General features: G+C 35.4%; 98 protein-coding genes (1 of these 98 running past the window's edge). 24 read left to right on the top strand and 74 right to left on the bottom strand.

Annotated features, from left to right (window positions below; all coding sequences use genetic code 11):
• From pepN to ACM9HF_RS04790, 13 genes are all read right to left on the bottom strand, one after another.
• Window positions 1-2366, bottom strand: partial view of an aminopeptidase N gene (gene pepN, locus ACM9HF_RS04730; protein WP_473614845.1) — the 5' portion only. 217 nt of this gene lie to the left of the window's left edge; the window shows 2366 of its 2583 coding nt (coding positions 1-2366); it begins with the start codon at window positions 2364-2366; the stop codon falls past the left edge of the window.
• A gap of 169 nt (window positions 2367-2535) precedes the next feature.
• Window positions 2536-3975 carry a Na+/H+ antiporter NhaC gene (gene nhaC, locus ACM9HF_RS04735; protein ID WP_473618257.1) on the bottom strand — a complete coding sequence of 480 codons (1440 nt, stop codon included), beginning with the start codon at window positions 3973-3975 and terminating at the stop codon, window positions 2536-2538.
• Window positions 3976-4198: 223 nt separating this feature from the next.
• Window positions 4199-6235: a carboxy terminal-processing peptidase gene (gene prc, locus ACM9HF_RS04740; protein WP_473614848.1), complete on the bottom strand. Its 2037-nt coding sequence runs from the start codon at window positions 6233-6235 to the stop codon at window positions 4199-4201.
• Window positions 6236-6248: 13 nt separating this feature from the next.
• The gene (gene proQ / locus ACM9HF_RS04745; RefSeq protein WP_473614852.1) at window positions 6249-6890 is read right to left on the bottom strand and encodes an RNA chaperone ProQ; all 642 of its coding nucleotides are present in this window, start codon (window positions 6888-6890) and stop codon (window positions 6249-6251) included.
• Between the two features lie 23 nt (window positions 6891-6913).
• The gene (locus tag ACM9HF_RS04750) at window positions 6914-7195 is read right to left on the bottom strand and encodes a hypothetical protein (protein ID WP_473614855.1); all 282 of its coding nucleotides are present in this window, start codon (window positions 7193-7195) and stop codon (window positions 6914-6916) included.
• The gene (locus ACM9HF_RS04755) at window positions 7195-7671 is read right to left on the bottom strand and encodes a free L-methionine (R)-S-oxide reductase MsrC (RefSeq protein ID WP_473618258.1); all 477 of its coding nucleotides are present in this window, start codon (window positions 7669-7671) and stop codon (window positions 7195-7197) included. The genes ACM9HF_RS04750 and ACM9HF_RS04755 overlap by 1 nt, the downstream gene beginning before the upstream one ends.
• Window positions 7672-8295: 624 nt before the next feature.
• Entirely contained in the window at window positions 8296-9915 is a 1620-nt protein-coding gene (locus ACM9HF_RS04760; protein WP_473614859.1) for a methyl-accepting chemotaxis protein, read from the bottom strand.
• Between the two features lie 226 nt (window positions 9916-10141).
• A complete protein-coding gene (prpF, locus tag ACM9HF_RS04765; protein WP_473614862.1) occupies window positions 10142-11320 on the bottom strand; it encodes a 2-methylaconitate cis-trans isomerase PrpF in 1179 nt (392 codons plus the stop codon).
• Between the two features lie 351 nt (window positions 11321-11671).
• Complete coding sequence (gene acnD / locus ACM9HF_RS04770) at window positions 11672-14290, bottom strand: Fe/S-dependent 2-methylisocitrate dehydratase AcnD (RefSeq protein ID WP_473614867.1); 2619 nt, start codon at window positions 14288-14290, stop codon at window positions 11672-11674.
• Window positions 14291-14486: 196 nt separating this feature from the next.
• Window positions 14487-15611, bottom strand: coding sequence for a bifunctional 2-methylcitrate synthase/citrate synthase (prpC, locus tag ACM9HF_RS04775; protein ID WP_473614870.1), 1125 nt, complete (start codon window positions 15609-15611; stop codon window positions 14487-14489).
• Window positions 15612-15691: 80 nt separating this feature from the next.
• The gene (gene prpB / locus ACM9HF_RS04780; RefSeq protein ID WP_077342816.1) at window positions 15692-16582 is read right to left on the bottom strand and encodes a methylisocitrate lyase; all 891 of its coding nucleotides are present in this window, start codon (window positions 16580-16582) and stop codon (window positions 15692-15694) included.
• Window positions 16583-16620: 38 nt separating this feature from the next.
• Entirely contained in the window at window positions 16621-17322 is a 702-nt protein-coding gene (locus tag ACM9HF_RS04785; protein ID WP_473614875.1) for a GntR family transcriptional regulator, read from the bottom strand.
• A 186-nt stretch (window positions 17323-17508) separates the two neighbouring features.
• Entirely contained in the window at window positions 17509-18738 is a 1230-nt protein-coding gene (locus tag ACM9HF_RS04790) for a nucleoside recognition domain-containing protein (RefSeq protein WP_473614878.1), read from the bottom strand.
• 1006 nt (window positions 18739-19744) lie between these two features.
• On the opposite strand from ACM9HF_RS04790, the gene ACM9HF_RS04795 reads away from it, so the two are divergent.
• A complete protein-coding gene (locus ACM9HF_RS04795; protein WP_473614882.1) occupies window positions 19745-21073 on the top strand; it encodes an RICIN domain-containing protein in 1329 nt (442 codons plus the stop codon).
• A 304-nt stretch (window positions 21074-21377) separates the two neighbouring features.
• Here ACM9HF_RS04795 and ACM9HF_RS04800 read toward each other — a convergent pair whose 3' ends face one another.
• From ACM9HF_RS04800 to yceD, 14 genes are all read right to left on the bottom strand, one after another.
• Window positions 21378-22829 carry a hypothetical protein gene (locus tag ACM9HF_RS04800; RefSeq protein ID WP_473614886.1) on the bottom strand — a complete coding sequence of 484 codons (1452 nt, stop codon included), beginning with the start codon at window positions 22827-22829 and terminating at the stop codon, window positions 21378-21380.
• Window positions 22830-23030: 201 nt separating this feature from the next.
• Entirely contained in the window at window positions 23031-23798 is a 768-nt protein-coding gene (locus ACM9HF_RS04805; RefSeq protein WP_473614890.1) for a TatD family hydrolase, read from the bottom strand.
• Window positions 23799-23875: 77 nt separating this feature from the next.
• The gene (locus ACM9HF_RS04810; protein ID WP_473614893.1) at window positions 23876-24202 is read right to left on the bottom strand and encodes a PilZ domain-containing protein; all 327 of its coding nucleotides are present in this window, start codon (window positions 24200-24202) and stop codon (window positions 23876-23878) included.
• On the bottom strand, window positions 24199-25146 hold the full coding sequence (locus ACM9HF_RS04815) for a DNA polymerase III delta subunit-related protein (RefSeq protein ID WP_473614897.1): 948 nt from the start codon (window positions 25144-25146) through the stop codon (window positions 24199-24201). The genes ACM9HF_RS04810 and ACM9HF_RS04815 overlap by 4 nt, the downstream gene beginning before the upstream one ends.
• A 50-nt stretch (window positions 25147-25196) precedes the next feature.
• Complete coding sequence (tmk, locus tag ACM9HF_RS04820) at window positions 25197-25838, bottom strand: dTMP kinase (protein ID WP_473614900.1); 642 nt, start codon at window positions 25836-25838, stop codon at window positions 25197-25199.
• Window positions 25839-26302: 464 nt separating this feature from the next.
• Window positions 26303-27307, bottom strand: a complete 1005-nt coding sequence (mltG, locus tag ACM9HF_RS04825) for an endolytic transglycosylase MltG (protein ID WP_473614903.1) — start codon at window positions 27305-27307, stop codon at window positions 26303-26305.
• Window positions 27301-28107 carry an aminodeoxychorismate lyase gene (gene pabC / locus ACM9HF_RS04830; RefSeq protein WP_473614907.1) on the bottom strand — a complete coding sequence of 269 codons (807 nt, stop codon included), beginning with the start codon at window positions 28105-28107 and terminating at the stop codon, window positions 27301-27303. The genes mltG and pabC overlap by 7 nt, the downstream gene beginning before the upstream one ends.
• A 212-nt stretch (window positions 28108-28319) precedes the next feature.
• A complete protein-coding gene (fabF, locus tag ACM9HF_RS04835; protein WP_473614910.1) occupies window positions 28320-29552 on the bottom strand; it encodes a beta-ketoacyl-ACP synthase II in 1233 nt (410 codons plus the stop codon).
• Between the two features lie 130 nt (window positions 29553-29682).
• Window positions 29683-29916 (bottom strand): acyl carrier protein, encoded by a 234-nt coding sequence (gene acpP, locus ACM9HF_RS04840; protein WP_076417854.1) that lies wholly within the window; start codon window positions 29914-29916, stop codon window positions 29683-29685.
• Between the two features lie 152 nt (window positions 29917-30068).
• A complete protein-coding gene (fabG, locus tag ACM9HF_RS04845) occupies window positions 30069-30803 on the bottom strand; it encodes a 3-oxoacyl-ACP reductase FabG (protein ID WP_077342834.1) in 735 nt (244 codons plus the stop codon).
• A gap of 8 nt (window positions 30804-30811) precedes the next feature.
• Window positions 30812-31747 carry an ACP S-malonyltransferase gene (fabD, locus tag ACM9HF_RS04850; protein ID WP_473614917.1) on the bottom strand — a complete coding sequence of 312 codons (936 nt, stop codon included), beginning with the start codon at window positions 31745-31747 and terminating at the stop codon, window positions 30812-30814.
• A 72-nt stretch (window positions 31748-31819) separates the two neighbouring features.
• On the bottom strand, window positions 31820-32851 hold the full coding sequence (gene plsX / locus ACM9HF_RS04855) for a phosphate acyltransferase PlsX (RefSeq protein ID WP_473614921.1): 1032 nt from the start codon (window positions 32849-32851) through the stop codon (window positions 31820-31822).
• Window positions 32852-32983: 132 nt separating this feature from the next.
• Entirely contained in the window at window positions 32984-33154 is a 171-nt protein-coding gene (rpmF, locus tag ACM9HF_RS04860) for a 50S ribosomal protein L32 (protein WP_473614924.1), read from the bottom strand.
• Window positions 33155-33195: 41 nt separating this feature from the next.
• Window positions 33196-33708 carry a 23S rRNA accumulation protein YceD gene (yceD, locus tag ACM9HF_RS04865; RefSeq protein WP_473614927.1) on the bottom strand — a complete coding sequence of 171 codons (513 nt, stop codon included), beginning with the start codon at window positions 33706-33708 and terminating at the stop codon, window positions 33196-33198.
• A 118-nt stretch (window positions 33709-33826) separates the two neighbouring features.
• On the opposite strand from yceD, the gene ACM9HF_RS04870 reads away from it, so the two are divergent.
• Window positions 33827-34417 (top strand): Maf family protein, encoded by a 591-nt coding sequence (locus tag ACM9HF_RS04870; RefSeq protein WP_473614931.1) that lies wholly within the window; start codon window positions 33827-33829, stop codon window positions 34415-34417.
• Window positions 34418-34497: 80 nt separating this feature from the next.
• On the opposite strand, the gene ACM9HF_RS04875 is transcribed toward ACM9HF_RS04870, so the two are convergent.
• On the bottom strand, window positions 34498-35163 hold the full coding sequence (locus tag ACM9HF_RS04875) for an HAD-IA family hydrolase (RefSeq protein ID WP_473614934.1): 666 nt from the start codon (window positions 35161-35163) through the stop codon (window positions 34498-34500).
• An 8-nt stretch (window positions 35164-35171) separates the two neighbouring features.
• Window positions 35172-36164: a 23S rRNA pseudouridine(955/2504/2580) synthase RluC gene (rluC, locus tag ACM9HF_RS04880; RefSeq protein WP_473614938.1), complete on the bottom strand. Its 993-nt coding sequence runs from the start codon at window positions 36162-36164 to the stop codon at window positions 35172-35174.
• Window positions 36165-36792: 628 nt separating this feature from the next.
• Between rluC and rne the strand changes: the two genes are divergently transcribed.
• Window positions 36793-39858, top strand: a complete 3066-nt coding sequence (rne, locus tag ACM9HF_RS04885) for a ribonuclease E (RefSeq protein ID WP_473614943.1) — start codon at window positions 36793-36795, stop codon at window positions 39856-39858.
• A gap of 687 nt (window positions 39859-40545) precedes the next feature.
• Here rne and gnd read toward each other — a convergent pair.
• The 4 genes from gnd to ACM9HF_RS04905 all read right to left on the bottom strand — a co-directional run bounded on the left by gnd (window position 40546) and on the right by ACM9HF_RS04905 (window position 45553).
• Window positions 40546-42012: a decarboxylating NADP(+)-dependent phosphogluconate dehydrogenase gene (gene gnd / locus ACM9HF_RS04890; RefSeq protein WP_473614945.1), complete on the bottom strand. Its 1467-nt coding sequence runs from the start codon at window positions 42010-42012 to the stop codon at window positions 40546-40548.
• A 221-nt stretch (window positions 42013-42233) separates the two neighbouring features.
• Entirely contained in the window at window positions 42234-43307 is a 1074-nt protein-coding gene (locus ACM9HF_RS04895; RefSeq protein ID WP_473614948.1) for a GDSL-type esterase/lipase family protein, read from the bottom strand.
• A 935-nt stretch (window positions 43308-44242) separates the two neighbouring features.
• A complete protein-coding gene (locus ACM9HF_RS04900) occupies window positions 44243-44950 on the bottom strand; it encodes a ZIP family metal transporter (RefSeq protein ID WP_473614952.1) in 708 nt (235 codons plus the stop codon).
• Window positions 44951-45019: 69 nt separating this feature from the next.
• Complete coding sequence (locus ACM9HF_RS04905; RefSeq protein WP_473614955.1) at window positions 45020-45553, bottom strand: DUF1569 domain-containing protein; 534 nt, start codon at window positions 45551-45553, stop codon at window positions 45020-45022.
• Between the two features lie 273 nt (window positions 45554-45826).
• Between ACM9HF_RS04905 and ACM9HF_RS04910 the strand changes: the two genes are divergently transcribed.
• Window positions 45827-46258, top strand: coding sequence for a SulA-like leucine-rich domain-containing protein (locus ACM9HF_RS04910; RefSeq protein WP_473614958.1), 432 nt, complete (start codon window positions 45827-45829; stop codon window positions 46256-46258).
• Between the two features lie 45 nt (window positions 46259-46303).
• Window positions 46304-46807, top strand: coding sequence for a YchJ family protein (locus tag ACM9HF_RS04915; protein WP_473614960.1), 504 nt, complete (start codon window positions 46304-46306; stop codon window positions 46805-46807).
• Between the two features lie 80 nt (window positions 46808-46887).
• Here ACM9HF_RS04915 and ACM9HF_RS04920 read toward each other — a convergent pair whose 3' ends face one another.
• The 13 genes from ACM9HF_RS04920 to seqA form a co-directional block, all read right to left on the bottom strand.
• The gene (locus tag ACM9HF_RS04920) at window positions 46888-48165 is read right to left on the bottom strand and encodes a diguanylate cyclase (protein ID WP_473614963.1); all 1278 of its coding nucleotides are present in this window, start codon (window positions 48163-48165) and stop codon (window positions 46888-46890) included.
• Window positions 48166-48179: 14 nt separating this feature from the next.
• Complete coding sequence (locus ACM9HF_RS04925) at window positions 48180-49181, bottom strand: ABC transporter substrate-binding protein (protein ID WP_473614965.1); 1002 nt, start codon at window positions 49179-49181, stop codon at window positions 48180-48182.
• 180 nt (window positions 49182-49361) lie between these two features.
• Window positions 49362-49688: a YbaB/EbfC family nucleoid-associated protein gene (locus tag ACM9HF_RS04930; protein WP_473614969.1), complete on the bottom strand. Its 327-nt coding sequence runs from the start codon at window positions 49686-49688 to the stop codon at window positions 49362-49364.
• 87 nt (window positions 49689-49775) lie between these two features.
• The gene (dnaX, locus tag ACM9HF_RS04935) at window positions 49776-51935 is read right to left on the bottom strand and encodes a DNA polymerase III subunit gamma/tau (RefSeq protein ID WP_473614971.1); all 2160 of its coding nucleotides are present in this window, start codon (window positions 51933-51935) and stop codon (window positions 49776-49778) included.
• A gap of 7 nt (window positions 51936-51942) precedes the next feature.
• Window positions 51943-52488: an adenine phosphoribosyltransferase gene (gene apt / locus ACM9HF_RS04940; protein ID WP_473614974.1), complete on the bottom strand. Its 546-nt coding sequence runs from the start codon at window positions 52486-52488 to the stop codon at window positions 51943-51945.
• A gap of 223 nt (window positions 52489-52711) precedes the next feature.
• On the bottom strand, window positions 52712-52834 hold the full coding sequence (locus ACM9HF_RS04945; protein ID WP_281252986.1) for a hypothetical protein: 123 nt from the start codon (window positions 52832-52834) through the stop codon (window positions 52712-52714).
• Between the two features lie 198 nt (window positions 52835-53032).
• A complete protein-coding gene (locus tag ACM9HF_RS04950) occupies window positions 53033-54856 on the bottom strand; it encodes a protein kinase domain-containing protein (protein WP_473614980.1) in 1824 nt (607 codons plus the stop codon).
• Between the two features lie 227 nt (window positions 54857-55083).
• Window positions 55084-56646 (bottom strand): dihydrolipoyllysine-residue acetyltransferase, encoded by a 1563-nt coding sequence (locus tag ACM9HF_RS04955; protein ID WP_473614982.1) that lies wholly within the window; start codon window positions 56644-56646, stop codon window positions 55084-55086.
• Between the two features lie 9 nt (window positions 56647-56655).
• Complete coding sequence (locus ACM9HF_RS04960) at window positions 56656-57633, bottom strand: alpha-ketoacid dehydrogenase subunit beta (RefSeq protein WP_473614986.1); 978 nt, start codon at window positions 57631-57633, stop codon at window positions 56656-56658.
• Window positions 57633-58817 carry a thiamine pyrophosphate-dependent dehydrogenase E1 component subunit alpha gene (locus ACM9HF_RS04965; protein ID WP_473614988.1) on the bottom strand — a complete coding sequence of 395 codons (1185 nt, stop codon included), beginning with the start codon at window positions 58815-58817 and terminating at the stop codon, window positions 57633-57635. The genes ACM9HF_RS04960 and ACM9HF_RS04965 overlap by 1 nt, the downstream gene beginning before the upstream one ends.
• Window positions 58818-59223: 406 nt before the next feature.
• A complete protein-coding gene (gene astE, locus ACM9HF_RS04970; protein WP_473614992.1) occupies window positions 59224-60309 on the bottom strand; it encodes a succinylglutamate desuccinylase in 1086 nt (361 codons plus the stop codon).
• A 453-nt stretch (window positions 60310-60762) separates the two neighbouring features.
• Window positions 60763-62412: a phosphoglucomutase (alpha-D-glucose-1,6-bisphosphate-dependent) gene (gene pgm / locus ACM9HF_RS04975; RefSeq protein WP_473614996.1), complete on the bottom strand. Its 1650-nt coding sequence runs from the start codon at window positions 62410-62412 to the stop codon at window positions 60763-60765.
• Between the two features lie 42 nt (window positions 62413-62454).
• On the bottom strand, window positions 62455-63042 hold the full coding sequence (gene seqA / locus ACM9HF_RS04980) for a replication initiation negative regulator SeqA (protein WP_473615000.1): 588 nt from the start codon (window positions 63040-63042) through the stop codon (window positions 62455-62457).
• A gap of 196 nt (window positions 63043-63238) precedes the next feature.
• Here seqA and ACM9HF_RS04985 point away from each other — a divergent pair, with 196 nt between their 5' ends.
• The 4 genes from ACM9HF_RS04985 to fldA all read left to right on the top strand — a co-directional run bounded on the left by ACM9HF_RS04985 (window position 63239) and on the right by fldA (window position 65182).
• Window positions 63239-64000 (top strand): alpha/beta fold hydrolase, encoded by a 762-nt coding sequence (locus ACM9HF_RS04985; RefSeq protein ID WP_473615003.1) that lies wholly within the window; start codon window positions 63239-63241, stop codon window positions 63998-64000.
• 85 nt (window positions 64001-64085) lie between these two features.
• Window positions 64086-64307, top strand: a complete 222-nt coding sequence (locus ACM9HF_RS04990) for a DUF2788 domain-containing protein (RefSeq protein ID WP_473615007.1) — start codon at window positions 64086-64088, stop codon at window positions 64305-64307.
• Between the two features lie 11 nt (window positions 64308-64318).
• Window positions 64319-64594, top strand: coding sequence for a LexA regulated protein (ybfE, locus tag ACM9HF_RS04995; RefSeq protein ID WP_473615010.1), 276 nt, complete (start codon window positions 64319-64321; stop codon window positions 64592-64594).
• A gap of 60 nt (window positions 64595-64654) precedes the next feature.
• Complete coding sequence (fldA, locus tag ACM9HF_RS05000; protein WP_473615014.1) at window positions 64655-65182, top strand: flavodoxin FldA; 528 nt, start codon at window positions 64655-64657, stop codon at window positions 65180-65182.
• Window positions 65183-65251: 69 nt separating this feature from the next.
• Here the strand turns inward: fldA and ACM9HF_RS05005 are convergent, their stop codons facing one another.
• Entirely contained in the window at window positions 65252-65719 is a 468-nt protein-coding gene (locus ACM9HF_RS05005) for a DUF4442 domain-containing protein (RefSeq protein ID WP_473615017.1), read from the bottom strand.
• A gap of 180 nt (window positions 65720-65899) precedes the next feature.
• Here ACM9HF_RS05005 and fur point away from each other — a divergent pair, with 180 nt between their 5' ends.
• The gene (fur, locus tag ACM9HF_RS05010; protein WP_473615020.1) at window positions 65900-66343 is read left to right on the top strand and encodes a ferric iron uptake transcriptional regulator; all 444 of its coding nucleotides are present in this window, start codon (window positions 65900-65902) and stop codon (window positions 66341-66343) included.
• Between the two features lie 131 nt (window positions 66344-66474).
• Here the strand turns inward: fur and glnS are convergent, their stop codons facing one another.
• The gene (glnS, locus tag ACM9HF_RS05015) at window positions 66475-68151 is read right to left on the bottom strand and encodes a glutamine--tRNA ligase (protein ID WP_473615023.1); all 1677 of its coding nucleotides are present in this window, start codon (window positions 68149-68151) and stop codon (window positions 66475-66477) included.
• Window positions 68152-68438: 287 nt separating this feature from the next.
• On the opposite strand from glnS, the gene lepB reads away from it, so the two are divergent.
• A complete protein-coding gene (lepB, locus tag ACM9HF_RS05020; RefSeq protein ID WP_473615024.1) occupies window positions 68439-69113 on the top strand; it encodes a signal peptidase I in 675 nt (224 codons plus the stop codon).
• Window positions 69114-69238: 125 nt separating this feature from the next.
• The gene (locus ACM9HF_RS05025; RefSeq protein ID WP_473615025.1) at window positions 69239-70357 is read left to right on the top strand and encodes an aldose epimerase family protein; all 1119 of its coding nucleotides are present in this window, start codon (window positions 69239-69241) and stop codon (window positions 70355-70357) included.
• A 139-nt stretch (window positions 70358-70496) separates the two neighbouring features.
• On the opposite strand, the gene ACM9HF_RS05030 is transcribed toward ACM9HF_RS05025, so the two are convergent.
• Both ACM9HF_RS05030 and ACM9HF_RS05035 read right to left on the bottom strand, forming a co-directional pair.
• Window positions 70497-70862, bottom strand: coding sequence for a Rieske 2Fe-2S domain-containing protein (locus ACM9HF_RS05030; protein WP_473615028.1), 366 nt, complete (start codon window positions 70860-70862; stop codon window positions 70497-70499).
• 215 nt (window positions 70863-71077) lie between these two features.
• The gene (locus ACM9HF_RS05035) at window positions 71078-71260 is read right to left on the bottom strand and encodes a hypothetical protein (protein ID WP_473615031.1); all 183 of its coding nucleotides are present in this window, start codon (window positions 71258-71260) and stop codon (window positions 71078-71080) included.
• A 652-nt stretch (window positions 71261-71912) separates the two neighbouring features.
• On the opposite strand from ACM9HF_RS05035, the gene ACM9HF_RS05040 reads away from it, so the two are divergent.
• The 5 genes from ACM9HF_RS05040 to ACM9HF_RS05060 all read left to right on the top strand — a co-directional run bounded on the left by ACM9HF_RS05040 (window position 71913) and on the right by ACM9HF_RS05060 (window position 75458).
• The gene (locus ACM9HF_RS05040; protein ID WP_473615035.1) at window positions 71913-72365 is read left to right on the top strand and encodes a hypothetical protein; all 453 of its coding nucleotides are present in this window, start codon (window positions 71913-71915) and stop codon (window positions 72363-72365) included.
• A gap of 222 nt (window positions 72366-72587) precedes the next feature.
• Window positions 72588-72887 carry a hypothetical protein gene (locus ACM9HF_RS05045; protein WP_077338389.1) on the top strand — a complete coding sequence of 100 codons (300 nt, stop codon included), beginning with the start codon at window positions 72588-72590 and terminating at the stop codon, window positions 72885-72887.
• 110 nt (window positions 72888-72997) lie between these two features.
• Window positions 72998-73597, top strand: a complete 600-nt coding sequence (locus ACM9HF_RS05050; protein WP_473615040.1) for a uracil-DNA glycosylase family protein — start codon at window positions 72998-73000, stop codon at window positions 73595-73597.
• A 99-nt stretch (window positions 73598-73696) separates the two neighbouring features.
• Window positions 73697-74107, top strand: coding sequence for a VF530 family protein (locus ACM9HF_RS05055; protein ID WP_076419147.1), 411 nt, complete (start codon window positions 73697-73699; stop codon window positions 74105-74107).
• Between the two features lie 466 nt (window positions 74108-74573).
• Entirely contained in the window at window positions 74574-75458 is an 885-nt protein-coding gene (locus ACM9HF_RS05060) for a phytanoyl-CoA dioxygenase family protein (RefSeq protein WP_473615044.1), read from the top strand.
• Window positions 75459-75480: 22 nt separating this feature from the next.
• Here ACM9HF_RS05060 and ACM9HF_RS05065 read toward each other — a convergent pair whose 3' ends face one another.
• Entirely contained in the window at window positions 75481-76392 is a 912-nt protein-coding gene (locus ACM9HF_RS05065) for a CPBP family intramembrane glutamic endopeptidase (protein ID WP_473615048.1), read from the bottom strand.
• A gap of 510 nt (window positions 76393-76902) precedes the next feature.
• Here ACM9HF_RS05065 and ACM9HF_RS05070 point away from each other — a divergent pair.
• Window positions 76903-77835, top strand: coding sequence for an exopolyphosphatase (locus ACM9HF_RS05070; protein WP_473615052.1), 933 nt, complete (start codon window positions 76903-76905; stop codon window positions 77833-77835).
• A 133-nt stretch (window positions 77836-77968) separates the two neighbouring features.
• Here the strand turns inward: ACM9HF_RS05070 and ACM9HF_RS05075 are convergent, their stop codons facing one another.
• Window positions 77969-78715 carry a DUF1194 domain-containing protein gene (locus ACM9HF_RS05075; protein ID WP_473615056.1) on the bottom strand — a complete coding sequence of 249 codons (747 nt, stop codon included), beginning with the start codon at window positions 78713-78715 and terminating at the stop codon, window positions 77969-77971.
• Between the two features lie 353 nt (window positions 78716-79068).
• On the opposite strand from ACM9HF_RS05075, the gene ACM9HF_RS05080 reads away from it, so the two are divergent.
• Entirely contained in the window at window positions 79069-79659 is a 591-nt protein-coding gene (locus tag ACM9HF_RS05080) for a zf-TFIIB domain-containing protein (RefSeq protein ID WP_473615059.1), read from the top strand.
• A 932-nt stretch (window positions 79660-80591) separates the two neighbouring features.
• On the opposite strand, the gene ACM9HF_RS05085 is transcribed toward ACM9HF_RS05080, so the two are convergent.
• Window positions 80592-81245, bottom strand: a complete 654-nt coding sequence (locus tag ACM9HF_RS05085; RefSeq protein ID WP_473615063.1) for a hypothetical protein — start codon at window positions 81243-81245, stop codon at window positions 80592-80594.
• Between the two features lie 449 nt (window positions 81246-81694).
• On the opposite strand from ACM9HF_RS05085, the gene ACM9HF_RS05090 reads away from it, so the two are divergent.
• A complete protein-coding gene (locus ACM9HF_RS05090) occupies window positions 81695-82207 on the top strand; it encodes a hypothetical protein (protein WP_473615066.1) in 513 nt (170 codons plus the stop codon).
• 145 nt (window positions 82208-82352) lie between these two features.
• Here the strand turns inward: ACM9HF_RS05090 and sucD are convergent, their stop codons facing one another.
• The 8 genes from sucD to sdhC all read right to left on the bottom strand — a co-directional run bounded on the left by sucD (window position 82353) and on the right by sdhC (window position 92365).
• A complete protein-coding gene (sucD, locus tag ACM9HF_RS05095; RefSeq protein WP_473615069.1) occupies window positions 82353-83225 on the bottom strand; it encodes a succinate--CoA ligase subunit alpha in 873 nt (290 codons plus the stop codon).
• A complete protein-coding gene (gene sucC, locus ACM9HF_RS05100) occupies window positions 83225-84391 on the bottom strand; it encodes an ADP-forming succinate--CoA ligase subunit beta (protein WP_473615072.1) in 1167 nt (388 codons plus the stop codon). The genes sucD and sucC overlap by 1 nt, the downstream gene beginning before the upstream one ends.
• Before the next feature lie 213 nt (window positions 84392-84604).
• Complete coding sequence (odhB, locus tag ACM9HF_RS05105; protein ID WP_473615075.1) at window positions 84605-86074, bottom strand: 2-oxoglutarate dehydrogenase complex dihydrolipoyllysine-residue succinyltransferase; 1470 nt, start codon at window positions 86072-86074, stop codon at window positions 84605-84607.
• Window positions 86075-86101: 27 nt separating this feature from the next.
• Window positions 86102-88906, bottom strand: coding sequence for a 2-oxoglutarate dehydrogenase E1 component (gene sucA, locus ACM9HF_RS05110; protein ID WP_473615078.1), 2805 nt, complete (start codon window positions 88904-88906; stop codon window positions 86102-86104).
• A gap of 254 nt (window positions 88907-89160) precedes the next feature.
• Window positions 89161-89871 (bottom strand): succinate dehydrogenase iron-sulfur subunit, encoded by a 711-nt coding sequence (locus ACM9HF_RS05115; RefSeq protein ID WP_473615081.1) that lies wholly within the window; start codon window positions 89869-89871, stop codon window positions 89161-89163.
• A gap of 11 nt (window positions 89872-89882) precedes the next feature.
• The gene (gene sdhA, locus ACM9HF_RS05120; RefSeq protein WP_473615085.1) at window positions 89883-91649 is read right to left on the bottom strand and encodes a succinate dehydrogenase flavoprotein subunit; all 1767 of its coding nucleotides are present in this window, start codon (window positions 91647-91649) and stop codon (window positions 89883-89885) included.
• Entirely contained in the window at window positions 91650-91997 is a 348-nt protein-coding gene (sdhD, locus tag ACM9HF_RS05125) for a succinate dehydrogenase, hydrophobic membrane anchor protein (RefSeq protein WP_473615088.1), read from the bottom strand.
• Window positions 91991-92365, bottom strand: coding sequence for a succinate dehydrogenase, cytochrome b556 subunit (gene sdhC, locus ACM9HF_RS05130; RefSeq protein WP_076419160.1), 375 nt, complete (start codon window positions 92363-92365; stop codon window positions 91991-91993). Before sdhC ends, sdhD begins: the two co-directional genes overlap by 7 nt.
• Window positions 92366-92766: 401 nt before the next feature.
• On the opposite strand from sdhC, the gene ACM9HF_RS05135 reads away from it, so the two are divergent.
• Together ACM9HF_RS05135 and tcdA are read left to right on the top strand one after the other, a co-directional pair.
• A complete protein-coding gene (locus ACM9HF_RS05135) occupies window positions 92767-94053 on the top strand; it encodes a citrate synthase (RefSeq protein ID WP_473615094.1) in 1287 nt (428 codons plus the stop codon).
• 489 nt (window positions 94054-94542) lie between these two features.
• Window positions 94543-95340, top strand: a complete 798-nt coding sequence (gene tcdA, locus ACM9HF_RS05140) for a tRNA cyclic N6-threonylcarbamoyladenosine(37) synthase TcdA (RefSeq protein ID WP_473615097.1) — start codon at window positions 94543-94545, stop codon at window positions 95338-95340.
• Here tcdA and ACM9HF_RS05145 read toward each other — a convergent pair.
• Entirely contained in the window at window positions 95337-97016 is a 1680-nt protein-coding gene (locus tag ACM9HF_RS05145) for a SufS family cysteine desulfurase (RefSeq protein WP_473615101.1), read from the bottom strand. The two genes, tcdA and ACM9HF_RS05145, sit on opposite strands and share 4 nt — an antisense overlap.
• A 160-nt stretch (window positions 97017-97176) precedes the next feature.
• On the opposite strand from ACM9HF_RS05145, the gene ACM9HF_RS05150 reads away from it, so the two are divergent.
• A complete protein-coding gene (locus ACM9HF_RS05150) occupies window positions 97177-97356 on the top strand; it encodes a hypothetical protein (RefSeq protein WP_473615104.1) in 180 nt (59 codons plus the stop codon).
• A gap of 166 nt (window positions 97357-97522) precedes the next feature.
• Here ACM9HF_RS05150 and ACM9HF_RS05155 read toward each other — a convergent pair whose 3' ends face one another.
• From ACM9HF_RS05155 to pnp, 3 genes are all read right to left on the bottom strand, one after another.
• On the bottom strand, window positions 97523-99004 hold the full coding sequence (locus ACM9HF_RS05155) for an SEL1-like repeat protein (RefSeq protein WP_473615107.1): 1482 nt from the start codon (window positions 99002-99004) through the stop codon (window positions 97523-97525).
• A 59-nt stretch (window positions 99005-99063) separates the two neighbouring features.
• Window positions 99064-99972 carry a lipoprotein NlpI gene (nlpI, locus tag ACM9HF_RS05160; RefSeq protein WP_473615111.1) on the bottom strand — a complete coding sequence of 303 codons (909 nt, stop codon included), beginning with the start codon at window positions 99970-99972 and terminating at the stop codon, window positions 99064-99066.
• Between the two features lie 95 nt (window positions 99973-100067).
• Window positions 100068-102188 (bottom strand): polyribonucleotide nucleotidyltransferase, encoded by a 2121-nt coding sequence (gene pnp / locus ACM9HF_RS05165; protein WP_473615114.1) that lies wholly within the window; start codon window positions 102186-102188, stop codon window positions 100068-100070.
• A 308-nt stretch (window positions 102189-102496) separates the two neighbouring features.
• On the opposite strand from pnp, the gene ACM9HF_RS05170 reads away from it, so the two are divergent.
• Window positions 102497-103168: an alpha/beta hydrolase gene (locus ACM9HF_RS05170; protein ID WP_473615117.1), complete on the top strand. Its 672-nt coding sequence runs from the start codon at window positions 102497-102499 to the stop codon at window positions 103166-103168.
• Between the two features lie 61 nt (window positions 103169-103229).
• Here ACM9HF_RS05170 and ACM9HF_RS05175 read toward each other — a convergent pair whose 3' ends face one another.
• From ACM9HF_RS05175 to grxD, 9 genes are all read right to left on the bottom strand, one after another.
• Window positions 103230-104345, bottom strand: coding sequence for a GNAT family N-acetyltransferase/peptidase C39 family protein (locus ACM9HF_RS05175; protein WP_473615119.1), 1116 nt, complete (start codon window positions 104343-104345; stop codon window positions 103230-103232).
• Window positions 104346-104549: 204 nt separating this feature from the next.
• The gene (locus ACM9HF_RS05180; RefSeq protein WP_473615121.1) at window positions 104550-105989 is read right to left on the bottom strand and encodes a RimK family ATP-grasp domain-containing protein; all 1440 of its coding nucleotides are present in this window, start codon (window positions 105987-105989) and stop codon (window positions 104550-104552) included.
• A gap of 277 nt (window positions 105990-106266) precedes the next feature.
• Window positions 106267-108522, bottom strand: a complete 2256-nt coding sequence (locus ACM9HF_RS05185; protein ID WP_473615125.1) for an Orn/Lys/Arg family decarboxylase — start codon at window positions 108520-108522, stop codon at window positions 106267-106269.
• Between the two features lie 55 nt (window positions 108523-108577).
• Window positions 108578-109858, bottom strand: a complete 1281-nt coding sequence (gene paeA, locus ACM9HF_RS05190; RefSeq protein ID WP_473615129.1) for a polyamine export protein PaeA — start codon at window positions 109856-109858, stop codon at window positions 108578-108580.
• 180 nt (window positions 109859-110038) lie between these two features.
• On the bottom strand, window positions 110039-111091 hold the full coding sequence (locus tag ACM9HF_RS05195; protein ID WP_473615131.1) for a peptidase M42: 1053 nt from the start codon (window positions 111089-111091) through the stop codon (window positions 110039-110041).
• Window positions 111092-111146: 55 nt separating this feature from the next.
• On the bottom strand, window positions 111147-113054 hold the full coding sequence (gss, locus tag ACM9HF_RS05200) for a bifunctional glutathionylspermidine amidase/synthase (protein WP_473615134.1): 1908 nt from the start codon (window positions 113052-113054) through the stop codon (window positions 111147-111149).
• Between the two features lie 294 nt (window positions 113055-113348).
• Window positions 113349-113882, bottom strand: coding sequence for an Mpo1 family 2-hydroxy fatty acid dioxygenase (locus tag ACM9HF_RS05205; protein WP_473615137.1), 534 nt, complete (start codon window positions 113880-113882; stop codon window positions 113349-113351).
• Between the two features lie 357 nt (window positions 113883-114239).
• Window positions 114240-114845, bottom strand: coding sequence for a peroxiredoxin (locus tag ACM9HF_RS05210; protein ID WP_076419170.1), 606 nt, complete (start codon window positions 114843-114845; stop codon window positions 114240-114242).
• A gap of 110 nt (window positions 114846-114955) precedes the next feature.
• Window positions 114956-115294, bottom strand: a complete 339-nt coding sequence (gene grxD / locus ACM9HF_RS05215; RefSeq protein WP_473615141.1) for a Grx4 family monothiol glutaredoxin — start codon at window positions 115292-115294, stop codon at window positions 114956-114958.
• Window positions 115295-115343: the final 49 nt, after the last annotated feature.

Genomic DNA, 115343 nt, shown 5'->3' on the forward strand with positions numbered 1-115343 from the left:
CAATGAAAATATTTAGGGTTTTTAGCTGAAAATGCTCCTATTAAAGAACGTGCTCTATTTGGGTTAGTTAAGCTAAATAATGGATGTTTTAAAAGATCATTTAAACGTTCAAAAATATCATCACTTTTCAATGATGCTGCTAATACAAACCATTTATCCATAACTAATACAGTATCTTGCCATTTGTTTTCAAAAATCTTCATCTGTTCATCAAAGGCAATAGTATTATTGTCTGCGCCACATGAAAGTGCGGCAAGCGTATCTGTCATATTATCAGAAGCTAAAAATTGACTATTAACGATTTCTGATTCATCACCAATTAAAGCAATATAAGACAAACAAACGTTTTTCAATGAGCGATTAGCAACACCTACACTATCTATTGAAAATTCGTCACTATTTAATAAGTGGTATGTGGCTTTTAATGATTCAGCTAAACCATTTGCTAATTGTTTTCTTATGTTGTCAATCGCTTCCACTAAAGCGACAGGATCAACTCCTTCAATTGAGTCAGCTATTTCATCAAAAGTAGGCATGGTTAATTGCTCAGCTTTTAGCGCTGGATCAATTGAGCTGTTCAAAATATGCTTAAATGAGTTAAGTAAACTTACAGGTAAGGTTTCCGCTGGGTTGTTTAATAATTTATTTATATGGCCTTTCAATAATTGTTGTCCCGCATCCCAACGACAAAATTCATCTTGAGCATTTACCATGATATTTTCTAAATCAATATCAGCTTGTTCAAAATTAACTTTAACTGGGGCGCTAAAATTACCTAAAAAGGCGAGTACAGGTTTTTCATCAAAGCCATTAAAAGTGAAAGTTTGTTCAAGCTCAGTTAATGCTAGCAAATAACTCTGTGAATGATTATTGGTGTTTGATTGAAGCTTATTGGTGATGAGTTCAATATTCAAAGGAATATGCAAAGCATGCGTTGGATGATCTGCCCTGCTATTTTTTTGCTCAACATGAATGCTATATGTTTTATCTTGCTCATTAAAGCTTTCTGTAACCGTTAAAACAGGTGTTCCTACTTGTACATACCATAATTTAAACTGCTCTAAAGATATGCCTGATGCATCAGCCATAGCATTAACAAAATCATCACAAGTTACAGCCATACCATCAAAACGTTTAAAGTAAAGATCCATTCCCTTTCTAAAGTTTTCTTTACCTAGTATGGTATGAAGCATTCGAATAACCTCAGCCCCTTTCTCATATACAGTTAACGTATAAAAGTTATTCATCTCCATGACTTTTTCAGGACGAATAGGGTGTGCCATAGGACCAGCATCTTCAGCAAATTGAAGTGATCTTAAAACTCTTACGTTTTGAATACGGGTAACACTTGGCGAGGTCATATCAGCACTAAACTGTTGATCTCTAAAAACAGTTAAACCTTCTTTAAGGCTTAACTGAAACCAATCTCGACAAGTTACACGGTTTCCTGTCCAATTATGAAAATATTCATGAGCAATAACCGCTTCAATATTAAAATAATCAACGTCTGTCGCCGACTTTTCATCCGCTAAAACAAACTTACTATTAAAAACATTAAGCCCTTTGTTTTCCATAGCACCCATGTTGAAAAAGTCGACCGCAACTATCATGTAAATATCAAGATCGTATTCTAATCCAAACGTATCTTCATCCCATTTCATTGAATGCTTTAAAGAAGCCATCGCGTGATGTGCTTTAGATAAGTTACCTTGATCAACAAATATTTCTAAAGCAACCTCTCGACCAGAACATGTGATAAAAGTATCACTCAATAAATCAAAGTTACCAGCAACAAGGGCAAATAAATAACATGGCTTTGGAAATGGGTCTTGCCATTTAGCGAAGTGATAGCCATTCGCTAAATCACCAGCTTCTACTTTATTGCCATTTGATAATAAAAACGGGTATAAGCTTTTATCTGCGATAATTTTTGTAGAAAATACCGCCATTACATCAGGACGATCTAAATAGTAAGTCATACGTCTGAAGCCTTCTGCTTCACATTGCGTGCAAAACGCGCCGCCTGACTTAAACAAGCCTTCTAAAGAGGTATTTTTTACAGGGTTTATTTGAGTAACAATGGTTAATTCGAATTCATCATCAGGAACATTGATTTCTAATTGAGTGGCCGTTTCAATATAAGAGTCACTCGATAACAATTCCCCATTAATTGAAATAGAAATAAGCGCTAATTCTTCACCCTGTAATATAAGAGGCTCTTTAACATTACTATGCGCTTTGGCTACAGTCATCTTGTTAGTAACAAGCGTTTTTGTATCTTCCAATTCGAAAGTTAAATCGACTGTAGAGATAGTAAAGGCTGTTTGTTTATAATCGGATAAATAACGTGCGGTAAATTCTGTCATTGTTTTTCCTACAAGGTGATAAAAATGAAATACATTGATTTATTATTTTTCAAATAGCTATTTATTCAATAGTAAGCAGTAAATTAATATTCAATAAAGTTTAACAGATAATATTAAAAAAGCCTGTAAAAACAGGCTTTAATGTACATATTTTTTTGATAATTGTTGTTTAATTTGTAACTAATTTTTTAATTTTATATCCTGTAAAACCATAAATAATTGCAAGTACAGGATTAATAAAGTTAAAGAAACAGTAAAAAATGTATTCATAATTGGTTAATGCTAAAACACCAAACATGAATGCGCCACATGTGTTCCAAGGAATAAGCGGTGAAGACAAAGTACCTGAATCTTCAAGTGTTCGACTAAGTACAAGTGGGTCTAAGTTTCGTCTTTTATATTCTTCTTTATACATACGCCCTGGCATTACAATCGATATATACTGGTCTGCAGTAACTAAATTAGTACCTATACATGTTGCGACAGTACTTGCAATTAAACCACCTACTGACTTCACCGAACCTAAAATAGCTTGTACAAACTTTTTTAACATACCAAAGTATTCTAAAACAGCACCAAACATTAATGCACACATAATTAACCATACAATGTTTAGCATGCTCTTCATGCCACCACCACTAAGTAAACTATCTAAATCAGCATCTCCTGAATTGATAACAACACCGTCAAACAAAGCAGCCCAAACAACCGTTATGTTTGCTGTTATCGTATCTAACCCGTTTGCGGCTAAAGTACTTATAAGTTCTGGTTGAAACATAATAGCCCATATAGCACCAAATAAAGCTCCTATTGATACTGCAGGAAATGCGGGCACTTTTTTCATTGCCATAGCGAGTAGTAATGCAACAGGAACAAGATTGAGAGGTGTTATATTGAAGTTGGCTTCTAATTGCTGATTAATTCCCTCAACAGCCTCAAGGGTAACACTGGTTTCAACCGATAGACCCAAGAAGGTAAATATAAGTAAACTAATAACGATTGACGGTATTGTGGTCCACATCATATATCTAATATGCGCAAACAATTCTGAACCAGCAACAACCGGAGCTAAGTTTGTTGTTTCAGAAAGAGGAGAAATTTTATCACCACAATAAGCACCTGAAATAATGGCGCCTGCAGTAATTGAAGGATCAAGTCCTAATCCCGAAGAAATCCCCATAAGTGCAACACCTATGGTTGCAGCTGTTGTCCACGAGCTTCCGATACTTAACGCTACAATACAACAAATAATACAGGTAGCCGGATAAAACCAGCTAGGGTCTAATATTTTCAACCCATAATAAATCATACTTGGTACAGTACCCGATAGCATCCAAGTACCAATTAATGAACCTACAGCTAATAAAATAAAAATGGCCCCCATAGAAATAGAAATGCCATTAACCATAGCTTTTTCTATATCAGCCCACTTATAATTATTTTTGAGTCCAATAACTACCGCAATACCTGTTGCGATTAATAAAGCAATTTGATTAGGGCCGCCAGTGGAATTATCACCAAAATAGTAAACTGCGCCCGATAGCATAAAGATAAGTGCTATTAATGGTATTAATGCATCGAGCATACTAGGAGCTTTATGTTCTGACATATCTGTCATATAAAATTAGCCTTTATTGTCATTATATTTTTTTATTCGGGTAACATGCCCTCTATTAAAAAAGAGTGCAAGTTATTTTTCCAAACAATCTGCTTGTAACGCTTTAAAAACAAGACATTACGAAATAACTATTCACTTATTCTGATTAAATATTTATTTTTAAATAAGCATAAAAAAACCGCTGTATTAGCGGTTTTTTAAAGGTTACTAAAATTTATTTTTTCGCCATACGACCAAGCGATACTAAATCAAATGTAATTTTAGCAGCCTCATCTAAAAATGGATCTAACTCATCCAACTCATCAGGTAAATCATCATCTAAACTTTTAACTTTCTCTTTACCTAATTTCACCAATCTCTCATTAACTCTGATTAATTGTTTCGCTTTATTTTTTTCGCGTTTTTCTTTACGAATAGCAAGATTCAAAGAAACCGTTTTATCGTCTTTTTCAGCTTTATACGTTTTGATATCATCAAGTAAATAATTAAATTCTGTGTTTTCTTTAATCCGCTCGTCATGTAAAGATTGTAGATAAGCAAAATCACTCGTTAATTCATTTAATTTAGTATATTCAGCTTTTGGTATTTTATCCCACGGAAGTGCATTTTCTTCTTTGCTTTCACCCCATTCTTCTGGGTCAATTGCCGAAGGAAAAGAAATATCAGGTAAAACACCTCTATGCTGTGTGCTACCGCCGTTAATTCGGTAGAACTTAGCAATAGTAAACTGAATGCTACCAAAAGGTTTTTCGTATAAATCGTAAACTCGACCTAAACCTCTGTGTTGCTGAACAGTACCTTTACCAAAAGTATGTTCTCCAATAATGACACCACGACCATAATCCTGAATAGCTGCTGAAAATATTTCAGATGCTGAAGCACTATAACGATCAACCATAACCGTTAATGGGCCTTTATAATAACTAATACCGTCTCTATCACTATTCACTTCAATACGATTTGCGCCATTACGTACTTGAACTACAGGACCTTTATCAATAAATAGACCTGTTAATAGTGTTGCTTCTGTTAATGAACCACCGCCATTACCACGTAAATCAACTATAATACCTTCTACGTTTTCATCGTTAAGTTTTTTTAATTCAACTTTAACGTCGCGAGACAAATTATTATAAAAACTAGGAACATTGATAACACCTAATTTTTTACTGGTTTTATCACCCGGAATTTCATAATAAACTTCAGATTTAGCCGCTCTATCTTCAAGTTTAATCGTGTCTCGTATAATTGATACAGTTTTTATGTTGGCTTCATCATCAGATTCACCGCTTAAAATCTGTAAGCGAACTTGAGTCCCTTTTGGGCCTTTTATTAATTCAACTACGTCATCTAAACGCCAGCCAATTACATCTACAAATTCTTCTTTCGCTTGAGCAACACCAACAATTCTATCTTTTGGTTTAAGCTCTTTAGATTTATCAGCAGGCCCACCTGAAACAACACTTTGAATAACGGTATAGTCTTCTTCAGCACGCAAAACAGCACCAATGCCTTCTAAGGAAAGGTTCATTTCCATTTGAAAACGTTCTGCATTTCTTGGTGATAAGTAGGATGTATGAGGTTCAACAACACGAGCAAAGCTGTTCATCACTATTTGAAAAACATCTTCACTTTCACTTTGTTTTAAACGTTTTATCGCGTATCTATATCTTTTACCCAAGACCTCTGCAACTTTTGCCCACTCTTTACCTGCAAGTGTTAAATTAAGCGCGTCATATTTAACCTTTAAACGCCATAATTCATCTAACTCAGCCTTGTCTTTAGGCCAAGCAGCATCTTCACGATCAAAGTTATATGATTCATCTAAGGTAAAATCGAAAGGTTTTTCTAATAAACTTAGTGCATATTCATAGCGTTCTAAACGTCGATTAAGATTTACGTTATAAATTTCGTAGGCTTCATCTAGTTTCCCACGAGAAATTACAGTATCGAAATCTAATCTATATTTAGTAAATTTATCTATATCGGCTTGAGTAAAAATGTTTCGAGCATAATCTAATTGTTTGATATATCTATCAAAAATTTGCATTGATAGAGAATCATCCATTTTCACTTGCTTATAATGTGCACGCGTAAATTGCGCCGTTATTCGCTTACTTGATGTTGCATGTTGCTCTTCAGGAGCCAAAATAGGGATAGGAATATCTTCTACTTTTTTTTCGTTTGCGTTTACAAGAGTACTTGATAACGCAATGGATACGGCAATAGCGAGACGACAAAATTTTTGCATGAATAAACTCCGATTATTCAGTAAATATGTTTTTAACTTGAGTCTTAACAACCATTCCAGAATCTAATTGAACAGTAATATCTTTACCTGAAACTTCGGTAATTGTTGCGTTCATTGGAGAGTTACTGAGTTGTACTTTAACTTTCTTACCTACAATTATAGCATCAGCTGTAACAGGTTGAAGTTTAACTTCCGTCTTAACATTTGATCGTTTAGTAGACTTTACAGTCTTAAACTTAGCTTTTTGATCAGGTTTTTCACCTTGATCTTTAGCTGACTTATGATCTTTATACTGTTTTTTGGGTTTATTATCTTTCTGTTTATTGTTACCAAATTTTTCTTGGCTTTCTTTTAACGTTTTACTGGCGTAATCAGCTTGTACTTGATCGATTTCAGCAGCATCGTTACCGTCGATATCAACTCGAACGCTACCAACTTTTACCGACTTTAAGTAACGCCAACTGCTAGTGTAATGTCTAAGCGCTTGTCTTAAACGTGTTTTACTAACAGTTTCATCATCCGTTAATCTTTCGGCTAAATCTTGAAAAATGCCTATTTTTAAGGGTTTAGCTGGTCCTTCAAGAGAAAAACAAGCAGGAAATTTTTCAGCTAAATAAGCAATAATTTCTTTAGTACTAGTACGTTTAGTTTCCATAAATCAACTTTTCACAAATAATCTTAATTTTCGAGATACTGATCACGGTTTTCCAACAAATGTCGGCACCAATCATAAATATCTTCACTTTCTAATTCAGGCAAAGTATCTTGCCCTATCCAAGTATCCCACACCAGAGCTAAAAGTTTTTCTAGCTCTTCTGTCGCAATATCTTCTTCTGCTAAATCGTAAATCAAATGATAAATTTCATTGATACGTTCAGCCACTATTTCTTCATCACCGTCCCAGTCGCCTACAACAGCTTCTGAAACTAAATAATCATGAATAACAACAAATTCTTTCACTAGTTTATCACGCCATGCTTAATGATGATATTTTCAAATACATTTATTATGTTTTCTAACCCTGTTTGATCATCTTCATCAAAACGTTCGTATATAGGGCTATCAACATCTAATACAGCAACCACTTTACCATTAATAATTAAAGGAATAACTATTTCAGAGTTACTATTTGCATCGCACGCTATATGACCAGAAAAGTCATGAACATTAGCAACACATATTGTTTTAGCTTCACCGGCAGCTGTACCACAAACACCTTTATTTAAAGGAATTCGAATACAAGCAACTTTACCTTGAAAAGGACCTAAAACAAGTTCATCTGATACCACACGATAAAATCCGACCCAATTTACATCGCTTAAACTATCAAATAATAAAGCACTAATATTTGCCATGTTAGCAATAACATCAGACTCGTCACTGATAACAGCATCGACTTGTTTTAGAATAAGTTCATATTCTGCAAGTTTGTTCATCATAAACATTCAGTATGTAAAAAACGCATAACATACAGGTATAGCGCTTCAATTTAAAGGAATATCGACTCAATTAAGTTAATTTTATTGATATAATTAAAAAGCCGACATAACGCCGGCTTTGAAAGTAACAAATCGCCCCATGCCATCTCAAGATTCAACAGAAATCATAAACGTTTTCAGGCAAAGTTAAGATAATAAAAAATATTATCTATAAATAACAATAACTCTATTAATAAATAAATCTAGAGCAAGTTGACCTTTTAAGTATAAATTTTATTTAAACGAACCTGTACGTTTGTCATTTCTACAGCCTTATCGTTTTCTTAAGTGGAATAATGACATATCAAAAACGAAGCCTTGCATAATGACCACACTAGCTTTTACAGAAACATACCGCAAAGCTCTACGCTCTACTATAAATCACTAAAAATCCTTGACTAATTATTAGGGTCTGTTGAACTTTTGTGATTGTTTCTATAGCAGCTTATTGATATTCCATGGCTGATTTTTATTCCATTAAGGTGACAATGAGTCAATTCGTTCAAAAGGCCATACTAACTTTAAAGTAATCTTAAAAGTTAACAGAGCCTACTTTTAAACCTGAAAAACTATGATTTTTAACTAAACTTTAAATCCTTTGGTCAAAACTTGAAGATTATTAGCTAAATCAGCTAAGTTACTACTCACCTCTGCTAACTCTTCTGATGCTTGATGAGTCACTTTGGTTGTAACACTAATATTATCTACATGCGATACAATTTCGCTTGCTACTGTCGACTGGTCATTTGTCGCTTGCGCGATATCACTTGTCATAGCATTAATTTGTTCAACAGATGATGTTATTGCAGCGAGAGATTCTCCAGCTAAGCTTACTTCCGATACACCTTTTTCAGCTAAACTTCTTCCATTACTCATAGCTTCTACTGCTGAACGTGCTGCTATTTGAAGCTGTTCTATAGTTTTTTGAATTTCCGTCGTAGAATCTTGTGTTCTCGATGCTAAGGTTCTTACTTCATCAGCAACAACGGCAAAACCACGCCCTTGTTCACCAGCTCGTGCCGCTTCAATTGCTGCATTTAACGCTAATAAATTAGTTTGATCAGCAATCCCTTTAATTACATCCAAAACAGCACCGACTTGCTTACTATCATCATCTAACTTATCGATAACTGTTGATGAGTTTTCCACAGTTTTAGCTAATGAGTGAATTGTTTGTACTGTTTGTTCTACAACTATTGCCCCCTCTTTAGAAAGACTAGAAGCTTCAGTTGAAGCTGTTGAAGCTAGAGAAGCGCTATGAGCAACTGTTTTAACACTCATGTTCATATTCTCTACAGCATCTTTTGTTTGCACAGCACCTTTTTGCTGCTCTAAAGTAATTTGATTGGTTTCCGCTGCAGTAGTACTCACTGATATGGCCATTTCAGATAATGGCAAAGCAATTTCAACAACTTGCTTAATTGTTGTTTGTAACTTATCCATAAATAAATTGAAGCAATGAACAAGTTGACCAACTTCATCTTCGGTTTTGGCTGTTAAGCGTACCGTTAAATCACCTTCTCCTTCAGCAATATCCTTCAAAGATGTAACAACTTCAGCAATTGATGATTTAATACCTGAAATAATAGGAATTGCAGTACCAAATAGTAAGACTATGGTAACAATTCCCATAATAAATCCAATCGTAACCATGGACTGTGCTGATTCATTTGCGCGCAATATTGTTTCTTCAAATTCAATAACTTGGTTTGAGTTAAAGTCATTAACCGTCGCTAATATAAGTTCAAAGGCTTGATTCATTCTCTTACCTAGCTCTGGCAATTTTTCGAAATCAGCTGTTTCATTTACCATACTTAAAGAAAGTGATTTAGCTTTAGAATAGTAATCATCAAATTCTGCTTGCATTTTTTCTTGTGTACTCAAAAAACGCTTATCTATAGAACCTATTTTTTCAAATAAACCTTTAATTTCTACAGTTTTTTCATCAGCAGCACTGATACTATCTTCATCTCCGGTTGTAACCGCAGTATTTAAAAGCTCTGAAACTTTTACAATAGCTACTGACACTTCTTTAGAATAGTGAACAACAGGAAATTGAACATCTTTCGCGTCTGAAAGAATATCTACATTATTATTCGCATTAAATGTTGATAAAGTTAAGTAAATGACAAATGAAATAGTGCCTATTATGGGGATTAAATAAATTTTTGCCGATACTGATAACGTTTTGAATAGATTCATACTTATACTTCCAAATAAACAATTAATTTAAATGTAGTTGAATTTGCAAGATTAACAATAAAATTAAGAAATAAATATGAAAAAACATAAGAATTTTGAGGGGGAAATAATAATTCATTCTCTTTTTAAAATTTATCGCATATCCCCCTCAAGATACTGGATTTATTGAAAACAAAAACTGTAGTTTATTCTTAACTACAGTCTTTTTAGTTGAGTTAAATCAGTCTTAATAACTATCACCGGGTACTCTAACGTAACCTTCCATTAGAATACGAGCACTTCGACTCATTATAGCCTTGTTAACAATCCAACGTTCATTAACTAAACTCGCTTCGGCACCTACCTTTAAAGTACCCGATGGATGGCCGAAAGTTACTGATGAACAATGACCACCACCGGCGGCTATATTCACTAACGTTCCAGGAATAGCGGCAGCTGCACCAATAGCGACTGCGGCAGTCCCCATCATGGCATGATGCAGTTTACCCATTGATAATGCTCTTACATTTAAATCAATATCGGTTGTATTAATTTGTTTACCACTTGATGCTTGATAGCTTTTAGCGGGTGAAACAATAGCAACTTTAGGAGTATGCTGTCGGGCTTGAGCATCTGAAACATCAGTAATAAGCCTCATTTTTAAAGCGCCGTAAGCTCTAATTTTTTCAAAACGCGCTAATGTTTTTTCATCATTATTTATATCGTCTTGTAGCTCAGTGCCTGTAAAACCAAGATCTTCAGCATTTAAAAATATAGTTGGAATACCAGCGGTGATCATAGTTACTTTAAAAGTTCCTATATCAGGGACTTCAAGTTCATCAACAACATTTCCGGTAGGAAACATAGCTTCACTAGGATCAACAGGTTCAATAAACTCTACAGGCACTTCCGCTGCAGGAAACGTTACTCCATCTAATTCAAAATCACCGGTTTCTTGCACTTCACTATTTGTAATAGGTACTTGGGCGATAATGGTTTTCTTTATATTGGCTTGCCAAATACGCACAGTACAAATACCATTTTCAGGTATTCTATCGCCATCAATTAATCCGGAATAAATAGCAAAAGAACCTACTGCTGCAGTTAAATTACCGCAGTTACCGCTCCAGTCAACAAAGGCTTTGTCGATAGCAACTTGGCCAAATAAATAATCGACATCGTGATCAGTAACATTGCTTTTAGCTACAATAACGGTTTTACTCGTACTTGAAGTTGCACCGCCCATACCATCTGTTTGTTTACCGTAAGGATCTGGACTACCTATAACCCGTAGAAGCATATTATCTCGTGCTTCACCCGCGACCTGACAGCGTTCAGGTAAATCAGTTAAATTAAAAAACACACCCTTCGATGTACCGCCACGAATATAGGTAGCAGGAATTTTTACTTGAGGAACATTGGACATACTTATCTCCATACTTATTTTCCGCTTGCTAAAATGTGTTTTAACTTCGTTGAATAACGTCACATAGAAATCTATGCTCCTTTTATTCGCCTTGTTAACTACACATTTAACCTTCGCGGCTTTCTATGATCTAATAAATCATTGCTAAACTAAAAAGCAGCAATTAGTTTACCCATTTGCTGCTTTGTATTATCAAATGATCAGAAGTCGATTTTCATAAGAAAATTAACACTTTAAGAGTCAATTAAATATACGTAGAACGTAGGGATTTTATTAGAGAGCATAGAGGTGGCGCGGAGCTTGGTTTACCAAGTGAGCACCTCCAACGAAGCTATCTAATAAAATAACAAGTTATACGTTTGATTTAAGGAAGTCTGTAGCAAACTTTTGCAATACCCCACCGCCATTGTAAACGGAGACTTCTTCAGCTGTATCTAAACGACATTTAACTGGAATTTCAATGACTTCACCATTAGCTCTAGTCATGACAACAGTCATAGCTCCACTTGGTGCTGTCGTACCTTCAACATCATAAGTTTCAGTACCGTCAATGCTATAAGTATTACGTGTATCACCATTAATAAATTCAAGCGGTAAAACCCCCATACCAATTAAATTAGTACGGTGAATACGTTCAAAACCTTCTGATACAATCACTTCAACACCTGCTAAACGAACACCTTTAGCTGCCCAATCACGTGATGAGCCTTGTCCATAATCAGCGCCAGCAATAATAATTAAAGGCTGTTTACGTTCCATATAGGTTTCTATTGCTTCCCACATACGAGATTCAACACCTTCCGGCTCTATACGTGCTAATGAACCTTGTTTAACTTTGCCGCTTTCGTCCCGGCACATTTCGTTGAACAGTTTAGGGTTAGCAAACGTTGCGCGTTGCGTTGTTTCATGATCACCACGGTGTGTTGCGTACGAGTTAAAATCTTCTACCGGTAATCCCATTTTATGAAGATAAGCCCCTGAAGCACTATTTAACTGAATAGCATTTGACGGTGATAAATGGTCTGTTGTGATATTGTCACCTAGCACAGCTAAAGGACGCATACCTTTCATGGTACGTTCGCCCGCTAATGCACCTTCCCAATAAGGAGGTCGACGAATATAAGTACTTTTAAGATCCCAATCGTATAACGGACTTTCAGCGGGCTCAAAAGCACCTAAGTCAAACATTGGGGTATAAATTTTCTTGAATTGTTCAGGTTTTACAGCAGATTTAACAATGGCATCTATTTCTTCGTCAGATGGCCAAATGTCTTTTAAGGTAATGTCATTACCCTTTTGGTCTTGACCTAATACATCTTTTTCAATATCAAAACGTATCGTTCCAGCTAATGCATAAGCAACAACTAATGGTGGCGATGCTAAAAAAGCTTGTTTAGCGTGGGGATGAATACGCCCATCAAAATTACGATTACCTGATAATACCGCAGTTGAGTATAAGTCGCGGTCAATAATCTCTTGTTGAATTTTAGGATCTAATGCTCCCGACATACCGTTACACGTAGTACAAGCGTAACCTACAATACCAAAGCCTAGTTTTTCCATTTCTGATAATAAACCAGCTTCTTCTAAGTAAAGTTTTGCTACTTTTGAACCAGGTGCAAATGAAGACTTAACCCAAGGCTTACGAACCAAACCTAATTCGTTAGCACGCTTTGCAATTAAACCAGCAGCCACAACATTACGTGGATTAGAGGTATTTGTACAAGACGTTATAGCCGCAATAATTACCGCGCCGTCTGGCATTTCGCCATTGGCTTCTTGCGCTTTACAGGCATCTAAGTTTTTAGCAATATCTTTAGATACAAGATCTGCCGTTGCTAAACGACGATGTGGATTAGATGGACCAGCTAAATTACGACATACAGTAGATAAATCAAATTCAATAACACGTGGATATTGAGCTTCAACTAAATCGTCGGCCCATAGTCCTGTATGTTTTGCGTATGTTTCAACTAATTCGACTTGTTCAGGCTCACGACCTGTTAATTTTAAGTAATCAATAGTTTGTTGATCTATGTAGAACATACCTGCTGATGCACCGTATTCAGGTGTCATGTTTGAGATAGTTGCACGGTCACCAATGGTTAAATCTGTTGTCCCTTCTCCAAAAAACTCTAAGTAACTAGAAACCACTTTTTGATTACGTAAAAACTCAGTGATAGCAAGTACCATATCTGTTGCCGTAATGCCTGGCGCACGTTTACCTACTAGTTTTACACCAATAATATCAGGTAAGCGCATCATAGATGGACGACCCAACATAACGGTTTCAGCTTCTAAACCACCAACACCAATAGCAATAACACCTAAAGCATCAACATGTGGCGTATGTGAATCAGTTCCCACACAAGTATCAGGAAAAGCAACACCGTCACGTAATTGAATAACAGGCGACATTTTTTCTAAATTAATTTGATGCATAATGCCGTTACCCGCAGGAATAACATCAACATTTTTGAAAGCGGTTTTGCTCCACTCAATAAATTTAAAACGGTCTTTGTTACGGCGATCTTCAATATCACGGTTTTTTTGAAAGGCATCAGAGTCAAAACCCGGAGCTTCCACGGCGAGTGAATGATCTACAATGAGCTGAGTGGGTACAACAGGATTAACCTTAGACGGATCACCACCTTGTTCAGCAATCGCATCACGCAAACCAGCAAGATCAACCAATGCTGTTTGACCTAGAATGTCATGACAAACAACTCGTGCAGGATACCAAGGAAAATCAAGTTCTTGTTTGCTTTCAATAAGCTGCTTTAACGAATCAGTTAGTGTGGCAGGGTCACATCTACGTACTAACTGCTCAGCTAATACACGAGAGGTGTAAGGTAGCTTGGCGTAGCTACCTGGAGTAATTGCTTCAACCGCTTCACGCGTATCAAAAAAATCAATGTTAACGCCGTTTACTTTATAGCCAGGCAACGGCTTGCGATAATCATAATTCATAGTTTATTCCACTTTTATAAGGGAAAAGAAGTGAGGTAAACTATTCACTTAATACACTCCCCCTATTAATATATTCGAGTTATTTACACAGGATTTTTATTCGTTCAGGCAGAATGTTAGACGCATAGCTTTCCTATGCGAGCTTCACTTATTAAAATAAGCCTAACGAAAACGTTATGAAAAATAACCAGTCAAATTACCTTTCAGAGATAGCAACAACCTTACGTGGCTCTGCTCCTGTATAATCAGCACTCGGACGAATAATACGATTATTAACACGTTGCTCCATTACATGAGCTGCCCAGCCAGTTAAGCGTGAACATACAAAAATTGGCGTAAATAACTTAGTTGGAATGCCCATATAGTTATAAGTTGACGCATGGAAAAAATCAGCATTACAAAATAGCTTTTTGGTGTCCCACATAAACTCTTCACACGCTACTGAAATATCGTATAAAGAAGTATCACCATTTTCAGCGGCTAGCTTTTCAGACCATGCTTTGATCACAACATTACGAGGATCAGAAGTACGGTAGATAGCGTGACCAAAGCCCATTATTTTTTCTTTACGCTCTAACATGCCAGCCATTTGTTCTTTAGCATCGGCTGGAGATTTGAACTTAAGGATCATATCCATAGCAGCTTCGTTAGCCCCACCGTGAAGTGGGCCACGTAAAGTACCAATAGCACCTGTGATACATGAAAACATGTCTGATAATGTTGATGCACATACGCGTGCGGTAAAAGTAGAAGCGTTAAATTCGTGTTCTGCGTATAAAATTAATGAGACATCCATTACACGTTTATGCTGCTCTGAAGGTTCTTTTTGGTTTAATAAACGTAAGAAATGACCACCTAATGAATCTTCATCAGTCATACAATCAATTTCTACACCATCGTGGGAGTATTTATACCAGTAACACATAATCGCAGGGAAAGCCGCGAGTAAACGGTTTGCAGCACGACGTGCTTCAGAAAAGTCACTTTCTGGCTCAATATTACCTAAAATAGAACAACCCGTACGCATAACATCCATAGGATGAGTTTCTTTAGGGATAAGCTTTAATACTGATTTTACCGCTTCAGGTAAATCACGCATGGTTTTTAATTCAGTTTTATATGCATCTAACTGTGTTTGATTAGGTAATTCGCCATTAAAAAGTAAATAGGCTACCTCTTCAAACGTTGATTTTTCAGCAAGATCAGCAACATCATAGCCACAATAAGTTAAACCACTTCCTGATTTGCCCACTGTACATAATTTTGTTTCGCCAGCACTCTGACCACGTAAACCTGCACCACTTAATTTCTTATCTACCATAATATGTTCCTTAACTAACTTGTTGTATCAGTAATTTTTAATCGTTATTTTCAAATTGTAATTTGAATTATTTATTGTTTTTATTTGTTTTTGCCTTCAGCAAATAGGCTATCTAGCTTTTGTTCGTAATCGTGATAGCCAAGGTAATCGTATAAATCCATACGCGTTTGCATATTGTCGATTTCAGCTTTTTGGTCACCATCAGCTAACAATGTTTTATAAACCGATTCTGCAGCTTTATTCATTGCTCTAAAAGCTGATAAAGGATAAAGCACCATGGCACAGCCCCACTCACCTAGTTGTTCTTTATTCCAAAGCTCTGTTTGCCCAAACTCTGTAATATTAGCAAGAAGTGGAACATCTAATGCTTCTGAAAAGGCACGATAATGCTCTTCTGTTTTTATTGCTTCAGCAAAAATACCATCAGCACCTGCCGCTACATATGCTTTAGCTCTTTCTATTGCAGACTCTAAGCCTTCTTGTGCGAATGCATCTGTACGCGCCATGATAAAAAAGTCAGGGTCAGTTCGTGCATCAACAGCCGCTTTGATACGGTCTACCATTTCTTCAATTGAAACAATTTCTTTATTTGGACGATGGCCACAACGCTTTTGAGCCACTTGATCTTCAAGATGAACCGCCGCTGCTCCTGCTTTTTCCATATCACGTACAGTTTTAGCAATATTAAAAGCGCCACCCCAGCCTGTATCAATATCAACAAGTAAAGGTAAGCTTGATGCCGACGTTATACGTTGTACATCTGCAATAACATCATTTAACGATGTCATGCCTAAATCGGGTAATCCGTAAGAAGCATTAGCAACACCGCCACCAGAAAGGTAAATAGCTTGATGCCCTAATTTCTCTGCCATCATGGCGCAATAGGCATTAATTGTTCCCACCACTTGTAATGGTTTATTGTTTTGTAATGCTTGTCTAAATTTTTTACCTGGTGATTGTATTAAAGTCATGTGTATCCCCATTTAAATGAATATTTATTACTTGTTGATTAATTTTCTACTTGTTCGGCTATTTTTCTCTCGATATTTTTACGAGAAGCTGCAATGTGTCGACGCATTAAAAATTCGGCTAGTTCACCGTCTCTGTCTGCGATTGCTTGAATAATTTGAGAGTGTTCTTGAAAAGCACGTGTTGCTCTTGAGCTTTTCATACCAAATTGAATACGGTACATACGAACCAGATGGTATAGCTGGCCGCAAAGAAGATTAATAAGCTGTTGGTTATGACTACCTAGAATTATTTTGTAATGGAAATCCACATCTCCTTCTTCTTGGTAATAAGAAATACCATCTTTTAGATCTTGCTGCTTGCCGTGCTCTTCTAACATTTCTCGCATGCTAACAATTTCGTCATCAGTCATATTCATTGCAGCTTGTCTACACGCCATGCCTTCTAGCGCTTCACGTGTAATATAGAGCTCTAATAATCCTTCAATTGAACAATCTACAACACGTGAACCTACATTGGCTTTGCGTTCAATTAAGTGACATTTTTCTAATCGATTCAATGCTTCGCGCAAAGTAGATCGACTAATTTCAAATTTCTTAGCGAGTTCAGGCTCACTTATTTTACTGCCTGCTCGTATCTTCCCACTTACAATTTGATGAAGAAGCTGTTCGTAAACTTTATCAGCAGTAGTTACTGGAGCTAAGTGTGTTGGATTTTTTAAAGGTACAAAATCTAAAGACATAAAATTGTCGACATATTTTATTGGATGGTAGGATTATAGGCGATAAATAAAATAGATCAACCATAAGCGACAAATATTGTCGACAATTACACAAAGATAATAAAACTAAAGTTCTATAAGCCATATTGGCTACCAAAAGAAAGGATAATAAATAAGAAGATAAAACATTAAAATAAAGAAGATAAATTAGCCAAAAAACCAATAACAAACACTTATGGCGGCAATAATACCCGCTGCATCAGCAATTAAACCACAGCTTACGGCATGCCTACTGTACTTAATACCGACAGAGCCAAAATACACAGCAAGTACATAAAAAGTGGTTTCTGTTGAACCTTGAATGATAGAAGCTAATCTACCTGCGAAAGAATCTGCACCATGAGTATTCATGGTTTCAATCATCATAGCTCTTGCGCCTGAACCACTTAAAGGTTTCATCATAGCGGTAGGTAACGCATCAATAAAACGTGTATCCATGCCTAAAAACATTGCAAGACTTCTAAATATGTCGACAATTACATCTAAAGCACCACTAGCTCGAAATACACCAATAGCGCATAACATGGCCAGTAAATAAGGAATAAGCTTAATGCTTGTTTCAAATCCTTCCTTAGCGCCTTCAATAAAACTATTATATACATCAATTTTTTTACGAACCGCTGCGGCTATAAAAAGAATGAGCGTGCTAAATATTAATATATTACCAAATAAGGATGACTGTGTTGATAATGCTTGAGACGATAACGCAGCAAAATAGACCGTAATACCACCAATAAGGGCGATAGCAGCAGATAAGTAAAGCAACACCACTGGGTGATACAATTTTATTTTTTGAACAGTGGCTACAGCCAGTAATCCTGCAAATGTTGAAGCAAACGTAGCTAAAATAATAGGAATAAAAACATCGGTGGGATTTACAGCGCCCTGCTGTGCCCTATAAACAAAAACAGCAACAGGAAACAGAGTAACAGAAGAAGTATTTAATACTAAAAATAAAATTTGAGCATTGGTAGCTGTATCTTTTTTCGGATTTAACGTTTGTAAATCTTGCATCGCCTTTAACCCTAATGGCGTTGCTGCGTTATCTATGCCTAAAAAATTAGCTGACAAATTCATTGTTATTGAGCCAATAGCAGGATGCCCTTTGGGTACTTCAGGCATTAATTTAGAAAACAATGGCGAAATAGCAATGGCGAGCTTATTAATTAGACCTGCATTCTCTGCTATTTTCATCATACCTAGCCAAAAAGCTAATATACCAATTAATCCAATAGCAATGTCTACAGTAACTGAAGACATATCAAAAATAGACTTAATTATTTTTTCAAAGATAAGAGCATCACCCATGACTCCCCATTGATACAAGGCTGAAATAAAGGCAATAAAAAAGAAGCTGATCCAGAGACGATTTAACACAAAAGACTTTTATACAAAAAATATTGAAAAGATAATGACATATTTAACCATACAATAATAGTTCAGCCATATAGGCGTTACATTTAAGATATAGTTTTTAAAAGCACTAAAATCTGAATTTGGGTTAGGAGCTGTTAATTTTATATAAAAATAACGTAAGCTCACAAATTCAGGCGTCCAATTAATCATATTATCAATGCTAAATAAATACGTTAAGTACTAGCACAAAAAACAATCAACGGATAAAATTTAAATTTTATATATAAATATCAATGTGTAATAAATATTAAAAATAAATTAGCATTAATAAAATATTACACTACACTTAATAATTACTAAGTTAATTAACTTAACAAAAAATAATTGCTCGCTGCATTATTATTTTTTACAGATAGGCTTTTTAGCATGGGTTCTTTATTTGAACCTTCCCCCTCAACCCTAAACTAGCGATAGTTTGGGGTTATTTTTATACTCTCTTTTAAGGCCTGTTACTCTTTCTGCTTATTTTTCAGTAGTTCATTAGCCTTTTATACAAGGCAGCCATAGTTCGTCCTTATTCTACTCTAATAAGCGATAACGTAGTAGAAATAACTAATAAACGCTGTCCTAAGGATCCGTTTAAATGCTTCTTGCTCATTGTTGCAAGGAGTTTACATAGAACAACTAGGCTACACTCCTTACGCAGCGCTCAACAAGCATTTAATTCGAATAAAATGTAAACATGAAGATCCCCCTCCCTAATATATCAATATCATAATCGAAACTAATTTTTAAATATTATCCGTATTAATTATTGCATTTTTGTTAAAGGTAATTTGTTTACAATTAGCAATTAGCTGCTACATTTATTGTACATCTGAAAATATATTGATTAAAAATATAATTTAAATATTCTCGGATGTACGTACTAACACATTTCTGTAGCAAGAATAATTATACTAAATCTTGCTAGTTACAGAATGGTGTTTTTAAGTTATGCAACATTCAAAATACAAGGAAATTTACAATGATTAAAAAACTATCATTATGCACTGGAGCAATATTAGTGTGTAGTTCGATCCAAGCAGCTGACTGGGATGGTATTTCAATTCCAGCTCCTGCGGGCTCAGGTAACACATGGGAATTACAGTCTGTATCCGATGACTTTAATTACAATGCGACTCCAACAAGTAAACCAGCCGATTTTAATAATCGCTGGAATGCTAGTTATATCAATGCATGGACAGGACCTGGTGATACTGAGTTTAATTCAGGGCACTCTTACACGACTGGTGGTTCATTGGCTTTACAATCAAGCGCTAAAGCCGGCACAGATAAAATTTATACGGGTATCATTTCATCTAAAGCTACTTTTACTTACCCTCTATATTTAGAGGTACGAGCCAAACCGAGTAATAACACATTAGCTAACGCAGCCTGGATGTTAAGCCCTGATTCTACTCAAGAAATTGATGCTATGGAGTCTTACGGTAGTGATCGTTCTACTCAAACATGGTTCGATCAACGTATGCACGTTAGTCATCATGTTTTTATTCGTGAACCCTTCCAAGATTATCAACCAAAGGATGGTGGTGAGTGGATTTATAATGGTGGTGAATCGTATCGCTCAGGTATGAAAAGATACGGCGTACATTGGAAAGATCCATGGAACCTAGACTATTATATTGATGGAGTTTTAGTTCGTTCAACATCAGGTGTCAACATGATTGACCCTAATAATTTTACTAATGGTACTGGCTTAAATAAAGCTATGCATATTATTCTTGATGTAGAACATCAAGATTGGCGAGATGTTAAGCCTACAGCCGCAGAATTAGCCGATGCCAATAAGAGTATTTTCTTTATCGACTGGATCCGTGTTTATAAACCTGTAAATAACGGTGGTGGTACAAGTAGTGGTAGTACAACAACTCCCCCTGCAGGAACCACGTCTTTGAAAGCTCGTAATAGCAGCCGCTGTATTGATTTATCGGCTGGTAGTAATGCCAATGGAGCAAATATCCAACAATGGGGCTGTAATGCGAACAATGCCAACCAAGATATTACTTTTGTTTCTAAAGGTGATGGTTATTACCTAATGAAAACTAAACACAACAAGTGTGTCGATATCAGTGGCAAGCTAACCACTAACGGTGCAACTGCCGTACAGTGGGACTGTTATGACGGAGACAATCAACAATTTAAGTTGGTTGACAAAGGTAATGGTTGGTTTCAACTTGAGGCTAAACATAGCAATAAATGTTTAGAAGTCGCAAATAACTCAACCACTAACGGTGCTGATATTCGTCAGTGGGCATGTGGTAACGGTAACAACCAACAGTTTACATTTCAATAATTAGCTTACCTCCTCTTATTATCTTGATTAATAAGAGGAGGTATAATAAACGGCTTATTAGACTGTAAAAACTAGGTAATATTTAACCTATGTCGAGTTAATGAATTTAATAAAACTAATTCATAATGTTAACTTTGTGCTATGTTTGAATAACGACCTGAATACAATCTAAATATATTTTTAATGATGATATTTATGTCATTATCAGGTACTTTATAAACCAATAGCTCGCTATTGCGCATAAAAATGCAGATAAACGCTTAAGCATTATTGAGTAAAATTACTTAATCTGAACTGAGGTTGTTTACTGTATATTATCTAGCTCTTGGCTTAATTTTTCTCTTTCCTCTTCACTAATTCCTTCAAGTTGTTCTAATTCAAACCTTGCTAGTTGAGGATTTTGTGTAACTAGATAAGCAAATGATGATTTTAAAATCATTAAACGTTGTTCTGGGTTACTAATTGAAGTGGCAATACCAAATGCACGAGTAGGTTCTTTTTCCAGAATTTTTTGTACAATGACTTTCTTTGCATTAATCTCAACATCACCTTCTGGAACAATTTGCAACCAATCTATAACTTGTTCTTGATCTTTTTCTAGCCAAGATAAAATAATTGAATCAATGACCTTAGCTTGCGCTGATTCAGGTAAATTTGGTAGATAATCTATCATTTTTTCCAGATTTAACGCTGAAATCTGAACACTTACATTAGCTAATAATGCATCACGAAAAACGGGATCTGACTGTTCACTGGCAAGAGTTAACACTTCAAATTGGTAATCTTCTGAATGAGAGCCCACTTCAAGTACTGCTTGAATGGCTGCTTGGTAAACATGATATTCATCTAAATTTTTTGCCCAAGTCAGCGCATTATAAAAATCGATATTAGCGAGATAATCTGCATAATAACTAGATAATATAACCTTATCATCACCAAGTTCTTTATTCTGAATATATTCAGCTGCAGACATTGGATTTTGCTTCATAAACTGCCACTCGATACTTCTTTTTAACTGCCTATAAAATTCATTATTGCTAAATTCGTCGCTTTTAAAAATATCTGAATCGATTTGATTTTCTAACCAAGAAAGTGCCTCTCGGGCATTATTCTCCCCCCAAAACTCAATAATACTAGCGAGCACTGTATTCTTCAGTTGAAGGTCATAAAAAGAATCTAGCTCAAGAATAGCGATCTCAGGATCATCTTCAGCTAACTGTAAAAAAAGTGCGGTAAGATAATCTCTTTGCTGTACTGGTGATAGATTTTGCTCAAATACCCAAGCGATTCCTTGGGTAATATGATCTATAGCAATCAGTCTAATCGCCCACTCCATTACGTAATCACGATAATGATCTTTCATCGACAATATATAGTTAAGAGCAGACCTCCAATCAATCATCATCCATGGAGCTATAATTTTTTTTACTCTAACTATAACCTTTTCATCATCGGTATAAAGTATAATGCTATTAATGCAATCTAAAAATTCATGACTTACAGTAAATTCATTCACTCGTTCGATGCAGAGTAGTTCATCCTTTTCTATATGAGGAAATAATACGTTTGATGTTGTTTCATTGGTTACGTCATTAGCTTTAGTGGGTACAATGTTATTTACAAAGTCCCCTTTCTTTTCTATCCCTAATGTATCGTTTGATTGTTGAAAATAAATACTCTTAATATAATAAAATATTGCAAATACAAAAAAAACGAGTGTAATACTTAAAATTAATTTTATACGTTTTATTTTCATTTTTTTCCAAACAAAGATAACTACACATTAAAGTTTATGTTTACAAAGAGAATCGACTATTAATTATACATTGTATATACCTGTAACATATCAAATGAAAGTTTTAGGCAACCTACACGCAACATGATCAAGGCACATCTTTTGTTTTATATAGTTGTTTTTTCAAAACAAATGTAACGATATATAATAATATCTATGCTTCTAGAGATTAAATAGCGTATTAAAGTTCTGTGTTGAAATTTTTGCTATGTGCTCCACTGATTGACCACGAATACTCGCAAGATGTTTTGCAACCTCAACCACGTAAGCTGGCTGGTTTTGTTTACCACGATGAGGAACTGGCGCTAAATAGGGGGAGTCGGTTTCAATCAGTATTCTATCGTCTGGTATTTTTTGAGCCACTTCTCTTAGTTCTGTTGCATTTTTAAAAGTAACAATACCAGAAAAAGAAATATAAAAGCCTAAATCAATAGCTTGTTTAGCCATTTCCCAGCTTTCAGTAAAACAATGTAAAATACCACCTACGTTTTGTGCATTTTCGTCACGCAGTACTTTCAAAGTGTCTTCTTGTGCATCACGTGTATGAATAATTAGAGGTTTATTTACTTTATTGGCAACCCTTACATGCTTAATGAAAGAGTCTAACTGTACTTCTTTGGTTTCAGGTGCATAAAAATAATCAAGCCCTGTTTCACCCACAGCAATAACACGTTCGTTTTGTGACAATGTAAGTAGTTCATCTTCATCAACTTTATCTTCTTGATTTAAAGGATGCATGCCACATGATAGAGATACATTTTCATATTTCTCCGTAATGTCTGCCATAGCAGGGAAATCTTTTAAAGTAACACTTACACAAAGGATATGTTCAACATTTGCCTGTGCTGCGGACTCAATAACCTTATCTAAATTATTGTCAAATTCTTCAAGTTTTAAACGGTCTAAATGACAATGTGAATCTATAAACAAACTACACTCCAATAATAGTGAATTAACAAAGGGTAAAAGAAAGGTATTAGGTTATTAATTTAACAACCTAATAATAACTACATAGTTAAGGTAGGATCAGACGAATTTAAAAAACGCGCTATATATTTTTCAATTTGATTTCTTATATTTTCAGGATCATCAGTAAAACTAACGCCAACTCCTGCAGGTGTTCCGCTTTGTGAACTTATAGGTGTTAACCAGCAAACTTCACCTTTAACTTCTGAATGTTCTAAAGCATCAGGTAAACAAACTTCAAGTATCACTTCTGTGCCTAATTCAAACTTGGCGTTCGTTTTATAAAAAAGCCCACCGTTTTTTAAAAATGGCATGTAAGATTGATATAGCTCTCGCTCTGAAATAAATTCTAAATATATACTTTTCAATGCTTACTCCCAGTGTTTACATTAGATAAACTATTATCAATATCTATAATCAGTTTTTCAATCATAAATTGATCATTTACCTGACTTAGCTCTTTACTCTGACTTATTGTAGCGACTATTTGATTGTAAATATGCCATAAAATATTATTATTTAGTAAATTAGACTGATTTTCGACCTGTATACTACTTTCCCAACCACAAAGTCCCCTCATTGCATTTGTAATAACCTTTTCTAACCAACGTAAACCATGGGGTGAATTTGCAACCATTTTAATGACTGCTGTTACTCCCTCTTTATTTGTCAGAAAATTTAAAAAAGTCTGTTCAAAGAGTAAATATTCATTGGCTATTTCATCACTGCTTAATTCGGGTAAGTGACTTAAATTAATAAAAGCACTATGATTTTTGTTATTAACATTTATATGCTGAGCTAATAGTTCACCTGAAGGCGGTCTTATTTCAAATAAACGGCACCGGCTAATAATGGTTGGTAATAAAGTATCATGTTCGTCTGATAATAAAACGATAATACTATTATTTGTCGGCTCTTCTAAAGTTTTCAGTAATGCATTGGCGGCTGCGACAGTCATTTTATCAGCTTCAGGAATAAGTACCGTTTTGATCTTACCTATTTGCGCTGTTTTTTCAAAAAATGTGCTGACCTTTCTTACACTATCAATTCCTAGCAAGCTTTTTTCAGGTATTACTGTAGAGTGATCCGGATAGTTATTTTTGAGTAATAGATTACAATGTTTACATTGACGACAAGGTTGTAAAATAGCGCCTTGAATAACGTTTTTACATTGAATTACTTGAATTAACCAATTTGCTAAGTCTTCTTTACCACTCCCTTTCACTCCACTTATTAAGATGGCATGAGGTAAGTTTCCTGCTGTAATATGCTGTGAGAATAAAGTTTGTTCTTTAGCTAGCCAGCTTTTCATATATAACCTATATGCAATAATTTATGCGTGTAAAAACGTTGTATTCTACGTTATAAAAGTGCTTTTTTTTCAATAATCTTATCTACAACATCAATAACAAGCTTAGCCACTTCTTCTTGCTTTTTTGATGCGTCTATCACGGTAAATTTATCAGGGGCTTGTTTAGCTTGCGTTAAATAACCATTACGTGCTTTTTCTAAAAATTCCATTCTTTCATCTTCTAAACGGTCAAGCCCTTCCCCACGTTGTTTTACTCGTTCAAGACCTAATATAGGATCAAGATCTAAAATAATGTTCATATCTGGAGAAAAACCATTTAACGCCATGTTATTAATTTTACGAATAATATCTAAATCAATACCTCTGGCGTAATGTTGAAAACTAAAGGTTGCAGCATCAAAACGATCTGAAATAACCACTTTACCTGCTGTTAATGCAGGGATTATTTTTTCAGTTATATGTTGCGCTCTAGCTGCTCCAAATAACATTAACTCGGTCATATTACACATTTCAGGCGTTGAAGGATCAAGTATCACTTCCCTGATTTTTTCACCTATAGGAGTTCCACCTGGCTCTCGTGTTACAACAACATCTAATCCTTTATTTTTCAGATACTGTTCAATTGTTTTAATTACTGTTGTTTTACCTGCGCCATTACTACCGTCGCAAACAAGCATAAAGCCTTTATTCATTAAATTATCTCGCAGTACATTGTTTTATTTATCATTAGGGTCTGTTGATCTTTCGAGTATGATTTTTGTTCAATTTAAAAGCGTTTTAGTCACAGGTTTTACGTTCCAAACAAAACCTAAGTACCTGCATCCGTGCAGGCAAGGTAAACGTTTTGTCACATAGTCATCTATGTAAACAAGGTTTACAGATTTTATGTTCCTGCATAATCTAAGTACCTACAACCATGTAGGCAACGAAGAATAAATCGCTTTTAAATGACCCCTTGGGCAGCGCCTGTTTGATATTTCTAGATCGTTATAGTGATTTTATGTGGAACGACCACACATGAATCACTATATCTCGTATAAAAATCAAACAGACTGCTGCAAAAACATATCTTAAAGGTCAACAGCCCCTAGTATTTTACTATTAAAACCAAGTATATAATAACTAAGCCAGCTAGTGATCACTAGATATTACTTGGCTATTTACTTTTAGTCGCTAACAAATATTCAGCTACTGCTTTGTTATGTTCTTTCAATGTTTTTGAAAATACATGTTTTCCATAACCATCACTAACAAAATATAAATAATCGGTTGTATCTGGATGCATTGCTGCTTTTAGTGCTAGCTTTCCAGGCATAGCAATGGGTGTAGGTGGGAGACCGTGAATACGGTAGGTGTTATACGCTGTTTTTTCTCGAAGATGAACGCGTTTTATATCCCCTTTATACCGATCACCTAAGCCATAAATAACCGTGGGATCAGTTTGCAAACGCATCTTTTTATTTAACCGATTAATAAAAACAGAGCTAATAACAGGGTGCTCACTTTGTAAGGCGCTTTCTTTTTCAATAATGGAAGCCATAATTAACGCTTCGTACGCGTTTTCATAAGGTAAATCAGGATCCCTTTCATTCCATAGAGATTCTAATTCTTTAGTCATTCTTTTATTCGCCCTACGAAGTATTTCTAATGTTGAAGTCCCCGAAGTAAAAAAATAGGTATCAGGGAAAAATAAACCTTCTGCATTTTGATGCTCTACACCTAAATATTCAGCCACATTATTCACAGAAAGATCGCTTGTTTTCTGTGTTAAGTTTTTATCGTTTGCCAAAGCTATTAGCCAGTCTTTTAATGTACTGCCTTCGATAAAGGTTATAGCGAATTGATGTTCTTTGCCTTTAACGAGAAGTGTGATTAGATCAACGTAGTTAATGCCTGTTGGAATAAGAAATGAGCCTTGCTTTAAAGCACTTAATTCTGGGGTTAACTTAATATAAGCTTTAAGCCAAAAGTTAGTCTCTATCCAACCTTTCTTTACAAGTTCTCTAGAAAAAGAGCTAATCGTTGTGCCTTTATTAATCGTAATAAGTTCAGGCTCAAGCAGAGGTATTTTCTTATGTACTTCGTGGTTTATGTAACTATATAAAGCTACAGGAAGTAATATGAGAATTAAAATGGCAGAAAAAACTAACTTTTTTAGCATGAATTAATGTTCGCTATAAGTGCTTTAAATTGATGAACTTGGTCAATATTAAGTTTATTACCCGCATAATTTATTATCGGAACTATTCCCATAATAGAGTTAGTAATAAACATTGATTGCGCTCTTTGGATATCAGCAGCCTTTGCTTTAATCACTTGAGTAGCAGGGTATTTTCTCAAGACCTCAGACCGTTGAAGACCTGCTACGCCACTATTTTTAATTTCAGGTGTAAAAAGCTCTCCATTATCAAACCAAAAAACATTTGCGCAAGTTGTTTCTATAACTTCATCGAATATATTAAATACGAGTAAATCATCGTAATTCGTTTGATCTAACTCATCTCTGATCAAAACTTGCTCTAACCTATTTAAATGCTTAACCCCAGAAAATAAAGGATTAATACCTAACTTAATAGTGGCATCGGCTACTGTAATACCTGATTGTGACCAGTGAAGGTATTTAGTCGGAAACTCCGATACTTTAATGATAATATTTGGACGACTAACACCAACCCGAGAGTAACCTCTCCCACCTTCACCTGACGTTATAACGACTTTAAGCACAGCCAAATCATAAGTTTTACAACATTCAATGAGTTCATTCTCTAAAGCAATAAAATCAACATCTAAGATTTTAAATAAACAACAGCCCATTTTTAAACGATTTATATGCTGATGTATAAGTTCTATTTGACCATTGCTCACTTTAGCCGTAGTAAATATACCGTCACCATAAGCTAAACCTCTATCATTTACAGATATATGGTTAACTTGTTGTCCATTAACTGATTGGAAATACATAGTTATTTAAACACTTAGATTAATCGTACAAACATAGAAGATGTAGTTTATTATTTATTAGAAGTGAATAACACAAAAAATAGAATTTGTGAGGATATGTTCATCAATTAAATAGCATAAAATAAAAAACCTGAATAATTGTAAACAAGTATTCAGGTTTCATTACTTTGATTCAAGTGTTAAATAACACTCAATGCTGTACTGACATCTATTTACATTTTTTTGAAAATTAATGAACCGTTTGTACCACCAAAACCAAACGAGTTACACAATACGTAATCTAAAGAAACATCTCTAGCCGTATGCGCAATATAATCTAAATCACACCCTTCATCAGGGTTATCTAAATTAATCGTAGGTGGAACTGCATTATTTGTTAATGCTTGAATACTAAATATTGCTTCTACTGCTCCAGCTGCACCTAATAAATGCCCTGTCATAGATTTAGTAGAACCCATCATAACTTTAGAAGCATGTTGACCAAATATTGACTTAACGGCATTGGTTTCTGCAATATCACCAGCTGGGGTCGATGTACCATGAGCATTAATATATCCAATTTTTGCTACATCAACTTTTGCATCATTAATAGCGTTCGCCATTGCTAAAGCGGCACCAGCACCATCAGCAGGAGGTGATGTCATATGATAAGCATCGCCGCTCATACCAAAACCTACAAGTTCAGCATAAATCTTAGCGCCACGAGCTTTAGCTTGTTCATACTCTTCAAGCATAAGAACACCAGCACCATCACCTAAAACAAAGCCATCTCTGTCTTTGTCCCAAGGTCTTGAAGCGGCTTGAGGATCATCATTTCTTGTAGATAAAGCCCTTGCTGCACCGAATCCACCCATTCCCATTTTGGTTGAAGCTTTTTCAGCACCGCCAGCAAGCATTGCATCAGCATCACCATAAGCAATCATTCTGGCTGCATGTCCAATATTATGAACACCACTTGTACAAGCAGTAACAATTGATATATTAGGACCTTTAAGGCCGTGCATGATAGATAAGTGCCCTGCAATCATATTTATAATGGTTGAGGGAACGAAAAATGGTGAAAGCTTTCGAGGGCTTGTTTTAAGCATTTTCTCGAAATTTTCTTCAATTAATCCTAAACCACCAATACCAGCACCAACAGCAACACCAACGCGCATAGCATTTTCATCAGTTATTTCTAAACCTGAATCTTGAATTGCTTGCACACCAGCCGCTACACCATATTGGATAAATAGATCCATTTTTTTGGCTTCTTTACGAGCCATATAGTCTTCAGCATTAAAATCTTTGATTAAACCTGCAAATTTTGTAGGGTACTCAGTTGTATCAAAATGCTGAATATCACTAATACCACTTTTACCAAGTAGTAAGTTTTGCCAAGTTGTTTCAGGATTGTTGCCCAAAGGGCTTAACATACCTAGACCGGTAACTACAACACGCCGCATAGGATGAGTTGCCTCCGATAGAAAAGAATATTTGAAAGGATTTTATTCGTAAATAAATGTTCTATATAACTACGAATAGTAATTTTAAAATATTTAAGGCGGTGTAATAACCGCCTTAAATATATAACAATTATTGATTAGCGTTTACGTAATCAATAGCTGCTTGAACTGTAGTAATTTTTTCAGCTTCTTCGTCAGGAATTTCAGTATCAAATTCTTCTTCTAACGCCATAACTAATTCTACTGTATCTAATGAATCAGCACCTAAATCGTCAACAAATGAAGATTCAGTTTTAACTTCTGCTTCACTTACACCTAATTGCTCAATAGTAATTTTTTTTACGCGTTCTTCGATAGTACTCATTTTTTTTCCTTTACTAGAAAATGCTATTTTTCAAATTGCATGTAGTGTATTCGCCAAAAGCTTAGCTTGCAAGTAACTAATTTTATTTTTATCACTGGTCCAATCAGATGGCATTTAAAATATATAATAGATTTTATAAATGATAAAATCAACTATAACATGTACATACCGCCATTAACGTGCAATGTTTCGCCCGTAATATAAGCTGCTGTGTCTGAAGCTAAAAAAGCAACTGCGTTAGCAATTTCTTCTGGCTTACCTAAACGATTCGCTGGTACTTGCGAAAATATACCTTCTTTTTGCTCATCTGTTAATGTTTGAGTCATGTCTGTATCAATAAAACCTGGTGCAACTGTATTAACCGTAATACCACGAGAAGCTACTTCTCTTGCAAGAGATTTAGTAAAACCTAATAAGCCCGCTTTAGCCGTTGCATAGTTAACTTGACCTGCATTTCCCATACTACCTACAACAGAACCTATATTAATGATCCTACCGTTACGTTTTTTCATCATAGGTCTAATAGCTGCTTTACTTAACTTAAATACAGACGAAAGGTTTGTATCAATAATATCTTGCCATTCATCATCTTTCATTCTCATAAATAAATTATCTTTAGTAATTCCTGCATTATTGACAAGAATGTCTATAGCACCGTATTTATCTTTAATATTATCGAATAAAGCAGCAATAGAATCATTGTCTGTTACATTCAATACTAGGCCGTTACCTTCTCCTAAATACTCACTAATTTTATCAGCACCGCCTTCTGAAGTTGCCGTACCAATAACGGTTGCGCCTAAATTTTTTAATTGACTAGCAATAGCTTTACCAATACCACGACTGGCACCTGTAACTAAAGCGACTTTACCTTCTAATGAAAACATATTTAAACCTATTTAATTAATTCTAATGCTTTAGCTAATGATGCATTATCATTAACTGATTCACATGAAACTGATTTATCTATTCTTTTTAATAAACCTTGTAAAACTTTACCTGGCCCTATTTCTAAAACCTGTGTACAGCCATTTTTTGCTAATAATTCAATCGTTTCTGTCCAGCGTACTGGTGAATATAACTGCCTTACCAGTGCACTTTTAATTTTTTCTGCTGAACTCTCAACGGTAACATCAACATTATTAATAACGGGAATAATTGGAGTATTAAAAGTAATGTTATTTAATTCTTTCGCTAATTCATCTGCTGCGCTCTTCATTAAAGCACAATGAGAAGGAACACTCACAGGAAGAGGTAATACGCGTTTAGCTCCAGCTTCTTTGCATAATAAACCAGCGCGCTCTACTGCTGCTTTATGACCAGCAATAACCACTTGCCCTGGAGAATTGAAGTTAACCGCTGACACCACTTCTTGTTCTTGAGCTTGTTCACATGCGGCAATAATTTCTGCATCACCTAAACCGATAACAGCAGCCATAGCACCTACACCTTCAGGTACAGAAGCTTGCATTAATTCACCACGTTTTTGAACAAGTTTAACGGCTGCACCAAGGTCAATAACATCAGCGCAAACCAGTGCAGAGTATTCACCTAAACTATGGCCTGCTAATGTAGCAGGTTTAATATCAGATTTAGCAGACCATAAACGCCATAAAGCAACACTTGCTGTTAATAACGCTGGTTGCGTATAGTTTGTTTGATTGAGTTTTTCTGCAGGCCCTTCAGAAACAAGTTGCCAAACATCATAACCTAAAGCTTGTGAAGCTTCTTTGAAGGTATTTTGGATAACGGTTTCATCGGCAAAATCAGCAAGCATAGAAACAGCTTGAGATCCTTGTCCAGGGAAAACAAACGCCAAATTATTTTGCATTTTTAGTACCTAATTATATTCTAATTGAATGTTCTAATTGAATGTTATTGTTTTATATAACATGATAAAAAATTAATCAGCTAAGCTTTGTTCCAGTTTTTTTCTTATTTTATCTGGAACTTGTCGTTCCACCTCTTTAGCTGCTTCCATAATTGCAGCAAGAAATGCCAATGAACTTGCATTTCCGTGGCTCTTCACCACAATGCCACGCAATCCTATCAAACTTGCACCATTGTACTGGTCGGGGTTCAACGATTTAAAAAGCTTTTTAATTGTTGAAGCAAAAAACTTACCTAGTAAACGCGTAAACATATGTTGAGATAATACAGATTTAAATTTGCTATAAACCATTAATGCTACCCCTTCACAGGTTTTCAGGGCAACATTCCCCACAAAACCATCACATACGATGACATCAGCTTTATTAGATAGAATATCATTCCCTTCAACAAAACCAATATAATTAATATAAGGGTTTGCCTCTAACTGAGCGGCGGTAAACTTGATGTGATCACTGCCCTTAATGTTTTCAGTGCCCATATTCAATAAGGCAACCTTAGGGCTTTCTATGCCATCAACTTCTTCAGCTAAAACAGATCCCATAATAGCAAACTGATAAAGTACATTAGAGTCGCAGAAAACATTTGCCCCTAAATCTAGCATAAAAACATGTTTATTATCGTCATGCGTAGGTAAAGCTGAAATAAGAGCAGGACGTTCCACACCAGGTAACATCTTCAATACATAATGAGCTATAGAAAACAAAGCTCCTGTATTTCCTGCACTAACACAAGCTTGAGCTTTATTGTTTCGAACTAAATCAATAGATTTACGCATTGATGAATTTTTTTTGTTTCTTAGCGCACTAGCGGGTAGTTCATCCATTTCAACCGTTTCAGTTGAGTGACAAATAGAAAGTTGGGGGGAATTTGTAAGGTTGTTTTTAGCAAGTTCTTGTGAAATGAGAGATTCATCGCCACAAAGAATAAGATGCAAATTAGGCATTTTTTGAATAGCCATAATTGCAGCAGGAATAGTTATTAGGGGGCCTTTATCGCCCCCCATAATATCTAACGAAATTGTTAGATTACAATCACTACTCATAAAATTGTTATTTTGTTTAATATAAACATTAGAGCACTCATTACTTTTTATATGGAAAAGTTAGAAACACTAGAACATTCCAAAATATCAGCTAGAAAAAATAGTGATTTTTGATAACAATATAGTTTTAAACTATTTGTTAATTACTTTAACGCCTTTGTAAAAGCCATCAGCTGTTATATGGTGACGACGATGCGTTTCACCTGAAACTGGATCTACTGATAAGTTTTCAGTGGTTAAAGCATCATGTGAACGGCGCATGCCACGTCTTGAACGAGACTTCTTGCTCTTTTGAACTGCCATTACCTACTCCTAAATTCGGTTATTGAGTTAAATAAATTCAACTATTTAAGTTGTTTTAATACATCAAATGGATTTGGTTTCTCTAACTCTTCAGGTAGTTCACCCCAAACGCTGTCAGCCGGAGCTGAACAATCTTTAGGTTCATGCCTGGGAATTAATGGGATAGAAATTAAAAATTCTTCTTCCAGTAATTCAAGTAAATTAACTTCACCATTTTCATCTAATTCTATTGCGTCATAATATGACGGCAATTCAGCAATTGCATCTTGATTTTTAACAGGACTAAAAACGAAATCCGCTTTTAATTCATATTCAAACGCTTCAGTGCAACGCTGACAAGTAAGTTTAACTAATGCCGAACCAGCGCCTGAAAGTACATTCAGCCCGCGTTCATCCACATTAAAACTAAACTTAGCTTTAACTTGCTCACTGCTTGATTCACACACAGCAAGCAATCTATTCATTCCAGATAATTTAAACACACCTTCGCACTCCAACCTTCGCTGGGCACTTTTAAATGGATCTATCGTTATCGGGAGTTTAAGATTCTTCATAAGCCGCGCATATTAATGCCCTGAGCCTGATGTGTCAAAAGAAAATTACATTAATTGCTTTAAAAAGTTAATATTGTCTCTATATTAACACTAACATTATTTTTATTGAGACAAGTTAATGGCCTCTAGAACAATTGTATTGGGTTCTACCTCCCCTTTTCGTAAAACATTATTACAGAAGTTAAATATCCCCTTTGAATGTGCAAAACCTAATATAGATGAAACGGCTCATAAAGGTGAAAGCCCTATAGAACTTGTTGAACGACTTGCTATAGAGAAAGCCCAAGCAATTTCTAATTTTCCTAATGCCCTTATTATAGGTTCTGATCAAGTCGCTTTATGCGATGACGAAATATTAGGAAAGCCCCATAACTTTGATAACGCCGTAAAACAGCTGACTAAGTTTAGCGGTAAAGCAGTAACGTTTTATACTGGCCTTTGTGTTTTAGACAGCTCAACCAATAAAGTACATTCATTGGTTGAACCTTTTATTGTACACTTTAATGAACTATCTCAAACAGAAATTGAAAACTATATAAAAGCTGAAGAGCCATATAACTGTGCAGGAAGCTTTAAAAGTGAAGGGCTAGGTATCTGCCTATTTAAAAAGCTCGAGGGTGAAGACCCTAATACTCTAATAGGTTTACCTCTTATTAAGTTAGTCAGCTTATTTAAACAACATGGTTTTGATGTGTTAAGTGAGCAATAAATAACTATTCTATAAATTAAAAAAGCTATCCCTTTATTAATAAAGGAATAGCTTTAAAGTTTTGCTTATTTATAACGTGTTTAAATTGTGCTGTTTTTAGGTATTAAAAGCTTTTCTAACTCATCTAATGAGTGAACAATCGCTTTAGGTTCGAACTGATTAAGTACATCAATAGTATGAGCACCGAAACTAACACCAATGCGGTCAACATTCGCATGTTTTGCCATTTCCATATCAAAACTAGTATCACCTATCATTACTGCATCACATGCATCTATACTAAGCTCAGTTAATAATGATGTGATCATTTCAGGATCAGGTTTTGAACGGCAATCGCTCGCTGAGCGTGTTGCATTAAATAAATGTTCTGTTTCAGTCATATTTAACACGCGTTCTAATCCGGGTCTTGCTTTTCCAGTAGCGACGGCAAGTAAAATATTACTTTCTTTTAAGCTTGTTAGTAATTCTAATGCATTATCAAATAAAGGAGTTGGCGTATTATTTACTTCTAAATACTGATGTTTATACTCTTTTTCTATCTTGTTTTGTAACTCAATAGAAGCTTGAGGAAATAATTGCTCAATACCTTTACTTAAACTTAAACCGATAATACTTTTACCTTGTTCAAAAGTGGCGGGGGTTAAATTTAATACTCTAGCTGCGGCTTGCATCGATAAAACAATCTTCCCTACCGAATCCATTAAGGTGCCATCCCAATCAAAAATAACTAATTTGTAATTTGGCATTACTCTTTTTACCCTCGCGCTTTCACTAATTTATTTAAGGCTTTTTGTAAATCGGCATCTAATGGCGCTTCAACCTTCATTCGCTCATTACTTAAAGGATGAGTAAATTCAATACTTGCAGCATGTAAAAACAAGCGTTTAAGGCCGATTAATTTCATTTCAGCATCAAAGGCTTCATTACCATACTTTGCATCACATGCTATTGCATGCCCTTTAACTTGACAGTGAACACGAATTTGATGTGTTCTACCTGTTACAGGAAATGCTCTAACTAAAGTGGCATTTTGATATTGCTGTAAAATTTTAAAACGTGTTTCTGATTCTTTACCGTTAATGTTATCTACAATAACAACGCGTTCACCTGATTTTAAATCGTTCTTTCTCAAACCTTCAGTTACCTTAGTCACTTTTGCAGACCATTGGCCTTTAACTAAAGCATGATAAAACTTTTGAACCGTTTTATTGCGTAGTTGCTCATGAAGGTTTCTTAACGCCGAACGTTTTTTAGCAATAACTAAACAGCCGGAAGTATCTCTGTCTAAACGATGCACAAGCTCTAACATTCGGGCATCAGGTCTAAGGGCTCTCATTGCTTCAATTAAACCAAAACTTAAACCACTACCACCATGAACAGCCATACCTGAAGGTTTATTAATAACAATTAAACGCTCATCTTCAAACAATATTTGTTTTTCTAAATTAGCAACTATGTTGAGCTGTGTTGAAACTGTATCAGTTTTTTCAGCTAATCTGATGGGAGCTATTCGTAAAATATCTTCATCAACTAATTTATATTCAGGTTTAATACGTTTTTTATTCGCACGAATTTCGCCCTTACGTAATAATCTATAGATATGACTTTTAGGAACACCTTTAAGTGTTTTAACTAAAAAATTATCAACTCGTTGACCAGCATCTTCACTGTCAATTGTAATAAACCTAACTTTAGGTCTATCATTTTCATCCGTATTAGTTTCTTTCAATCGATTAATTACTATCATTTTCTTTCAATAAGGTAAGTTTATCACAGTTCATTTGATAATTAAGCGAATTAAATTAGGTATTTCATTGCTAAATATAACAATATAATGGGATAATAAAGAGGTTAGTATTTTGAATAAGTACTATCCTAATAAATGGAAGTTCTGAGCGAAACGTAAGAGATATGATGCGGCTACTTTACTATGCGTTATTCGAGATGAATAAAACGACATTTTAATTGAATGGCCTATTGTAACATTTAGCACATCTAACAAATGTAAACAGTTAAAGAGACTACATAAACATTATATCCAGCGCATAAGAACCATTGTAACAATATTTAGTAAATGAATAATTTCAGATGTAGAGAAAGACAAAAACGATAAAACTATCGTGTCAACTACCCATCGCTAAAAACCTTTACTAAAATTTACACAGCACTCATGCTGAAGAACATAAAGAAATATATTCACTATGATCTATTATCATAGTTAGATTAATACAATCAGATTTTATAACAGCTTACTACGTAATATGGCGTATTAAGATTGACAACCGAGAGGTTGACGAATTGCTGTTTTACTTTACCAAGATTGCTTTGTGTACCAAGCAAATTGATTGCTGTGACTAAAAAAGAGTCACACAACTATGAAACGTATGTTAATCAATGCTACCCAATCAGAAGAATTGCGTGTAGCCCTCGTTGACGGACAGCAACTATATGATTTAGATATAGAAAGCCCTGGCCATGAACAAAAAAAAGCAAATATTTACAAAGCTAAAATTACTCGTATCGAACCATCTTTAGAAGCTGCCTTCGTTGACTATGGTGCTGATCGTCACGGCTTCCTACCAATGAAAGAGATTGCTAGAGAATACTTCCCTAAAGGATATTCTTTTCAAGGCAGACCAAGCATTAAAGAAGTACTCCACGAAGGACAAGAAGTTATTGTTCAAATTGATAAAGAAGAGCGTGGCCAAAAAGGCGCTGCACTAACTACCTTTATCAGTTTAGCGGGAAGTTATTTGGTATTAATGCCTAACAACCCTCGAGCAGGTGGTATATCTCGTAGAATTGAAGGCGACGAAAGAACTGATCTTAAAAATTCGTTAAGTAAACTTAATTTACCTAAAGGCATGGGACTTATTGTTCGTACTGCAGGTGTAGGTAAAGCATATGATGAATTAGAATGGGATTTAAGTGTTCTTTTACATCATTGGAAAGCTATTGAAAATGCCTCAGAAAATCGCCCTGCTCCATTTTTAATTCATCAAGAAACTGATGTTATAAAAAGAGCAATTCGTGACTATTTAAGACGTGATATCGGCGAAATTTTAATTGATCGCCCTAAAACATTTGAAGAAGTTAAAAAGCATATTGAAGTTGTTCGTCCAGACTTTATTAGTAAAGTTAAGCTCTACACAAATGACGTTCCTTTATTTACTCATTACCAAATTGAATCTCAAATTGAATCAGCTTTCCAACGTGAAGTTCGTTTACCTTCTGGCGGTTCAATTGTAATTGATCCTACTGAAGCAATGACTTCTATCGATATCAACTCAGCTAGAGCAACAAAAGGCGGAGATATTGAAGAAACAGCATTTAATACAAACTTAGAAGCAGCTGAAGAAATTGCTCGTCAATTAAGACTTCGTGATTTAGGTGGACTTGTAGTAATCGATTTTATCGATATGACACCAGTACGTCATCAACGTGAAGTTGAAAACAGAATGCGCGATGCAGTTAGACCAGACAGAGCACGTATCCAACTAGGTCGTATTTCTCGTTTCGGTTTACTTGAAATGTCTCGCCAACGTTTACGTCCATCAATTGGTGAAACTAGCCAAGGTGTATGTCCTCGCTGTAATGGTACAGGTCATGTACGTGGTGTTGAATCTTTAGCCCTATCTATACTTCGTTTAATGGAAGAGGAAGCGATTAAAGAGAACACCTTGCATGTTCAAGCACATGTTCCAGTTCCTGTTGCTACTTACCTGTTAAATGAAAAACGTCGTTCTGTAATGCATGTTGAAAAACATCACGGTGTTCATGTGTTAATTATTCCTAACCCTCATATGGATACACCTCAGTATGAAGTAGTAAGGATAAAAGAAGATGAAACCATTACTGAAGCAAGCTACAACTTACCTATCAAACAAGCGGTAGTTGAAGAAGCTATAATGCCTAAATTTGCTGAAGCAGTTAAGAAAGACGAACCCGCTCTACAGGGTATGTCTTCTCCTAAACAAAATGCACCTGCACAACAACCAGTACAAGCAGCTGCAGTTAAAACAGAAGTCAATACTAAATCAAGTGGCGGCCTTTTAAATTGGTTAAAGAGCTTATTTGTTACTGAAAAAGTTGAAGAACCAGTAAAAGCACCGGCCCCTAAAACAGAGAACAATCGTAGACCTCAACAAGGCCGACAAAATAATAAACGCAACCCTCGAAACGACAAACGTAACGAGAAGCGTACTTCTCATCCAAAAGCTGAAGTTGAAGCTAAAGATGTTAAACCTAACAAACCAGCGCGTAAGCCTGTTCATAATAAAGACAGTAAACCTAAAGAAGAGAAAGTTGCTGAACGTAGACAACGTCGTAATAATCGTAAAAAAGTAAGAGTAAATGATCAACGCTCAGCTCCTAAAGCGACAGCAACAAACAAAGCAAACGATGTGGTGCCAGCTAAAGTAGCACCTACAGCAGAAAAAGTAACTTTAGATACTGTTGCAACAGCTACAACAACTATTGATGAAAATCCAGTTGCAGTAACTGAAAAGACTAATACAGATGAACGTACTAGAAATAGACGTACTCCAAGGCATTTACGCACTAACGGCCAGCGAAGACGTCGTCAAAATAATGATACAGATACAAGTAACACTGAAGTAACATCAGAAAATAAATCTGATCCTGTAGAGTCTCGTTATCCTGAATCAACAGAAGTTCAAGTAACAACGGCAGTCGAAGCAACTACAGGTGAAGTACAACAAAGTTTACCTCTTGATGATACTAATGTGGAAAGCACTTCAGTAGCTAACACTCCTGAAGTTCAAGAAGCTAAACCAGCTTCAGCTAAAGAAAAAGTATCACAAGAAGTAGTAACTAAACAGCCTGCTCCAACAACCGATAAAGAAACTAAAGTTGAAGAAGTAAATGCTATAGTTACTGAAGTAGCAACAACTTCTGAATTGTCTACTGAAGTTCCTGTTATCGAAAACACAGTTCCTGAAAAACCGGCTGTAGAAAAAGTTACTCAAGAAACGGATAAAGTAGAAGCAACGCCTGTTGAGCCTACTGCTACAGAAACAGTTGAAGTTTTAGAACAAACTAATACTACAGTTGATGTAGCTGTTGAAAATGAAGTTACTAATAAAACTGAAGAGGTTTCTGCAGAAGAAGTTAGTATGATAGAGAGTACCTCTACGGTCACAGATACTAAAGTTGAAATATCAGCACAAGAACCTGCTCCAGTTAAACCTAAAGCAGTTAGGAAGGCTAAAATGCCAAAAGGAACAAAGGCAGCTGCAAATGTTAAGCAAGGTAAAGCATCTTCACCAATGACTAAACCTATTGCAACAACAATTGTAGGAGACATACCAACAGCTTCATTAAGTCTTGAAGAAAGACCTAAACATGCGATATCAGGCCGCGCGGCTATGGTGTCTAGTGTTATAAGCAAAAGCTCAGCAGGTCCAACAAAACCTCAGTAAGATAACTATGTAAGCACGTCTTACTGTTAAATAAAAAACAGCTTAATCGCTAATGCCGTTCACTTAAGGTGAGCGGCATTTTTATTTCTAGCATATCGTTGGGGTCTAGGTTTGACTTTTCAATGAAATGTGCGTTCTCACCCAGTATTTTCGCCAATTTTTAAACTGTTTAGGTACTGCGTCAGGTGTTGAATAAGGCAACCCCAGAAGTAAACACATTCTTATAGCTAAAGCGCTATTGAAACTTAGCTGACAAGGCAAATACTTGCCTTTTAATGTGCAGCATATCTCATACCAATCACCATAACCAATTGCTCATTTAACCCGTTTAAATGGCCAATTACATCGTTATTTAATCATTAGAGCACTACCTACATGACGTAGCTGCTTAGGTTAAGTCTGGAACGATGCTCCTGTATATTTGACCATTTATTCTTTATATAAAATAGATCATGCGCTTAGTATGAAGCGTTTGTTCTTTCGCGAATGGATAAATGTGGTCAAATAATTTTTGCAATTGGTATTAATAATGTCTAACGCTTGAGAAACTTACATAAAAAAATCCGATGAAAAGTATTCATCGGATTTTGATTTTTTACCAACTTTCAGACTATTTATAGCTTAGCTGATCGGCATTAGAAATAAACTCAGCTTTTTATTCAGCATAAATTTACTTGGTAAAACACATTATACGTCGTAAGTTGTAGAAGATGTATTACCACCTCGACCCGTCCAATTCGTATGGAAGAACTCACCGCGTGGCTTGTCTTTACGTTCATACGTATGAGCACCAAAGTAATCACGTTGCGCTTGTAGTAAGTTCGCTGGAGAGTTAGCCGTACGGTAGCCATCAAAGTAGCTTAATGCTGATGATAAACACGGTACTGAAATACCTTGCATGGCTGCTGTGCCGACTACTTCACGCCATCCTTGTTGTGCACTCATGACTACGTCTTTAAAGTAGTCATCAAGTAATAGGTTTGATAGGTTTTCGTCTTTATCAAACGCTGTTTTAATGTTGCCTAGGAAGGCTGAACGAATGATACAACCACCACGCCACATCAGTGCGATAGCACCACAATCAAGTTCCCATTTGTATTCTTTCGCCGCTTCACGCATTACAGCGTAACCTTGGGCGTAAGATACGATTTTAGACGCTAACAGTGCTTGCCTTAAGCTTTCTACAAATGCGGCTTTGTCACCGTTAAATACTGGCGTTGGGCCAGAAATAACAGAAGATGCTAAAACACGCTCTTCTTTAATTGCTGATAAACAACGAGCAAATACGGCTTCACCGATAAGTGTTAATGGCACACCTAAATGTAACGCTGTTACACCTGTCCATTTACCTGTACCTTTTTGGCCTGCGGTATCAAGAATGCTTTCTACTAGCGCTTTACCGTCTTCTTTATACGCGAGAATGTCCGCTGTAATTTCTACTAAGTAGCTGCTCAGTTCTGTTTTGTTCCAATCTGCAAACACGGCTTGCATTTCGTCTGCTGTCATACCGAGTAGGTCACGCATTAAAATGTAAGCTTCACAAATAAGTTGCATGTCGCCGTATTCAATACCGTTATGTACCATTTTAACGAAGTGACCTGCGCCGTCATCGCCTACCCAGTCACAACAAGGTACTGTTAGTTCGCCATTCGCATCAGCAACTTTAGCTGAAATGCCTTGGAAAATAGGTTTTACATGTTCCCATGCTTCTTTAGCGCCACCTGGCATAATTGATGGGCCTAATAGCGCACCTTCTTCTCCACCTGAAACGCCTGTTCCGATGTAAAGCAAACCTTTTTCACGTAGGTAATGTGTACGACGGTTTGAATCTTCAAATTGGCTGTTACCGCCATCTATGATGATGTCGCCTTGATCTAAATGAGGAATTAACAATTCAATAAAATCATCTACTGGCTGACCAGATTTAACCATAAGCATAATTTTACGTGGCGATTCTAAAGAAGCGACTAAGCTTTCTATTGAATCAGCACCGCGAATGCTTTTGTCTTTGGCTCTGCCGTTAATAAAGTTTTCTACTTTATTATACGAGCGGTTAAATGCTGTTACTGTAAATCCTTTACTTGCCATATTAAGGATCAAGTTTTCGCCCATAACTGCTAGGCCAACAACACCTATATCTGATTTTGCTTTCATGTTCTCTCCAAAGAAATAATTTTTATTACATTTGTTATATGCAATACATATAACGAATAAATATTATTTTTATACGAATTCAAAATTTCGCACAAATTACCTACATTTATTTATGGTTAAGATACCAGATATTAATATAACGTACAGTTACATTAATATCTGGTTTATAACTTTTCGCAATATAGAAAATCAATAATACTTATAACGTTAGTTTTAAACGCCTACCAATTCATTAGCGCTTTTATATGGCGTGTGAGTTTACCAGCATTTGCCACATGTTGCTGCACTCTTGGATGCTTTTTATAACCATTAAAGTCAAATAAAGTCATCTCAATCTTTATTTTGTTGTTTTTTTGTTCAACCTGTTTAATTGCACGTTTTACGTAATCTACCCACTTACTATTTTTTGAGGCATCCATACTTCCTAATATTGATATAAATTGTGCATTAGGGTATTTAACACTCAATTTAGTTATAAAGCTTTCGTAGGCATCAATTATATTCTGGTCTGTTGGTTCTGGCTTTAATCTTTTTTCATTATCAATTAACCAACTATCATTTTGACCTAAATTAACCACAACTACATCAGGCTGCCAGGTACTAAAATCCCATTGTGAATCATTTTTATCTACACCTGTTAGTTGGTCATAGTAATCCGGCATAATAAAATCAAACCAGCTCACCATAAAACCTATACCACTACGTGATATTGTATGAAATTCTGCATTTAATTTACGTGCTGTAATCGCAGCATATGAAAGATAATGATTTTTTTCAGATGCCCTTTTATCAATATCGTTATCTGCAGCTTCATTACCCACGGCACTGGTTACTGAGTCGCCAAAAAATGCAATTTTTCTGCTAGGCCGCTTAGGTGTTTTTGCTAATGAATAACCATTTTGCACTTCTACACCATGAAAGAAAGTACCGCCTTCGTAGCCTTCTGTTCTTTTAAATAATTCAAATTCAGTTGTTTTACTCGTAATTAAGTGGCTTAAATCATACTTTTTTAAACCTTTGTTTAATTTAAGTACGTACGGATATAAAGTGTTGCCATTAATAATTACGTTAAAGTAATTTTCCCCTTTTTCATCTTCAATCAGTAATACAAGTTTATTGCCAGTTATATTCGCCTTAATACTTGTACCCGGCCATGTTAGATAAGGTTTGTTTTTATCAGAAAAATCAATTCTCCCTGTGTACAAAAACCCCTTATCTGAGGCCAGTATCACATCAGCAACTACATTAAAAGCAGTTAACAATGTAATAAATAAAATAATAGATAAACGATTCAAAAGCTTAACCTCTATAAATTTAATTATTTAAAACTTACACCGTAAACAAGCGCTAGTCGTTATACCCATAAATTATTTACACGATAGAATTTTTTGCAATAGTTTATTTTGTTTACAATAAACAATCTAGTAGTTTTAACGATTAAAAATCTGCGACTAAATTGTGTTTAATTCTTACAGGATTCTTCATCTTGAAATGGCATAGATATAAATAAAGTTATATCTATTACTCAGACATAGGAACATACTGATATTGTTATACATCTACGTTTAAATTAAACGCTGCGTAACCAAAGTCCTTAGGTTGGTTCAAACCAATTTCAGGTTCAAAATATTCACCTTAAGAGGAAGTATCATGAGTAAAGGACAAGACAATAAGAAGAGTGCTAAAAAGAAACCACTTTTAACAGCAAAAGAAAAGAAAGCAGCCAAAACCGCTAAAAAATCAACAACCAATGTTTTAGGTAAGTAAATTCAAAAGGCCATCAATTTTTGATGGCCTTTACCGTTAATAAACAGATCATTTATCGTTTCTTCAAAATAATATATAGGTAACCTGAACTCCTACCTTGAGTTAAGATGGTTTTGCATATGTTTTCATATTTTATGGAATGGGAAACCAACTAACTTTTTTACTCATCCATACATGTGCTGTTGGCTCAAATATAGTTTCATCTACTAAATTAATAGGTCGTAATTTTAATCGAACCACTGGTCAATCGTCTAGGTTATAGCGATAAACTCTATTACCAGAGTTAAGGAAAAATTTAACATGATTTTTATTTCGGCTATCCGCAATACAACCCCATTCTTTAAATGTACCGGTAAACTCAATGTCTTTAGCATCAATAACAATACTTGTACTGAAAGCGCAGGTAGATAGTTATTACCACTCTTCTCTTTTATATACCAACGTTTAATCTATGCATTTATTTTTATGACGTTGTGATCATTAAACCGTACATACCTACCACAAAACCTAAGACTGCGCCCATAGGTGGAGCCCAATGATTTTCTAATTTAACTTTTGGTGCTAAGTCTTGAAAAACTGAATACAAAATCCCGCCTGAAGCAAATAGCATAATAGCTGCAATAATTACAGGATATCCCGATAACCAAAGGTAACCTGAAACACCAGCAACAGGACCAAGAAAAGCCATTAACGTAAACATAACTAAAATTTTACGCGTATTAAATGAAGGTGATTCGTTTAATTCACGGTAAGCACTAAAGCCCTCTGGTAAGTTTTGTAAGGCAATAATAGCGGCAAGTAAAAAGGCGTTATTATTACCCGTTGCAAATGCAGCGCCTAGTGCAATCGATTCGGGAATAAAATCAGAGATCATGGCGGCAAGTTGACTCGCAGGTGTATTCATTTTTTTCAAATAAATATCAAGGCACATAAAACAGAGTCCACCCGCAATAAAGCAAACACAAGCCCAAAGAGGTTCGGTATTTGTTATACCTTCTGGCACTAATACTAAAGCAACAGCAGACAATAACGCCCCGCCACCAAAAGCAATAACACCATGCTGAACTTCATCATTAATCCAATCTCTTTTAATGCTAGCAATTGCAGCACCTAAAGTCATGGCTAAACCAGCAAGTAAGGTGGAGATAATAACGGTAATTAACAAATACATGAGGATTTTCCAATAAAATCAAAAATGAATGAGCTGTAAAGAACAAAACAGTTTGCTATAAAAATAGAGTTAACCATTAATTTCCTGTAAATGATTATTTAAATGAATAACATGGGCGATTTCATATTCGTTTTTAGATAGCTCTCCATAAGCAAAATGTGGCGCTAAAGCTCCCTTATATTGTTTAAACTCAGTAAATGCATGAGTTAACCGTTGTAACGCGAGTTGTATATTTTGTTCAGGCGATATAAATGGTGCGCCAGGAATAGCTTCACTTAGGTTATGTATCATTTTTCCTTTTGTTGAAAATATAGCAAACGCAAGCTGACCTACTGTATTTTTAAAAGTATCAGATTTATGTTCGGGAAAACCTTGCATTGAATACTCAATACTTTGCGCGCAATGCATAAATATTTGGTAAGCGTTCCATGCACCTGTACTCAATATTTGTTGACCTGACAATGTGGCTAATTTTTTTAGTGCAAAATCTATGGTTAGCTCTTTTGGATTAACACCCAAGTTAAGCCAAATGGCTCCGCCACTTATAACGCCAATGGAAGTACCACCTATAATTGAAGCTTTTAAAAACGCTCTACGTTCCATGATCTAACCTAAACAGTGACATAACAGAACGTAGGATAAGTTATATTCATCAAAAATAAAAACCCCAAAAATATAAACATTGTATTTTTAGATAAATATCCATGTTGCCAATCAATATACCCATGCCACCTTAAGGTGTAATCAACATAAGTAATAAATTGAAGGCTATTCAACAATACCGTAAGTAATAAAAATAATTATTTTAAAATACCGCTTGATTAATGTTCATAATCGATATACTGTATATAAACACAGTATACCGAGGATTTAAAAATGTTTGCAATTAAAGACAATAATATCAGCAAGTTAAATGTTATAAAATTAGAAGCAGTAAACGATTCAATACAATGGTTAAATATTAAAGATATAAATGGAGAAGAAGCACTAACCCAACAATACTCAGAAATTTATCAACAGTACCATGTTAAAAACAAATGGATTTTAATGGTAAATCCTGAAAGTAATTCATTAGACGGCATAGAAAACATATCTAAAAATACCTTTTCAAAAATACTTAAAGTTAACTCAAATAAAGCAACCGTAAAGGTAGAAAATTTAGAAACTGCATTACGTAAAGGTAACTGTTCTGCTGTTATATTGAATAACGCTTCTTTTAATGAAGAAGAATTATCACAATTATATTTATCTGCAAAAGAAGGCAATACTCAATGTATTATTTTAAATAATAAAAAATTAATGCATTAACCTTTATCATTCCATTTAAATAGATTGAGTTAAGCGTTAAGATCTGTGGCAAAGAAATGTATACGAAAATTAAATATGCTGTGTCCATGTGGAAGTAATGCCCAATATAAAGAATGCTGCGAGCCTTTAATATTAAAAAAGCTCAATGCGGAATCTCCTGAACAACTTATGCGTTCTAGATATAGCGCTTATGCTTTGAAACACAGTGAATATATATATGAAACATACTCAAATACATCAAAAAATCAACAATCAATAAACGACATAGCCATATGGGCAAAGGAAACCGACTGGTTAAATTTACGTATTTTAAACACGAGTGAATTTAAAAATAATTCTACACCAACGGTTGAATTTGAAGCCATATATAAGAACAATGGGAAATTGTATAAAATGAATGAGAAATCTACATTCATTAAAGAGAATAACCTCTGGAGATATGTAGACGGAAGTCAGGTAAACTTTAACGAAATACCCACCCCTAAAAGAAACGATGAATGTATTTGCTTAAGTGGAAAAAAATATAAAAAGTGTTGTGGAGGTTATTAACGATAAAAATGTGAGTGTCCCATTCAATAGTCAAGAGCTCCCTTTCGGGTAAAGATTCATTCGCTTTTAGAAAAATACAATCAAGCAGCATCACCACTAACTTCAACCCTATTACGTCCATTTTCTTTGGCTAAATACATAGCTTTATCCGCATCATTTATTAATTGTTCAAAGCTTGAATGTTTATCACTAAGCATTGCAAGGCCAATACTCAAAGTAACCTTTAATTCCTTGTTTTCTACAATAAGGCTACGTTCAACTAAAGAATGTTGAATTCGTTTAGCAATTTCAACACCTCCTTCTAAATCACAGTCAGGTAAAATAATAATAAACTCTTCGCCGCCATAACGTCCTAAAAAATCAATATCTCGTATTTCTTCATTACAAATATCACAAATATGTATCAATAATTCATCACCCACTTGATGCCCAAATTGATCATTAATTTTTTTAAAGTAATCACAATCTAATAACATTAAACTTAACTTATTGTGTGTTCTCTGTTTGCGAGATAATTCCATATTTCCCCTTTCAAACAGTGCTCGACGATTTGCAACTTTTGTAAGATGATCCGTATTAGAGAGTTGCTCTAAAACACGAGTCCTGTCTCCAACAATATTTTTCATCACAGCCAAAGAGACTGTTGTTTCACTTAATTTAAGGTTCATTGTATTAAAAGCTTTAACAATACTTTCAAATTCATCTGAATGATTTGACAGCTTTATTTTTTGAAAATCCCCGCTATGGTTATTTTCAAAAGCACTTTTAACTTCATTAAGCGATATTCTAAACACAGTAGTTAACCGAGAAGAACCGTATAATAAAATTAAAATACTTACCGCGATAATGAATAAAATAAATAAAACCTGTTGTTTGATAACATCCTGAATATCATTTTGAACTATATTGGAGAGCTGAACTGAATCAGCCCTAATAATTTCTAATTGTGTCATTAACCTTGTTTTTAAATGATTTTTTATTGCCTGGCTGGCATTTTTTAATTTATTTTCATTAATTTTACTAAATAGTCGTTTAACATTTTGACTTTGACTATTAATACTATTTTGAATGATTTGTTGTTGCGGCGTTAGGCTAGGTGCTGACTTAAGTAAGTTTATTAATTTACTTTGTAACGTTAACCAATTATCAGCGTTGTAGTTACTACTGTAGAGATTATCGCTAATAGTAAGTTGCTTTAAAGTGTTAGCATGGTTTGAAACTTTTTGTGTGTAATGCTCTCGACTGAAAGCAAGTGCAATCTTTTGTGATGACCATAATATACTGCCAACAAGTAAAACAAATAACACGCAGCAACTGATGGTGAAAAAATAGATCCGTTGCGACAGACTTACTTTCATATTATTAACCCTTTTTATAGCGGTATATTTACGGCACCAGGATCAACCTGCAACATGGCTCTGCTATCGATAAAATCATTGATATTGGGCATTTCATTATATTCACTCATTTGCATTTCTATTGCCCAAGCAGCTTGAGATTTAATATTTAATAATAATGATTGATTTAAACCTAGCTTAAAAATATAGTCAGCCCAAACCCAGTCAATAAACGCAGGGGGCAAATTAAGTTCGTCGCTCATTATTTTTTTTGATAGTTCCGGGTGGGAAACAATATATGCAATCGCAACATTTAACCCTTCAATCACACATTTTGTTTTCTCAACTAGTAAACTATCGGCTTTTTTTGAAATCAAATTAAAACTTAATGTATTTACATTTTTAGTATCATGTACTGTTATTGCCCCGTTTAGTCGCTTTACCGCACTAAAAGCAAAGGGTTCCCACGGAACAATAGCGTCAACTTCATTATTGATAAAACCACCAACAAGATGCTCTGGTTTATAGTTGTAAAGTTCAACATCTTCAATTGTCTTTCCTTCTATAGCGAGCAAAGTACTTAAAAAGTATTCACTTGCAGAACCTTTAGTCACACCAATTTTTTTACCTGTAAGATCTGCTATTGATATTATCTCATCAACCTGACGAGTCAGTAGTTTTACATCGTTATCAGATTGCACAAACATAGCATGAGTAACAAATGCCTTTTTTTCTAAACTTTTAAAAGCAATGACAGAATCAGAACTAGTACCAAAATCAACTTCACCATTCATCACTTTAGTAAATGCCATTTGACCACCAATAACCTCATAATATTCCACACTAACACAAGTGTTTTCAAAAGCATTAATAGACTTAGCTATATAAAATGGAGTTGATAAAGGAGATTTTGATACCGCTATTGATACAGAGTGTTTTTCTAATCCACCAAAAGAGTAAGATTTTGAATACAGTAAGGCCACACCAATAATGATAAATACGGGAGGAAAGAATAATAAAGAAGATGCTCTAGTCAAAAAAACAACTTAAAAATGGATTATTGTATCAGTATAGACACAAATTATTTATTCTTCTATCTTCAAACCATTAAATATTAAGGGCTAGAAGAATAAATGAGTGAGCCTTCCTCCTTATTGTTTAAATGAAAAAACCGACTTATTTGTCGGTTTTTAAATTATACGTCTACTACGGGCATGCTAGAAAGGCATTTTCATCCCTGGAGGTAATTGCATACCACCAGTAAGTGCGCCCATTTTTTCTTTGTTTTGCTCTTCTACACGACGTACTGCGTCGTTAAATGAAGCAGCAATTAAATCTTCAAGCATTTCTTTGTCGTCAGCCATTAAGCTGCCATCTATCTCCACACGACGTATGTTATGGCTACCTGTCATGGTTACTTTAACCATGCCTGCGCCAGATTCACCGGTAACTTCCATTTGAGCTAATTCTTCTTGAGCTTTAGCCATTTTTGCTTGCATTTGTTGGGCTTGTTTCATCAAGTTGCCCATTCCGCCTTTCATCATTTATAGTCTCCAAAAGTATTTGTGGCCAACAATAATTGTTAACCACATAAAATTCAAGTATTACGCTATCTACATTACAGTTTTTTGTTATAACGCCTGTATTGTGTTTTCATCTAATTGTGCTTGAAAATCTTCTTGTAAAGCTTTAACAACATCATCTTCTTTAAGTAAATTAACGGCGTATTGATATCGCTTGTCGTTAATATCTACTTGTATTTTATAGGGGTCAGCTTTAGTTTCTTCAACCACCTTAATTTCTACATTTATCGATTTTGATAAAAAGTTTGAAATACTTTGCTGGAGCTGTTGCACCGCAGTATCTGTTTTAAGGTGTTTAGTTGATTGGTCAAGCAATAAAATTAAGTGGTCATCGGTAGATGATTCAGAAATTGTTGCGTGTATCGCAATTTGTCGAATACGTGCACTCAACGCCATAGAATCAATCATGTTTGCCCATTTATCCACCTGATTAGCAGACTTGATTATTGAAGGATCAATTAACTCTTCGCGATAAGGTTCGTCAATCACCATTTCAATAGGTGCTGGAGCTTCAGGCGTTATAGCATCATTTGTTGCTGTTTCGTCAGCGTTTGGTGTTTGACGCCCTACAGCGTCATTCGACTTTTTTGCCCTTTGTTCCATTTCCTTTTTTCGACTACGTAAAATATTACGTGTTGCTAACGCAGATTCTATAGGGCTTGAGTAAGTTACGGTTTCAACAGTCTGCTCTTGTTGAAAGTCTGCTGGGTTAGCAATAGGCTCAACATTAGCCTCCACAAGAGGAGTTTGCTCAACCGTTTGAGGCTCTGAGTAAGCGGGCATTTCTGGTTGTGACTGCACATGTTCTGCAGCAAGTTGTTCAATGCTTTCCATTTCGGCTGACAATTGTGATTGAATATGCTGTTCTTCTGTCGAACTTTCCAAAACATGAATATTATCTATCGCATTTTGCTCTATTGGCGCTACAACATTCTCTGGCTGAGCTTCAACCTGCTGCTCATTTACTTGCGCTGTATTTGATTGATAATCACTCGATGGAGATTCGTTATTTTTTTGTTCAACAACAGGATCTCTTTCCATTGAATCCGCTGAAAGTACATTTTCAAAATCTACAGGTGCATTAGCTGAAGAATGAACAGAAGTTGGAATTTCATTAGCATTATTTACAGGCTTAAACGCTAACAATCGTAATAGCACCATATCGAATGCTGCTTGTTCATCTGAAGCATAAGGCAAGTCTTTACGGCCATTTAATACAATTTGGTAATATAATTGTACATCTTCAGGCGACATAGCTTGAGCAAATTTTTTCAGTAATACTTCGTGCTCGGGTGGTAAATCGAAATGGCGATCAACGATTTGCACCATAGCCACTTGATGTAACAGTTGAATAAGCTCAGCAAGCAATCGGCTATAGCTTGGAGAATAACTGGCGATATTTAACGACAGCTCCATCAATTGTTTTGAGTCTTGCTTAATTAAGGCGATAAGTATTTTATACACCCAATTTTGATCTACTCCCCCCAGCATTTTTTGTACGTTTGAAAGGGTTATTTCGCCAGCACCTTGAGCAATAGATTGATCCGTTAAACTCAATGAATCACGCATACTACCGCGAGCAGCTTTAGCTAATAAAGTAATTGAACCTTTATCTGCTTGTACCTTTTCAGCCTGTAAAATAATATTAAGCTGCTGCTCAATTTGGCTAACGGTTAGTGCTTTTAAATGAAACTGTAAACAGCGTGATAATACCGTTACCGGTAATTTTTGCGGATCTGTTGTAGCAAGAATAAACTTTACGTGTTCAGGTGGTTCTTCAAGGGTTTTAAGTAACGCATTAAAGCTACTGCGCGATAACATGTGTACTTCATCAATCAAGTAAACTTTATAGCGGCCACTTGTTGGCGCATACTGAACGTTATCAAGTATTTCACGTGTGTCGTCAACTTTAGTTTTGGATGCTGCGTCAATTTCAATAAGATCAACAAATCGACCTAAATCAATATCTAAACAAGTATCACACTTACCACAAGGCTCTGAAGTTATACCTATTTGACAGTTTAAACTTTTAGCAAAAATTCGAGCTATAGTAGTTTTACCCACACCGCGCGTACCCGTAAATAAATAGGCATGATGTAAACGTTGTTGCTCGAGCGCATTCACAAGAACCGTTACTACGTGTTCTTGTCCCATTAATTCTTTAAAGTTTTTTGGACGCCATTTTCTTGCTAAAACTTGATAACTCATTAAAAGCCTATTTACCTTCGTATTGGATCAATGAATAAACATTGAGATTTAAAGCAGCAAGTTTTTCTTCTCCGCCGAGTTCAGGTAAAGAAATAACAAATCCTGCGTGCGAAGCCTCCGCTCCTATTTTTCGAATAAGCTTGGTGGTCGCTTCAATAGTGCCGCCAGTGGCTAATAAGTCATCGATAATAAGTACTTTATCTTCTGGCTTAAGTGCATCTTGGTGTATTTCTAGCGTGTCTTGCCCATATTCTAGTTGATAGCTTTGAGCAAAAGTTGCACGCGGTAACTTACCTGGTTTACGTACGGGTACAAAACCTACACCAAGCGCTAATGCTAAAGGTGCACCAAATAAAAACCCTCTGGCTTCGGTACCAACAACCTTAGTGAATCCTTGGCCTTGATATTTTTCAACTAATAACTCAATAGTTAAAGCAAATGCCTTAGCGTCGTCTAATACGCCTGTGACATCTCTAAATAAAATACCTTCAATTGGGTAGTCCGGAACAGTATGAATGGCTTGCTTAATTGTTTCTATTTGTTGTTGGGTCATCTGATAAAAATAGCTAATAAAATTATCCCTAAAGAATAAATCAATTTGACTTGTTTTTATAGTGATATGGGGACGGTAATGTGAATAAAAAAGAAAACAGGTAAGTTAAAGCAGAGCAATAATTATAAAAGATAAAATATGGGTATTTATTAAGCTAACTAAAGCTAATAAATTCAGCCGACAAAATTAAGCCTATTAAGTATATATAATAGGCTTAAAATCATTAAGATAGCATTGCATACCAGCCCATTAACATAGGTAATAATGGCATCGCTAACGCAACAAGTGTTGCTATCAGTAAATGACCAAAATGAGATGATTCTTTAAAATTAGTATCTTCAGACATACTAGCACTCTCTTAAATAAATTAGGGCGCATATGTTAACCTAACTCGTTATTTTAATGTAGTATAAATTGATCTAGATCAATAACTTTTTAATATAAAAATCGCGTATTAAAACTCACGTTACCAAAAGCGTCAACTGAACAATACTCAAGATAAACAGATAAAGAATAGCTTCTTTTTTCAGTTCATCTTTTAGTTTTAACTTACTTTAGGATTTTTAGGATAAAAACGATCGGGTACACAATTAATATGTTCAAAAAAACGCGTGTCTTTGTAAGGTAATTTCATAAAACCTGAAATACCTAAACCTGTTATGGTAGGTAATAATTCAATAATGTCTTTGAAACATTGTTCAAATTCTTCTTTTTTCTCGTGATTAAGTAGCATTAAATAACTGTGTATTTTTAAGTGTTTAGGTAACACCTCAAAAATAAGACAACCTGTATGATGGATCAAATTAAGACGATTGATCACTGTCATTATTTCATCAGGCAAATAAAGATATTCGTCAGGATCTTTACCGTCTTCAAAGTATGAGTGGACTTTAGTTGCATCATCTATTTCAGGTATATCACTCACATCAAAGGGAATAACTTGGTTATTCTGTGCAATAAAAGGTTGTGATTCGTCATCACGTTCTACGTGTATTGTATTTCTAGCATTAAACAGACAACTTTTAAAAACACCAATTCGGAATATTCCTTGAGCTAAACTCACCATATTATTTACGGCGCTTTCAAAAGAGAATCGTAAGCTTTCATCAAACATAGTTAAATTAGAGTCAATATATACGCCCTTCTTTTCCCAACGAATAGCTAAACCGCCTACTACAGGAAAGTTACCTAAACGGCTGACTGCCGCAATAAAGGCTTTTTCGGTATCTCCCATCCCCATTAAATAGTTTTTATAATATTTTTCTAATTGAACATCATCAATTTCATCTAAACTGTCTTTATAGCTAGACTCTCGAAGGAAAGATTTTCTTGAACCGTATACCACCGTATCAATATCTATATTAGCGTTTTTAATCCATACGGGGATATGCGGTTTAGCATGATAAATGGTAGGCGTATTTGATAACACTATGCTTTTTAGATACTTAAATTGACTAAATAAATGGTCACCTGCTTTTTGCCTAATTACAGGATCATCACTCAACATGCCTTCAATAATTTTAGCCAGTAAAACAGGTAAACCTAAAGATGTAGGCGTAATAACGTGATTACCATAACGACATGATTGACCTGAAGCTAATGCGTATAAGGTAGCGGCTAAACCTTGCTCATCAAAGCGAGGCGATGATAACCCACCATTTATTTGTTCAGGGCCAATAAAATAAACATCTCCTAGTCTTGAGTTAGTTTGTTGAAGATCGCTACTCATTAAATCCATAACATTATTCGACGTGCTATTGCCATTTTCATCCACTTGAGCGATTACAGAAGACCCCCAATCAATTAAATAGACCTTGTTAGTTTCTTCATCATAAACAATGTTAGAAGGTTTAATATCGCCATGTACATAAGGCTTACCTGTTTTGTGTAAGGCGCCAGTACGTAAGTGAATTAAAATTTCAGTTAACTGAATCGCTATATTTACAATAAGCTCGGGAGGTAGAGGTCCTCTTTTAAACGATACTTTTTCAAGATCTATACCGGGAGCTCTTTGCATATGCAAAATGGATTGTCGCTTGATTTTATAATATTCGATAACTTGTGGGATTTGTGGATGAGACAATTGAGCTTGAATTTCAGCTTCTTCTTCTAATCTATCTTGTACATTTTGAGGAAGGTTTAATCGAGAAAACTTAAAAACAAATTGCTCTTTCTTTTCATTTTCAGCATTGAATACAAAACCGTAAGCGCCCTTACCTAGCAAGTAAGTATTGGTGTATCCAAGAGAATTTAATTGTTGCTGACAAAGCTTAAACCATTCTTTAAGTTTGGTGGCGTCTTTGTGGCTCATTAAATAAATAGACTGTTCTTCTGCAATATAAAAATGCTGAAGCTTTTTTTCAGACAAGGGTTAACACCTTTTTTGAGTCTTTGTCATTAAACGAACTTTTTAACACTATTTTTGTTTTATAACAGTTTCTGTCATTAATTTGCAATAAAACTACCTTATTATTGCAACCACTTAATTAAGCGTTGTTCGCTGTATTAGGTACATCCCCCAATTTAGGACTAGTTTGTTGCAAACTATCTAGCCCCACACTGAAGTTTTAGTGTGGGGCATTTTTTTAAACGCTATTACGCCATATTCATCATCATTAACGTTGGGTTTTCTAGATACGATTTCCATAAATTACAGAATCTCGCAATAGTTCCACCGTCAATAGTACGATGATCGCCCGACCAACTTACCTGCATAATTGAACGAGCTACAACATTACCTTTATCATCAAATCGAGGCAGTTTTTGTAACTTACCTAATGCAACAATGGCTGATTCAGGCTTGTTAATAATTGGAGTAGCAATCGTTCCTCCAATTGCACCTATATTAGAGATTGAAATAGTACCGCCTTTTAAATCGTTGGCAGCAACACGACCTGAACGTGCGTCGTTTGTTAAACGTGTAATTTCTTGTGCTAAATCAATAATAGATTGAGTTTGAACTGACTTAACATTAGGTACTAACAAACCTATTTTAGAATCTACTGCCATACCAATGTTGTGATCATCAAAATAAGTAATTTCGGTGCAATCTGCATTTACTTTGGTATTAATAATAGGAAATTCAGTTAACGCTAACGACATAGCTTTCATAAAGAAGGGCATTAAAGTTAATTTAATGTCTTGCTTAGCATAATGCTCTTTTAGTTCTGTTCTTATTGCAATTAAATCCGTTAAATCTATTTCATCACAATAGGTAAAATGAGGAATGCTAGAAACAGAATCCACCATGGCTTTCGCCATTACCGCTTTAATACCTTTGATCGCTTCTGTACGTGTACCGCCTGATTTAACAAGCGTTGTAGTACTCATATCACTTGCTTTTGGTGCTTCAACAAAAGCGTGAATATCTTCTTTGTATACTCGGCCTTTTTTACCAGACCCCGCAACTTCATTAATATTTACATTAAGTTCTTTGGCGACCCTACGTACCGCAGGGCTCGCTATCGCTTTTTTATTAATAATGTTAGTCGTACAAGTATCAGTTTTAGCTGCTATTGGTTTATTTACTGCCTGACTAGCTACTTTTTCTGGCTCTGCTATAGTTGCAGCTGAAACCACTGAATTAGATAAATATTCAACTGCAAATAAAGGTGTATGAACTTTAGCGATATCACCTTTTTGATAATATAACTTAGTCACTTTACCTTTGTGCATTGCAGGAATTTGTACTAATGCTTTATCTGTCATTACATCAGCAATAGGCTGATCTTCTTCAATTAAATCACCTTCTTTCACCAACCACTCAACAAGTTCACATTCAACAATACCTTCACCAATATCGGGTAAAATAAAGTCTTCGATGATCATTGCGTTAGAAGTTGTTGTTTGTTCTACAACATTCACAGCGGTACTTTCTTGCTGAGTTGGCACTTCAACAACTTCTTCACTTTCATTATCACCTTCAACCGTCATCGAAAATAACGGCGAATGAACCTTCGCAATTTCACCTTGCTGATAATAGAGTTTTTCAACAACACCATTATGCATAGCAGGAATTTGTACTAATGCTTTGTCTGTCATTACATCAGCAATAGGCTGATCTTCTACAATATGTTCGCCTTCTGATACAAGCCATTCTACAAGCTCGCATTCAACAATACCTTCACCAATATCTGGTAATATAAAATCGATGGTCATTTCAATCCCCTAAAAATTAACACTACGTTTGATGGCTTCAAACACCTTAAGGTGATCTGCTACGTATTCTTTTTCTAACGCCAATGGATACGGCGTATCCATACCACACACACGTTCAATAGGAGACTCTAAATGCAAGAAGCATTCATCTTGTATTGTTGCGGCTATCTCACTGGCAAAACCACTAGTTAAAGGAGCTTCTTGGTTTATTAATAAACGCCCTGTTTTGATTACAGAAGCAGAAATAGTATCAACATCCCATGGTAAAATAGAGCGTAAATCAATAACTTCACATGAAATTCCAGACTTTTCCGCTAAATCAGCAGCCTTTTCTATAATTTCCATTTGAGCACCCCATGCAAGCAAAGTAATGTCTTTACCTTCTTTCACGACCTCAGCTTTGCCAAGTGGTAATTGGTAATCTTCCTCTGGTACTTCTCCTACCGATGCACGATAGAGTTTTTTAGGTTCAAAAAATATAACCGGGTTTTTATCTCGAATAGCAGCTAATAATAAACCTTTGGCTTGATACGGATTACGCGGAACAACAACTTTTAATCCAGGAGTGTGTGCAAAGTATGCTTCTGGCGATTGGCTATGATACAAACCACCGGCAATACCTCCACCGTAAGGAGTACGAATAGTTAAATTACCTACATTAAATTGGTTACCACTACGGTATCGAAATTTTGCAGTTTCATTCACAATTTGATCAAAAGCAGGAAAAATATAATCGGCAAATTGTATTTCAGCAATGGGAACACTGCCTTGTGCTGCTAAACCGTTGGCAAAGCCAATTATGCCTTGCTCTACAAGCGGCGTATTGAAACAACGCGCTTTACCATGTTTTTCCTGTAAGCCACTTGTTGCTCTAAAAACCCCACCAAAATGACCAACATCTTCACCAAAGCATAGAGCTCTATCGTTTTCAGACATGGCAATATCTAATGCGTTATTAATCGCTTGTAATAAATTCATTTGTGCCATTATTTAATTCTCCCTGCAGTAAACGGATAAGCGTCAGGGTATTTTTTAATATGTTCTTTTAATTCATTTAACTGACGTGTTAATTGAGGTGTCGGTATGTCGTATACATCGGTAATAAGATCTTCAACAGGTGGTTTATCAATTTTTTCAGCCACTTTGACTGCTGCTAAAATTTTATCTTTGTATTCCTCTTTCAACTCATTTTCTTGAGTTTCATTCCACCAATTATTAGCTTCCATCCATTTTTTCATGCGTAAAACAGGATCATTTTTTTGCCACTTCTCTTCTTCTTCACGCGTTCTATAACCCGTTGGATCATCAGAAGTAGAATGTGCACCTAAACGATAAGTCATACCTTCAATTAATACAGGTTTGTGTTCTTTAACCGCATAATCACGAGCTACTTGAGTTGCTTTTAAAACAGCTAAAACATCATTACCATCGACACGAATGGTTTTAATCCCGTACCCAACACCACGTGATGCAATACCATTACCTCTAAACTGTTCATCTGATGGAGTAGAAATAGCATAACCATTGTTTCTACAGAAAAAGATCACTGGAGCATTATGTACAGCAGCCATGTTTAAGCCTGCATGAAAATCTCCTTCTGAGGCAGCGCCTTCGCCAAAATAGCAAAGCGTAACAGCATTTAAACCTTGGAGTTTCTGTCCGTATGCATAACCTGAAGCTTGAGGGATTTGGGTAGCTAAAGGCGAAGATACCGTCATGTAATTCAAATCATTTGAACCATAATGAATAGGCATTTGTCTGCCTTTTCCTAAATCTTTTTCATTACTGAACATTTGATTCATAAAATTTTCAAGGCTAAAACCTCTAAAAATTAAAGCGCCTTGTTCACGGTATTGCGCCATGATCATATCTTGTGGCTCAAGGCCCGCAGTACCACCAATAGTAGTGGCTTCTTCACCTAATGCTGTCAAATAAAAACTTAATCGTCCTTGACGCTGTGATGCCACCATACGTTCATCTAATACTCGATGAAAGACGAATGATTGATAAATTTTAACAGCAAGCTCTTGATTAATTTCAGGTAATTCTGCTCCTGGAAACACGGTTCCATCATGGTTAAGAATTTTAAGAACTGGAATTTCGACTGAATGACCATCAATAAAGACAGGAGTATGTACATCCAATCCTTGTTTATATTCGTCACGGTTCATAGCGATCTCTTTTTAGTACGGTTACAAAAAATACTTATTATTTTTTCATGCTTTTGATAAGTATAGATTCAAAAATCAACTTGTTTGTATTGATTTCATATTCACGACTTAAACTTTACGTTCACGTAAACTTAATTACAAAAAAATGCATACTGCGACGTATTTAAAAAACAGATGGTTTTGTATTATATAGTTTACACCATTCCTTGAAAGCTATTAAAATAAGGCTATGTAAAATAAACGTTACGAGGTAACTAAGACTTTTTTTGCCTAAAACACGGGGAATATAAAGCGAAAAAACAGTAGAGAAAGACGATTAATAGTAATTGAATTTGTAAATTCAATTACTATTAATTCACAAAAATTAAGTGAGCCCTCAAAACTTAATTTGAAAGGAACAAATAGGTTATAAAATAATGGTAGGAGTAACCGTTAATAAAGCTCTTTGTCCGATAGCAACATCAGCATTAGGGAAGATAATCGCTTCACCATCTTGTTTTACTTTAACTTCTTTATCACCATCAAAAGCTAAAACATAATTGAGCGGAAAAGAGGTGAAATTATCAACATCGTCAGCAAAGTTTAATCGAAAATTTTCTGCTTCACGGTTTATCGTTTGGTAAATTTCAAACACATCAAAATCATCAGGATTGTAATCTCCTAATTCAATATCTGCACCCGTAATGAGTGCTAAGAGTGTATTGGTCACCTGGGTAAAATTATTCATGTTGTTTTCACCAAAGGGTTTAACTTTACCTAGTTCAACGGTAAAAGCATCAGCACCAAACTCATTGGCTGAAAAGTAACTGAAGGTAGTGGTTGGCGAATGAGAAAGCAACACAGTAGTAATTCCACATTGCTTTAAAAAAAGTAGTTGTTCTTTCTTCCATGGTTTTTCATGCTGAAAAGGATACACGGCAAATTTGTCATTTTTTGACCCTCTTATCGCAGTGTGTAAATCATAATGACAACGACTGCGACTTGAAGCGACTTGATCACCTTGTTGATAAAATCTTCGTACCGTGTTTTCAAGTAATTTAGCTCTTGTTCTCTCTTTATTGATAACTAATGAACCATCAGCAGCAGGTTTTGAGTGAGCGCCTGAAAAAAGGCGGTTCATGTTTTCTTCAACAAACCGTTTACCTATATTAATAGATGCGGGGTTACCAAACAAAAACAATACTCTTTGTGTAGCGGCTATTTCACCGAATATTAATTGTTTAATTAACGTATTACAAATTTCGATAGGTGCAGTTTCATTACCATGAATAGCACTTGATAAAACAATATCTTGAGTCGTATTACAGTCGGGTTCAAAAGATATGATACCTGTATCTAACACAGTAACTTTTGTAGATATATTAGTTGAAGTATTACTAGAATTTACAATAAATGAAAAAGGTTCAGCTAAAGACCATTCATTTTCACGACTTAATTTAAGAAAGTCACCGCTGGTTTGTAACTCTTTTTGATGTTCACTTAATGTACTCATAAAACCTCTATTTACATAGCTAAAAAACTATTCTACGTTAAATTTCAGGCAAATAAAAAGGTGCAATAAAGCACCTTTTTTTAAAGTTTTGTATAATTATTCATTCACTTACTTTCTATTTCCCTGAGCTTTATAAAGAGAGCTACTCATAACAAACCTTTAAGAATAGTTACATTGCTTTAAATAAAAAATATGCGAATATTTATGCGAATAAAACAATTTTATTTATTTAAAAATAATACCAAACGCATTAATGAATTGACCTATTTTATACGAAGAGTAAATGCTCAAATACACAGGTTCATCGTTCCAGACTGAACCTAAGCACCTACGTCCTGTAGGCGAGGCATTTATTTTAATAAGGAGTGCTCTAATTATTAAATAAATAACGATGTAATTGGCCATTTAAGCGAGTATAAATGATCAATTGGTTATTGCGATTGGTATAAATACTTATACTACGCCAGCATCAGTAAATGCAGCGCTAACAATCACTTTAGCTTCAGAGAATATAAGCTGTAAATGTTCATCACTAATAAAACTCTCCGCATAAATTTTATAAACATCTTCAGTTCCTGACGGACGAGCAGCAAACCAGCCATTCTTAGTCGTTACTTTAATACCACCAATCGCAGCATTGTTACCTGAAGCATGAGAAAGTATTTGCGTAATTTCTTCACCAGCTAAAATTGTTGTTTTAATTGCATCAGCTGTTAACGCTGTTAATACCGCTTTTTGTTGTAAGCTTGCTACGGCATCTACTCTTCCGTAAAAAGGCTTACCTAATTTAGCAGCAATAGCTTCAAAACGTTGATGAGGATCTTGGCCTGTTACAGCTAACATTTCAGCCGCTAATAAAGCCATGATAAAACCATCTTTATCAGTCGTCCAACATGAACCATCTCTTGCTAAAAATGATGCGCCAGCACTTTCTTCACCACCAAAGGCATAACTGCTGTCGTGTAAACCGTCTACAAACCATTTAAAACCAACAGGCACTTCTGATAAAGGACGTTCAATCATATCAGCAACACGGTCAATTAATGAACTTGACACTAAAGTTTTACCTATTTTACAGCTTGACGGCCAATCACGATGCGTCATTAAATATTCAATAGAAACAGCAAGATAATGATTAGGGTTCATTAAACCGCCAGACTTAGTGACGATACCATGGCGATCAAAATCAGGATCATTACCTACGGCAACATCAAACTTGTCTTTCATGGCAATTAAGCCAGCCATAGCATATGGAGATGAACAATCCATACGGATTTTCCCATCTTTATCTAATGGCATAAATGCAAAGCTAGCGTCTACTACGGGGTTAACTATTTCGATGTTAATTCCATACTTTTCAGCAATAACAGGCCAGTAATGAATACCTGAACCACCTAAAGGATCAACACCAATAGTAACGCCTGATTTAGCAATAGCGTCCATATCGATAACTTGATCAAGCTGGTTCACATAATGCTCAATAAAGTTTTGTTTCGTTAATAAAGGTGAACTTAGTGCTTGTGTGAAAGCTGTTTTCTTAACATCTTTTAACTGGGCTAAAATAATATCGTTAGCACGTTGTTCAATCAGTTTAGTGACTTCGCCTTCTGCAGGACCACCATGAGGAGGATTATATTTAATACCGCCATCGGTTGGCGGATTATGCGATGGAGTAATGATTAGTCCGTCAGCTTGATCTGTATTATTTTTGTTATGGCTAATAATTAAACGAGAAATAACAGGTGTTGGTGTAAAGCCATCATCATGTTGAATAACAACAGGTACATTATTACCAATTAACACCTCAATTGCTGTAGCAAATGCAGGCTCCGACAAAGCATGTGTATCTTTACCTAAAAATAACGGACCTTTATAACCTTGTACAGTTCTATATTCTGCAACTGCTTGGCAAATAGCAATAATATGACATTCGTTAAAACTTAATAAACTTGCACTTCCACGGTGACCTGATGTACCAAAAGTCACTTTCTGTTCAACAATATTTACATCGGGTGTTTGTAAAAAATAATCACTCACTAACCGACCAATATTAATACGATCTTCTGGTCGAGCTGGCTTTCCTGCATGAGGGTGAACTGACATGTAATATCCTCTAATGTTTAATTAAATTTTTGAACCATCTATCTACAATAATTCTCGAATATCTTCCGCTTCACTTTCACTATAACCTAAAGCTATAGCGACTTTTGTTAAAATCATTTTTTTACGAGTAGTATTTGAATTAGTAACAACCCAGTAAGGGCTTTCTGGAATTTGGAAAGGTTTAGTACTGCTTCCGCTTTCAGTTAATTCATTCAAGTTTGCGGAAAAATATAAACGGTCTCTGCCTCTAATATCTGAAACAACAGAAAAATTATTTGTATGAACACGATAAAGAGCGCCAAGAATTAACAAAAATCGCCCTACCGCACCTCGCTGCATAGCTAACTCTTCTTTATTTAAATAATTAAAAACAGACTCGTTCGTTGCTATTTCTTGGGTTACAGGTTGGCTATCTATTGTTGTTTGTTCAACGGTATTTTCAAACTCAGGCTCTTCTATAGCTTTGATAAGTTCAATACTACTAGCTACTTTATCGTTAGCAATGCTACTGGCAGGTTGTTCATTTTCAAACAAAAGCCTACGTAATATAGACGATGCACTTTCGCCAATAAATTGTGTTTGTGATGCGATATATTGATAAAGGTCTTCTTCTATTTCGATATTTTTCATTAATTACCTTGATACCTTGGAGATTAAAATACTACGAGCGCATTGTGATTATACTTATCTTCACTATAAGTCTCTACAATCTTTTAAGTTTCAACGCGACTTTATAAAAAAGATCTCCCCAAATAATTTCATTAAAATTGCAAGACTTATAAAAAAAAACGACAATAGTCCCTTTATTAATGAAAAAGCGATTTTAATGCAGTTACTTAATTACACTCAACAAGGCTCTGGTCCGCATATTATTCTTATACACGGATTATTTGGTAGCTTAGAAAACTTAAATATGGTTGCCAGAGGTTTACGTGAAAATTATACCGTTACCAGTGTAGATGTAAGAAATCACGGCAGTTCGTTTCATGAAAACTCTATGAGTTATCAAGAACTGGCTCAAGACATTATTAATGTAATGGCACATTTATCTATTGATAAAGCGCACTTTTTAGGCCATTCAATGGGAGGTAAAATAGCCATGCATTGCGCGTTAGCCTTTCCTGAAAAAGTAAATAAGTTGATTGTTGCCGATATTGCTCCGGTAGAATATCCACCGCACCATAATCAAATAAGAGAAGGCTTAAAGTCAATTGACCTGTCAGTAATAAAAAACAGAAAAGATGCAGATATCCAACTATCACATTATGTTGAAGAGACTGGCGTGCGTCAATTTCTACTCCGCAACCTAACAACAATTGATAACCAGTTAACTTTTAAATGTAATATAGACTTTATCAGCAATTGCTATAAACAGATCATGGTAGGTTTAGATACTTCCCATACTTTTAATGGCGAAACACTATTTATAAAAGGTGCTCAATCAAACTACATCCTAGCAGAGCATCGTCCCAAAATACTGGCACTTTTCCCTGACAGTAAAGCTAAAATAATTCAAGATGCTGGGCATTGGCTACATGCAGAAAAAACCTCAATATTTAATAAAATTGTAGCCAGTTTTTTAGCATAATTAATATGGGTATTATAAGACTAAAATATTTGGGCTTAGATGAAGGGCTATGCTACTATACGGCCTGAATTTTTTAGGGTGAATTATGTTAGCAGAGCATTTAGAATTAATTGAAGCAATAGCACTTAATCTTGCTTTTTTAGCCATATTTGGTTTTATTGGAATAACAATTCACGATGTTATGAAAAGTAACAATGTTCCCAAGAACGGGCAATACGTTGTTTATTTAGTTTTATTTTTAGGATGTGCAGGTTTTATCGCAAAAGGCGTTATCCAATTTATTTGGGAAAGCCAAGGCGTAGGTTAAAAAGAAATAGTATGGCTAAAGAAATAACAGACTTAACAACAATTGATTTATTCCAAGACGAAAAACGTCCGGGGCGCCCTAAAACGAATCCCCATTCTCGCAGTGTGCAAATAAAGATCAACAAAAGAAATCAAGTTAAACGTGATAAAAATAACGGATTAAAGCGTGTTGAATTTAAAATTCATCAATCGTTATTTGAACAACTTGAGCAATTGGCAGAAAAAAAAGGTGTTAACCGCAGCCAATTAATTGAATCGTTATTGACACAATCGTTAAAAAACATTTAGACATTAATAGTATTAGCCTTTCAACAACGGGCTAGATTACAGATAAAAGGTTATAAATTCATGGCAATTGTAGGTTTGTTTTTCGGAAGTGACACAGGTAATACCGAAGCCGTTAGTAAGATGATCCAGAAAAAATTGGGTAAAAAACTAATTGAAGTTAGAGATATTGCAAAAAGCACTAAAGAAGAAATAGCAGAGTTTGATTTACTTATTCTTGGTATACCCACTTGGTATTACGGTGAAAACCAGTGTGATTGGGATGACTTTTTACCTGAATTAGAAGAGATTGATTTTACCGATAAACTGGTTGCGATATTCGGCTTAGGTGATCAAGAAGATTACTCTGAATACTTTTGTGATGCTATGGGTCCATTACGTGATATTGTAGAATCTAAAGGCGCTATTTTAGTGGGTCATTGGCCAACTGAAGGTTACGAGTTTGAAGCATCTAAAGGATTAATAGACGATAATACGTTTATTGGTTTATGTATTGATGAAGACAGACAAGCTGAGCTAACAGACGAGCGTGTAACTAAATGGGTTAACCAACTTAATGATGAAATGTGCTTAGCTGAGTTTGCTGAATAAGCTTTTATTATTCTCCTCTCATTTAATAAAAAAGCTTTAATATTTATATATTAAAGCTTTTTTATTACTTTATCTTAAATGCTTTTTCTTACGTATATAAAGTGTTTTATTTACCCTAGCGATTAGCTCGCCCTTTTCATCTTTTATTTCTATTTCAAAAGTTGGTAAATATTTTTCACCATTTTCTGCGCTAAGCTTAATGTCATTAATCACGTCGTCAGAAAGTGTAAAATCTGCATAAATTTTCCCTTTGCCTGGTTTAATAAAGTCTATATCTGAGTACTTATCCCATACATGATATTCACGCCTTAAAAAATGCATAAGCATTAACATATAAAATGGGTCAGTCATTGCAAAGATAGAACCTCCAAAATGAGAACCAACAGCGTTACTATTCCAAGCACTTAACGATAAACGCACACGTGCATTTTTAAAATCTGGTGATATAGACACCAATTTAATCCGAGAAAAAAATAGAGGTGGCCAAATATTTAGCAACAACTTCATTACCCATGCTTTTTTAAACATCCAGTCCATTACGCTTAACCTATTTAGTTATACCAATAACAACAAAAACACATCGTACCAGTTGTTTTATCTCAATATAACATGAAAAATACTAAATTAAACAGCCTAACTTTAAACAAACCCTTTCAACCTGACGAATAAACCCCTATAATTTTGTCCTAATTATTAATAAAAAATAATAGAATATATATGCCTGATCAAAATGAAGAACTAAAACGTGCTGGTTTAAAAATTACTCTTCCAAGAGTAAAAATCCTGTCTATCTTGCAAGATCCAGCCAATCAACATATCAGTGCTGAAGATGTATATAAAATCTTGTTAGAGCAACATGAAGAAATAGGTTTAGCGACGGTATATCGTGTACTTAACCAATTTGATGATGCTGGCATTGTTTCTCGCCATCACTTTGAAGGTGGTAAATCAGTATTTGAACTTTCTCATAAAAAGCATCACGATCATTTAGTGTGTTTAAAATGCGGTAAAGTGGTTGAGTTTGAAGACGAGTTGATTGAACAAAGACAGCTTGATATTTCAAAAGAGCACAACATAAAACTCACTAACCATAGCTTATATCTTTATGGTGAATGTAATGATGTTGATGAATGTGAAGCTTATCGCAAAAGTAATTATTAAATTTAATACTGTATATTAATTTTAATACTACTGATAAAAAAACCGACTTTTCGTCGGTTTTTTTATGTCTGTATATACCCGTAACTATTCAAGATAGCTATTTAAGTACCTTGAATAGCAACAGACTATATCTAGTCACCCATTTTAGCCCAGGTATCTCTTAAGCCAACCGTTCTATTAAAGACTAACTTGTCACCTTTAATTGATTCTTCAGAGTTATCTAAACAAAAGTAACCTTGGCGTTCAAATTGAAACGCTTGCTCAGGTTTTGCGTTAACTAAATAAGGCTCTACTTTAGCTTTAGTATTAATAATAAGTGAATCAGGATTAATTACAGAATTAAAATCTTCAGCTGCACTTGGGTTTGCAACCGTAAACAAGCGATCATAAAGTCTAATTTCAGCATCAAGGCTTTGTTCTGCAGATACCCAATGAATAACACCTTTAGGTTTAGTGCCATCTGTTGGGTTTTTACCTAATGTTTCAGGGTCGTATTTACAATAAACCGTTGTAACATTACCTTCAGCATCCTTATCACAACGAACAGCCGTTACCACGTAAGCCCCACGTAAACGTACTGCTTTATCTAAAACTAAACGCTTGTACTTTTTATTAGCTTCTTCTCTAAAGTCTTCAGCTTCAATGTATAACTCTTTGCTAAAAGGAACAATACGCGTGCCTTGTGTGTCATCACTAGGATGGTTTTTAACCGTTAGCTCTTCAACTTTGGCATCATCGTAGTTTTCAATCACCAATTTAATCGGGTCAAGAACCGTCATAGCACGAGGAGCATTATCATTTAAATCTTCACGAATACAGGCTTCTAATACGCCCATTTCAACCGTGTTATCCATTTTGGTAACACCGATACGCTTGGTAAATTCGCGAATAGAAGCTGCTGTATAACCACGACGTCTAAAACCTGCAATGGTTGGCATACGCGGATCATCCCAACCCGTAACAAGCTTTTCATCAACTAAAGTATGTAACTTACGCTTACTCATTACGGTATATTCAAGGTTCAATCGTGAAAACTCGTATTGATGAGGAGTAATATCAATAGATACATTACTAAGCACCCAATCATAAAGTCGACGGTTGTCTTGAAACTCTAAAGTACATAATGAATGAGTTACACCTTCGATGGCATCAGATAAACAATGAGTAAAATCGTACATTGGGTAAATACACCATTTATCACCTGTTTGATGATGGTCGGCAAATTTAACACGATAGATAATAGGATCACGTAAACACATGAAGCTTGAAGACATATCTATTTTAGCTCGTAAGGAACATTCACCTTCTTTAAAGCCTCCTTCTCTCATTTTTTTGAAAAGAGCTAAATTTTCCTCAGGAGAAGTATCTCTATAAGGACTATTTTTACCTGGCGCTTTAAGTGTTCCACGGTATTCACGCGTTTCTTCACCATTTAAAAAGCAAACATAAGCTAAGCCTTTTTCAATTAGTTCAACTGCAAAACCATGCAAACGGTCGAAATAATCTGATGAATAACGAATATCACCAGCCCATTCAAAGCCTAACCATTTAACATCTGCTTGAATTGAGTTAACAAAATCGATGTCTTCTTTTTCAGGGTTAGTATCATCAAAACGTAAATTACAATGGCCTTTATAGTCTTGTGCAATACCAAAATTTAAACAAATAGACTTAGCATGGCCTATATGTAAATAACCATTAGGCTCAGGAGGAAAACGGGTTTGAACTACGCTATGCTTACCACTTTCTAGGTCTGCATCAATAATTTGGCGAATAAAATTTGTTGGACGGTTTTCAGCTTCCGACATCCAAGGAACCTCTAATAAAATAGTGATAAAACGTTAATTAATTGCATTATATCAACTGTTATAACTATCTAATACTATAAATTTACTTATGTTTATACCCGTTACCAATCAAAAGGCTATTTCAGAGCATATTGAATGATAACGGGTATATTAAGTCACCTGAATTCAGGCTAAGTAAAGCTTTCCATTTTCACATTTATTTACACTTCATCACATTTTTTCGCCAACTTATCAGCCCTTAACAAGTCAGACTCAGCTATATAATTATCTTAAAAAGGGACAATAAAATGAAAAAAATAGCAAAAGTAAAATTGAGGTTATTTATAAAAGAATACACAGGCTTATTCTCATTTATCGTACTCATGGTATTTTTCCGTAGTGCCGTAGCAGACTGGTATACGGTTCCTACGGGTTCTATGCAACCGACTATTGAAATAGGAGACAGAGTCGTCGTAAATAAGATGGCATACGATTTAAAAGTCCCATTAACCAATATAACATTAACAAGAATGAGTGAACCAAATAGAGGCGATATTATTGTTTTTGAATCAAAAGCTGCAGAAAATAGATTAATAAAACGAGTCATAGGTTTACCGGGTGATAAAGTTTCTATGACTAACGAAGTGCTCACCATTAACGGTAAGCGACTAAACTATGCCTTAAATGTTACAGAAAACCATGGAAAACAGACGCTTGAAAATTTAGTAGGATTTAAACATATCGTAAAATATGACCCGACTAGAAGTCCTAATTTAGCTTCATTCAATACAGTTACCGTACCTGCAGATCATTATTTAGTCCTAGGCGATAATCGTAGAAATAGCGCAGACTCAAGAGTGTATGGTTTTGTACCAAGAGAGGAACTAAAAGGTAAAGCTCACCATGTCGCTTTTTCATTAAATTATGATAATTATTACCTTCCTAAAACAGACCGTTATTTAAAAAATTTATATAAACTCTAAAGTATGTAAGTAAATAGCTCCCCGTTAAGCTATTTACTTAGTCGCTCTAAATCGCTGAATAATTCTTACTTGCTAACAAGTGCTTAGCTGTTTATTCTATAAAAAACCATATCAAGAAAAGCACCATGACTAACATACTACTTCCACCTCTACGTTACTCTTTATGTATTATTTTCTCGCTATTTTTAATATCAACCCCAAGTAAAGCTAATGTAACAACAAAGTTATGGGGAGAAGTAAAAAATCAGCCTGTTTACTTATATAGCGTAACTAATAAAAATGGCATGCGTTTAGAAATGACAAATTATGGCGCAAAAATCACTTCATTATTTGTGCACGACAAAAACGGTAAACTCGATGATATTGTTTTAGGGTTTGATTCTTTAGCAGAGTATGTGGCGCCTAACCAAAGCTTTGGAGCCACAATTGGTCGTTATACCAATAGAATTAAAGCGGGTAAATTTACTATTGATGGAACAACCTACCAATTAAACCAAAATGATGGCGATAATACTATTCATGGTGGAGGTGAGTTTGAAACTGCGGTATGGAAGACAAAAATTGAACAAACAACACTTGGAACCGCACTGATTTTTTCATATACATCTAAAGACGGCTCTCATGGCTTCCCTGGCAACTTAAACTCCACTGTGACTTATACCTTAACCGACAAAAATGAAGTACATGTTAGCTTTGAAGCAACAACCGATAAAAAAACACATGTAAACTTTACACACCACGGTTACTTTAATCTTAATGGTATGAAAGCACTTATTTATGATCATATCGTTGAAATAAATGCAGACAAATATGTTGTATTATCAACTGATGATGTAACAGCTACAGGTGAAATAGATACTGTTGCAGATAAGCCTTGGGATTTACGAAAACCGACTCGTGTAGGTGACAAAATTCATCAAATACCACTAAACGGTTATCACCAAAATTATGTTTTTGATGATTATGATGGTACGTTAAAAAAAGTAGCTAAAGTCGTAGAGCCAACGTCAGGGCGAACACTAGAACTTTCAACAACTCAGCCAGGTGTAACCTTTTATGCCGCAATGGGGTTAACACATAAACCTAAAGGTAAAAAAGGTATTGAATATCCTCCACACATTGCCTTTTGCTTAGAAACACAACACCATGTAGGAGCAGCGAATCAACCTAAATTTCCTACAACCTTATTGAAGCCAAATGAAAAATATCACGAAGTAGCTATTTATGCTTTTGGTATTGAATAACCATGACGTAAACTTAATGCCTTGTATACATGGATGCAGACCTTAGATTTTGTTTGGAGCGTAAAATCTGCGCCTAAATTGTTTTTAGTTCCCACTGAAACCTGCATCTTGAGGTGATATGGGTAAATAAGTAAGTATTTTAAGTTTTAGTTATAACGTATTGTTCATCACGTTTAATCACCGTGTAAGCTTGATTATATTTACTGTAGATACAAATAGGTCTTCTATGTAATGAACAATACACATTGCCATCAGGCTTTAATTCATCCCGACTAATATCGGCTCCTTGATGTGGGCATGATGCAGAAATAGTCCTTAAATCTTCACTACCATTTCCTAAATCCACTTGATAAATAACAACTTTTTGTACTAATTCGCTCGAAGGTAAAATAGCCTGCCCTACTAAAACGTCATCTCGATTTGTAGGTTTGACATCAAAAATATTAATATCTTCATTCACCACACCGCCAGCAGGAAAAAATTGCTTCAGATCTTGTTGATTCATACTTGCCTTTAATAACTAAAAAATAATAACGCTATGCCCTATAAAAAGTATTTTTACACTATTTGATTATTAAGTCATGTTGAAACATATAAAAATTGATTAAAGCCTTAAGAAAAAATTCACCTAAAGCTGTTAATCAAGTGATAATAAGAAGGAGGGAACTATAAATGATATTCTTATTTAAATATTGTAGTAAATAGCTCAATACAAAAAGATTAGTAATTGTATATCCCATATTCATCAGAGGCTGGAGATTCTTTCTTTAATCGTTGTTGCTGTTTCATCATTTTTGTATCACGACGTTTTCGTTTTTTTTCACTGCTCTTAATTTCAAATTCTGAAAACTCAGTAAATTCTTCGTCATCGTAATTCACATCATCCCATTGTGTAGTTGCCATAATAAATCCTCATAAAAGTTTACTTAAATCTAATCGGTTAATATGATTATTTTATGACAAAAAAATGAAATTTATAACGAATTGATGAGCCAATTAAGGTGTTTCAGTAAAATAGCGTTATGATCATTTTGCGACTTAAGCAACAAAAAACACTAAAAGCATCAAACTAAAATTTAGGCAAAAAAAAATACGACCGAAGTCGTATTTTCATTTAAAGCTAGCCAATCCCTGCTAATACCTCACCCTGAAGTTTTATTATCCCTAGCGTCCTAGCAATATCCATATTAATTAAGTCATCCCGACTTATCCTTATACTTTCCTTAGATAAAAGCTCCTGCTTTTTCTTAAATCCTATGCCTTCCTGACAGTGTTAATATTAAAGAATTTATATTTTTTGCCTAGAGACTAAAAAAAACAATTATAATCATTAATATACAAAATATTTAAAAAACAATAATTAACAAATAGTTACGCAAAAACTCCAGATAAAAACAGTAAAAAAACCATCATTCACTTACGCCTTTGTAGGTAATGTCTTACAAAGTCACTGACCAATACGACAAATAAGCCTCGGCTGTAATTAAAGTCGCTTTTCAATATTTTGTGAAAACGATACAATTAACATAACAACATGGATTTTCAGGCGATTGGAATGCAAAATATTTTATTTATTTTACTGTTAACATATAGTTATTGTACTTCGGCAACCACAATTTATAAGTGTGAGGTGGGTGACTCTACCGTTTTCAGCCAAACGCCCTGCGATGATAACAATACCCAAATTCACGTTGATGAAACTCAGTCGTATCAATCAAACAACCAACTCCCAACAGACAATAATTCCAATTCATCAACTAACACACAAAATTACCTTGTAGATAAAAAGATCAATAGAACGTCTAAAAAAATAGAAAGTTTAACAATAAAAATGAATAAAGAGCTTAAGCTATTAGAAACAAAATCTCTGTATACAAGTAACAATCGAGCAGGAGCAATATACAAACAGGCCTTATCTAACGAAATGCTCGCCACATCAAATAAATACAAAGCACTCATTAATGTTGAACAAAATAAACTTAAAATATTACAAAATAAAATCAATTAATTTAGATACTAATAGCAAATAATTACTTTAATAAATAATAAAATCAAAGCCTTTTAATTCACTATTAAAGGGCTTTTTTATTCCTACTAAAGACACTAAACATTCCTTTATGAATATATTTAAAAATAAAAACACAGTGTCATAATATTGTAATATTAATGTGTTAGCTAAAACCCGACTCCCTTGCTACTATTATATGGTATTAAGAAATAGGAGAAAAAAATGTATAAACGTATGTTAACCATGGTTGCTGTTTTAAGTTTTAGCCAAGTTGCTGTAGCAGACAAAGCAGAAATATTTAAATGCATTGACTCTAAATCGCTTACTGTTCAAGAAGAGTGTGTTGCTAATACTTTCGCACAAGATAGTTTTAATGATAATTTTTATTCTCAAATAGCAGAAAAAGCCTACGAGCCAAGTAACGATGCTTTTGCTTCAATCACTTATTATCCAAAACTCAACTTAATTGAAGTTAAGTCTATGGAACCTAAAAGTAAAACAACCTTAATCGCTAGCCGATAATACTTTTTGGGGAATACATTCTAAAGCTATTCCCCAAATTAGTTATTTTACTCTCCTCATAAATTGTTATAAATTTATCATATCCCTTTGTAAATAAAGTGCTTTGTACTTTGAATAACAACTCAGAAAATAACAATAATATCAATCAACTTCTGCGTAGTATTAAGTCGTGTACCTTATGTAAAAACGACCTTCCCCTTAACCCTTTACCTATTTTACAAGCAAGTAATAACAGTAAAATACTTATCGCAGGTCAAGCTCCAGGAATAGTCACTCACGAAAAAGGGATTCCTTTTAACGACAAAAGCGGTGAAAGATTACGTAAATGGTTGGATGTAACTGAAGAACAATTTTACAATCCCGAACTATTTGCCATTATTCCTATAGGGTTTTGTTATCCAGGAACAGGTAAATCAGGCGATTTACCGCCATTACCACTCTGTGCTAAAACATGGCGGTCAACGTTAATGAATGAACTCAGCCATATTCAACTCACTATCATTCTAGGAAAACACGCAACTAAGTGGCACTTAAACCGTAACGAATCGATCACTGAGTTAGCGTCTCAATGGCAAACCTTACTCACTAAACAACAATTAGTGCTGCCTCACCCTAGCCCGCGTAATAATATTTGGTTGAAAAAAAACGAATGGTTTGAAACTGATGTGCTTCCAAAGTTGCAATTGATGGTACAAAAAATACTTGCTTAATAAAGGTTACTTAATAAAAACTATCTATACGCTTGCAGGAAATTTATAATAACAAATTATATAAATACACTCTTTAATAATGTTACCAAAAGGCCGCCCATGACAACTGAAAACCCATACCACAATAACCCTCTTCACGGCCTAAAACTAGAAACCTTATTAAATGAGATTGTTGACCAATACGGGTTCGACTTACTTGACGCCTACTTAAACATTAACTGTTTTAGAAAAAATCCAAGTATTGCTTCAAGCATTAAATTTTTGAAGAAAACAGATTGGGCACGTGAAAAAGTAGAAGCCTTTTATTTATATCAATACAAAGGCCTACCAAAAGCTGACGACGAACAATTTCAACTTCCGCCACGAGCACGTATTGTTCCTGCCGATCAAAAAACCAAAGAACCTGCTGATTTAAGCTTTGAAGATGCTGAACGCTTACGCGCTAAAAAAGCAATAAAAACACGAGAAAGAGCAGCAAGCAAAGGTAACCCTTGGGCGAATGTAAAATAAATTTCAGAGTAAATTTACGTACATACCTAAAATAAAAACTCACGATAATTTCGTTATTTAAATAACGTGAGTTTATTTTCTCTCTCTGCTTGCCCTGTTCACTAAATATGAATTATTCTCAGTGATGGTTTCTATTTTATTTAATTGCTCTACTTCACACTATACCCGTTACCACTCAAGAGGCTATTTCAGAGCACTTGAGCGATATCAATTCAAGACAATGCTTTGTAATAATGGTCGTTCCCTTATAAAAAGCATTAACACAGAAGTGATTTTGCTCAAGCGCTTCTTCGATGGGTCTAAAAACAACATAAAATTATTTTTATATTAGAGCGAGTTGATGTTATCCAAATTAACTTCTATGTACTATTTTATGGTAATTATGTGTTATTTTTAATTTTATCTTAATGATACATTTACACAGTTTGAATAATGATAAAAATATGTACCTAAGAGGAAAATAATAATGGCTCAACAAGATCTAGCAAGCTATAACCATCAAGTATCAGATATTTTTAAAAAAGCAGTTAACGAATCAGACTATGCACCGTTTTCATTAAGCAAAGAACAAATTGAGCATTTTGAAAAATACGGCTATGTAAGCGATATAAAAATATTGGATGAAGAGCAAGTTGATATATTGCGCGCAGAACTTGACCAAATAAGGGAGCCTAACCACCCTGGTCGCGAGTTGTTTTATGAATACCATGGTAATCAGTCGACAGATCCTAATACAGTACTATTTCATTCTTTAGGCCATTGGAGAATTACACCAGGTTTTCACGATGCCCTATGGAATCCAGCCTTTGTTAAACCGGCAAGCCAATTATTGGGAGATAAGGCCATTCGTATGTGGCACGACCAACTTTTTTGTAAACCAGCTAACCATGGTGGCGTAGTTGCTTGGCATCAAGACTACTCATACTGGATAAGAACAGTACCAATGCAACATCTTACATGTTGGATTGCCCTAGACGATGCAGACACCGAAAACGGATGTTTAAACTATGTGCCAGGAAGTCATCGCTGGGGCTTATTAAATAGGCTAGAACTAGGTGGTGAAATGGATGCTATATTTGAACAGTTAACCGATGAACAACGCGAGCAAATAAAACCTGAACCTATGGTATTAAAAAAAGGACATGCGTGTTTCCATCATCCACTCATGTTACATGGCTCTTTTGAAAACAAATCGCAACGAAGTCGTCGAGCTATGGTATTAAATGTTTTTGCTGACGGAACAATGAGTAATACCGATGAAACCATGCTACGTGGTACAGATATAAAAATAAGCAAAGGCCAACCACTTAATAATCGCTATTTCCCTCTGCTTTATAAAGGTACTAAATAACCATTCAATTAGTGGGGTTAGGTTATTTAAGTAAAGGGTAAGTAAACAAACTTAAATGAATAAAGTTTAAAACAAAATGCCCTAAAATGGCGTAAGTTATTTTACCTGTAACGTGATAAATAAAACCATATAGCACACCTGCTAATGTAGCAACTAATACATAAGCTAAACCTCCAGCGAAGTGTGCAACACCAAATAAAATACTCGCAATAAACAAACCTGCTATAGGGTTAAAATATGTTGCGAGTTTTTGTTGAATAACTCCCCTGAAAAACACCTCTTCAATCACACATGTCAGCAATAAGTTATTTAAAGCAAAGAGCCACCACCACCTAGGAATATTGGGTTCAAACTGTATTAACCTTATAACGCTAGCTAGCGTAAAAATAACAATAAATCCTACAACAATAAGTAAACACAACTGAAAAATACCCACCCTTTCGCAATAATAGGGCTTTACATTAGGCTGCAAAATAGTAGGCACCATTAACAACAACGCGAATAAAATCATCGGTTTGTCTAAATTTAAATACAAAGTAAAGTCAGAGCTATTAATACTCTTATTCACCTTATCTAACACCAATAAATTATTAAAACCCGGTAATAAATGCGCGGCTAATCCAATACACAATATAATAACTAGGCTGGTAAGTATTACCTTAACCCAATAGTGGGTATTTTTATTTGCCGCAAACGCTAAGCTAAATAAAACAGCGATCACACCAATTCCCACTAAATTTATCGAATTCAATAAAAAAGACGATATTAAAGTAATAGCTATACCAAACCATGCCACTTTAGGTTTAATAAAAACACTAAAAATACTAATAAATAGCAATAACCAAGGTATGATTTGTGGATAAAGCAACGTTGAAAATTGAGACGACACTTCAGAAGTTAAGAGTGCGGAAGGTAAAAAATCAGTATTAAACATAATTGCAGATAGCTAATAAACTCAATATATAAATTATCATAACTTAGTAACGAATAATAAGTGTAAACATCTATTCATCTTTTATACCCATAACCATTCAAGATTCAGGTTTCAGTGTAACTAAAAATAATTTAAGCACAGATTTTATATTCCAAAAAAAATCTAAGGTCTACACCCATGTAGGAACGTGACTAAAGTTAATAACGAAGCATAAATGGTTTTTAGCCCCATCGAAAAAGCCCTTGAGAAGAATCACTTAATCAACAGTGCCTTGAATTGATATCGCTCAAGAGAGCTGAAATACGTATATTGAGCGGTAACGAGTATATATTTACTATTTTTTGTAAGCTTAAACATCAAAATACAATAATGATTAAACAAACTTTAAACAAAAAGTCATTTATTTAAACTTAAATGAGATTTCCCCTAATTAATTTACTTTTATTATGCTTAAATAAAGAATGTGTCGTATTAAATAACAAACAACAAAATATCTAATGGAGATAATTAATGTCGGATAATAAAAAATACCGTTTAGTAACCCGTAGTGATTTCGATGGATTAGTTTGTGCCATACTACTCAAACATATTAACTTGGTTGACGATATTCTCTTTGTTCATCCCAAAGATATGCAAGACGGTAAAATTGAAGTTGGAGCAAACGATATTTCAACCAATTTACCTTATGTTGACGGTGTACATATTGCTTTTGATCATCACCACAGTGAAACCATTCGTAACGGTAAAAAAGACAATCATATAATCGATCCAGATGCTCCTTCAGCCGCACGTGTAGTTTACGATTACTACGGTGGCTTAGAAGCTTTCCCTACAAGCTGGACAGATATGATGGAAGCCGTTGATAAAGGTGATTCTGCACAATTTAACATGGAAGAAGTATTACATGCTAAACGTTGGGAGTTACTTAACTTCATCATGGACTCGCGCACAGGCTTAGGTCGTTTCAGAGACTTTCGTATTTCAAACTACGAACTTATGATGAACTTAATCGACTTTGGTAAAGACCACAATATTGACGAATTACTCGCACTGCCTGATGTTAAAGAACGCACAGACTTATACTTTGAGCACGAAGAGAAATTTAAAGAACAAATTAAGCGTTGTGCCACAGTGCACGGTAACTTAGTTGTTTTAGATTTAAGAGAAGAAGAAGTTATTTATTCAGGTAACCGTTTTGTTATTTACGCTCTATTTCCGCAATGTAATATTTCAATCCATGTTATGTGGGGTCTTAAAAAACAAAATACGGTATTTGCTACCGGTAAATCTATTTTTGATCGCAGTTCAAAAACCAATGTTGGCGAGCTAATGCTTAAATACAATGGTGGTGGACACAATGCCGCAGGTACATGTCAGGTTCCACATGCTGAAAACGAAGCATGCCTTGCAGACTTAATTAAAACAATTAACGCTGATGGCTAGTTATTAGCTACATTTCATAACATTGTACTTTGAATAAAACTAGATAGGTTGAATGTGAACTACAGTGGATCAATGAACTAAGAATACTTGCTTTTGATGCAAGTATTCTTAAACATATAATATGCTATATCAACTACGCTTTTTTACGAAGTCTAGCCAATACTAAAAATGATAAAGCCATAATACCTAGAGTTGCAGGTTCAGACACAGAAGTACTTGTTTCACGTTGCAGTTTATTAATAACAGCAGTTTCAAAATCACCAAAGGTATTTGCAACATTAACAAAAGCACCAGGGCCACCAATTACATTATTAGTATAGTAATTTGATATACTTGAACTACCAATAGCTAAACCATTAATAGTTATACCGTTACTTACCGCATTATCTCTAGCAGCTTGATCTAAAGATGCAGAACTAGTTCCGTCACCTGATACATCAATTAAAGAACGTGTTGCTGTAAATCCGTTATTAATCATTAAGTCTACCGCTCTATTTACACCAGTGTAGATAGAAGTACCGCCACCACCAGGTCTTACAAAAGCATCTAGAACATCCGCAAATGCGTTAGCGTCAGCTATAGTGTTTAATACTACAAAAGTATCTAAAGATGTACTAAAGAAATTTGAAGAGAAAAACACAGCATTTACTGCAATACCATTTACGCTATTAGCAATATTATTTTGTACTGTCGCATTACGGAATGCAGCTGCGTAACCATCCATTTGTAAATTATATTCTGAAGTGCTTACACTACCAGAGACATCAATAGTTAATGATAACTCTACATCAATTATAGTTGCATTAGCATTTGGTAAGACAAATGCGAATGCCATTAAAGAGCTACATATTATTTTTTTTAATTGGGAGCCTATGTTCATAATGAATCCATCCTATTTTACGTGTTGAGTTTTTTTAAAGTGTTTGATTTTTTTCGTTACATTACCGTTAAATTATTGTAACAATAAGTTTAAAAGCAAAAACTAAACCATAAAAATAACCTTATAAAAATCAATAATTAAAAGAATATACATATAAATCTTTATAATAAGTGTAAAATAATCTGACAATTGCATTGCAGATTATGTATTTATATTTAAGAAATAAAACGTTATATACAGGCAATCAATTTGTTATTTTCCAATAGTAAATATATTTTTGACCACTGTTTAAAAATATAAATATGTTATGACATAACACAATTAAAAAATCATAAAGGTAAATAAGGACATTTATGGCTGAATCTCAATGCTCGTCTTGCAAACATATTGTTAAAGCAACAATCCGTCATTGCCCTATGTGTAATGGGAGTATGAAAGCGATTCAAAAATCGGCACTAAAAACATGCCCTCGCTGTACCACAAAGTTAGATGAATACATTTACCGAGACCACGAGCTCGATAAATGTAATACCTGCGAAGGAATATGGCTACAGCCAGATGAATTCTCAGTACTCACCTCTGAGTTTGATGTTTATAGAGACGACAACAGCAACCCGTTATACCAGCGCCCCGGTTTGCCCGCATCAGAAAACTACCTACCTTGTGCTAACTGTAAAAAAATAATGTCTCGTCGTAATTTCAAATCTATATCTGGCGTGCTTATAGACTCGTGTATTAACTGCGGTATCTGGTTAGACAAAGGTGAGTTAGAATTTATTAGAAACTTTGTAGCCAGTGGTGGCTTAGATAAATCACAAGACAATAAATTAGTGAAACATGAACTACAAATTGAAGCATTAGATGATCGTATTTCGGATGTTGAGTTGATGCAAAAAATGCTAAATAAATATAATTTGAAAAGAATATTCTTTAAAGGGTTTTGATCTTTCATTTAGTCAAACATCTATTCAAATATGTTTGACTAAATCCTAACTAATTATAGTAGATACGCGCTCAATCATTTAATAAACACTCTAAACCCAAGGTTACTTTACCTAATAGCCTATTGTCGCGGTGGCGACGACACCCAAAGGGAGTCTGCCTCCGGCCTCCCCTTGGAACCCCACGGAGCCCTAACTCAGCGACAACTGAAATGATAATTTTGCAGTTATCGATTCCTGTCGAATGCTCGTCACTGCGCGACGTCAGTTACAGCCATCTATGGCTGTAATCGAATAACAGCTATTAAAAATTATAATTTCAACGCTGAGATAGGAATAGGTGCACGCTGAACTAATCAGAAAACATTAAAGTTTTAGGTCATCTGATAAATAAAAGTCACACAAAGAAATGAGTAAATTAGCTCTGGCGGTAAGCTTAAATAATAGAAATTGAATAAAAGAGAAAACTAAGATGAGAAATATACAACTGGCTATAAGTGCTTTAAAAATGTCTGAGTGAGAAATAAATATCAGCTATTACTGGCAGTACGCCAGTAAAGTTAAGTGACATGGATTATATTCAGGATGAACGGTAACATGCGATGCCATGGATGGCAAAGAACGCAGTGCGTTCTGTACATTAACTAGATATATTCATTCTCAGGAAGAAATACATTTTTCAGCAGCGCCATGGAGTCCAGAGGGGGAATGTATTTTAACGCGTCGTCCCTTCCTTTTTTGGGCGCCGTCACACTGCGACAATAAAATATTCAGATTTAAGCCAAAACTAATGCTTAAATATTTCATCAGTTTTAATTATATTATTTAAAAGATATCTAGAGTTTGATATTACTTTATTTTTAAGAGGATCTAACTGATTAATTAATCCATCAAGGGACTCGTTAGTATCAGCCATAGTTATTGAATTACATACCTTAAAAAAAAACATAAATGTTACTTTTCAATTCAATAAATATATTAAATATTTCATCGGAAAAATAATTTTTAATATAAAATTCTATTTCTGGCTGCATATTGGCCATTTTATTTTTAATACTTTCATTCATTTCTTTTAACTTATCTTTATTTTCAATCTCGCAAATTTTAACTATTTGATATTGTTCAAAGTAGAGATTCATTAGCTTACAAATACTTATATAAACAGTTTTTTTTACGTCACGTAAAACTTCGTGATTTTTTAATTGTTTTTCATGTTCTATATCAGTTTTTTGCCGTTGTGCTTCTTTTGCTGCAAGGTATTTGACCTTTTTTGTTTCATTTATAATAAGTTTTGCGTGTCTTCTCGATTGAAAACAATTAGCAATCCAGGTTATTACCGCTGTACTCAAAACAGCAGCAAAAATAGTAAGATATAAATGTAACGGTATTGTGTATTCGGTGGGAAGTAGCAAATTATCTGTTTTTTGAGCAATATACTGTTTTAGTAACTTTTGATTTGAAATATCATTATTTTTCAATAAATTTAACTCTAAAGTTAAATTTTTTATACTATTACTGAACTCAATGTAGCTATGCTCCTCGAGTTGACTAATTTCAATATCCTTTTGCTTTTGTGTTGTAGACTGCATATTAACTCGTAAAAATTATTCAATAATAATCTAATATAACTCATTATTAATGTATAAAATAACAAAAACCGCCTTATCTATTAGATAGACAAGTTTTTATTAAGAACGACTGTTTGCAATCAAAAGCTAATTACCAAGCTGTTTTCTCTTTAAGTGTTTTACCGATATCTGCAAAAGAACGAACAATTTCAAGGCTTCTCTAGATTACTAGCGACATTCATAATTGTCGCTATTTAAATATGATTAGCTATAAGGCAAATCTTTGCCGCATCAACCTGCCCATCCCCCCTTAAGCAAACAATTTGTACCTAAACTTGCCCTAACACCAACTACAAAACTATCTCCAAGCATCTAATTTAAAAGGCTTATCACAGATACAAACATTGGCACATACTCTGCTAAATAATCATCATGTAAATAAAGAATTAAAAAATTTAAGGACACTTATTATGATGATTACCAATATAGATTATGCCAGCATAGTAGAAAAGGCTCGTGCAAATGGCGCGAGTAATGTTGATTTTGGTAAAAGTGTACAGCCAGTAGAAGCGATAAAAGGCCAACAAGACACGGTGACCTTATCAAAACAAGCTTTAGCATTAATGAATGGCGATAATACTAATACTGAAGAAGCCGCTCCTACCTATATAAAACCTGAAACAGCAAGCTCGTTATTAGCACAGAGTAAAACTGAGTCAGGAGATGCTGAAGAGCAAGAAAAAAGCACGAACTTTTCTGAAGTTATGCAAAAAATATTAGATCAACGTACAGGCGTTGATCGCAAAAAGCTTGAAGAAATAAACGCTATGATAGAAGAAATAGCAAACAACGAAGATATGAGCCCAGAAGAAAAAGAAAAGACAATGGAAATGCTAGAAAAAATGAAAGAAGAAATCATTGAAGAAAGTATAGAGCTACAAAAAGTGGCTAAGCAAACAGATAAACCTGAAAACGAGGTTTAGTTCGAGTCTAGTTTATTGAGAGTATATAACTGTAAAAAAACCCGTTTTATCTATTAGATAAAGCGGGTTTTTACATACAGGCTATATTGTGTCGTTATGGCATGAATACCAAAGTACAACACAAATACAAATTAGCAGCGTTAGCTTACCAACCTGTTTTCTCTTTAAGTGCACTGCCGATATCAGCTAAAGAACGAACAGTTTTAACACCTGCCGCTTCTAATGCTGCAAATTTCTCATCAGCTGTACCTTTACCACCAGCGATAATCGCGCCAGCGTGACCCATACGCTTACCTTCTGGTGCAGTAACACCAGCAATGTAAGATACAACAGGTTTAGTAACGTTAGCTTTGATGTATTCTGCAGCTTCTTCTTCAGCTGTTCCACCAATTTCACCAATCATTACGATTGCTTCAGTTTGCGGATCGTTTTGGAACATTTCTAAAACGTCGATGAAGTTAGTACCTGGAATTGGATCACCACCGATACCTACACAAGTAGATTGGCCGAAACCAGCATCAGTTGTTTGCTTAACCGCTTCATAAGTTAATGTACCTGAACGAGATACAATACCTACTTTACCTGGCTTGTGGATATGACCAGGCATAATACCAATTTTAGTTTCGCCTGGAGTGATAACACCTGGACAGTTAGGTCCAATCATGCGAACGCCAGATTGATCAAGCTTAGCTTTAACGTCAACCATATCTAAAGTTGGAATACCTTCAGTGATAGTAACAATAAGCTCGATGCCAGCATCAATAGCTTCTAAAATTGCATCTTTACAGAAAGGAGCAGGAACATAGATAACTGTAGCTGTTGCGCCAGTTGCTTCTACTGCATCACGTACTGTGTTAAATACTGGAAGGCCTAAATGCGTTTGACCGCCTTTACCTGGGCTTACGCCACCAACCATTTGTGTACCGTATTCAAGTGCTTGTTCTGAATGGAATGTACCTTGACCACCAGTGAAACCTTGACAGATTACTTTAGTATCTTTGTTAATTAAGACAGACATTATTTGCCCTCCGCAGCTGCTACAACTTTAGTCGCTGCATCAGTTAATGACTCAGCAGCAATGATATCTAAGCCAGAATTTTTAAGAACTTCACGACCTAATTCAGCATTAGTACCTTCTAAACGTACAACTACTGGTACTTTAACGCCTACTTCTTTAACTGCACCAATAATACCTTCAGCGATCATGTCACAACGAACAATACCACCAAAGATGTTAACTAAAACAGCTTTAACGTTATCGTCAGAAAGGATGATTTTGAATGCTTCAGAAACACGTTCTTTAGTCGCCCCGCCACCAACATCTAGGAAGTTAGCTGGCTTGCCACCGTGTAAATTAACGATATCCATTGTACCCATTGCTAGGCCGGCACCGTTAACCATACAACCTACGTTACCATCTAATGCTACGTAGTTTAATTCGAATTTAGCTGCATGTGCTTCACGCTCATCTTCTTGAGATGGATCGTGGAAGTCACGCATTTTAGGTTGACGGTATAAAGCGTTACCATCAATACCAATTTTACCATCTAAACAGTGAAGGTTACCTTCGTCAGTAATTACTAACGGGTTGATTTCTAATAATGCGAAATCAAAATCTTCAAACATTTTAGCAAGACCTAAAAAGATCTTAACAAATTGCTTCATTTGTGTAGGATTTAAACCTAATTTAAAACCTAATTCACGTGCTTGGTACGGTTGAGCACCTACAAGTGGATCAATTTCAGCTTGGTGAATTAACTCAGGCGTTTCTTCAGCAATCTTTTCAATGTCAACACCACCTTCAGTAGAAGCCATGAATACAACTTTACGACTTGCACGGTCAACAACAGCACCTAGGTATAATTCGTTAGCAATATCAGTACAGCTTTCTACTAAAATTTTTGCTACCGGTTGGCCTTTCTCATCTGTTTGGTATGTAACTAAGTTTTTACCTAACCAGTTTTGAGCAAAGTCTTTAATTTCTTGCTTAGATTTAACTAGCTTTACACCGCCAGCTTTACCACGTCCACCAGCGTGAACTTGAGTTTTAACAACCCACATATCGCCGCCAATTTTATCAGCAGCTTCGGCAGCTTCTTGAGCGGTATCGCAAGCGAAACCTTCAGAAACTGGTAAACCATATTCAGCGAATAATTGTTTCGCTTGATACTCATGCAAATTCATGGTGTTTTATCCATTTATCTGTAAATGATGACAACCGTTCCATATTTTCCCTCATAAAAAATATGCACCGCTGTCAGTAAAAATCCGGTCAGATTATAGTACAAAAGCTCTATAGACGGTAGTCTAAAGAGCTATTCGTAAGAATTATAATCGATATAAATACTGGTTATAAATGTTTATTATAAACGTACATTTTTATACAAAACTTTGTTATTAAACGTCTAAAAGAAGTCTTGCAGGATCTTCTAGCAACTCTTTAATAGTTACTAAGAATCCAACAGATTCTTTACCGTCAATTAAACGATGATCGTACGATAGTGCTAAGTACATCATTGGTAATATTTCAACTTTACCGTCAACAGCCATTGGGCGATCTTGGATTTTGTGCATACCTAAAATTGCCGCTTGCGGTAAATTTAAGATAGGCGTTGAAATAAGAGAACCAAATACACCACCGTTAGTGATAGTAAAGTTACCGCCTTGCATTTCAGCCATGGTTAACTTGCCGTCACGACCTTTAATCGCTAAGTCACGAATACCATTTTCGATACCCGCCATGCTTAGTTGATCGGCATCGCGTAATACAGGAGTTACTAAACCACGAGGAGTAGATACAGCAATACTTATATCAAAATAGTTGTGATAAACAATATCATCACCGTCAATTGATGCATTAACTGCTGGGTAACGTTTTAATGCTTCATTTACTGCTTTTACGTAGAAAGACATAAAGCCTAAACGCGTGTCATGGGCTTTTTCAAATAAGTCTTTATATTGTTTACGTAAATCCATAATTGGCTTCATGTTAACTTCGTTAAACGTAGTTAACATTGCCGTTGAGTTTTTAGCTTCAAGTAAACGAGTTGCAATAGTTTTACGTAGACGAGTCATAGGTACACGTTTTTGAGTACGTTCACCTAAGTCTTGTGCTACCGGAGCTGCTGCTTTAGGAGCTACTGGAGCGGCGGCTGGTTTGTTAGCTGCTGCTTCAACGTCTTCTTTAGAAATACGTCCGCCTTTACCAGAACCCACTACATCTGCTGCTGTAAGACCTTTTTCAGTCATTAAACGACGTACTGATGGACTTGCTAATTCATCATTGCTGATCGCTTCTTCTTTAGATTCAGTTACGATTGCTTTTGCGCCGGCATTAAGTTCACCAATTTTTTGGTTTCCTAATACTGTGTCGCCTTCAGCGTGGATAATTTTACCAATTACGCCATTGTCTTGAGCTACAACTTCTAATACCACTTTATCTGTTTCGATATCAACTAAGTTTTGATCCATAGTTACGGTATCACCTTCAGCAACATGCCAACCAGCTACTGTTGCATCTGCTACGGACTCAGGCAATACAGGTACAACAATATCAATTACGTTAACTGTGTCGCTTGCTGGAGCTGAAGATGCACTTGCTGCTGGAGCTGGAGCACTATCAGATGCTGCACCTTCAGACAAAATACCAATAACTTGTGAGCCTAGTACAGTTGAGCCTTCAGCTTCTGATATTGATGTTATTACACCATCAGATAAGGCTTGTACTTCAAGTACAACTTTATCTGTTTCGATGTCTACTAACACTTGATCGCGTGTAACTTTATCACCTACTTGTACATGCCAAGTAGCTACTGTTGCATCTGCAACTGATTCAGGTAAAACGGGAACCTTAATTTCGGTTGTCATTTATTTTATTCCTTAACAAAAACTAGTCTATTCAACATTTAGCGCGTCATGGACTAGCGCTTGTTGCTCTTTAACATGAACTGACATATAACCTACAGCAGGTGCTGCTGAAGCCTTACGGCCGGCATATATCAAATTAGTACCTTGAGGTATTACTGCTCTAAAATGATGCTGTGAACAATACCAAGCACCTTGGTTTTGTGGCTCTTCTTGACACCAAACAAAGTCTTTAGCATTTTCATATTTTGCAATTTCAGCTTTAAGATCTTTCTCAGGGAAAGGATAAAGCTGCTCTACACGCACAATAGCAACATTAGTTTGTTCGTTTTTACGACGTAGTTCTAATAATTCGTAATAAACTTTACCACTACAAAATACGACTCTTTCAACATCTTTCGGTTCTATTTCATCAACTTCACCGATTACGTTATGAAATACACCTGTAGAAAGCTCTTCTAATGAAGAAACCGCTAATGGGTGACGTAATAGTGATTTTGGTGACATAACAATAAGTGGACGACGCATAGGACGAACAACTTGACGACGAAGCATGTTAAATACTTGAGCAGGTGTAGATGGTACACAAACTTGCATATTATGATCAGCACACAATTGTAAGAAGCGCTCTAATCGAGCAGATGAATGCTCTGGACCTTGACCTTCATAACCATGAGGAAGCAACATAGTAAGACCACATAAGCGCCCCCACTTTTGCTCACCTGAACTTATAAATTGGTCAAACACTACTTGTGCACAGTTAGCAAAATCACCAAATTGTGCTTCCCAAATAGTTAAGCCTGCAGGTTCAGCCGTTGTATAACCATATTCAAAAGCTAATACTGATACTTCAGATAATACCGAGTCATGAACATCAAAAGGACCTTGTCCTTCACGTATGTTTTGTAACGGTAAATATTGACTTTGATCTGCTTGATTGTGTAATACGGCATGACGATGAAAGAATGTACCCCGTCCTGAATCTTGCCCAGTCAAACGAACACGCTGACCAGAATCAACAATAGAAGCATACGCTAAGTTTTCAGCCATACCCCAATCAAGTAATTTTTCACCTGAAGCCATTTTAACGCGGTCATCATAAATTTTCTGAACACGACCATGCACTTTATGTTCTGCTGGAAATGTTGAAATTTTAACCGCAAGTTCTTTTAACTTACTAAGAGAAATCTCTTTTTCGTAATCATCATCCCATTCATGACCTAAATATGGAGTCCAATCTACAGAATGTGCTGTCATTGGACGCCATTGTTCTACGGTACACTGACCTTCATCTAGTAGTTTACGGTAGTAGGCTGTCATTTCGTCAGACTTTGCTTTTGAAACAGTAGCTTCAGCGGCAAGTTTGTCTGCGTATAATTGACGCGGAGTAGGATGTTTTTTGACTTTTTTATACATCAACGGTTGAGTTGCACTAGGCTCATCAGCTTCGTTGTGTCCGTGACGACGGTAACAAACTAAGTCGATTACTACATCACGTTTAAATTCGTTACGGTAATCTAATGCAATTTGCGTTGCTAAAATTACAGCTTCTGGATCATCACCATTCACATGTAAAATTGGCGCTGAAACCATTTTAGCAATTTCCGTACAGTATTCACCGCTACGTGTATCTTGTGGGTTCGACGTTGTAAAACCTACTTGGTTATTAACAACAATACGTATTGTACCGCCCACTTTAAATGCGCGCGCCTGCGACATATTAAAGGTTTCTTGTACAACCCCTTGACCAGCAATAGCAGAGTCACCATGAATAGTAATAGGTAATACTAAATCACCTTGGCTACAGTTACGGCGATCTAAACGAGCGCGTACAGAACCAATAACTACAGGATTAACAATTTCAAGATGAGATGGGTTAAATGCTAATGCCAAATGAACATTACCTGATGGGGTAACAAAGTCAGATGAATAACCTTGATGATATTTAACATCACCAGAAGATAATATTTCATCATGCTTGCCGCCAAACTCATCAAATAATTTAGACGGATTTTTACCCATAACATTCACAAGAACGTTTAAGCGCCCTCTGTGCGCCATACCTATAACAACTTCTTTAGCACCTGCAGTACCTGCACGAGTAATAAGTTCTTTAAGCATAGGAACTAGTGCATCTCCCCCCTCTAACGAGAAGCGTTTTGCACCTGGAAATTTAGCTCCTAAGTATTTTTCTAGGCCATCTGCAGCAATCAAACCTTTAAGAATTTCTTCTTTTTCAGCAACCGTTAATACAGGTTTAGATTGAACTGACTCTAAACGATTTTGTAACCAACGTTTTTCGTCTGTTGAAGTGATATGCATATATTCAGCACCAATAGAACCACAATACGTAGTTTTAAGGGCTTTATATAAGTCGCCTAGCTTCATTGAATCTTGACCAATCGCAAATGATCCAACATTGTAATCTTTGTCAAAGTCGTTTTCTGATAAGTCATGGTGAGATAATTGTAAATCTCGCACTTTATCACGCTGCCATAAACCTAATGGATCGAGGTTTGCATTTTGATGGCCACGAAAACGGAACGCATTGATCAGTTGTAAAACTTTAACTTGTTTGGCGTCACCACCACTTGAAACAACTACCGTTTTACTGGGCTGTTTAGCTAAAGCTTTAAATTCGTCGCGAATTTCAGAATGTCTGTATTCAACATCTGAACCTTCAACTTTCGGAAGTTGTTGGAAAATTTCTCGCCATTCTGCAGAGACAGATTGTGAGTTATCCAGATAAGATTCGTATAATTCTTCAATATAAGCGGCGTTAGCGCCACTTAAATGGGAAGACTCTATCCAAGCCTTCATTGCACCTTCGGGCATTGCCTGTTCCTTTACTGGGATAAAAGCAATAAAACACATCGTAACTTTTTAACTTTCAATACGCTTATCAACGCGATGGGATAAATAAAATAAAGTTGATTTTATTTATCCCTTTGTGCTTTTAAACGAAATAACAAATGTTAAGCCGTTACACCAATCGTAAACTTTTCATTTACAATAGCAGAATATTACAATAATACCCTGCCATTTAGGAAATGAATTACATTTATAAATAAATGAAATTTATAAATGAATTAAACCGCTCGCGAAAGCAACATAGACTTTATATGCCCTATCGCTTTCGTTGGGTTTAAACCTTTTGGACATACATCAACACAGTTCATGATCCCGTGACAACGAAATACACTGTATGCATCTTGTAAACCATCTAAACGTTCTTCGGTCGCTGTATCACGGCTATCAATTAAAAATCGATAAGCATGTAACAAACCCGCTGGACCGATGAACTTATCAGGGTTCCACCAAAATGACGGACAAGAAGTTGAACAACACGCACATAAAATACATTCGTATAGCCCATCTAAATGTTCACGCTCTTCGATAGATTGTAGATGTTCTCTTGCTGGAACTTCTTTACCATCATTGATTAAATATGGCTTAACTTTTTCATACTGATTATAAAATTGAGTCATATCAATAATTAAATCACGTACTACAGGTAAACCAGGTAAAGGTCTTAGCACTATTTTATTTGCTGGTATATCTGATAACGGCGTGATACAAGCTAGGCCATTTTTACCATTCATATTTAAACCATCACTACCACAAACACCTTCACGGCATGAGCGACGGAATGATAAACTTGGATCTTGCTCTTTAAGTAAAATTAAAGCGTCTAGTACCATCATATCTGAACCATCAGGAATTTCTAACTCGTAGTCCTTCATATATGGTGCATTGTCTACATCAGGGTTATAACGGTAAATTGAAAATATCTGTTTCATCAAAATATTCCTTAGTAAACACGAGCTTTAGGTGGGAAAGCTTCACGGTGAACTGGACTCATATTAACTGAACGTTTTGTCATATCTTCTGTGTTAGGAGAGTAAATTGAATGACATAACCAGTTTTCATCATCACGTTCTGTGAAATCTTGACGAGCATGAGCACCACGAGATTCAGTTCTGAAGTTAGCTGCTTTAGCGCTACAGAATGCTGTTTCCATTAAGTTATCAAGCTCTAAACATTCAATACGTTGTGTATTAAAGTCTGAAGATTTATCACTTAAATGAGCATTTTGTAAACGTTCACGGATTTCAGTTAATTCCTTCATACCTTCAGCCATAGCTTCACCTTCGCGGAATACCGAGAAGTTAAGTTGCATACATTGCTGTAGGTCTTTACGAATTTGAACTGGATCTTCACCACTTGTAGATGATTCCCAACGATTAGTACGAGCAAGAGAAGCTTCTAAATCAGATTCTGAAGCATCATTTAATTTTTCAGATTCAGCTAAGTACTTACCTAAGTAATTACCCGCAGCACGACCAAACACAACTAAATCAAGTAATGAATTACCGCCTAAACGGTTAGCTCCATGAACTGATACACAAGCAATTTCACCAACAGCAAATAAACCTTCAACTAAGGTTTCAGTGCCATCAGCAGCAATGTTTAATGCTTGACCATTAACGTTACATGGTACACCACCCATTTGGTAATGACATGTAGGTATAACTGGAATTGGTTCTTCAGCAGGGTCAACATGAGCGAATGTTTTAGATAAATCACAAACACCAGGTAAACGTTGGTTTAATGTTTCACGACCTAAGTGATCTAGTTTTAACTTAATATGTGGACCCCAAGGACCGTCACAACCACGACCTTCACGAATTTCAGTCATCATTGAACGAGCAACAACATCACGGCCTGCAAGATCTTTCGCGTTAGGTGCATAGCGTTCCATGAAACGTTCACCATCTTTATTCAGAAGGTAACCACCTTCACCACGACAACCTTCAGTAACTAGTACACCGGCACCGGCTATACCTGTAGGATGGAACTGCCACATTTCCATATCTTGCATTTGTACGCCAGCACGAAGCGACATACCAACACCGTCACCTGTATTGATGTGAGCATTAGTTGTTGAAGCAAAGATACGACCCGCACCACCTGTTGCTAGAACAGTAGCACGAGCTTTAAAGTAAACCACTTCACCTGTTTCAATACATATAGCCGTTGCACCTACAACTGCACCATCAGCATTTTTAACAAGATCTAGTGCATACCATTCTGAGTATACGTTGGTTTTGTTTTTAACATTTTGTTGATACAAACAATGAAGTAAAGCATGGCCAGTACGGTCTGCTGCTGCTGCTGTGCGAGCTGCTTGTTCTCCACCAAAGTTTTTAGATTGACCACCGAATGGACGTTGGTAAATTTTACCTTCTTCCGTACGAGAAAAAGGTAAACCCATTTTCTCTAATTCGATAATTGATTCTGGACCAGTTTTACACATGTATTCAATTGCGTCTTGGTCACCAATATAATCAGAACCTTTAACCGTATCGTACATGTGTTGTTCCCAATGATCTTCATGCGCGTTACCTAACGCAACAGTAATACCACCTTGCGCTGAAACCGTATGAGAACGAGTAGGAAAAACTTTAGAGATAAGAGCACAAGATTTACCTGACTCTGTGATTGCTAATGCAGCGCGCATACCCGCACCGCCTGCGCCAATTACTATGGCGTCAAATTCACGAACTGGAACGCTCATTTATACACCCCATACTATGATGAATCCCGCAGCAAGATAAACAAGCAACGTGATTGAAAAAACAAATTGTAATGATCCACGAAGAAAAGCGGGTTTAACGTAGTCAGATAAAACCTGCCATACACCAATCCAAGCGTGAACGACTAATGCAATAATTGCTAATAACGTAAATATTTTCACGCTCATACATGAAAATAAATCATGCCAAACGTTAAACGTTACTTCTGGGGTAATAAGAAAGAAACCAGCTAAAAAGAATGTATATAAAGCAAGAATAATTGCGCTTGCTCTTAATAATATAAAATCGTGTACGCCGCTACGGCCTACTGTTGCTGCATTATTTACCATAACCAAACTCCTACTACAACAGTTAATACAAGCCATAAAACCATAATTAATTTAGCAGTCATATTACCTGATGCTAATTCTTCAAAATGGCCTAAGTCCATTAACAAATGACGAATACCACCTAGGAGGTGATAAATCAAAGCAGATAGAATACCTAAAAGGATAAACTTGAAGATAAAACCATCAAGTAGAGCTTGAAGTTGAGAAAAATCTTCAGCAGAAGATAATGATAGAGAAAGTGTCCACAATAATATGCCAATAGCAAAAACCATAATGACACCAGATATACGGTGTAGTATGGAAGCATTTGCAGCAGGATGCATTTTAATTGTAGTTAGATCTAGGTTTACAGGACGTTGTTTTTTCACGATTGTTGCCTAAGGAGCTCTTAGAGCTTTCAACTTGTTTTCTTTGCCACGTTAATCATTGTTATAACATGACCCCCCGTCGATCTTAGTTAATGTTTTATAATTTAGCTAAAAAGCCTGTAATTACCGAACATTAATTAAGAGCTGATTGATTATATAGACGATAATAATGAATTACAATTTTCTTAATTTAGCATTTTATTGCTATTTTAAAGGCTTGTGACTAAATTTTAAGCATATTTAATTTTTTGAGCATTATATGACCAACATCAATTTTACCTATTCACAATTGAATTGACTTACTAGGGGTGTTATGAAGTAGAATACGGTCAGTTTTATATTCACCAAAACTGACTAAATCTTAGTTTTTTCAGATAACGAATTTAATAGGGGATGAACATATGGCTGAATCAAAGGCCTCTCTAAGTATTAACGGCAAAGAAGTTGCTGAACTACCGATCCTTAAAGGTAGTGCAGGAAACGACGTAATAGACATCCGAACGTTGGGCGCTAGTGGTTATTTTACCTACGATCCTGGCTTTTTAGCCACCGCCTCTTGTGAATCATCAATTACTTTTATCGATGGCGGTAAAGGCGTATTACAACACCGTGGTTATCCTATTGCTAATCTTGCTAAAGATGCTGATTACCTTGAAGTTTGTTATATATTGCTAAACGGTGTAGCACCTTCTAAAAGCGAATACGATGATTTCGTAAACGTAATTACTAACCACACATTAGTACACGAAAAATTAGTACAATTCTTCCATGGCTTCTTACCTGATGCTCATCCAATGGCTATGCTTTGTGGAGTTGTAGGTGCCCTTTCATCTTTCTATCACGATGATTTAGATATTACAGATCCTGCGCAACGCATGCGTTGTGCACACCGTTTAATTGCTAAAATGCCAACTATCGCGGCAATGGCATATAAATATAATATGGGCCAACCTTTCGTATATCCGCGTAACGAATTATCGTATGCAGAAAACTTCTTACACATGATGTTTTCAGTACCTGCGGAAGAATACAATGTTAACCCTGTTGCTGCTAAAGCGATGGATCGTATATTTACACTTCATGCTGACCATGAGCAAAACGCTTCTACGTCAACAGTACGTTTGGCGGGCTCTTCAGGGGCTAACCCTTATGCATGTATTGCAGCAGGTGTTGCTTCTTTATGGGGTCCTGCACATGGTGGCGCAAACGAAGCCTGTTTAACTATGCTTGAAAAAATCGGCGATGTATCACGCGTAGATGAGTTTGTTGCTAAAGCTAAAGATAAATCAGATCCGTTCCGCTTAATGGGCTTTGGACATCGTGTTTACAAAAACTTTGATCCTCGTGCTACCGTAATGCGTGAAACATGTCATGAAGTATTACAAGAATTAGGTATTCAAGATCCGCTTTTAGATGTTGCTATGGCATTAGAAAAAGTAGCTTTAGAAGACCCGTACTTTATTGAGAAAAAGCTTTACCCAAATGTTGATTTTTACTCAGGTATTATATTGAAAGCATTAGGAATTCCTTCAAGTATGTTCACTGTAATTTTTGCAATGTCTCGTACTGTTGGTTGGATTGCTCATTGGGAAGAAATGTTATCTCAACCGGGACAAAAAATTGGTCGTCCTCGTCAATTATATACAGGCGAAATCGATAGAGAATTTGTTCCATTAAAAGGTAAATAAATCATTTTTCGATTTAAAAAGGCAGCATTAGCTGCCTTTTTTATGTCTTAAATTTAAGGATAATTATTCATATTTGCTTTTTTCATAGTAAAAAAATTAGAGTTTTAGCTCTTTTTATATTTATAGCTTTGATATTTACTATTCACAAACTAAATATCATCTGGATAAAAATCACCTTAAACAGGTTAGATCAACGCTTAACAAAATGATTTTATTTTTATAAATTTTGTTAATCTATAAATTATTTAAAACAAGGTGACTCAAGCTACCGTAACAGTTAAACAGGTCAAACATGAAAACTGGTATATTTTTTCTGTATAGCCCATTAATTATCATAAATTAAATAAATATTGATAATCACTTAAAAAAATACTTTTTTAAAAATATAAGCAAAATAGACATAAATTCTCCTCTGCTTTTAATTCACATCACTGCTTTATGGTTTACAGACTGATATAATTACTCTCTTTTTATTTTAGTTCTCTATGTATGTCTGATTATCAACTTAGGTTTGGCGGAATTAACCGCCTGTATGGCAATAATGGCTCTCAAATCCTTCAAGACTCACACTTTTGTGTTATTGGCATTGGTGGCGTAGGCTCTTGGGCTGCTGAAGCATTAGCACGTAACGGCGTAGGCGAAATAACACTGATTGATTTAGATGATATTTGCATAACAAATGTAAACCGCCAAATACATGCTTTAACCCATACGGTTGGTTTAAGTAAAGTCGAAGTAATGAACGACAGAATTAAAGCAATCAACCCTGATTGCAAAGTACATTTAGTAGAAGATTTTGTAACGCCTGATAATTTATTTGATTTACTCCTGTCAACTTTTGACTACGTTATTGACGCTATAGACTCTGTAAATGTGAAAACTAAACTTATTGCTCACTGTAAACGTAATAAATTACCTATTATTACTATTGGTGGCGCAGGTGGTCAGATAGATCCAACTCAAATTCAAATTTGTGACTTAAGCCAAACCTACCAAGATCCGTTATTAGCAAAAGTAAGAAATCAACTACGTCGAGAGCATAGTTTTTCAAGAAATGTGAAACGCAAGTTTTCAATTGATGCAGTATTTTCTACCGAGCAGTTGGTGTACCCAGATAATGAAGGAAATGTTTGCCACCAAAAGCCAGAAGCTAATGGGGCAATGAAATTAGATTGCAGTGGCGGGTTTGGATCTACAACTCATGTTACTGCAACTTTCGCTTTTTTTGCAGTAAGTAGAGCCATTCAAAAGTTAATCCGTAAAAAGTCAACTAAAGAGCAAAGCTAGCTACTGACGGTACTTTTTATCTTATCAACAATCGCAATAAGTCCATTCGCTCTTGATGGACTTAAATGCTGAATTAACCCTAGTTCATCAAAATAGCTATCTATATCAAACGCTAAAATATTTTCTACTGTTTTGTTATTGTAAGCAGCTAAAATGATAGTAAGTAAACCTCGTATGACTTTAGCATCGCTATCTGCGTAAAATTGATATATCCCCTGCTCTACGGTATGAATTAACCAAGCTTTGCTTTCACAGCCTTGAACTAGGTGTGTATCCGTTAATTGTTCTTCCGGTAAACGGGAATGTGCTTTACCTAGTAGCATGATTTCACGATGTCGGCTATCCCACCCTTTTAGCCTTGAAAACTTATCGATAATTGTCTGGCTATCCATAACGCTATTTATGGCATTACCGTAAATGACATGACTATTATCAACGCCTGCTATTTTTTCTTGCTCTGAAGCATTGATCAACTCTTTAATAGTATTAATGAACTGATCCACTTCCTCAAAAGTATTATAAGCAGTAAGGGCTATACGAATGCAGCCTTCATATTGTAAGTACTCCATTAAAGGCATTGCACAATGATGACCCGATCTAACCGCTATATTATTGGCATCTAAAAAGCTTGCTACATCATGATTATGGTGATGAGCTACCGTAAATGAAAAAAGTGGAATACTTGGGGCTTCATCCGTTATAAACGATACTGAATCGATAGCCTGCAGTTTTCCGTAGCAGTAATTGAGTAAACTATTTTCATATTCAATAATAGCCTTCATACTTTGTGTTAATATGAAATTAATCGCTGTAGCAAACGCAATAACTCCCGCGATATTAGGTGTACCCGCTTCAAATTTAAAAGGAAGAGTATTGTAGGTAGTTTTAGAAAAGCTAACGCTTGATATCATCTCTCCTCCACCTTGATATGGAGGCATTTTCTCTAAAAGAGCTCGTTTCCCATACAGCACACCAACACCTGTTGGACCGTACATTTTATGAGCTGAAAATACATAAAAATCACAATCTAGCGCTTGTACATCAACCATCTCGTGAGCAATAGCTTGTGCGCCATCAACAATAGAAATGATATTATTCTTTTTACACAGCTCGATAATGTCGTTAATAGGATTTATTTTGCCTATTACATTAGAAATATGAGCAAAACTGACTACTTTGGTTTTAGGTGAAATGAGTGATTTAAGTGCTTTTGTATCAATAATTCCGGTTTTAGTTAAAGGCACAACCTTTATTATAGCTGATTTTTTTTCAGCTATAATTTGCCACGGTACTATATTTGCGTGATGTTCACTTTGAGAAAGAATGATTTCGTCACCTGAATTAATGACTAAATCTCCTAAGCTATTCGCTAATAAGTTAATACTTTCTGTTGTGCCCTTCGTCCATATAATTTCTTCAATATAACGAGCATTAATAAATTGCTGAACAGAGCCTCTAGCATTTTCAAATGCAGATGTTGATATTGAACTAAGTTGATGAGATGCACGATGAACATTCGCATTATATTCTTGATAATACTCTTGGTATTTATCAATAACACACTGAGGTTTTTGTGTAGTTGCGGCATTATCAAAGTAAATAAGTTCTGAATTATTTAACTTATTTTTTAATAAAGGGAACTGCGTACGAAATTTTTCAACGTTAAAAGACTGCATTAAATAAAATAACTTATTTATATAATAATATTGAAATAATTATAACTGATAATTGCCTCAGATTTATACCCTTTACCATTCATGAACATGGTTTCATCATATTGATTGGTAAAGGGGATATACAGTATGTTTAAAACAATCGCGACTAATAGGCAATGTTATGAAACTGTATTCTTGGTATGACAAAAGCTCACAATATTTTCAAAATAATGAAAGTATTGAATCTCATGTTGAAAAGCCTCAAGTAGATAACACTAAAGTAAAAACGCCGGTTTCAAACAGAATAAAAACAACTCATTCAAAAACAACTTTTTCAGCATTCCAAAAAGGCTATTCTTAACACAACACTTATTAAAGAACATAGTTAAAACGGCTAATAAACACTGTCCTACGGATCCGTTTAAATGCTTATTGCTCATTGTTGTAAGGAATTTATGGAACAATGAGCAACAAGCATTTAATTCGAACAAAATTAAAACATGAAAGATCAACAGAGCCTAGTTCAACTAATACTCTCCTAATTTAATTTTATTGTATCGCGTTACTTCATTTTTATTTTCAATACTACCTGCTGTATGCATTTCTCGTCTTAATGCTTTATTTAACCACTGCAACCCTAACTGTTCTTTATTATTTTTAAACAAAGACTTAGCTACATTATAGTGGTAACTAGGCATAGAGTACTTATCAATATTTTTATTTAATAACTGTAAATACAATTCAATAAAAGGCTCTTCATAATAACGTAAGTTAGTTTTTATTTTTGTTGGTTTAAACGCTTGTGTACTATTGTTTTGACAAGTTTCAGCTTCAAATAAACCGATTTTTTGCGAATCATTAAATGCGTAACTAACTGGAGTTCCTATTTTCCATTTATTACCTACTCGTTCCATTAATGGTGTTGCTTTATCAATTAAATCAAACCATGGGATCTGCTTTGCTAGTATGGTTAAAACTTCTTTCCTGCTTCCTTCATAATAAGGTTTCAGCACAGAAATATTGTGTGAAAAAATACTTGTCTGTGGTTTTTGACAAATTTTATGATGACTAGATAATGGATACTCATCAACAAATCCTAATAAATGAGAAAGCTCATGAATGAACACATTTTTATCGTCAAGTTCATCTAAATACAAAATACCATTATTAACATTCGCTCCACCTTTATTGAGCATAAGCCCTAAGTAACGTGTATTCACTTCTGGATGTAATTGGCTCCATGCCGTTTCATTGCATTGAATAGCCTTTTCTGTATCGTAGCTACAATTAAGCTGCTCAATTGATATATAACGAGGACGATTAAAACAAAAGTAACGACTTATGGGCTGTTGCTGTACATTGCTAATAAGCGCATCTAACTTATGTAAGTTAGCTAAGTTAGTCGCAAATAATTGAATGCTATTACGACATTGATTTGGATTATTAGCTTGCTGATTGATTAAATGAATATCGTAATTTTTAGATATTTGATATTGTCGAATATCGTTAATCAGTGTGTTTTGCTGTTGTGACTCTATTAAAGGAAGTAGTTCATCTAAAGATTTTAGATCTCCTAAAGTAATGACTACATCAATTAATTTCTCTAAAGCATCGTGATCATACTTTTGTGTTAGTAGTAATGCTTTTGCTGCAATTAATTCGTCTTCTGCAATATAAAGGTCAGCCAACTCTACTAAGGCCTTTTCATGTTTAAGAAAAGCCGCTTGTTTATACCAATAAATAGCTTGAGTTGTGTCATCTTCAAGGTGGTAAATAGTTGCTAAGTCAAACGCTATGCTTTTATCTTTTTCGGCTAAAATTTTAGCTAAATAAAACCATTCATTCGAATGTTCTTCTACCATCAAAAAGCGATATTGAACCGCGTTTCGTATTCCTTTTTTAATAGCATAAGAAACTTCAGCTTCGCTAATATCGTTTAACGCTATTTTACTTTTTATATATTGAGGAAAAAAAAATGAGCCTGACGGTATACTTACCATCAGGCTCACTATTAATACTTTTAGAGTAATTGAAAAGAATTTCACTTTATTTAACAAAGCCAATAAATTTATTCAGGCTCAGTCGTAGTATCAATCTCTAATTTTTCACTGCGCATAAGATCTAATTCTAATTTAGCATAACGATGCTCAACAAATTCAAATACGTTCGTACTTAATGCTAATTTAAAAAAGTTAGCTGCGGCACCTTCTTTACCCAACAGTTGATTATACTTGCCTAGGTAAAAATAAGCTTCGCAAAGCCTATCGCTTAACTCTTTATTGGTACTTATATTAAGTGTTAAATTTTGAATAAACTCAGCTTGTGTTTCCTCACCTAAATAAAGGTTAATAATATTTTTTGCCCAAACGTTATCTGCAACTTCCGCAGAACGTGCGGCAAGATCGGCTTTGGCTTGCACTGCGTCTATTTGATATTCAGCTAAGTATAACCATAATAAACGGTATGGATCATCAGCACGACCATGATGAAATACTTGAAAATCGCTACGTGCTAAATTAGGTCTACCGCCGTAATAAAGTGCAATACCTCTATTTAAGTAGGCGTATTCATGTTCAGGATTTAAATCTAAAGCAGAATCAAATGAATCATAAGCTTGGTTAAATTCTTGTAGCTGAGTAAATTGAATACCAATAAAATTATACGCATCAACTAAATTAGGTTTTAGCTTAAGTGCACGATTAAAATCTAATCGAGCAAGAGAACGAAGCCCTACACTATCGTAGATAACACCACGGTCATAAAATAACTGAGCACGTTGTTCATCAGTAATTTTTGCTCTAAGTATAATGTCACTCAAGCGTAAAATTGCAATTTCACTTTTGTAATTAACAGCAACAGGTTCAGCAATAACTAATTGACCTATTCCGTTACTTTCACTTTTATTGCCATTGATTGCCGCACAACCTTGTGCACACAACACCATACTAATAATTAACAATCTACTTTTTAACAGCACAACATTCTTCCTATAAAACAATTGCTCTCAGTATATAAAAAAGGGAACCAATAGGCTCCCTTTTTTCTTATTTGCTCATTAATTCTTACAAATAATTATTCTGCTTCAGCTGGTGCTTCAGTCGCGGCTGGTTTTTCAGCTGCTTCTTTCATACTTAAACGAACACGGCCTTGACGGTCAACTTCAAGTACTTTAACAGTAACTTCTTGACCTTCTTTTAATACATCACTTACCGCATTAACACGTTCTTCAGAAATTTGTGAAATATGAACTAAACCATCTTTACCAGGTAATACATTAACAAATGCACCAAAATCAACAATACGTACAACTTTACCTTGGTAAATAGTACCTACTTCAATTTCAGCCGTTAATGCTTTAATACGGTTAATTGCATCTTCAGCTTGCTCGCTTGAAGTAGCTGCAATTTTAACTGTACCATCATCTTCAATTTCGATAGTTGTGCCAGTTTCTTCAGTAAGTTGACGAATAGTTGCGCCACCTTTACCGATAACGTCACGGATTTTATCAGTATTAATTTTTAATTTATGAATACGCGGAGCAAATTGTGAAATATCATCACGAGCGCCAGCAATAGCATCATCCATTACACTTAAGATATGAATACGAGCACCTTTCGCTTGGTTAAGCGCAGTTTGCATAATATCTTGAGTAATACCTTCAATTTTAATGTCCATTTGAAGAGCAGTAATACCGTTTTTAGTACCCGCTACTTTAAAGTCCATGTCACCTAAGTGATCTTCATCACCTAAGATATCAGAAAGAACAACGTGGCTGTCACCTTCTTTAACTAGACCCATAGCAATACCCGCTACAGAATCTTTAATTGGAACACCAGCATCCATAAGTGCTAATGAAGTACCACAAACAGAAGCCATTGAAGACGAACCGTTTGATTCAGTAATTTCAGAAACAACACGTACTGCGTACGGGAATTCTTCCATCGTTGGCATAACAGCTAACATACCGCGTTTAGCTAAACGGCCATGACCAATTTCACGACGCTTTGGAGAACCAACAAAACCTGTCTCGCCTACTGAGTAAGGAGGGAAGTTATAATGCAACATGAAGTTGTCAGTTTTCTCACCTAAAATAGTTTCAACACGTTGTGCGTCACGTGCAGTACCTAAAGTAGCGGTTACTAATGCTTGTGTTTCACCACGTGTAAATACAGCTGAACCATGCGTTCTTGGTAATACACCTGTCATAACATCTAGAGCACGGATCATTTCAGGATCACGACCATCAATACGTGGATGACCTTGAGTGATACGACCACGAACTACTGTTTTTTCTAAGTCGTGGAATAAATCTTTAGCTTCTTGAACGTTAAGTTCTGCATCTTCAGCTTCTAACTGTGCAATTACAGCATTTCTGATTTCAGCAACTTTTTCATAACGAACAGCTTTTTCTGTAATTTGGTAAGCTTCATCAACTTGTGCCGTAGCAAGCTCAGCAATTTTAGCTGTTAATGCTTCATTTTTAACAGGAGCAACCCAGTTCCATGAAGGCGTATTTACTTCAGCAGCAAATTCTTTAATAGCATTAATAGCCGTTTGTGATTGCTCATGGCCGTACATTACAGCGCCAAGCATTACATCTTCAGATAAAACGTCAGCTTCTGATTCAACCATAAGTACAGCAGCTTCAGTACCAGCAACAACTAAGTCTAATTGACTTGTTTCTAATTCAGACTGTAATGGGTTAAGAATATATTTACCGTCAGTGTAACCAACGCGAGCCGCACCAACTGGACCATTAAAAGGAGTACCTGAAATAGCTAATGCTGCAGAAGTACCTAATAATGAGATAATGTCTGGTGCAATTTCAGGGTTAGCTGAAACAACAGTGATAATAACTTGAACTTCGTTAGTAAAGCCTTCAGGGAATAACGGACGAATTGGACGGTCAATTAAACGACAGATTAATGTTTCTTCTTCTGAAGGGCGGCCTTCACGTTTGAAGAAACCACCAGGAATTTTACCTGCTGCGTATGTTTTTTCTTGATAGTTAACTGTTAAAGGGAAAAAATCTTGCCCTTCTTTAGCATCTTTTTTAGCAACAACAGACACTAATACACAAGTATCGTCCATGCTTGCCATTACAGCAGCTGTTGCTTGACGAGCGATAGCGCCCGTTTCTAGAGTTACGGTATGTTGACCGTATTGAAATGTTTTTGTAACAGTGTTGAACATATGTTCATTCCTTATTTTTTCGGATTATTTCCAATCTGTACAATTATTTATTCACTTAAGAAGAAAGCGAACTTTCTTTTTAAATTAAGTTGAACAAAAAATTATACAGTTTGGATAATGTAATAATTTTGCAAGAAAATTTGCTGAACCACAAAAATTCGCCCGCACATTATACTAACTAACCACACGATTTCCACAAAGAAAGTGGATTACTTACGGTATATTTTTTTATAGTTATTCTTTTGCATTACTCTTTATACGCTTCAGTTGATATAATTTAATTCTTTTTCAGTAAAAAGTTTAATTATATGACAACACCTTCATTAGAAAGAATTACGGTTGAGCCCAAAGTTAATGCGCAATCGTGCGTTATTTGGTTGCATGGTTTAGGCGATTCAGGTGCAGGTTTTGCCCCTATCGTTCCAGCGCTAAGTTTACCTTCAAATCATAGTATTCGTTTTATTTTCCCTCATGCCCCTGATAGAGCTGTGACCATTAACCAAGGCTATGTGATGAAAGCTTGGTACGACATTAAATCAATGGATCTGCACAACAGAGCAGATATGGAAGGTGTTTTAGAATCAGAAGCTTCTATTCATACACTTATTGACGAACAAATAAGTTCGGGCATTCCCGCTGAAAAAATTATACTTGCTGGTTTTAGCCAAGGTGGTGTTATAAGTTTATTTACTGGCTTGCGCTATTATAAGAAGTTAGCGGGAATTATGGCGCTTTCGTGCTATTTACCTAATGCCGATAAACTGCCTGATAATCTTCATGAAGCCAATAGTAAAACAAACATACTGCAAAATCATGGCGAACAAGATGAAGTGGTTTTAATGTCTGCAGGTAAAATGGCGAATAAATTATTACTTGAGCAAAACTACAACGTAGAGTGGAAATCGTACAATATGCCCCACAGTGTGTTACCAGAACAAATACAAGACATAGCTCAATGGATTAAAAAACGATTAGATTAACCTATACCCTTTACCATCCAATAAATTGCCAACAAGGTTGTTGGCAATTCACCAGCTCTAATTATGCTAAAGAAATAGTTACTGCAGCCCGTAAGCGTTGGCTACCAAAAGAAGCCATTTTATCAAAGTCTTCAATCGCAATAGGCACATATTGGCAATCAATAGCTGTTTGTAAATCTTCATCTAAATCAGGGTCGTGAACAAATAAGCAACGTTCATCAATGCCGGTAACGACCACCCAATGTGGCGATTTTTTCCCGTCAAGACGATAAGTACTAACTAAAATTAACACCGCTTCATTATTCTCTAAGCAGGCTTTAATATCATTGAATGAAATAGACTGCTCCAATAAGTTCACTTTTTCTTGCTGACATTGCGCTAACATTTGTTGATGTACCACAGTCATTATGTGTTTTTTATGCTCAGTTCGCACACCATCAACAAATAAAGGTTGATCGGTATTCAACCATACTTTGCTATTAAAACCTCTTCGCTGTGCTGACAATGCAAGCCCAAAGGGATGACAACCTCCATGACCAGAGGTCATAAAAATGGTGGTCGCCTCACGCCAAAGGTCCAGTTCTAGTGTAAGTGAGCTTTTTATACGGCTATTTAAACTTGTCATTGCCATCATTAAAGAAACAGGACCGCAGGTAAATTCAGTATTTTGCTTGAACCAAGGGGTTAGTTTTTTAATGCCTTTATCACCCATGGAGCGTATGCGTTTTTGCATACGTAAAGCATCAGAGTGATCATCGTAATAATCAACATATTCACCAAAAATACGGTAACCAAACGACTGATATAACGAAATTGCGTTCGTATTTTGTTTAGCAACTTCTAAACGCATGTAGTGGCGCTCATCCGTAGCAGCATGCTTCTCACTATATTCAAGAAGCTTTTTAGCAACCCCTTTACCACGAGCAACAGGTAATATTGCCAATGAATATAAACGCGCTAGCCGTGTTCCTTGGTGTTTTAAAATAAGTGCATAACCCAACATTTCATTTGAATTAGATTTTGCTACCCATAAATCGCTATGAGTAGATAAAATATGATGACGAAAGCTACGCTTACTCATTTGATCATAATTAAAACATGTTTGTTCTAATACGAATAAATCACTGAGATCTGTCAGTATAGCTTGCGATAAAAGAATATTGTTATCGTGTTTCATTAACGGTTCGAGCCTAGTAAACAAGATTGTGAATTCATCAGTTATACCAATTTGATTAAATAAGTGTTCTACTTTTTCATGAGGAAAAATGGATAAATATAAGGCATAAAATTTAGTAACTAGTGATTCTACTTATAAATTTTATAACGCTGTAGTTATTCATTTTAACCATTAAAAATGACCAGTTAATTAATCAACTTGGTATTACTGTCCTCTTTGCTCAAAACGTCTTAAAAACTCAGACATTACCTGCATGTAAAGTTCTTCACCTAAATAAGCATCTTCTACACCGCGATCAATATTAGGGTTATCGTTAACTTCTAGCACGTAAGCTTTACCATCTAATTCTTTAATATCAATACCATATAATCCATTGCCAACAACTGCTGCTGACTTTAAAGCAGCTTGAAGTACATGACGAGGCACTTCAAAGGTTGCTAGTGCATCAAAGCCACCTGAAAAATTACGTGAAGAACTGTGATTGTAAATTTGCCAATGATTTCTTGCCATGTAATAACGACAAGCATATAAAGCACGACCATTTAATACACCAATACGCCAGTCATAATCTGTATATAAATATTCTTGCGCCAATACCAAGGCTGACTCTTTTAAAAGCTCAACAATTAAGCTTTCTAATTCCGGTCGAGATTTAACTTTAAATACACCTTTAGAAAAAGCGCTCTCAGGCATTTTTAATACCATAGGATAACCAAACGTAGCCTCCAGTTGCGCTAAAGTTTCGGTTGAACTATCGCTAATAAACTCAGTTTTTAAGCTGGGGACTTTTTGATAATTAAAAGCATCATGTAAAAACACTTTATTACAGCAACGTAAAATAGAGTCTGGATCATCAATTACAACAATCCCCTGCTCTTCAGCTTCATAAGCTAATCGATAAGTGTGATGATTAATTGCTGTTGCTTCACGAATAAATAAGCCATCGAACTGATTAAGATGTACTAATTCATCTGCGGTAATAATTTGTGCTCTTATACCTAATTTAGCTCCCGCTTTCACAAATCGCTCAAGAGCACCTTTATTGCTAGGAGGCACTTTTTCATTCGGATCAACTAAAATAGCTAAATCCCAACGATATTTTTTATTACTGCGCTGATTACGATATGCAGTACGAGAGCTTTGTTCAACAATTTGTAAACATTGCGCTAACTGCTCTTTGGGTACTTGATTTAAACTTGCTCGCGTAATTTTGACTCGTAAGCCTTTACTTTCAGGGAGTAAAGTTATAGTTAATAATGGTGCAGGAAATTCACGAAAAACTCGCTGAGCAATAGCTTTGTAGTCGCCACCAATAACTTCTCCCATACAAACAAGTAAAGAAACTTCCGTAGCGGCCGAGTTATTAGACGTTAAAAACGCACCTTCAAACCACAAAAATTCACCTTGTGATCGCAATGCATTAATTGTTTTAACACTAGGAAAAACTGAATGTCCTCGAGCTTCAGCTAATAAAGAACAATAGTAGCCTTTACTCAAATAGCGTTCGGTATCGCATAAATTAATAATACGGGTTTTAGATTCGTGTTTTTTGGGGTAATCGTTTAAATAATCGTTAAAGCTTGTCGCATCAATTGAGTGAGTTAACAAAGTTTCGTCATCAACAACAAAAATAGTATTAAACATTGGGTCAATCCATAAGGATGGTGATGCTTGAGCACATCAGGAACTGACGGTTTGGGCACCCCATAAAAAGTACAGGGTTAAAAAGTTGCTAATATTTAGCGTGTAAATAGCGCTTTGTCAATCATATTTAATTGAATGAATTATTAAAGACGTTGGTATAAACAAATCGACAAAAAAGAGCAAATAATATGCTCTTTTTCCTTGTATACCCGTTACCAATCAAGAGGCTATTTCAGAGTGCATCTTGAATAATAACGGGTATATAAAAACACTATACTTAAGCTTTAACAACATCGATATAATAGCCTTCAACTCCATTAACGGTTTCTTTAACTAAGCCGTGAACATCGGTTTCAAAACCCGGTAATTCACTGTTAAAATCTCGAGCAAATTTTAAGTAGCTAATAATAGTTTTGTTAAAACGTTCGCCTGGCACCATTAAAGGAATTCCAGGAGGATAAGGTGTTACCAACATTGCAGTAATACGACCTTCAATGTCATCAATTGAAATACGTTCTATTTCACGGTGTGCCATTTTTGCCCAAGCATCCGCCGGTGTCATGGCCGTTTCAATGTTTGATAAATACATATTATTCGTAATTTTAGCTACGTCGTATTTTTTATACATTGCGTGAATTTTATTACATAAATCTTTTAATCCAATACGTTCATATCTCGGATGTTTTTTAACAAACTCAGGCAATACTCGCCATAGCAGTAAGTTTTGATCGTAATCATCTTTAAATTGCTGTAATTCAGTCACCATAGAATTCCAGCGACCTTTAGTAATTCCGATCGTAAACATAATAAAGAAAGAGTACAGGCCTGTTTTTTCAATAATAATACCGTGCTCTGATAAGTATTTACTTACAATAGCGGCTGGAATACCGCACTCATCAAAGTCACCTTTTACGTTTAAGCCGGGAGTGATAATGGTGGCTTTAATCGGATCAAGCATATTAAAGCCACTTTCTATTTCACCAAAATCATGCCAGCTGTCGCCTTCATGGATCATCCAATCATCTTGTTCGCCAATACCTTCATCAGCAATAGTGTCTGGTCCCCAAACTTTAAACCACCAATCGTCATCACCATAATCTTTATCAACTTTACGCATAGCGCGTCTAAAATCCATGGCTTCAAGTAACGATTCTTCCACTAAAGCATGTCCGCCTGGTGCTTCCATCATGGCAGCGGCAACATCACACGAAGCAATAATAGAGTACTGCGGGCTTGTTGATGAATGCATTAGATAAGATTCATTAAATCGATGAGTATCAAGCTTACGGTTATTAGCGTTTTGTACCAAAATTTGTGACGCTTGCGATAATCCTGCTAGCAACTTATGGGTGGATTGCGTGGAAAAAACTAATGTATCGTCTGAACGTGGTCGATCTGTACCTATAGCATGCATATTCTTATAAAAATCATGGAATGTCGCGTGTGGTAACCATGCTTCATCAAAGTGTAAGGTGTCGATTGTTGAACCTAAAATGTCTTTAATTTGCTCTACGTTATAAACAATACCGTCGTAAGTACTTTGTGTGATCGTTAAAATACGCGGCTTTTTATTTTTAGCATTACGCGCAAAAGGATTAGCCGCAATTTTCTTCTGGATAGATTCAGGGCTAAATTCAGATTTAGGAATAGGTCCAATAATGCCGTAATGATTACGCGTAGGCATTAAAAAGATAGGAATAGCCCCCGTCATAATAATTGAATGTAAAATCGATTTATGACAATTACGGTCAACGACGACAATATCCCCCGGCGCAACGGTTGAATGCCAAACAATTTTATTTGATGTTGATGTACCATTCGTCACAAAAAACAAATGGTCTGAATTAAAAATGCGTGCAGCATTTTGCTCACTGGCGGCAACAGGCCCTGTGTGATCTAATAATTGCCCTAATTCATCCACTGAATTACACACATCGGCACGTAACATGTTTTCACCAAAAAATTGATGAAACATTTGCCCAACAGGACTTTTTAAAAAAGCTACGCCACCCGAATGCCCTGGGCAATGCCATGAGTACGAACTGTCGCTCGCATAATCCATTAGCGCGCTAAAAAATGGCGGTGCTAACGAATCTAAATATTTTTTAGCTTCACGAATAATATGACGCGCCACAAATTCAGGCGTGTCTTCAAACATATGTATAAAACCATGTAATTCACGCAATACATCGTTTGGTATGTGTTGAGATGTTCTCGTTTCACCATACAAGAAAATAGGAATATCAGCATTACGTTTACGCACCGCGGTTATAAATGCACGAATTGAAGCTATTGCCTCATCTACAGCAGCTTCAGAACCATCACCAAATTCTTCGTCATCAATCGACAAAATAAAACTCGATGCACGACTCGCTTGTTGAGCAAAAGCGGTTAAGTCTACATAACTTGTAAAACCAACAACTTCCATTCCTTCGTTGGTTATTGATTCAGCTAAATCACGAATACTTGAACCTGATATATTTTCAGCTCTAAAATCTTCATCAATAACAACAATGGGAAAACGAAATTTCATGCATAGATTCCTTAAAATAATATGTAACCTACATTTAGGTTCGGTAGATATAAATTTAGACTATTTTTGTGACAAGTAGCTTAGTAATTTTAAGGTTATCCATATCAATAACCTCAAAACGATGTTCAGCATAAATCACATGATCCGTTAATGCTGGCAACCTACGTAATTTATACATAATAAAACCGGCTAAGGTTTCGTAATTTTCAGGTTCAGGAAAACCTTCTATATCAAGTGCTTTAGCAACATCAATAATAGAAGTAGCGCCGTCAATTAACCAAGAGCTACTATCGCGTGAAAGTATCTGCTGCTCATCTTGTGAACCTGAAAAACCATCAACAACCACAGAGGTCAATTCTTTTAAGGTAACTATTCCGACGACAAGCGAGTATTCGTTTAACACCACAGCAAAAGTTTCAGCATGATATTTAAAGGCTTCTAATGCTTCAGATAAGCTAAGAGAATCAGGTAAGTACATCACTTTTTTAATGATCATATCTGGTAATATTTCAGCTTCATTTCCCGCTAATACTTGTTTAAGTAAAGCTTTAGATTCAATTAAGCCTACAATAGAATCAAGCCCGTTATCACATACCAAATAAAAATTATGTGGGTGCTCAACAACTTTTGAACTGAGCGAGGCGGTAGATTCATTAACATCAAAAAACACAATATCGTCTCGTAAAGACATAACCGACATTAAACTTCTGTTTTCAAGTTCAAAAACATTACCGATCATTTGATATTCTTGTGAAGCAATTGAACCACTAGCCGCCCCAGCGTCAACAATAGCAACAATATCTTGTGCTGTTATGTTTTCTACGCGATCGATAGGAATACGACATAAGCGCATAATAGAGTCTGAAATTGTGTTGAAAAAAAGTACAAAAGGCTTTAGTAACACCACAAAAAACATCATAGGTTTTACTACGCGCAAAGCCACAGGCTCAGGTAGTGACATACCTATGCGTTTTGGTATTAAGTCAGCAAATAAAATAAATAAACTGGTGACCAATAAAAATGAGCAAGTAAAGCTAATTTGTGGGAGATATTTACCTTGATAAAAGTATGAAATAGACTCTTGAATTAATGGGGTAAAGGCTGCTTCACCAATAATACCGCCTAATATTGCAATAGCATTTAATGCAATTTGAATAACCGCAAAAAAAGCGCCTGATTTAGCTTGTAGTTGAAGGACTAACTTAGCGTTTTCGTTGCCTTCTTCAACCAGTACATTTAGCTTAAGTTGACGAGCTGCTGCTAATGCAATTTCAGCAATAGCAAAAAAAGCACTGGCAACAATAAGAACAAAGATCCAAAAAAAATCATTATTCACTTTATATATTCCACAAAATAAAAATAGAAAACGCTTTAGTTAATAACCAAATGATAGCGGTAGTATTAACTAAAAGTAATTTTAAAAATCATTAAAAACTCGCCATATTTTTGCTTTAAATAGTGTGAGCTTTGAAATTTCGCGGATTTAATCACCAATTTTTAATAAACGCAATCTATATTATTTAATATTTGCAACGAGCTTTAATAATTTTAGAAAAGCCTCTACAGACTCCTTCGAGGCTGACTCTTCCATGGTGTGATAACCTGTTGTAGGTATTTGTATTGTTGTACCGTCAACTAAGCCATTAGAGGCCGCAATAATTCGTCCTAGCTCAGTGCTCCCTAACGAATGAGGTGTTTCTCCAGCCTTTACTAAAAGCTTGTTTTGATTTTCAACATATCTATTTTTATAAGTAAAACTCAAGTTGTTTTGTACACATAAGTCTTCTATATATTTTGTACTTTCACTATTGAAATTTGCGTTCGCGTCTCTTTCTCTTAATACTAATAGTTGCTGGTCAGCTGTTGCTACGGTTGGAAACGGACTGGTATCAACAACAAATAACTTGTTGGTTGAACCTCCAAAACGCCTGAACCATTCAAGTAGGTAACGCCAACTTTTGCCTGCTTCTTCTTGCGCGGTAAAAAATGCTGTGCCTTTAAAGCCATGGCTAAATAAATCAACTAGAGCCGCATTGGTAATCACATTGTCGAGCTGGCCTGAGTATCTACCGTCTTTAAGAATCAACTTATCTCTAAATGCTATCGGCGTTCCTGCTACAACCCCTTCAAGACCATCAACTTCAAAAATTAAATTGTTACGGTTTTCACAAATATACGATTTAGTAATAATACCTTTACCACGATAAACACCTGACCACGGTTCATACGCATAAACTTCAACGGCATTAAAACGCTCGGTTATTTTGGTCATTAACTCTTCAGAAACCGAGTTATTTAATAAATCAGTTCTATTACCTGAAACAAATGCAGCATACTGAAATTCATTAGGCCCAGTACAAATAAGACCATGGCGATCACTATGAGCAGAAAACATAGCACTAAACGGATCGCTGCCTTGTGCAACTAATAAACCTTCGTACCACGTAACTTTAGCGCCACGCTCTTCAAGTTCACGCTGGAGTATACGAAAAAATGAATGCTCGGCACTCACTACACTTGGCTCTCTTATTAAGGTTTTTAATAAATCTAGAAAATCATCATCAAACATTTTTATTTACTCAAGTTGTTATAACTGTATCAATATCATTAAAAAACAATCGCACTTATTCTTGTAAAAACTGTTTATCATTAACAAATTGTAAAGGTAAACAATCGCTGTTTTTATTAATCACTCGCGAGCGATCAACTCTTACACCGCTACCAGAATATACACCTGATACCATAAAAGTTGATACTTGTGTGTAACTACCTTCAACATGAGGTAACGGAAAATATTGCTGATAGATTTTTTCTTGTTCACTAAAGTGCCCGTCTGTTGACTCTACCAACTCTTCATTTTTACTGAATAAAGAAATATTGGCACCACAACGCCCTACAATAGGCTTAGCAACATAGCCCAGCGCTTTTAACTCATCAGATAACTCAAAAGATGAATTAAGTAGTAATGGATGATTAGGAAATAAACTCCACAACACGGGTAAAATCGCTTTATTACTAGGAATAAGTGACCATAACGGCTCAAATACCATGACATTTTTACGAAATAGTACGTCTGATAACCCTATAGTTTTCCCTTTTTGTTGTCCTGGCTCATACACCGTTTGCTCTTTATCAAGGTTTTCACACTCTTGTCTTATTTGATCTAAGGCGGTTTCCCAAGCCCATGTTTTCCATACCCATGAAACTTGCTCGCCGTCTTCATCAATAATATTGTCGTTTTCATCCCATTCGAGGCCATTCAAGCCAATAACAACTTTACTATTTAAACCTGCGGCTCGAATAGCGTCTTGCATAAATAAAGCGTGATATTCTTCTTCAGGGTCGTTATCTCTTAAAATATGAACAACACCTTTAACATGACTTTTTTTCCATGCTTTAACTAAATCTTTAAATAAGTCTTTTCCGCCATTTTCGTCGTCGTTAAGTTTATGGTGATTAAACCATTTACCTTGCACTTTACCTGTTTCCATATAACAAGAGGCTGAATCACAGTTGTATTCGTATACCTTTAGCCCGTCTTCAGTTAAAGCAAAATCGAAACGACTTGTGATCACTTCATTCAAGCGGTTATCCCAAGATTGACGTATTTTAGGCAAAATCGCATTCGGTAAATTAAACTGACTTAGCAGTTCATCATTCGATAACACGTACTCGGTTGCATGCATAAATAAGCCATGCAGTTCGTTACTGGCATTTTCTAACGTATGTTGTGTAGTTTTTGACAAAATAAGGTATCTGTTTTGCTCTTCCACTACATCAGACAGGAAATGTCCTCCCATCGCTTTTACAAAAGCCGCTTCATCATTATTGGCAATATTGAGCCAAGATTTTTTCTTAGACTCAGCAATATCAATACGCCTACTTTTTACTTTATTTAATTCAATATTTTTGCCTACCGTTGGTTCAGCAAAGGTTTGGTCATCTGTTTGAATCATCCATCCTAAAATTTCAGCATCACCATAAGAACAAGTTATCCAATACTCGCCATCTTCATTGATAACAGCTTTAAGTTCTCGGGCATAATTATGTCCTTCAGGCCAAAGCGCATGCCCTACATTTTGTTCAGCAATACGAATATATTCAGAAGTAACTTCTGTAACAATAGCAACGTGGCCAGTGTCTTCAAACTCACCACCCTCTTTCCAAATTAATAAACACCCAATACTTGGGTGTCTCTGACTACCGTTAGCAAAAGCATTTAACGGTAATTCAACATTAGCGGTTACGTCGCGAACACTACGTAGTTCAAAAATATCATAAGCCATGGCAACATCATTAAAGATCAAGCCTTGGTTGATATACATCCAGCGTCGTGCAAATTCAACACATTGCCACTTATACCCCATATACACACCGTTATAATAACTACGGTAAGCACTGCGATTAGGGTAATCAACATCTGATGCGGTTTTATAATCAGATGAATAAACAGGCACATTGCCCAAGGCATGTCCTAATAAAGTACCAAACGCTTCAACCTTTTTATCAAAAAGCTTGTTGGAATATGTCATGAAAAGTGATCACTATAGGTGTGTGTAAAATAAATTTTTAAGTTATTAAACCTAAAAACAGTATTTCTATACTCAATTTATTAAAAGAATATTAATAAAGACTCTGTTTTATTGAGTACGTAGATTTAATAAGCGTTTTAATGCAGTTTGATAAAAAACACAATATTTATTTACATAAAACTGATAATAATTAAATAAGATATTGTTTGATGATTATTTAAAGAAAAAACCTTTAAGTGAGGTGACTTAAAGGTTTTTATTATTTTACGAAAGGGTTAACGCTATTGAAAGAAACTAGCCATGACTTGGGTTATTTAATTTTCGTCTTTTAGTAACCGCCATAGGCGTAATAGTGTCTTCTAATGTTTTCTCCCATCCTAATAAAAAATAGATCTCAGCCATTAAAAATAAAGGTGCAATAAGAAACTGACCCAAATCGTCAATAAATGCAGGTTTAGCTTTTTCGTAATAATGCCCAATAAACTGAAGTACCCAACCAACAACAAATACCACTAAAGCTATATATAATGCGTATTCATGATCAACAAAAAAACTCACTAAATATAAATTTATCGCACTATAAAACACCATAGCTATGGCCAATTTAACGTGCAAAATAAAATAATAGATAAGTGAAACCGCGAAAAAAACATAAGCAGGCGTGTATGTAAAACTGATATTGGCAAGGTCAAACTGATAAACGTTTAAGCTCAGAAACAAGGTTAATGCCCATATAATTAAAGGCACACCAATAAAATGGGTTTTAATATTAGTTTTATTAAAATGTGAACTTTTGTATTGAGATAATTGCTCTTCAATATTTTTCATATAATGGTCTTATTTATGTGGTTACTCCATTTTCATCATGACAATAAATAAGAGCAATGTAAACAAGTCAGACCAGAAGAAATAATTATTGAATAAAACGGTTTTATAATAAAAAGGCATTACATGAATAAATTTCAACATTAGAAAACAATGAGCGTGTTCTTTTAATAGTATTTATTTATATTTATCATTTTTTATATATAAATCAGTAGATTAAAAAGCCCATCATCCCGAGTTCGGGTTAAAGTAGAAATCTTAATAAAGTAGTAAAAACAAGATATAAAAAATGCCAATCAGTTAACCTGATTGGCATTAAACTTTATGTAACGCTTATTTAAATAGTGTTGTTAAACAATATTATAATTTGTCAGCATTATCAGATAAGTATGCAGCAACACCGTCTGGAGAAGCAGTCATACCTTTATCACCTTTGTTCCAGCCTGCAGGACAAACTTCACCGTGGTCTTGGTGGAATTGTAATGCATCAACCATACGTAACATTTCATCTACGTTACGGCCTAATGGTAAATCGTTAACTACTTGATGACGTACGTTACCTTCTTCATCAATTAAGAAAGAACCACGGAAAGCTACGCCAGCATCTGGATGCTCAACATCGTATGCTTGACAGATAGTGTGCTTAGTATCAGCAACTAATGTGTATTGTACTGGACCAATACCACCTTCGTTTACTGGTGTGTTTCTCCATGCATTGTGAGAAAATTGTGAATCAATAGAAACACCAATAACTTCAACACCACGGCTTTTGAATTCTTCAATACGGTGATCAAAAGCTAATAATTCTGAAGGACAAACAAATGTGAAATCTAAAGGATAGAAAAATACTACAGCTTTTTTACCTTTAATTGCTTCAGATAAAGTAAAGCTATCTACAATTTCACCAGTACCTAATACTGCTGCTGCTGTAAAATCCGGTGCTGGACGACCAACTAATACACTCATTTTATTCTCCTAATATATAAGTTTATAAAACCTTAAAGGCTAAATTATTTAATTAACACTAACCATTATTGTGACTAACATTTATATTTCAATACTCTTTGAAAAAGAAATTATGCTTCTTTTTCAGAATTATTTTTTGCTGCTGATGCTTTAACCAAAGTTTGTAGCTCACCTTGTTGAAACATTTCAATAATAATGTCACATCCGCCCACAAGCTCACCATCAACCCATAATTGTGGAAATGTAGGCCAATCAGCATATTTAGGTAATTCGGCTCTAATTTCTGGATCTTGTAAAATATCTACGTAAGCAAATTTTTCTTCACATGAAATAAGTGCTTGAGACGCTTGAGAAGAAAAGCCACAACTAGGAAGCTTAGGCGAACCTTTCATGTAAAGTATGATTGAATTTTCTGAAATTTGCTGTTTAATACGTTCGATCGTATCCATGGTAACCTCTATATTTAATTAACTTAACTGTATTATATACCCAAAGCAC

It is taken from the genome of Colwellia sp. RE-S-Sl-9 (assembly GCF_048296855.1).
GTDB lineage: Bacteria > Pseudomonadota > Gammaproteobacteria > Enterobacterales > Alteromonadaceae > Pseudocolwellia.

What these genes read in the sequence shown, in the direction of transcription:
- mltG (WP_473614903.1), bottom strand. Translation starts at nt 27,307, where the DNA reads ATGCTAAAAAAGTTAGTTTTTTCTGCCATTTTAATTCTCATATTACTT.
- acnD (WP_473614867.1), bottom strand. Translation starts at nt 14,290, where the DNA reads ATGAATTATGATTATCGCAAGCCGTTGCCTGGCTATAAAGTAAACGGC.
- acpP (WP_076417854.1), bottom strand. Translation starts at nt 29,916, where the DNA reads ATGAGTACTATCGAAGAACGCGTAAAAAAAATTACTATTGAGCAATTA.
- ACM9HF_RS05135 (WP_473615094.1), top strand. Translation starts at nt 92,767, where the DNA reads ATGGCTGAATCAAAGGCCTCTCTAAGTATTAACGGCAAAGAAGTTGCT.
- ACM9HF_RS04920 (WP_473614963.1), bottom strand. Translation starts at nt 48,165, where the DNA reads ATGAAAGTAAGTCTGTCGCAACGGATCTATTTTTTCACCATCAGTTGC.
- prpB (WP_077342816.1), bottom strand. Translation starts at nt 16,582, where the DNA reads ATGACTTTAATACAATCACCAGGTAAAAAATTTAGACAAGCATTACAA.
- fabD (WP_473614917.1), bottom strand. Translation starts at nt 31,747, where the DNA reads ATGCAAAATAATTTGGCGTTTGTTTTCCCTGGACAAGGATCTCAAGCT.
- fur (WP_473615020.1), top strand. Translation starts at nt 65,900, where the DNA reads ATGCCTGATCAAAATGAAGAACTAAAACGTGCTGGTTTAAAAATTACT.
- nhaC (WP_473618257.1), bottom strand. Translation starts at nt 3,975, where the DNA reads ATGTCAGAACATAAAGCTCCTAGTATGCTCGATGCATTAATACCATTA.
- pnp (WP_473615114.1), bottom strand. Translation starts at nt 102,188, where the DNA reads ATGTTCAACACTGTTACAAAAACATTTCAATACGGTCAACATACCGTA.
- proQ (WP_473614852.1), bottom strand. Translation starts at nt 6,890, where the DNA reads ATGGAAACTAAACGTACTAGTACTAAAGAAATTATTGCTTATTTAGCT.
- ybfE (WP_473615010.1), top strand. Translation starts at nt 64,319, where the DNA reads ATGGCTAAAGAAATAACAGACTTAACAACAATTGATTTATTCCAAGAC.
- gss (WP_473615134.1), bottom strand. Translation starts at nt 113,054, where the DNA reads ATGACATATTCCAACAAGCTTTTTGATAAAAAGGTTGAAGCGTTTGGT.
- glnS (WP_473615023.1), bottom strand. Translation starts at nt 68,151, where the DNA reads ATGTCGGAAGCTGAAAACCGTCCAACAAATTTTATTCGCCAAATTATT.
- ACM9HF_RS04785 (WP_473614875.1), bottom strand. Translation starts at nt 17,322, where the DNA reads ATGTCTTTAGATTTTGTACCTTTAAAAAATCCAACACACTTAGCTCCA.
- ACM9HF_RS05030 (WP_473615028.1), bottom strand. Translation starts at nt 70,862, where the DNA reads ATGAATCAACAAGATCTGAAGCAATTTTTTCCTGCTGGCGGTGTGGTG.
- rluC (WP_473614938.1), bottom strand. Translation starts at nt 36,164, where the DNA reads ATGATAGTAATTAATCGATTGAAAGAAACTAATACGGATGAAAATGAT.
- pabC (WP_473614907.1), bottom strand. Translation starts at nt 28,107, where the DNA reads ATGTATTTCCAATCAGTTAATGGACAACAAGTTAACCATATATCTGTA.
- ACM9HF_RS05055 (WP_076419147.1), top strand. Translation starts at nt 73,697, where the DNA reads ATGACAACTGAAAACCCATACCACAATAACCCTCTTCACGGCCTAAAA.
- lepB (WP_473615024.1), top strand. Translation starts at nt 68,439, where the DNA reads ATGAAAAAAATAGCAAAAGTAAAATTGAGGTTATTTATAAAAGAATAC.
- ACM9HF_RS04900 (WP_473614952.1), bottom strand. Translation starts at nt 44,950, where the DNA reads ATGTATTTGTTAATTACCGTTATTATCTCCACCTTACTTGCTGGTTTA.
- yceD (WP_473614927.1), bottom strand. Translation starts at nt 33,708, where the DNA reads ATGAAGAATCTTAAACTCCCGATAACGATAGATCCATTTAAAAGTGCC.
- tcdA (WP_473615097.1), top strand. Translation starts at nt 94,543, where the DNA reads ATGTCTGATTATCAACTTAGGTTTGGCGGAATTAACCGCCTGTATGGC.
- rpmF (WP_473614924.1), bottom strand. Translation starts at nt 33,154, where the DNA reads ATGGCAGTTCAAAAGAGCAAGAAGTCTCGTTCAAGACGTGGCATGCGC.
- sucC (WP_473615072.1), bottom strand. Translation starts at nt 84,391, where the DNA reads ATGAATTTGCATGAGTATCAAGCGAAACAATTATTCGCTGAATATGGT.
- sdhA (WP_473615085.1), bottom strand. Translation starts at nt 91,649, where the DNA reads ATGAGCGTTCCAGTTCGTGAATTTGACGCCATAGTAATTGGCGCAGGC.
- fabF (WP_473614910.1), bottom strand. Translation starts at nt 29,552, where the DNA reads ATGCGGCGTGTTGTAGTTACCGGTCTAGGTATGTTAAGCCCTTTGGGC.
- ACM9HF_RS05065 (WP_473615048.1), bottom strand. Translation starts at nt 76,392, where the DNA reads ATGTTTAATACTGATTTTTTACCTTCCGCACTCTTAACTTCTGAAGTG.
- ACM9HF_RS04875 (WP_473614934.1), bottom strand. Translation starts at nt 35,163, where the DNA reads ATGCCAAATTACAAATTAGTTATTTTTGATTGGGATGGCACCTTAATG.
- ACM9HF_RS04795 (WP_473614882.1), top strand. Translation starts at nt 19,745, where the DNA reads ATGATTAAAAAACTATCATTATGCACTGGAGCAATATTAGTGTGTAGT.
- rne (WP_473614943.1), top strand. Translation starts at nt 36,793, where the DNA reads ATGAAACGTATGTTAATCAATGCTACCCAATCAGAAGAATTGCGTGTA.
- ACM9HF_RS05080 (WP_473615059.1), top strand. Translation starts at nt 79,069, where the DNA reads ATGGCTGAATCTCAATGCTCGTCTTGCAAACATATTGTTAAAGCAACA.
- seqA (WP_473615000.1), bottom strand. Translation starts at nt 63,042, where the DNA reads ATGAAAAATATCGAAATAGAAGAAGACCTTTATCAATATATCGCATCA.
- gnd (WP_473614945.1), bottom strand. Translation starts at nt 42,012, where the DNA reads ATGAAAGCAAAATCAGATATAGGTGTTGTTGGCCTAGCAGTTATGGGC.
- ACM9HF_RS05005 (WP_473615017.1), bottom strand. Translation starts at nt 65,719, where the DNA reads ATGGACTGGATGTTTAAAAAAGCATGGGTAATGAAGTTGTTGCTAAAT.
- odhB (WP_473615075.1), bottom strand. Translation starts at nt 86,074, where the DNA reads ATGACAACCGAAATTAAGGTTCCCGTTTTACCTGAATCAGTTGCAGAT.
- fldA (WP_473615014.1), top strand. Translation starts at nt 64,655, where the DNA reads ATGGCAATTGTAGGTTTGTTTTTCGGAAGTGACACAGGTAATACCGAA.
- ACM9HF_RS05185 (WP_473615125.1), bottom strand. Translation starts at nt 108,522, where the DNA reads ATGAAATTTCGTTTTCCCATTGTTGTTATTGATGAAGATTTTAGAGCT.
- ACM9HF_RS04945 (WP_281252986.1), bottom strand. Translation starts at nt 52,834, where the DNA reads ATGTCTGAAGATACTAATTTTAAAGAATCATCTCATTTTGGTCATTTA.
- prpF (WP_473614862.1), bottom strand. Translation starts at nt 11,320, where the DNA reads ATGTCCAATGTTCCTCAAGTAAAAATTCCTGCTACCTATATTCGTGGC.
- fabG (WP_077342834.1), bottom strand. Translation starts at nt 30,803, where the DNA reads ATGTTTTCATTAGAAGGTAAAGTCGCTTTAGTTACAGGTGCCAGTCGT.
- ACM9HF_RS04965 (WP_473614988.1), bottom strand. Translation starts at nt 58,817, where the DNA reads ATGAACCGTGACGAATATAAACAAGGATTGGATGTACATACTCCTGTC.
- ACM9HF_RS05150 (WP_473615104.1), top strand. Translation starts at nt 97,177, where the DNA reads ATGAAACTGTATTCTTGGTATGACAAAAGCTCACAATATTTTCAAAAT.
- ACM9HF_RS05045 (WP_077338389.1), top strand. Translation starts at nt 72,588, where the DNA reads ATGTATAAACGTATGTTAACCATGGTTGCTGTTTTAAGTTTTAGCCAA.
- ACM9HF_RS04870 (WP_473614931.1), top strand. Translation starts at nt 33,827, where the DNA reads ATGGCCTCTAGAACAATTGTATTGGGTTCTACCTCCCCTTTTCGTAAA.
- ACM9HF_RS05205 (WP_473615137.1), bottom strand. Translation starts at nt 113,882, where the DNA reads ATGAAAAATATTGAAGAGCAATTATCTCAATACAAAAGTTCACATTTT.
- ACM9HF_RS04760 (WP_473614859.1), bottom strand. Translation starts at nt 9,915, where the DNA reads ATGAATCTATTCAAAACGTTATCAGTATCGGCAAAAATTTATTTAATC.
- ACM9HF_RS04755 (WP_473618258.1), bottom strand. Translation starts at nt 7,671, where the DNA reads ATGAACAAACTTGCAGAATATGAACTTATTCTAAAACAAGTCGATGCT.
- ACM9HF_RS04905 (WP_473614955.1), bottom strand. Translation starts at nt 45,553, where the DNA reads ATGGAACGTAGAGCGTTTTTAAAAGCTTCAATTATAGGTGGTACTTCC.
- sdhD (WP_473615088.1), bottom strand. Translation starts at nt 91,997, where the DNA reads ATGGTAAATAATGCAGCAACAGTAGGCCGTAGCGGCGTACACGATTTT.
- ACM9HF_RS04960 (WP_473614986.1), bottom strand. Translation starts at nt 57,633, where the DNA reads ATGGCACAAATGAATTTATTACAAGCGATTAATAACGCATTAGATATT.
- plsX (WP_473614921.1), bottom strand. Translation starts at nt 32,851, where the DNA reads ATGAGTAGTGATTGTAATCTAACAATTTCGTTAGATATTATGGGGGGC.
- prpC (WP_473614870.1), bottom strand. Translation starts at nt 15,611, where the DNA reads ATGGTAGATAAGAAATTAAGTGGTGCAGGTTTACGTGGTCAGAGTGCT.
- ACM9HF_RS04990 (WP_473615007.1), top strand. Translation starts at nt 64,086, where the DNA reads ATGTTAGCAGAGCATTTAGAATTAATTGAAGCAATAGCACTTAATCTT.
- sucD (WP_473615069.1), bottom strand. Translation starts at nt 83,225, where the DNA reads ATGTCTGTCTTAATTAACAAAGATACTAAAGTAATCTGTCAAGGTTTC.
- ACM9HF_RS04985 (WP_473615003.1), top strand. Translation starts at nt 63,239, where the DNA reads ATGCAGTTACTTAATTACACTCAACAAGGCTCTGGTCCGCATATTATT.
- ACM9HF_RS05090 (WP_473615066.1), top strand. Translation starts at nt 81,695, where the DNA reads ATGATGATTACCAATATAGATTATGCCAGCATAGTAGAAAAGGCTCGT.
- ACM9HF_RS05170 (WP_473615117.1), top strand. Translation starts at nt 102,497, where the DNA reads ATGACAACACCTTCATTAGAAAGAATTACGGTTGAGCCCAAAGTTAAT.
- ACM9HF_RS05175 (WP_473615119.1), bottom strand. Translation starts at nt 104,345, where the DNA reads ATGAAACACGATAACAATATTCTTTTATCGCAAGCTATACTGACAGAT.
- ACM9HF_RS05180 (WP_473615121.1), bottom strand. Translation starts at nt 105,989, where the DNA reads ATGTTTAATACTATTTTTGTTGTTGATGACGAAACTTTGTTAACTCAC.
- ACM9HF_RS05035 (WP_473615031.1), bottom strand. Translation starts at nt 71,260, where the DNA reads ATGGCAACTACACAATGGGATGATGTGAATTACGATGACGAAGAATTT.
- sucA (WP_473615078.1), bottom strand. Translation starts at nt 88,906, where the DNA reads ATGCCCGAAGGTGCAATGAAGGCTTGGATAGAGTCTTCCCATTTAAGT.
- ACM9HF_RS05075 (WP_473615056.1), bottom strand. Translation starts at nt 78,715, where the DNA reads ATGAACATAGGCTCCCAATTAAAAAAAATAATATGTAGCTCTTTAATG.
- ACM9HF_RS05060 (WP_473615044.1), top strand. Translation starts at nt 74,574, where the DNA reads ATGGCTCAACAAGATCTAGCAAGCTATAACCATCAAGTATCAGATATT.
- astE (WP_473614992.1), bottom strand. Translation starts at nt 60,309, where the DNA reads ATGAGTACATTAAGTGAACATCAAAAAGAGTTACAAACCAGCGGTGAC.
- ACM9HF_RS04955 (WP_473614982.1), bottom strand. Translation starts at nt 56,646, where the DNA reads ATGACCATCGATTTTATATTACCAGATATTGGTGAAGGTATTGTTGAA.
- ACM9HF_RS04815 (WP_473614897.1), bottom strand. Translation starts at nt 25,146, where the DNA reads ATGAAAAGCTGGCTAGCTAAAGAACAAACTTTATTCTCACAGCATATT.
- dnaX (WP_473614971.1), bottom strand. Translation starts at nt 51,935, where the DNA reads ATGAGTTATCAAGTTTTAGCAAGAAAATGGCGTCCAAAAAACTTTAAA.
- ACM9HF_RS05210 (WP_076419170.1), bottom strand. Translation starts at nt 114,845, where the DNA reads ATGAGTGTATTAGTTGGTCGTCCAGCACCGGATTTTACAGCAGCAGCA.
- ACM9HF_RS05025 (WP_473615025.1), top strand. Translation starts at nt 69,239, where the DNA reads ATGACTAACATACTACTTCCACCTCTACGTTACTCTTTATGTATTATT.
- tmk (WP_473614900.1), bottom strand. Translation starts at nt 25,838, where the DNA reads ATGAATAAAGGCTTTATGCTTGTTTGCGACGGTAGTAATGGCGCAGGT.
- ACM9HF_RS04930 (WP_473614969.1), bottom strand. Translation starts at nt 49,688, where the DNA reads ATGATGAAAGGCGGAATGGGCAACTTGATGAAACAAGCCCAACAAATG.
- ACM9HF_RS05145 (WP_473615101.1), bottom strand. Translation starts at nt 97,016, where the DNA reads ATGCAGTCTTTTAACGTTGAAAAATTTCGTACGCAGTTCCCTTTATTA.
- pgm (WP_473614996.1), bottom strand. Translation starts at nt 62,412, where the DNA reads ATGTCAGTTCACCCTCATGCAGGAAAGCCAGCTCGACCAGAAGATCGT.
- ACM9HF_RS04910 (WP_473614958.1), top strand. Translation starts at nt 45,827, where the DNA reads ATGTTTGCAATTAAAGACAATAATATCAGCAAGTTAAATGTTATAAAA.
- ACM9HF_RS05085 (WP_473615063.1), bottom strand. Translation starts at nt 81,245, where the DNA reads ATGCAGTCTACAACACAAAAGCAAAAGGATATTGAAATTAGTCAACTC.
- ACM9HF_RS05195 (WP_473615131.1), bottom strand. Translation starts at nt 111,091, where the DNA reads ATGTTTGATGATGATTTTCTAGATTTATTAAAAACCTTAATAAGAGAG.
- ACM9HF_RS04800 (WP_473614886.1), bottom strand. Translation starts at nt 22,829, where the DNA reads ATGAAAATAAAACGTATAAAATTAATTTTAAGTATTACACTCGTTTTT.
- ACM9HF_RS05070 (WP_473615052.1), top strand. Translation starts at nt 76,903, where the DNA reads ATGTCGGATAATAAAAAATACCGTTTAGTAACCCGTAGTGATTTCGAT.
- grxD (WP_473615141.1), bottom strand. Translation starts at nt 115,294, where the DNA reads ATGGATACGATCGAACGTATTAAACAGCAAATTTCAGAAAATTCAATC.
- prc (WP_473614848.1), bottom strand. Translation starts at nt 6,235, where the DNA reads ATGCAAAAATTTTGTCGTCTCGCTATTGCCGTATCCATTGCGTTATCA.
- ACM9HF_RS05115 (WP_473615081.1), bottom strand. Translation starts at nt 89,871, where the DNA reads ATGAAACAGATATTTTCAATTTACCGTTATAACCCTGATGTAGACAAT.
- apt (WP_473614974.1), bottom strand. Translation starts at nt 52,488, where the DNA reads ATGACCCAACAACAAATAGAAACAATTAAGCAAGCCATTCATACTGTT.
- ACM9HF_RS05040 (WP_473615035.1), top strand. Translation starts at nt 71,913, where the DNA reads ATGCAAAATATTTTATTTATTTTACTGTTAACATATAGTTATTGTACT.